A 112,533-nucleotide genomic window follows, 5' to 3' on the forward strand; every position below is an offset into this window, starting at 1 on the left:
AGGACTACCGGGCGGACGGCACGATCTACCGCCAGGGGATCTGCCGCAACCCGCACGGTTACTACACGTGGGCGCGCTGCAACAAGAACTACTACGAGTCGCACACGATCGGCTTCGTCAGCGGCGAGAGCGACGAGTGGCACGTCCAGGGCATGAACGAGCCCTGGGTCTTCACCAAGGCGGGCTGACCGGCAGACCCCGGTGCCCACTCCCCGGGCACCGGCGGGAGCGGCGGGCCACTCCCCGGTCCGCCGCTCCCCTCGCACGGCCGGCCCGGCCCCGGAGGCCGGCCCGGCGGGCACCGTCTCGTTTCGTCCGCGGCGCCCTGCGGGCGCTCGCCTGATTCCGTCGTCAGCCCCGCAGCTCCGCCAGGTCCTCCTCCGTGAGGGTGAGCCCGGCCGCCGCCATGTTCTCCTCCAGGTGCGTGAGGTCGCCCGTGCCCGGGATGGCGAGCATGACCGGGGACGAGGCGAGGAGCAGGGCGAGCTGCACCTGCGCGACGGTCGCGCCCAGGCGGGCGGCGACCTTGTCCAGGCGGGTCGTGTCCAGGGGCTCGTGGCCGCCGCCGAGGAGGAAGAACGGGACGTACGCGATGCCCGCCGCCTCGCACTCCGCGAGGAGGGCCAGGTCGTCCGCGTACGGGTTCTGGACGCAGACGACGGGGGCGATGGCGCGGGCCTCCGCGAGCTGGGCGGCGTCGATGTTGCTGACGCCGAGGTGGCGGATCAGGCCCTCCTCGCGGAGGGCGGCCAGGGCGGTGAAGCGTTCGGCGACGGACTCGCCGCCGGGGCCGTTCACGCCGCCCACCCGGAGGTTGACGACGTCGAGCCGGTCGACGCCGAGGGCGGTCAGGTCCGCCTCGACGAGGGCGCGCAGCTGGTCCGCCGTGGCCTGGCCGCTGGGCACGCCGTCCGGTCCGGGCAGCGGGCCGACCTTCGTCACGACGACCAGGTCGTCGGGGTAGGGGGCCAGCGCCTCCCGGATGAGGTCGTTGGCGCGGACGTCGCCCCGGGCGTAGAACGCGGCGGTGTCGATGTGGTTCACGCCCAGCTCGACGGCCCGGCGGAGCACCGCGATCCCGTTCTCCGGGGTGCGGGTGGGGCCGTCGAACGTGCCCATGGCCAGGCGCATCGCACCGAAGCCGAGACGGTTGACGGGGAGGTCGCCGCCGAGGGCGAAAGTGGTGGTGGTCATGGATTCATGCTCTCCGGGGGCCCCGGGGCGGCCCAGCGCGTGGCAGGTTACTGCCAGACGTACTGCCAGACTGGCGGTATGCGGAACGAACAGATCTTCTCGGTCCACGGCGACGCGGAGCTGCTGGCACGCGCCGGACACCTCCTGGAATCCGCCCGCACCGAGTTCCTGTGCGCCGCCCGTACGCTGACGACCTGGCCCCGGCCGCAGACCTGGACGACCCCGGGCCCCGGCTTCACGACCCGCAAGCTGCTCACCCCGGCCGCCCTGGCGGACGAGGCGACCCGCGACCACCTGCGGCTCGTGCTGGACGGCGGTGCCCAGGTGCGCATCACCGACGCGGAGCTCCCGCACGAGACGATCATCATCGACCGCCGGGTCATGATCCTCGCGGGCCGCGAGGCGCCCACCGGTCGCGAGTACTCCGTGACGACCGCCAGGACCATGATCGACGGTGTGCACTCCCTGTTCGACGCGATGTGGGACCGGTCGGCGGACTACGACACGTACCTCGCCACGGACACCCCGCAGCTGACCCCGGACTCCCGCCGCATCCTGGAAGCGCTGAGCACGGGCCGCACCGACGACTCGGCCGCCCGCCACCTCGGCCTCTCCCTGCGCACGTACCGCCGCCGGGTGGCCGAACTGATGGTCACGCTCCAGGCCGCGTCCCGCTTCCAGGCGGGGCTGCGGGCGGGAAGGCTGGGGCTTCCGGGGAGCGGGTGAACGCGGGGCGCCCCCTCGCGCGGAGTGCGGAGGGGGCGCCCAAGGCGTGGGTCAGGAGATGCAGCCCGCGTTCGTCGGCGACAGACCGGTGATCGTGTGCGTCACCTGGATGGTCTGGCCCGGAGACAGGGTGAAGTTGTACTCCGCGGAGACGCAGTAGCCCGTCGACGAGTCGTTCGAGATCGTGGTGACCTCGGTGGGGCGGAAGAACGTGTACTCGTCCCCTCCGGCGAAGTACACCTCCGGCTGGTAAATGTCGTTCGTGGTCATGCAGACGTACCCGTCGATGTGGCAGGGCGTGGCGTCGGTCGACGCCGCCGTCGCCGCGCCCGAGCCGAAGGCGGTGAGGCCCGCCAGGGTGGCGCCGACCAGGACTCCGCGTATGGCGTTGTGTCGCAACATGAGGGTTTTCCTTCGCAGTTGGGCGCGGGGGGTGACCGCGCTCTCCGAACTTCACCGGTTCGCTTGGGGGTTGCCGCGAACCGGCTGGCGATCGGACGCTAGGGAAGGCCCGTTACAGCCGCGTTACTGCGGCGCCGACGCGTGCAGTACGCGGAACTCGTTGCCGTCCGGGTCCAGGAAAACCCCGTCCGGCCCGGGCCGCGCGCCCAGCTCGGCGAGGCGGGCGGTCTCCGCCTCCCCGTCCGCGTCCGGCGGGAGCGTCAGCTCGAAGTACAGGCGGTTCGCGTCCGGCTTCTCGCGCACCGGCGGGCCGCCCCAGGTGAGCTTCGTGCCGCCCTCCGGGGACTGGATCGCGGTCTCCTCGTCCTGGTCCCAGACCAGCGGCCAGCCCAGGGCCGCGCTCCAGAAATAGCCCACCGCCCGGGTGCCGTCACAGGCGACCGCGCCGATCACCCCGGTGTCCGCGAGGAACGTGTTGCCTGCCTCGATCACGCAGAACTCGTTGCCGTCCGGGTCGGCGAGGACGACGTGGCCGTCCTCCGGGGTCTGGCCGATGTCGATGTGCCGGGCGCCGAGTTCCAGCGCCCGGGCCACCGTGTCCCGCTGGGCCTCCGGGGTCGCGCTCGTCAGGTCGAAGTGCGCCTGGTTCGGCCGGGTCTTGGGCGCCTGGCTCTCCGTGAAGCGGAGCGCGTAGCCCGTGCCGTCCGGGGGGACGACGAGCGTGCCGTCACCGGTCCGCTCCCAGCGCAGGAGTCCGGCCCAGAAGCGGGCCAGGTCCGACGGGTCGGTCGCGTGGAAGCCGATCGCTGAAAGGTGGGGCGTCATGTGCCGTACGTCTCCGATCCGTTGGCGTGCCGCCCGCGCATCCTAAGGACGGCGTACGGGAAGGGCATCCCGTTTTCGGGGCGCCCTCAGTCCAGCGTGACCCGCGCCGTCACCGGCAGATGGTCGCTGCCCGTGGCCGGAAGCGTGCGGACCCGGCCCACCGTCGCCTCCCTCGCCATCACCTGGTCGATCCTCGCCACCGGGAAGGACGCCGGGAAGCTGAACGCGAACCCGCGCTGCGACACGTCGAGCCTGGACGTCAGGGGGGCGATCCCCCGGTCGTCCACCGTGGCGTTGAGGTCGCCGAGCACGATCACCGGGCCGGTCGTCTCCGCGTCCAGCGCCCGGCCCAGCAGCCGGGCGCTCTCGTCGCGGCGGGCGGTGCCCAGGCCGCCCGCGCCGAGCCGGAAGGACGGCAGGTGCGCCACGTACACCGCGACCTCGCCGTGCGGGGTGCGGGCGACCGTGCGCAGGCCCCGGCTCCACGGCCCCGCGATGGACTCCGGCTTTATGTCGACCGCCCGGGTGCCGCTGAGGGGGTGGACCGACCAGATTCCGACCGTGCCCCGGACCTCGTGGAACGGGTAGCGCGCCGCGAGGCCGTTCTCGTACGCGGGCAACGCCTCCGGGACCAGTTCCTCCAGCGCGATCAGGTCGGCGCCCCGGGCCGCCAGCGTGCGGGCGGTGCCCGCCGGGTCCTCGTTCACGTCGCTGACGTTGTGCTGCACCACGACCAGGTCGCGCGGGCCCGGGTCCGCCGCCGGGAGCAGCAGCCCGCCGCACGCGTACGCCCACGCCGCCACCGGCAGCGCGACCGCGGCGAGCGCGAGCGCCGACCGGCGCAGTACGGCGAGGGTCAGCAGGGGGACGACGGCGAGCCCGAGCCAGGGCAGGAACGATTCCAGCAGGCTGCCGAGGCGGCCGGGGGTGTTGGGGACGAGCCCGGGGGCGACGAGGAGGAGCGCGGTCAGGGCGGAGAGGACGGCGAGGGTCTTCCCGCGCCGCCAGGGTCCGGGGGCGGCGCCCGTGGCCTGCCCGTCGCCCCGTTCCCGTACGCGCCACCGCACGGCGGCCCGCCACCGCACGCTCATGCCCGCCCCCGGTTCCCCGACCTGCGCAGCCGGGACCGCACGGCTCGCTGCGCCACCGGGCCCAGGCCCTCCAGCGCGGCGGCCAGCGCGGCGAGCTGGTCCAGGGACTCCAGGGCCCGTTCGGCGCCGGACGGGTCGACGCCCTCGTACAGTTCGAGGCCGACGAAGGCCGCCGAGGCCGCCTTCGCCAGGCCGGACACGTCCACGAACTCGGCGAGCGGGGTGCCCGCCAGGACGCGCGCGAGGACCCGCTCGATCTCGTCGGTCCAGAGCCTGAGCCCCGCCGCCGTGGCCGCCGCGAGGCGCGGCTGCGTCTGGCCTCCGGCGAGCAGCTGGCCCAGCACGGCGACGTGGCCGCCCGCGCGCTCGGAGGTGTTCAGCTCGCGTGCCACGGCGAGGAGTTCGCCCAGCGAGCGGACCGCGTCCAGGCGTTCCCGGTAGGTCGCGAGGCGCTGTTCGGCGCCGTGGCGGCAGGCGGCGGCGAGCAGGTCGTCGACGGTGCCGAAGTGGTAGAAGACCAGCGCCTGGTTGACCCCGGCGGCCGCGGCGATGCTCCGCGCGGAGGTCTTCGCGATGCCCTGCTCGGTGAGCGTGGCGAGGGCGCCGGTGAGGAGCTTGGTACGGGTGTCCTCGGCGGAGGACGACCGCGCGGCCCTGCTTCGGGGTGCCCCGCTCATGCCCGTGCCTCCTCGCGTACCGGACGCAGATCCTGCCGTATCCCGCGCGCCGGTGCGTACTCGGCGGTGAACGAGCCCTCGTAGCCGAAGAGGGGGCCGAAGCGGCGGTTGGTGACGCGGACCTGGATGCGGAAGCGGTCCGCCGCGTCGTCGTACGACTCGCGGACGACCGCGTCGCCGCCGATCAGCTGCGGCACCCGGGCGTCCACCGGGCCCTCCCGGAAGCGGTGTTCGCCGGAGCGGATGACGAGGGCGCCCGCGTCGTCCACCGAGAGGTGCAGGTCGGTGGCGAGGTGCTGGTGCGTGCCCAGGTAGTCCACCACGCAGCCGCGTTCCGGGCTGTGGACCATCGTCGCGTCGAAGCGCCGGGGCCCGTCCGGGAAGGCGAACGTCCGGACGAAGGTGACCGTTTCGCGGCCGAAGGAGTCCGTGAAGGGCACGTTCTCGATGGTGAAGGGGATGTCGCGGCCGGTGCGCGGGAGCAGGATGTTGCGCGTGCCGCCCAGCGCGAGGAACGGCCGCAGCCACGGGCCGCCGTGCCAGACGCGGTCCATCACCCCGCGCCCCGTACAGGACTCGCCGCTGTCCAGGCCGACGGAGAAGCGGCGCCGGATGCGGGGGTGGAGGCGGTCGAAGTCGGCCCCCAGGGCCTGCCGGAAGATCGAGTTCACGGGCGCTCCAAGCGGTCGAGCAGGGCGGGCGGCGCGGTGGTGGCGGTGGCGGGGCCGCGCCCCGGCGGGCGGCGCAGGCAGCGGCGGGCGGCCGGGGTGCCGGGGAGCGGCGGCAGCAGGACGGCGGCGACGAGCACCGGCACGGCGGCGAGCGGTGCGGCCCAGGCCGCGGCGCCCACGACGAGCAGCCGGGCCGCCACCTCCCCCAGGGCCCGCCACAGCGCCCGCTCCGGGGTGATCCCGCGCTCGCACCAGAGCCGCAGCCGGTCGAACGACCAGGCGGTCGCCCAGCCCATCAGCGGCCGGAAGAGCAGGCGGTCCGCGAGCCCGCCCCAGCGCGGTGCGTAGTCGTAGCCCGTGAGGAAGCGGAGCCCGCCCTCCGCGCAGGGCACGTAACGCCAGTAGCCCCGGCCCTCCGTCAGGAACGACAGCGGATGCGCACAGGCGAACCGGAGGGCCGACGTCCGCGTGCCGTCCGGGCGGTGGCGCTCCCCGGCGGAGATTCCGGTGCCCGAGACGAGGAACCCGGGCAGCACCCGTACGCCGTACGTGAAGCGCTGCGGCTCCCCCTCCGCGCCGGGCAGATACGCGATGCGCGTGAACCGGAGATCCCAGCGCTGGTGCTGGGCCGGGTCCTGCGTGCGCTCCCAGACGCGGTCCAGGCCGGCCCCGATCCGGGCCTCGATGTACAGGCCACCGCCCACGAACCCCCACCCCCTCGGACTGTTTGAGCAGTCGCTCAATTCGTGACGATGCAGAGGGTAAGCCAGTTTGAGCGACTGCTCAAGCCTGGGTCCGTGGAACCGCCAGTCGGGGGACGCGGGCGCGTGCGTGCGGGTGGCCCACGGCGCCGCCGCCCGGGGCCGCCGGGCGCACCGGCTTACGTTCCCCGGCATGAAACGCACCGCTGCCTTCGCCACGACGGCCTGCCTCCTGTGCCTGGCCGCCGCAACCGCCACCACCGCCCCCGCCGCGGCCGACTACTCCGGCAACCCGCTGACCGGGGACAACGGCTTCGGGGTGCTCGTCCAGGACGACGCCGTCCTCGGCAGCACGGAGACCGAGGGATCGGTGGCCATCGGCGGGAACCTCACCTACGGGCCGGGGTACAACGTCGCGCTGCACACCCCCGGCACCTTCACCGCGCCCGGCGACGACCGCCCGACGGCCCTGCTCGTCGGCGGCAGAATCGATCATGCGGCCAGCTCGCCGCAGGGCGTGCTCCAGGTCCTCAGCGACGGCTACGTGAAGGTCGGCGACCCGACCGGCTCGTCGGTCCTGGACGAGGACTCCAACGGCGCCGAGGTGAACACCCGCATCGTCGCGGAGGGGTCCGGCTACGACGCGACGCCCCGCGTACAGGAAACGGTTCGCCAGCCCGCCGAGTCCGTCACCGACACCACGGGGCTGCCGGACCTCGACGCCCTCTTCGCGGACTTCCGCGACCGCTCGGACGCCATCGACACCTGCGCCACCAACGTCGTCCTGCGCGACGCCGAGGGCGAGCCGCTGCCCGACCAGACGGGCTTCCCCGCCGGGACGAGCGCCCACATCACCCTCACCGAGGGCGAGACGAACGTGCTCCGGCTGACCGGCGAGCAGCTGAACAACCTGTCCGAGCTCACCTTCGACAACCAGCCGGACGCGACGACCCCGTTCGTGGTCGACGTCGACACGACCGGCACGGACAGCGTCTACGAGTGGCACATCCCGAACCTCGCGGGCGTCTCCGGCGACCAGGCCCCGTACATGCTGTGGAACTTCCCCGACGCCACCGACATCACCATCACGGAGGGCGACTCGCTGGAGGGCACGATCTACGCGCCCCGCGCCCACCTCACGGACCTCGACGCGTCCAACATCGAGGGCACGGTCGTCGTACGGGAGCTCACGGCAGGGCCGCTCAGCGAGGACGGCACCACCTCGGTGGACGCGGGCGAGATCCACCAGTTCCCGTTCGCCGCCGACATCGACTGCGACGGCGAGGGCGCGTCACCGTCCCCCACCCCGAGCCCGACGGACTCGACACCCACACCCACCCCGTCACCGACGGACTCGACACCCACGCCCACGCCGTCCCCCACGGATTCGACACCCACGCCGACACCCACCGAATCCACCCCCGGCCCGCACCCGACGCACAGCCGCCCCGTGCCGCCCGACCACGGCGACCACCACCACCGCCCCCCGCACGGCGGCTGGCTCGCCGACACCGGGACGGCCTCCACCCTCTACGCGCTGGGCGGAGCCTTCGCCCTGGCCACGGCCGGAATCCTCCTGCTGGGCCGCAGGCGCCGCCCGCAGCACTGACGCGGGCTCACCGCTCCGGGAACCGCTCCCCGCACGCACTGCAGAACACCGGCGCCGGCTCCGGGGACATCCGCCCGCACTCCGGGCACACCCGGTCCAGCGCGCAGGGCGCCTCGCCGCCCTCCCGCGCGTACACCGTCGGCTTGAGCGTCAGGCCGGGGCGGCGCCGGTGCACCGTGAGGTAGGCGAGCCCGTCCGGGCCCGCCGTCAGGGAGCGGCGCGAGGTGCGGGGCAGCCAGGTGACCGTGCTCGGGGCCAGCGTCAGCGACGCCGAACCGTCGCCGGGCACCAGCCTGCCACCGCCCGCCAGGACCACCAGGAGGACGTCGAGCACGTCCTCCTGGTGCTCCCCGACCTCCGCGCCCGGCGGCAGCCGCACGAGGTTCGCGTCCAGCTCCCTCCCCCGCTGGTCGAGCTGCCACAGGGCGCCCCGGTCGTCGGGGGACGCGGCGGCGAGCAGTTCGTCGAGTACGGCCAGTACCTCGGGAGTCGCGTTCACGCCGCCCAGGCTACGACCGCGTGTGCCTATGGTGTACGCCGCCGACCCAGGGAGACGCAGCGCCATGTCCGACGACACGTACCCGCCGATCGAGCCCCACGACCACGGCATGCTCGACGTCGGCGACGGCAACCAGGTCTACTGGGAGGTCTGCGGCAACCCCGCCGGGAAGCCCGCCCTCGTCGTCCACGGCGGCCCCGGCTCCGGCTGCACCGAGCGGCCCCGGCGGTTCTTCGCCCCGGAGCGCTACCGCGTCGTCCTCTTCGACCAGCGCAACTGCGGCCGCTCGACCCCGCACGCGAGCGACCCGGCCGTCGACCTGCGGCACAACACCACGGACCACCTCGTCGCCGACATGGAACGCCTCCGCGCCCACCTCGGGATCGACCGCTGGCTGCTGTACGGGGGCTCCTGGGGGTCCACGCTGATACTGGCGTACGCCGAGCGGCACCCGGAGCGGGTCACCGAGATCGTGATCCCGGCGGTGACCACGACCCGGCGCACCGAGATCGACTGGCTGTACCGGGGCGCCGGCCTCTTCCACCCGGAGGCGTGGGACCGCTTCCGGGCCCACGTCCCGGAGGCCGCGAGCGACGCGACCCCGGACGTGCTCGCCGCGTACGCCCGGCGCACCGTGGACCCCGACCCGGCGGTGCGGGCGGGGGCGACGGCCGCGTGGTGCGCCTGGGAGGACGCGGTGCTGTCCGGGGAGGTCCACACCGGGCCGCCCCCGTACAGCGGGCGGCCCGGCCGGGCACGGGAGGCGCTGGTGCGGATCTGCTCGCACTACTTCTCGCACGGCGCCTGGCTGGAGGAGGGGCAGCTGATCCGGGAGGCGGGGCGGCTGGCCGGGATACCGGGGGTGCTCATCCACGGACGGCGGGACATGGGCGGGCCGCTCGGTACGGCGTGGGAGCTGGCCAAGGCGTGGCCGGACGCGGAGCTGACGGTGATCGAGGACGCGGGGCACCTGGGCGGGGCGGCGACGAGCCGGGCGATCCGCACGGCACTGGACCGGTTCGCGGCGGCGTAGGCGAAGACCGCTTGCTTCGAGCGCGCTCGAAGGAGTTGGCTTGGGGTCCATGAAGTACACGCAGCTCGGACGCACCGGACTCAAGGTAAGCCGCCTCGTCCTGGGGACGATGAACTTCGGCCCCCAGACCAACGAGAGCGACAGCCACGACCTCATGGACGCGGCGCTGGACGCCGGCGTCAACTTCTTCGACACCGCGAACGTCTACGGCTGGGGCGAGAACAAGGGCCGCACCGAGGAGATCCTCGGCACCTGGTTCGCCAAGGGCGGCGACCGCCGCGACAAGGTCGTGCTCGCCACCAAGGTCTACGGCAACATGGGCGCCGACGGCGAGGCGTGGCCGAACCACGACAAGCTGTCCGCGGTCAACATCCGCCGGGCCGTCGACGCCAGCCTGAAGCGGCTCCAGACGGACCACATCGACCTGTACCAGTTCCACCACGTCGACCGGGACACCCCGATCGAGGAGATCTGGCAGGCCATCGACGTACTGATCCAGCAGGGCAAGATCCTGTACGCCGGTTCCTCGAACTTCTCCGGCTACAAGATCGCCCAGGCCAACGAGCGCGCCCGGCAGCGCGGCAGCTACGGCCTGGTCAGCGAGCAGTGCATCTACAACCTGATGGAGCGCGGCGCCGAGATGGAGGTCATCCCGGCCTCCCAGGAGTACGGCCTCGGCGTCATCCCGTGGTCGCCCCTGCACGGCGGCCTCCTCGGCGGCGCCCTCCGCAAGGAGCGCGAGGGCGGCGGCGCCCGCTCCACCTCCGGCCGCTCCGGCGAGGCGCTGGCCGACCCGAAGGTGCGGGCACAGGTGCAGGCGTACGAGGACCTGCTCGACAAGCACGGCCTGGAGCCCGGTGAGGTGGGCCTCGCCTGGCTGCTGACCCGGCCCGGGATCACCGGCCCGATCTCCGGCCCGCGCACGCGGGAGCAGCTCGACTCGGCGCTGCGCGCGGTGGAGCTGGAGCTCTCGGCGGAGGTGCTGGACGGGCTGGAGGAGATCTTCCCCGGCCCGGGCCCGTCGCCGGAGAACTTCGCCTGGTAGCGGCCGGTCAGCCGAGGGCCGCCGCCACGGCGACGACGGCGAACATCAGTACGAGCACGGCCGCCATGATGCGGTTTCTGGTCTTCGGGTCCACCCGACGAGCGTAACCGCCCCGGCATTCGTGAACGCGACGCGGCCCCGCCCCGGAGAACCGGGAGCGGGGCCGCGTGGTCGCCCGGACACGTACGGGCGTGAAGTGCTACGCCGCCGTGGCCAGCTGCTCGCGCTGCACGAAGCGGACGTGCGGGCGGCCCGGACGCAGGTCCACCTTGAGGCGCAGACCGCCGAGGCGGGCCAGGATCACGCCGATGCCGACCGCCGCCGCGAGGGACAGGGCGCCGCCGACCACCATGCCGGTGCGGGCACCGTACGCGTCGCTGATCCAGCCGACGATCGGGGCGCCCACCGGCGTACCCCCTGCGAAGACCATCATGTACAGGCTCATCACCCGGCCGCGCATGGCCGGGTCGGACGCCATCTGGACGCTGGTGTTGGCGCTGATGTTGGTCGTCAGGCCGATCATGCCGATCGGCACCAGCAGGACCGCGAAGATCCAGACGTTCGGCGCGAGCGCCGCGACGATCTCCAGCAGGCCGAACGCCGTACCGGCGGCGACCAGCATCCGCAGCCGCGAGGAGCGGCGGCGGGCGGCGAGCAGGGCACCGGCCAGGGAGCCAGCGGCCATGAGGATGTTGAAGAACGAGTACATCCCGGCGCCGCCGTGGAAGATCTCGTCCGCGAAGGCCGTCAGCCAGATCGGGAAGTTGAAGCCGAAGGTGCCGACGAAGCCTACCAGGACGATCGGCCAGATCAGCTCGGGGCGCCCGGAGACGTAGCGCAGCCCCTCACGGAGCTGCCCCTTCGCGCGCGGGACGACCACGGACTTGTGGAGCTCGCTCGTCCGCATCATCATCAGGCCGACGAGCGGCGCGAGGAACGACAGGCCGTTGAACATGAAGGCCCAGCCGCTGCCGACCGTGGTGATCAGCACACCCGCGACGGCGGGACCGACGAGCCGGGCCGACTGGAAGTTCGCCGAGTTCAGGCTGACCGCGTTGCGCAGCTGCGCGGGGCCGACCATCTCGGACACGAACGCCTGCCGGGCCGGGTTGTCGACCACGGTGACCATGCCGAGCAGGAACGCGATCAGATAGACGTGCCACACCTGGACCACGCCGGAGAGCGTGAGCACGGCGAGCACGACACCGCAGGCGCCCAGGGCGGCCTGGCTGACGAGCAGGAGCTTGCGCTTCGGCAGCCGGTCGGCGATGACGCCGCCGTAGAGGCCGAACAGCAGCATGGGGAGGAACTGGAGTGCCGTGGTGATGCCGACGGCGGCGGCGGACCCGGTGAGGCTCAGCACGAGCCAGTCCTGCGTGATGCGGGACATCCAGGTACCGGTGTTGGAGATCACGGCGCCCGTGGCGAACAGGCGGTAGTTGCGTATCTTCAGCGACGAGAAGGTCCCGCCGGTCTTGCTCTCGTGGGTGGAAGTCGGTGCGGGGGCGGAGTCTGCTCCGGATCCCGTACTCAAAAGGGTTCGCCTCCTCGGCGTGGACATCGTGCTGATCGACGGGACGGAGAGCGCGTCTCCTACAGGTGGGCGAGCTTCTCCAGCACGGGCGCCGCGTTGCGCAGCGTCTCCCACTCGTCCTCGTCAAGGCCCTCGGCCAGCGTGGCCAGCCAGGCGTTCCGCTTCTTGCGGCTCTCGGCGAGCATGGCCTCGGCCTGCTCGGTCTGGCTGACCATCTTCTGGCGACGGTCATCGGGGTGCGGTTCCAGCCTGACCAGACCCTTCGATTCCAGCAACGCGACGATGCGGGTCATCGACGGCGGCTGCACATGCTCCTTGCGGGCCAGCTCACCCGGGGTGGCGGAACCACAACGGGCGAGCGTTCCGAGCACCGACATCTCGGTCGGGCTCAGCGACTCGTCGACGCGCTGGTGCTTCAGGCGCCGGCCGAGCAGCATGACGGCGGAACGGAGGGAGCTCACGGCGGCGGCACTGTCGCTGTCGTGGATCAGGTCAGGCATGTTTGTTAGCGTAACTCATTACCTACGCTAAAGACTACTTGTGTTACACGCGCGTAAGCGGGATCACGCCGGAACAACTCGACCGCTGTAGCCGGATCACCAATCGATCACCCAAACGAGTGAGCCAGCGGCGGAAAATCTCGCGCGGCGGGGTCGCGGGGCGTAACCCTGCTTGCCATGGGATCGACAGTGCTCAGCCTGCGCATAGACGGTGAGCTGCTCGACCGGCTCAAGCAGCATGCCGCAAAACGCGGAATGAGCGTCCAGGACTATGTGGTCCGGACGCTCATTCGCGACGACTTCGACGAGCGCTTCCAGGCGGCCGTCGAGGAGACGGAGAAGTTCTACGGGCCGGAGAAGCTCTGCCCGGCGGACGGCGTGCCGGCCGAGGAGTCCACCTGACCCCCGGGCCCGGCCCGCGCCCCGCCCCTACGTGAGGCCGAGCGCCGGCATCATGTAGTAGAAGACGAAGACCGCCGACACCGCGTACATCGCGGCGGGCACCTCGCGGCCCCGGCCGGAGGCCAGGCGCAGCACGGTGAAGGCGATGAAGCCGATGCCGATGCCGTTGGTGATCGAGTACGTGAACGGCATCATGACCATGGCGAGGAACGCCGGGATCGCGAGCGTGAAGTCGTTCCAGTCGATGTCCCGCACCGAGCCCGCGATGATCAGGAAGCCCACCGCCAGCAGGGCGGGGGTCGCCGCCTGCGAGGGGACCATGGTCGCCAGCGGCGTGAGGAACAGCGCCACCGTGAACAGCAGGCCCGTGACGATGCTGGCCAGACCCGTGCGGGCACCCTCGCCGACGCCCGCCGTGGACTCCACGAAGCAGGTCGAGGCGGAGGAGGAGCTGGCACCGCCCGCGGCGACCGCGACACCGTCCACGAAGAGCACCCGGTTGATGCCCGGGAAGTTGCCGTTGGGGTCCGTCAGCTTCGCCTCGTCGCCGACGCCGAGGATGGTACCCATCGCGTCGAAGAAGCAGGACAGCAGCACGGTGAAGACGAACAGGATGCCGGTCAGCACGCCGACCTTGTGGAAGCCGCCGAACAGGCTGAAGTGACCCAGCAGCCCGAAGTCCGGCGTGGCGACGGGATTGCCCGGCCACTCCGGCACGGTCAGCCCCCACGCCTCGCCCGGCAGGTCCGCGACCGCGTCGATGATCAGCGCGACGACGGTCATCGCCACGATGGAGATCAGGATCGCGCCCGGTACCTTGCGGACGATCAGGATCAGGGTGAGCAGCGCGCCCAGCACGAAGACCAGGACCGGCCAGCCGTTGAGGTGGCCGTCGGAGCCGAGCTGGAGCGGCACGGTGGTGTGCGCGGCGTCCGGGATGCGGGAGACGAAGCCCGAGTCGACCAGGCCGATGAGCAGGATGAACAGGCCGATACCGATGGCGATGCCCTTGCGCAGCGAGCCCGGTACGGCGTTCATCACGCGTTCCCGCAGCCCGGTCGCGACGAGCAGCATGACCACGATGCCCGCGAGGACCACCATGCCCATGGCGTCGGCCCAGCTCATCCGGGGGGCGAGCTGGAGGGCGACGACGGTGTTGACGCCGAGGCCCGCGGCCAGCGCGATCGGCACGTTGCCGATGACGCCCATGAGCAGCGTGGAGAACGCGGCGGTGAGCACGGTCGCGGTGACCAGCTGGCCGCCGTCGAGCTGGTGGCCGTACATGTCCTTCGCGCTGCCCAGGATGATCGGGTTCAGCACGATGATGTAGGCCATCGCGAAGAAGGTCGCGAATCCGCCACGGATCTCGCGGGCGACCGACGACCCCCGCTCGGAGATCTTGAAGAAGCCGTCCAGGCCGCCGGAGGACGGGGAGGGCGGAGGCGGCGTGGCGTCGACCTTAGCGGTGGCCGAGGGGGACATGTATGACCTCAGTCAGGGTGCGTAGAGGGGTTCAAAAGTGGTCAGCTTTGGACTTTCACACGAATAATTCGAGCCAGCCATAAGCAGATTCAGTATGAATACATAAGGCGAAGATCGCTATCTCCGCGCGTAGACCCTTGGGCCGACTGGCCCGACGGGGCTTATGTACGCGACGCATACACTGGCCGCATGGCGAAGTGGACACCCAAGCACGAGGCGCCGGAGCCCCTGGAGGGCCCGGTCGTCGCGACCATCACCGGCGGCACGATCCTCTGGTTCGTCCTCTTCCTCGTCCAGATCCCGTTCTACAACTGGTTCGACGACCACGGCCACCTGTGGTGGGTGTGGACCTGCCTGGCGGGCGCGGGCCTCGGCCTGATCGGCATCTGGTACGTGCGGGGGCGGGACGCGGCCCTCAAGCGCGCTGCCGCGGCCGCTGCGGCACAGGACGACTGACCCGCCGTACGACCACGGGACGATTCCCGTCCTCCCCCGGTCCGATCTTCGTACGTTCCGGCGGGTGGCCCGGTCGTTCCGCCCGTACCGTCGAACCATGACGCAGCGGGCATCCGAACTTTCCGGGGAGCGGCGCGGCGCTCCCGGACGCGGGCTGACGGCGGCCGAGGTCGCCGAGCGGATATCGCGGGGCGAGGTCAACGACGTACCGGTGCGGTCCTCGCGGTCGCTGACCGAGATCGTCCGGGCCAACGTCTTCACCCGGTTCAACCTGATCATCGGCGTGCTCTGGGTGATCATGCTGGCCGTCGCGCCGATCCAGGACAGCCTGTTCGGCTTCGTGATCATCGCCAACACCGGCATCGGCATCGTGCAGGAGTGGCGGGCCAAGAAGACGCTGGACAGCCTCGCGGTCGTCGGTGAGTCGAGACCCGTGGTCCGGCGCGACGGCGAGGCCGCCGAGATCCACACCTCCGAGATCGTCCTCGGCGACCTGGTCGAGCTGGGACCCGGGGACAAGGTCGTCGTGGACGGCACGGTCGCCGAGGCGGACGGCCTGGAGGTGGACGAGTCCCTGCTCACCGGCGAGGCCGACCCGGTCATCAAGAAGACCGGCGACACGGTGATGTCCGGCAGCTTCGTCGTCGCCGGGGGCGGCGCGTTCACCGCGACGAAGGTCGGGCGCGAGGCGTACGCGGCTCAGCTCGCCGAGGAGGCGTCCCGCTTCACGCTCGTCCGGTCCGAGCTGCGCAGCGGCATCTCGACCATCCTGAAGTACATCACCTGGATGATGGTGCCGACCGCGACCGCCCTGGTGATCAGCCAGCTGGTGGTCAAGGAGCACAACTTCAAGGACTCCGTGGCCCGCACCGTCGGCGGGATCGTGCCGATGATCCCGGAGGGCCTGGTCCTGCTGACCTCGGTGGCCTTCGCGATCGGGGTCGTACGCCTCGGCCGCAAGCAGTGCCTGGTGCAGGAGCTGCCCGCCATCGAGGGCCTGGCCCGGGTCGACGTCGTCTGCCTGGACAAGACCGGCACGCTCACCGAGGGCGGCATGGACGTCACGGAGCTGCGCGCGCTGGGCGGCGCCGGCGAACCGCGTCTGCGCCGCGTCCTCGGGGCCTTCGGCGCGTCCGAGCCCCGTCCCAACGCCAGCCTCCAGGCCATCATCGACGCCTTCCCGGCCCCGGCGGACGGCGCCTGGACCACCACCGGCACGCTGCCGTTCTCCTCCGCCCGCAAGTACAGCGGCGCCGCGTTCACCGAGGACGACGGGACGTCCTCCGCCTGGCTGCTCGGCGCGCCCGACGTGCTGCTGTCCGAGGACGACCCGGCGCTCACGGAGGTCGGGCAGCTCAACGAGCAGGGCCTCCGGGTGCTGCTCCTGGCCCGGGCGCGCGGCGGGCTGGACGCGCCGGACGCGGCCGAGGGGGCGGAGCCGGCCGCGCTCGTCGTGCTGGAACAGCGGCTGCGGCCCGACGCGGGGCGCACCCTCGCGTACTTCGGCGAGCAGCGGGTCGCGACGAAGGTGATCTCCGGGGACAACGCGGTCTCGGTCGGCGCGGTGGCCGCGAAGCTCGGGATGGAGGGCGCGGAGCACCCCCAGGACGCGCGCCGGCTCCCCGCGGACCGGGACGAGATGGCCACCGCGATGGAGCAGAACGCGGTGTTCGGCCGGGTCACCCCGCAGCAGAAGCGGGAGATGGTCGCCGCGCTCCAGTCGCGCGGGCACACGGTCGCGATGACCGGCGACGGCGTCAACGACGTGCTCGCGCTGAAGGACGCCGACATCGGCGTCTCCATGGGCTCGGGCTCCGAGGCGACGCGCGCGGTCGCCCAGATCGTGCTGCTGAACAACAGCTTCGCGACCCTGCCGTCGGTGGTCGCCGAGGGCCGCCGCGTGATCGGCAACATCACCCGGGTCGCGACCCTGTTCCTGACGAAGACCGTGTATTCGGTGCTGCTGGCGGTCCTGGTGGTCTGCTTCCAGGTCGAGTACCCGTTCCTGCCCCGCCATCTGACCCTGCTGTCCACGCTGACGATCGGCGTCCCGGCGTTCTTCCTGGCGCTCGCCCCGAACAAGGAGCGCGCGCACCCGAACTTCGTGCGCCGCGTGATGCGGTACGCGATCCCCTCGGGCGTCATCTGCGCCGCCGCGACCTTCGTGATGTACCTGATCGCCCGCCACCACTACTCCGGCACGGGCGCGCTCGACGCGGAGACGAGCGCGGCGACGCTCACGCTCTTCCTGGTCTCGATGTGGGTCCTGGCGATCATCGCCCGCCCGTACACCTGGTGGCGGATCTGCCTGGTGGCCGCGATGGGCCTGGCCTTCCTGGTGGTGCTCGCGGTGCCGTGGCTCCAGGACTTCTTCGCCCTGAAGCTGGTGGGCACGCAGATGCCGTGGACGGCGGTGGGCATCGCGGTGGTGGCGTCGGTGGCGCTGGAGTACGTCTGGCGGCTGGTGGGCCGCCGCTTCGGGGGATGAGGCGGCGGCCCGGGACGGGCTACTTCACGTCGACGTAGTCACCCGTGGCGGTGGCCGCCGGGGTGGTGGACGTTCCCGCGAAGCTGTAGCGCCAGTAGCCGTCGACCGTGGCCTTCACGGTCGTCTTCGCGTCGCCCTTGTTGTTCGTCCTGACGGTCTTCACCGTGGTGTAGGTGCTGCTGCCCTTCTTGCGGAACTGCAGCTTCACCGGCTGGTTGGTGTAGCCGTGGTACTTGAAGTCGTCCCAGTTGGCCCGGGACAGCCAGCCGGTGACGGTGATGGTCTTGCCCTTCTTGACCGGCTCCGGGGAGGCGTTGACCGTCTGCTTCGACGCGCGCTGCACGAGGGTGGTGCCCAGGTTGTCCTGGACGACGAAGCCGATCTCGTCCGGGTCGACCGTGTCCGGGTCCTGGCCATTGAGCGCGACCGCGTAGCCCACGGCCTTCCACTTCGTGGCGTCGGCGTTGCCGAACAGATCGAACTCGGGGTAGACCGCGATGTTCCCCTTGCAGGTGGCGACCGTGGCGGACACCTTCTTGCAGACGGGGGTGTCGTCGCCGTAGAACTCGTTGGCCGGGTTGTCGAACGAGCCGCGGTAGAGCCCGACCTCCAGCATGAAGTCCTCGGCGAAGATGTCCACGTCGGCGGCGTGCGTGACGGTGAAGCTGGTCGGGACCCGCTTGGTGTACGTGGTCCCCACCACCAGCGGCTTGCCGCCGTTGATCGTGAACTTGGAGAAGGTGAGGTCGAGCGGGCCCGGCTCGGCCGCGGCCGCGGCGGAGCGGGCGCCGGTCTTGGCGCCGGAGGGCGCGGCGGCGGACTGCGCCGCGCGCGCCAGCTCGGCGGTGCTGCCGGTCGAACCGTGCGCGCCGTCGGCCTGGGCGGCCGACGGAAGGGCGAGAGCGGAAAGGGCCAGGGCGCCGCTGACAGCGGCCACGGTGGCACGTATGCGCATGTTCGTTCCCCAAGGTGGAGAAGGGGCCCGGCACGATGGTCGATCGCGCGGGCCCGGTCGTCTGTGGAGCCTGGTGGCTCGACAGACGAGACGGTCCCCACCTGTGAACGGTTGTGCGCGTCCTGAGACTTTTTTGTGAAGGCGCCCTTCCGGGCCGCTCAGTCGAACCAGCGGTCCCGGGCCAGCTCCCGCGTACGGGACGGGTCTTCGAGCAGCGCCGCCACCTCGAAGCGGCGCGGCCACTGGCCGGCGGCCCAGGCCAGGCCCGCCGCGACGCCCTCCAGGGTCGAGGCGTGCACCACCCCGTCCGGGGTGCGCCGCCAGTCGAGTTCCACGCCGCCCGCGCGGAGTTCGACGTGCTCGAGGTACGTGGCCGGGGTGGCGGGCCCCAGCAGGACGCGGACGGACTCGGGCACCTCGTGCTCCTCGCCGTCGCTCGTGACCTCGGCCTCGACGCTCTCGCCGAGCCGCCGCACCTGGAACAGCTCGGCCAGCTCCGCCGCGTGCGCCGGGGCGACGGGCAGCAGCGGCAGCCCCCCGGTGAGCGGCAGCAGGTCCGGCGCGTCCGCGATCACCGCGTCCGCCGCGTCCACCACCCGCACCTCGCCGTCCACGACCGCCCGCAGCTCGTCCGGCAGCGTGACCTGTTCCGGGTCGAGCGCGGACAACGCGGTGTACAGCGCGTGCAGTTGTACGGCGGTGACCGGGCGGTCCCCGTCGGCGAGGCGGCCCAGGAGCTCGGCGGCCCCGCCCGGCTCGTCCAGGAGCGCGGCGACCGAGGTCCGTACGCCCAGGGCGCGCAGCACCTCGGCGTCCTCGAAGCCGGTCGCGTCGGCGGAGTCGTACAGCCCCGCGAGCAGGGGGTCCCCGCCGTGGGTGCGCAGGCCCGCCGGGCGGCGGCCGTCCAGCACCGGGTGGCCGCGCAGCCACCACGCGGTGTACGGGCGGACGGACTCCGTGGTGCCGTCCGGGAGCAGCACCCGGACCGGCTGGGTGAGCGCGTCCCGCAGCGGCGGCCGGGCGAGCATCGCGAGGGCCTGCGGCCAGGCGTCGTCGTCCACCAGGTCCAGGTCCCGCACGGCGACCAGCTCGGTGGCGACCGGCGGCACCGGACTGTCCGGCAACTGGTCGAGGATGTCCTCGCACCACACGTCCACCGCGTCGAGCAGCCCGGCGTCGTCCGGCTCCGCGAAGTCGCTGTCGCGCGGCTCCAGTTCGTCCGGGTCCAGCACGACGTCGGTGGCCCGTACGAGCGCGAAGGTGGCGAGCACGCCGCAGGCGGTCAGCGGCTGTTCGCCCCAGCGCTCGGCCAGCTCCGCGTCGCACAGCGCGAGTTCGCCCTCGCGCATGACCCCGGCGAACGGGCTGTCCGGCAGCACCAGCTCCCCGGCCGGGGCGAGTTCGCCGTCCTCGTCGGGCAGCGCGAGCGCGCCGAGCCAGGGCTCCTCGCCCGGTTCCAGGGCGGCGTCGCGGACCAGGGCGAGCACGGTCTCGGCCAGCTCGTCGCCGTCGAGCGCGTCCTCGTCCCAGACCTCGCCCGCGTCCAGCGACCCGGCGACGGCGGCCCGCACCTGCGGGGTCGTCAGCACGGCGCGCGGGGTGGCGGGCAGGGCGCCCAGCTTCTCCAGGAGCGGGTGCGCGGCGTCCGGGTGCGCGACCTTGAGCCCGAGCCGTTCGAGGACGGGGCCGGACAGGGCGTCGGGGAGCGGGAGGAGGACCTGGCGGGGGCCGATGGTCGTGCGGGGAAGCGCGGGCGCCCCGGGATCGCCGCCCGCCAGGGGCACCGGGAGCCCCGTCAGGCGGTCCGGGTCCACCCCGGCCAGGCTGTCGTAGAGCCGCCGCCACCAGGCCGGTTCGCGCTCCAGGCCCGCCAGGCGGTCGATCGCCTCGGTCAGCGGGACGCGGGCGACGCCCAGCGTGCGCAGCTCGACGCGCCGTTCGAGGCCCGCGGGCAGCAGGCACGGCAGCACCTCCGCCAGCACGGCGACCGTCGCCGCACCGGCCCCCTCCACCACCTCGGCCTCGACGGGGCGCAGCCCAGCGGTGTCCTTGTCCTTCCGGAGGTCCCCGTCCCAGTCCTCCCAGCGCTCCGGTTCGCGCGGGGCGGCGGGCTCCAGGAACGCCACGCGCGGCAGCCGCTCCAGGACCGCCGCGCGCAGCGCCCCGTCCAGCGCGCCCTGCCCGAGCGGGCCCGGGACCAGGCCGATCGTCGCGACGGACACCGGCTCCCAGTCGCCGAGCAGCTCCGCGTACGCGTCGGCGGCGCGCTGCACCAGGAAGTCGGTGAGCGGTCCGGGGGCGGGGTGCCTGCGGGTGGTGTCCAGCGGCAGCGACGCGATGAGCAGCGCGGGCAGGCCGAGCGGTTCGTCGGTGGGCGTGGGCGCGTGCACCACCGGTGCGGTACGGGGGTGGACCGGGGCGCCGTCCGCGTCCACCGGGACGGCCCAGGTCACCGACCAGTGCGGGCGGAGACGTTCCTCCAGCGGGCGGTCGGCGAGCAGGGCGGGCTCGATGGGGCCGTGGTGGACGGCGGTGCGCCAGCGGTTCGTCCCGTGCGCGGAGTCCTCGACGTGGGTGTACGGGCCGTGCTGGGAGCGGCGGAGCGTGCGTACGCCCTCCGGGGTCTCCACGACGACCTCTTCCAGGCCGGCCAGCGTGAGGAGCAGGGCGTCGTCAACGGCGGCCAGCAGCCGTTCGACCAGGTCCTCGGCGACGCCGTCGCGCAGCGGCAGCACGACGACGGTGTCGTAGCCGTCGGGTGCGGTGCCCTCGGCGGGCAGCGGGAGGCGCAGCAGCGGTACGTGGCCGTCGCGGCGGCGCAGCTCGTCGCCCAGGCCGGGGCTGCCGACGGCGGCCTCCCGGGCCAGTTCGCGGGCCTCCGCGAGGGACCAGCGGACGCCGCCGTGCCGGCCCGTGATCGCCGGCTCGTCGCTCACCGCGAGCACGGCGGCGAACCCGACGCCGAAGCGGCCCACGGCGCCCTCGTGCCCCTCGCGCTTCGCGGACGCGCGCAGCGTGGACAGCGACTCGACGCCGGTGGCGTCCAGGGGGGCGCCGGTGTTCGCGGCGGCGAGGACGGCGGGGGTGCCGTCCGTCCCCGGGTGCAGGGTGAGGCGCAGGCGGCCCGGTGTCCCGGCGCGGGCGGCGGCGTCGGCGGCGTTCTGGGCCAGCTCGACCACGAGGCGGTCGCGGTAGCCGCCGAGCGCGAGGTCCTCCTCGGCGTTGGCGTCCTCCCGGAACCGGGCGGGCCCGGCACCCCAGGCGGCCAGCACGCCGCGCCGCAACCGCGCGGTGCCGAACGGATCGCCCTCCGTCGCGATGGTGCCCATGGGGTACTCCCTCTGCCGGTGCCGGTAACGCGTACCCCGCGAAGCTACCGGGTACTGCCCGGGCCCTCCGACTCACCGCCCCTGAAGGACGGCACCGGCCGTCTCGAGCCCGTCCGGCGATTGAGGACGGAACCGGTTCGCCGGGCCCCGGGGCTACGCGTGGTCCTGGTCTTCCGGGCCCCCGGAGGCGGACGCCTCACCGTGCAACGGATACTCGTCCACCCGCACCGTGTCCAACGCATGAGCCGCCGCCGCAGGCGGCTTCGGCATGACCGCCGCCTCCGAGTGCCCCCCGCACCCGTACGACAGCGACACCACATGCCCGTCCGCCGGACCGAACTCGTTCGCGCACACCCCGAACGCCTGCCGCAGCGAGCCCGTCAGGGGAACCAGGAACGCGCAGGACACGCACGACGCCGGTGCGGCCTGTGCCATCGGGGTCTTCGGGCCGAACTCCTCTTCCCAGCGGTCCGCCGCCGAGTGCAGCCCGTAACGCGACAGCACCCGCGCCCGCCGCATGCCCAGCTCTTGCGCCACCGCCGCGATCGACCCGCGCGCCGTCGCGGCGGACGGCTCCGGGCGTGTCGTCAGCTCCGCGTCCTCGACGTCGACCAGGTCGGCCAGCCCGTCGGTGGCCGGGGCGTTCGGCGGCGGCTCCTCCGCGCCGGTGTACCCGGGCTCCAGCCGCAGGTCGTCCGCCTCGGTCGGCAGCAGGTCCCCGGGGCCCATGTCCCCCGGCCGCAGCCGCTCGCTCCACGGCACCCACTCCGGCGCGAGCAGCGCGTCCGAGCCCGGCAGCAGCACGGTCTCGTCCAGCGTGACGTTCTTCGCGCGGGAGGCCCGGGCGACCGTCACGGCCCAGCGCCAGCCCCGGTAGCCGGGGTCCTTGCACTCGAAGTAGTGCGTGACGACCCGGTCCCCCTCGGAGACCACCGCCACATGCTCACCCACGACCCCGGGCGCGGCCGCCTCCTCCGCCGCCGCGCGGGCGAGGTCTACCGCCTCGGCGCACAGACGGTCGGGAGCGGGGGTACGGGCGGTACGGGCCGTACGGCCTCGCGTCGTCGCAGCACTCACAGGTCTCGCTTCTCTCCTACGCCAGTCTCACGAGCGCGCCAGCACATCGACCATCGATTTCGGCCATACGGTCGCGGACGGAGCGGACCTGAGGGCCGCGTCGACGTCCACACCCGTTGAGCCAAGCTCGGGCACGCCTTCCGCAATCCATTCTGCGGGATCGCCGAGAGGCGCGCGGCCGAGAACAACCGCCGGTGGCGCGCTACGCACGCTACCCTCTCCGCCGCTCCCCGCCCACCTGCCGTCCGAAACGGCGCCGCATCCGTCCTCGCGCCGACCCCGCGCAAGGCCCGCCGGAACCCCCCGCTCACGACCCGTTCCGCGCCTCCGGCACTGACCCGACGGAGCGGTACCGACCCCGCCCGGCCAGGATGCCGGTTCGCATCACCCGGTCCTGGGGCACTATGACCAAGTGGCTTCAGCCAGGTCGCACGACGGTCCCGGCCCGCTCCGCAGTGCGGGACGGTCGATCGGTCGTGCCCTGCGCGTCCCCTTCACCGGCACCGCCCGCGGCATCCGCAAGGCGACCCACGCGCACGGCGCCGGCGAGAGCGGCCTCGGCAAGCTGATCGAACTGCACGCGGTGAACGGCGCGGGCGACGTGATGATCACCGTCGCGCTCGCGTCCACCGTGTTCTTCTCCGTACCGACCGACCAGGCGCGCGGCCGGGTCGCGCTCTACCTCGCGGTGACGATGGCACCGTTCATCCTGCTGGCCCCCGTCATCGGCCCGCTCCTGGACCACCTGCCGCACGGCCGCCGGGCCGCGATGGCCGGATCGATGCTGGCGCGGGCGGTGCTGGCGCTGACCATGTCCGGCGCGGTCGCCACCGGCGACCTGGAGCTGTACCCGGCGGCGCTCGGCGTACTGGTCTGCTCGAAGGCGTACGGGGTGGTGCGCAGCGCCGTCGTACCGCGTCTGCTGCCACCGAACTTCTCGCTGGTGAAGGCCAACTCACGGGTGACCCTCGCCGGGCTGCTGGCCACCGGGGCCGCCGCGCCCGTCGGGGCCGGGCTGCAGACGATCGGCCCGCAGTGGCCGCTGTACGGCGCGTGCGCGATCTTCGTCGGCGGCGGCATCCTGGCGTTCACGCTGCCGCCCAAGGTGGACTCGGCGAAGGGCGAACGCCGGGCGCGGCTCGTACCGCCGCACGGCGAGAACGCGCCACGACCGCCCGCCCCGAAGACCGGAGCCAGGAACGGGGCCAAGGGCCGCGAGCGGCGCCCCGGGCTGCGGTCGGTCGGCCCGTCCGTGCTGCACGGCCTCCAGGCCAACGCGGCGCACCGCGCGCTCTCCGGGTTCCTGATCTTCTTCCTGGCGTTCCTGCTGCGCGAGCACCCGCTCGCCGGACAGAGCGCCGCGATCTCGCTGGGCATCGTCGGCGTGGCGGCGGGCGTGGGCAACGCGCTGGGCACGGCGGTCGGCTCCTGGCTGCGGGCGCGCGGCCCGGAGATCATCGTCGCCTCGGTGCTGGGCCTGGCGCTGGGCGTGGCGGTCCTGGCGGCCGTCTTCTTCTCGACGGTCATGGTCGCCGCGCTCGCCGCGACGGCGGGCCTCACGCAGGCGCTGTCGAAGCTGTCGCTGGACGCGATGATCCAGCGGGACGTGCCGGAGGAGGTGCGGACCTCCGCGTTCGCCCGCTCCGAGACGCTGCTCCAGATGGCCTGGGTGGTGGGCGGCGCGATCGGCATCGCCCTCCCCCTCAACGGCGTACTGGGCATGGCCGTCGCCGCCGGGCTGCTGGCGCTCGGTGCTTCCGCCTCCGTACGGGGGCTGCTGGGCGCCGCGCGGCGCGGCTCGCCGCACCCCCGCGTGGCGTGAGCGGGAGCGACCGATAGCCTTCGGCCCATGACCGTTGCGTTCTTCTCCGGTAAGGGCCGTCGAATCGGCGTCGCTCTTGGTGCCGTGTCCGCGGGACTTCTCGTCCTCTCCGCCTGCGACAAGCCGACGCCGCTCGCCACCGTGACGGTCGGCGACAACTCGGTGAGCTCCGAGGCCGCCTGCTACAACGACGGCAAGGCGCTCAAGAACTCCGAGGCCCAGAAGTGCCTCAACAAGGAGGCGGAGAAGAGCATCAAGGTCTCGATGACCGACACGGTGCACTTCGGCGTCGACCCGGAGATCGCGGACAACGGCTGGACCCTCTTCCTCGACGGTCAGCGCGGCGAGCCGGAGCCCTCCAAGAAGACCTACCGGTCCATCAACGGCAGCGCCTTCTTCTCCACCCAGACCGAGGGGGCCGCGCCGAAGAACTCCCAGGTCAGCATCGTGGAGACCAAGGGCGCGAAGGTCATCGGCATCTGGCACTTCAAGCTGGAGAAGACCGACTGACGTGGCCGTACTCGTCGTGACCGCGGTCCCGGTGGAACGGGACGCGGTCACCCGTGCGTACGGGGACGAGCCCGAGGTGCACCGAGTGCACGGCGCGGAGATCCACCGCGCCGGCCCGCTGGACGTGCTCGCGGCCGGCGTGGGCCCGGCCGCGTCGGCGGCGTCGACGGCGTTCGCCCTGGCGGCGCACCCCTACGACCTGGTCGTATCGGCGGGTATCGGCGGCGGCTTCGCCCCGGCGGCACCGGTCGGCTCGCTGGCCGTGTCCCGCCGCATCGGCGCGGCGGACCTGGGCGCCGAGACGCCGGACGGCTTCGTTCCGGTGACCGGCCTCGGCTTCGGCCGGACCTGGCACTTCCCGCCCCGCTCCCTCGTCCGCGCCGCCGCCGAGGCGACCGGGGCGGCGGCCGGCGACATCCTCACCGTCTCCACCGTCACCGGCACGGCGGACCGCACCGCCGCCCTGCTGGCCGCCCACCCGCACGCGGTCGCCGAGGCCATGGAGGGCTTCGGGGTCGCGGAGGCGGCGGACCTGGCCGGCGTACCGGTCCTGGAGATCAGGGCCGTGTCGAACACCGTCGGCCCGCGCGACCGCGACGCCTGGCGCATCGGCGACGCGCTGACCGCGCTGACCGAGGCGTTCGGGAAGCTCATACCCGTACTGGAAGGCTGGACCCGCCATGACCGAGACGCATCCGCAGGCTGACGCGCTGCGCATCGCCTTCTCGCCCTGCCCGAACGACACGTTCGTCTTCGACGCCTGGGCGCACGGCAGGGTCCCCGGCGCACCGGCTCTGGACGTCACGTTCGCGGACATCGACCTCACCAACGGCATGGCCGAGCGCGGCGAGCTGGACGTGCTCAAGGTGTCGTACGCGGTGCTGCCCTGGGTCCTGGAGGAGTACGCGCTGCTGCCCTGCGGCGGCGCGCTGGGCCGCGGCTGCGGCCCGCTCGTCCTCACCCGCGAGGCGGGCACGGACCTGACCGGGAAGACGGTCGCCGTACCGAGCGAGCGCTCGACCGCCTATCTCCTGTTCCGGCTCTGGGCCGCCGAGGTGGTGCCGGGCGGGGTGGGCGAGATCGTCGTCATGCCCTTCGACGAGATCATGCCCGCCGTCCGGGACGGCAAGGTGGACGCCGGCCTCGTCATCCACGAGGCGCGCTTCACGTACCAGAACTACGGCCTGCACAACCTGGCCGACATGGGCCGGCACTGGGAGGACACCACCGGCCTGCCGATCCCGCTCGGCGCGATCATCGCCAGGCGCTCGCTGGGCACGGACACGCTGAAGCTGCTCGCCGAGTCCGTGCGCACCTCGGTCCGCATGGCCTGGGACGACCCCGAGGCGTCCCGCCCGTACGTGACGGCCCACGCCCAGGAGATGGACCCGTCCGTCGCGGACCAGCACATCGGCCTGTACGTGAACGAGTTCACCGCGGACCTGGGCGAGGACGGCTACGCCGCGATCCGCGGCCTGCTGACCCGCGCGGCGGCCGAGGGCCTGGTCCCGGCACTGGCGCCGGACGCGCTGTCGTTCGTCTGACGCAGAGGTGGGCGCCCCCGGCCCGGGGCGCCCACCTCGCGCTGCGTCGCGGCTACACGTCGAGCTGGTCCGCGACCGCTCTCAGCAGACCGGCGATCTTGGTGCCCGCCGCCTTGTCGGGGTAGCGGCCGCGCTCCAGCATCGGCGTGATGTTCTCCAGGACGGTCGTCAGGTCCTGGACGATCGACGCCAGCTCGTCCGGCTTGCGGCGCTGGGCGGCCGCGACGGACGGGGTCGGATCGAGGATCGTCACGGAAAGCGCCTGGTCACCGCGCTGTCCGGCGACCACGCCGAATTCGACGCGCTGACCGGGCTTGAGAGCGTCGACCCCGGCCGGGAGCACGGACGAGTGCACGAAGACGTCGCTGCCGTCGTCGCGGGAGAGGAAGCCGAAGCCCTTCTCACTGTTGAACCACTTGACCTTGCCAGTCGGCAAAGCACGCACCCCATCTCAACCCGTATGCCGGAACGAATGCCCTCAGCAGGTCAGGCCGTCCTGTGGTCGTGCTCCCCTGCTGGCTGAAGCCTCCACAGGGGAAGTACCCCTCGTCAAGCCTGGTCATCCGGACTGTGTCCGGAAACGGCACCTGCTTCACCCGGACACGGTTTCACCGCGTCCGGGAACTACCCTGACGGGGTGAGTACCTCATCTTCCGGCGCGGGCGACCGGCTGGTCCGGATCGGCGCGATCGTCTTCCTCATCGGCGCCCTCTCCACCGTCGCCACCATGGCCCCGCTCTTCCTCGGCACCCATCCGCTGCCGTCCATCGCCTGGTCCCTCTGCATGCTGATGGGCGTCGGCTTCCTGATCGCCGCGGCGGGCGTGATCCGCTCGGCACGGGCGGGGTCGCGGGAGCGGTAGCCGCGTCGGCCGGTCTTTGGCCAGAAATGCGTTGCACTTGCAACGACCCCCTTGGTAGAGATGGAGCTCCTTGCAGCGCCGTACCGGGGGGCGACATGACGGGATGGGATATTGATCCGGGCGGGGTGGAGTCGATCCTGTCCCTGGTCGGACTTGCCGCAAAAGACCTGAGCAAAGACGTCAGGGGCTACGGCAGAAGCGTCGAGGACGCCGCGTTGTCAGCGGGGACGATCAGCGGGCCCTACTGCGGTGAGGCGCCGTCGGGTCCGGTGGGGGCCGCCGTCGTCAACTTCGTGTCCGACACGCAGCACAAGATCACGTTCATGGCGGCCCGGGCCAGGAAGTCGATGGACGGCACGGTCAAGGCGACCACCGAGTACATCGAGGGCGACCTCGCCATGGCGGCCCGGGCCCAGCGCGAGGCGGCCAAGGCCCCCACTCCCGCGGAGCTCAGGGCGGCCGGCAAGCCGTCCGGCGAGCGGGACGGGAAGTAGCCGCCGTGATCCAGCCCGGCGGCATCCCGCAGTACACCGGCGACTTCGCCCAACTGGAGAAGGCCGCGTCCGGTTTACGGACGCACGCCATCGGCATCCGTACCAGCGGAAAGGACGTCCATTCCCGCTTCCAGGCGACGGCCGGTTACTACAAGGCGCCCGAGGCCGACCGGCTGTTCTCCTCCACCCAGCCGGTGATGGACACGGCGGAGGAGTTCGCGACGGACATCGAGTCGCTCGCCGACGCCCTGGTCACGTTCATCCACGAGGCGAAGCCGCACGCGGACCGGCTCAAGCAGCTGAAGCACGACGCGATCGACTTCGTTCACGGCGTCGAGGGCGACGACGACTGGACCGAGGACCAGAAGAAGCTCGACGAGCACCAGGCCCTGATGGACGACGTGGCCAAGGCGCAGGACGGCTTCCACGAGGCCGAACGCAAGGCCGCGAACGCGATCGAGGCGATCAGCCCGGCCATGTCCAGGCCGCGCTGGACCGCCGACGACGGCTCCCACGGACCCCGTGCGTACGGCCCGTCCGAGGACCTGCTCGCGGGGATGGAGAACCTGCCGTGGGGCAGCCCCGAGGAGCGCACCTACGAGCGCTGGAGCCTGGGTTGGTGGGGCCACGGGGCCAAGAGCTGGGCCTGGGACGGCCTTGCCAAGGACAGCATCTGGGGCGGCATCGACGGCCTCGGCACGCTGGCGGGCTTCCACGGGGAGAAGGCCCGCAACGAGGCGTGGGACGGCTTACGCCGGACAGCCGTCGGCGGGTACGCGTACGGCATGGACGCCCTGGGCCAGGGCGAGCATCTGTCGGACTGGCAGCGGGAGAGCGAGGCGTACGCGAAGGAGTTCGCCAAGCAACTCGTCGCCTACGACGTCACGCCGGAGGACCCGGCCCGCGGCCACGCCATCGTCACGTTCAACCTGCTCACCCTCTTCGCGGGCCCGCTGGGAGTCGCCGCCAAGCTCGGCAAGGGCGGATCGTTCGCGAAGGCGGCGGGCACGGCGGCCCGGATCGGCGACGCCCTGGACCCGCTCGGCGGCGCGTTCAAGGCGGCCAAGGCCCTGTCGGACCTGCCCAAGGTCTCCCGCCTACTCGCCAACGTGAGCGACCACCTCCGCATCCCGGCGTCGAGGTTCCCCGAGGGTGTCCTCGACCTCGACCACCGCTACCGCATCGACAAGGACGGCACCTTCGTCCCCCTCGACCGGGAGGGCAACCCCCACCTGGAACCGGCGAGGCACGAGCCTCCGGCCGGCGGAGTGAGGGGGGCCGAACAGCAGCCGGTCGGCGTCGGAGCACGGGCAGAGGCCCCAGCGGCACACGCGCACGACAATGCGGCCCCGCATCCCACCGGGGAAGGAAGTCATGGCGCCCACCGCGACGACGTGGTGCACGGACCTGACGACGCGCCCCACGGCGAGGTGGCGAGCGGCGATACCGGCCACGGCCACGGTTCCGACGGCGGCTCGGGGGACTCCGGCGGGAGCGCCTCCGGCCCGTCCCACGGTCCCGCCCCCGGGAGCGGGCCCCTCGTACGCGGCAGCGAGACGGAACAGCGTGTCCGGGACGCGGTGCAGAACGTCCCCGGAAAGAAACGCCCCAAGCCGAATGTGCTGGAACGGGTTCTGGAGCGACTGGCTACGGAAGCGGACGGGCAGCGGGTCGCCGACATCATCGCTTCGGGCAGGTTCAATCAGGCGGACGAGTACGGCCAGGTCGTCTCTGCTCTGGGAGCGAACAAGGCGCACATGTTCCAGCCGTCCGCCGACCAGCTGATCTTCGCGAACGAGCTGGTGGAGCGCGGTGTTCCGGCACACACCATCGACTTCGAGCAGAAGGTCCCGGCCGGCGCCGACGTGGACATCCGCATCAGGGACGAATCCGGCGACGTGTACGCGTACCAGATGAAGCACCTCAACGATCCGCAGGACCCCGTCAGCGAGATCGCACGCGGCAAGTACCTGCTGCAGTTGGCCATCGCCGAGGCCGACCACTCGGTGATGCTCGTGGACGGAGGCCGGGGAACCGTACGGGACTGGATGACCAACGGCTCCTACGATGAGCTCCTGGCCATCCACAGCGGGGCGCGGGGTCGAAAGGGAACGGGCATCACGTTCGTCGTGCGACTGGAGGACGGAAATCTCGTGATTCCGCCGGGCAGCCGCGCCGACCCGAAGGGAATCCTGTGATCACCTCGACTCCTGTCGGCGAGTGGGTGTGGGAACTCTCCCCCACGAGCGGTGCCGAATTCTCTGCCCGCAGTGCCGCTCGGACCGCGGCGGGGGTGTGGGACCGGCTGGCGGACCGGGGCCTCGCCGCAGCCGGAGGGACGGCAGGTCTGCGGGTCTGCGACCGTCAGAACCCGCGGGACGTCCGAATGGAACTGCGCGGGCTGAGTCTCGGAGCGCCGCCGTGGGCGCCGGCCTCGCCCGTGATCCGGGCGGTGGAACGGGCGGACGCGCTCGAAGGGGACCTGGCCGTCGTCCTGCGCGTCGAGTGCCCCGGCACATGGCTGGAGCCGGGGGGCACATTTCGCGCCGAGAGGCTCTTCGCCGTCCAGGTGGAGGTGTGGGGCGGCACGCTGCTGGTCGCGACGCTGGAGACCTATTCCGACGCCTGGCTGACGATGGACACCCGCGGCAGGGAGCAACCCGAGGTGTACGCGATGAACGCCCCCCGGCTCGCCGCCGCCCTCGACGGCATCTCGGCGCTGCTGGGCGTTCCGCCCGAACCGGGTGAGGAGAACCGGTATGCGGCACCGAGCACCAGCGGATTCAGGGACCTGCGGAGCGAAGGCCCCGCTTACGAGGATGCCTGGGGGACCTTCGAGACGCTCGACCGCACCCGGCTGCTCGATTCCCGCCTGCCGGAGTCCGACGACGACTACGAGCAGATCACCGACGGTCCGGTCCGGTACCTCACGGTTCGGCGGGACGGCCGGACCCTGGGCTTCGTCTGGGCTGCCGCAGACGATTCAGCCGCCGGATACGTGCCCCGCACCGCGGCCGGTGCCGAGGCGTTCGACGCCGGGACGGTGTGGCTGACGGTCCTCAGGGAAGCCCGTCGCAGCGGGCTCACCCCTCTCGCGGCGCTGCATGGACCGGTCCGACGCCCGGCACGGCCGGAAGCCGGTGTCATCGCCCAGCAAACTCCGGAAGAGGCACCGTCCCTGGACGCCCTGGAGGAACTGTCCGGCCGGTACTGACCGCATCGCGCGCCATCCTCACGAGACGGAGCCGCATGACCCAGGACGTCATCGCCCTCACCCCCCGGATGCCCGACACCGAGACGCTGCTGGCCGGGTTGCACGCGGGCGGCCCCGATCTGCGGGTGGGCGAGGCCGGGAACGGGGCCGTTGCGAGACTGTGTTCGGACTCCGGGCAGACGCTGGTTTCCCTCGAAGCACCCCGCTTCCTCCAAGTGCCCGGCGAGGTGGCGAGGTTGCTCGGCGAGGGCGTCTGGGACGAATCGCCCGTGTGGTGGACCGAGGCGCGGGCATCCAGTGCGGCTGCGGAGGCCGCTCGGCTCGCGGGGTCCGTCGCGGGGCGGCTGGCAGCGGTGCTCGGGGGCGCGGTCTGGCCGCCCTGGGCCGGGCACACCGACGTGGTGCCCGGCCTCGCGGGGCTCAGCGGTGACACGGCTCCCCCCGGCGTCGACGTGCTCACCGCGAGGGCGGCCGTCGTCATCCAGGGGCGCCCTGTCGTGGCCGCGACCACGTGGCTGGCCGACGTCGCCCGTAGCGCCGTTCGCACCGGGCGCGAGCTGCAGCTCGTCACTCCGCCCGGCACCCGGCTCACGTTCCCCGTACACGCCCTGCTCGACGGGCTGCCGTCGCGCTGGGTCGTCCGGGACCGGGAGTGCGGCTACTACGACGGCCTCTCCGGAGCCGTGCTCGACTGGCACGACGGGTGCTTCGCCCCGGCCATCGCCGATGACGGCTCGCCCCGTATCGCGGATGCGTTCAAAAGGCCGGCCGAGGCCGAGGGGGAGCGGCAGCTGATCGTCTCGCTCCGCACGATTCATCCGGCCGATGACCGCCTCACCCTCGGCGGCGCACTGGAGCTGGCATGGCGCACGCTCACGGGGGCGCCGCCCGCCGGATGGTCCACCGCCGAGCCGGTCAACGTCCCGTGGTCGCCACGCCAGTTGACCGAGCTGGCCCGCGGGCGTGCCCAGCGGTCCTTGCCGACCTGGGTGGTCGCCGTGGGCGGTTCCGACCGGCCCTCGATCGCCACCGTGCGGGTGTCGCATACCGCTGTCGGCGTCGAGGAACGCGCCACGATCGTGCTCGGCTACGGTCCGGGGGACGACGTGCCGCTGGGCCTTCTCACGGAGCTGGCGGCGTCCCTGTGCGCAGGGCACGGCCTCGCCACCATGGTCACCCAACTGCGTTCCGCCCGCGCCGACCTGACCACTCCGCCCCGGCACCAGCCGTCCGCGGCACCCGTCTCCTTCACGCTGGGGCCCGATGCCGTCACCGGCCTCGGCCTCGACGGCAGGAGCCTCACCGAGACCGTGCCGGTGCGCATCGGGCCTGCCGCCGGGCCCGGCCTGCACTACGCGCTGGGTGACGGCGACGCCCCGTCCGGCCGGGAACGGCTGCGGGACATCCGCGTACGCCTGGGACGCATCGCCCGGAGCGCCGAAACGGGCCCCGCCCAACGTTTTTGACGGTGCGTCGAGGTGGCTCTTCGCTGCCGTGGGCAGGACCTCCCCCTGTTCGGAAGGCCGCTCATGCCCCCACCTCTTGTCCGTCATCCGGGCGGTCGTACGGGGAACCGGTCGAGCCCGGCGAACGCGCCAGGGCGTTCCGGGAGCTGTTCGGGGCCAGCGGCCCGCGTTAGCGTGCGTACCCGTCGAGCCAGGCGGGGAGTTCGGTGAGGGAGGCGAGGACGGTGGCCGCTCCGGCCGTGCGCAGTTCCTCGGCGTCGCAGGGGCCCGTCGCGACGCCCACCGGGACGGCGTTCGCGGCCTGGGCGCCGCGGACGTCGCCGATGTGGTCGCCGACGTAGACCGTGGCGCCGTGCTCCTTCAGGGCGACCGCCTTCCGCTCGGCCCAGAGGTCGCCCACGATGACGTCGGGCTCGATGCCGAGGTGGGCCAGGTGCAGCTTGGCGTTCGGCTCGTACTTGGCGGTGACGACCATCGTGCGGCCGCCGCGCTCCCGTATCGCCTCGATCGCCTCCCGGGCGCCGGGCAGGGCGAGGGTCGGCTCGATGGCGTACGCGGGATACATGGCCCGGTAACGGTTCGCCACGGCGGGGACGTCGGCGGCGGGGAACCAGTTCGCGAGCTCGTCCTCCAGCGGGGGGCCGAGGCGGCTCACCACCAGGTCGGTGTCGATCGGGGTGCCCGTCTCGGCGACGAGGGCGTCGTAGACGGCCTTGATGCCGGGGCGGGAGTCGATGAGGGTCATGTCCAGGTCGAAGCCGACCGTGAGGGGTGCGGGGCTCATACACCCATTGTGCCGGGCCGGCCTCCGGCCGGGGGGTGGGGTTGCAGGCCCGGCCGGACGCCGTCCTCCTACCGTCGCCTCGCCCGCCACACCAGGAACAGGGCCGACGCCACCGCCGCCGTGCGGACTGTGACCGGCCATACGTCGCCCAGCGCGTCCTTCATGCCGTGTTCCGGGATCGGGGCGCCCCAGCGGCCGTCCATGCGGCCCCAGAGCCAGACCAGGGCGGCCGCCGCAACCGCGCCGGGCAGGCCCATCGCGGCCCACTTCGCCTCCGCTCGGGACAGCTTGCGGGAGCCGTAGGCGAGCAGCCAGCCGCCCGCGAGGGCCAGCAGGGAGCCCATCACGGCGCCCACCACGAGGAGCGCCGCCGCCAGCAGCAGCACGGGGTGGCCGAAGCCCCGGCGGGGGGCCGCCTCCGGGGCCGCCGGGGCCGGGCGGGCGCGGCGGAGGCGGCGGCGGACCTTCTTCGGCGGGGCCTCCGGCTCCTCCGCCTCCTCCGGCGCCTCGTCCTCCGCTTCCTCCTCCGGCTCCTCCTCCTCGGCCTCCGGCGGCCGCAGCAGCGCCGGGATCTCCACGCCGCCCCGGAACCCCGGCACCTCCGTACCCGGGCCGAACTCCCCGAAGGCACCGGGCCCGGTCTCACCGAACGGCCCGGGTTCGTCCCGCCACCACTCGCCGTCACCGGCGTCCGCCCCGAGCTCGTCCATGCCCGCCCGGTGCGGGGCGGAGGCGTCGGAGGTGTCCGGGACCGTCCGGTCCGGCGCCGAAGCGTCGGCGGCCCGGTCCGCCCGGCGCTGGGCGAAGGGACCCTTGCCCGTGCGGCGCGGCCCCGGGGCGCCCTCGCCCGCCCCGCGCGGGACGGCGGCGTCCGGGTCGGCTCCGCGCCACGCCGAGGCGTCCTCGCGCGTGCCGCCCGGCGCGGCGTCCGGGCCCGGCGGGCGCGGACCGGCCGCGTCCGCGTCGGACGACGCGGCCTCCGCCCCCCGCCGCCCGCCGCCGCGAAGACTCGCGCGGCGGGGTTCGGGGATTTCCGGGGGCTCCGGGGGCTCGGACGCCCCCGCCCTCGCCGCTGCCGCCACCAGTTCGTCCGGGGTGCCGAGCGTGCTGATGATGCGGCGCACCTGGCCGGGGGTGTGGGCCCGCTGCGCCTCGCGGCGGCGGTCGATCTCCGTACGGAGCTCCGTGACGAGGCGCATTCGCGCGCCCGACGGCAACTGTTGCTGCTGGGCCAGGTCGCCGACCCGGCTCAGGTAGTCGTAGACGAGCTGGTCGCTCTCGATCCCCACGCGTCGCTTCCCCTCGGTTCCCCGCCACCGGCCTGCACCGACGGTAGCGCCCTCAGGGCTGTCCGGAGCGGCTACCGTGGGGCGGATGGGGACGACCACACCACCGCGGACGCTCGCCGAGGCGCTGCGCGCCCGGGACGACGAGTCACTGGCCGGGCTGCTGCGGGCGCGGCCCGATCTCCTCTCCCCCGTGCCGGGCGACATCACGCAGCTCGCCACGCGCGCGGGCACCCGCGCGTCCGTCGTACGCGCCCTGGAACGCCTGGACCGGTTCGCCCTCCAGGCCGCCGAGGCGCTCGCGGTGGCGCCCGACCCGGCACCGTACGGGACGCTGCTCGGGCTGCTGACCGGTGACGGGCAGGACGACGGCGAGCAGCGCGACGACGTGGGCGCCGCGATCGTGGCGGCGCTGCCCGGCGCGCTCGGGACCCTGCGCGAGCAGGCGCTCGTGTGGGGCGACGACGACCGGCTCCGGCTCGTCCGCACGGCGCGGGAGCTGCTGTCGCCGTCGCCGCAGCACCCCTCCCCCACCGGCCTCGGGCCGACCGTCGCCGAGGCCACCGCGGGCATGTCGCCCGGCAGGCTCCAGGAGATCCTGGCCGCCGCCGGGCTGCCCGCCACGCACGACCCGGTGTCCGCGGTGGCGGCCCTGACCGGGCTGTTCACCGACCGGGCCCGGATGGGCGCCCTGCTGGACACCGCGCCCATGGAGGCCCTGGCCGTCCTGGACCGGCTCGTGTGGGGGCCGCCGTACGGAGAGGTCACGCCGAATCCCGCGCCGCCGGTGACGTGGCTGCGGGACCGGGGGCTGCTGCTGCCCGTCTCGACCCGGACCGTCGTGCTGCCCCGCGAGGCGGCGCTGCATCTGCGGGCCGGGCGCGCCCACCGGACACCGGAGCCCCGGCCCCCGGCCGTGACCGCCGTCGCCGAACGCGATCCACAGGCTGTGGACAGCGCGGCGGCCGGGCAGGCGTTCCTGGCGGTGTCCACCGTCGAGGAGCTGCTGAAGCACTGGAACGGCGGCGGCCCGGCCGTCCTGCGCGCGGGCGGGCTCAGCGTCCGGGAGCTGCGGAAGACGGCCGCCGCGCTGGACGTCCCGGAACCGGCCGCCGCGTTCTGGGTGGAACTCGCCTACGCAGCCGGGCTGCTGGCCTCCGACGGCGAGGCGGACGAGCGGTACGCGCCGACCCCGGCGTCCGACGAGTGGCTGGAGCTGCCCGCGCAGGAGCGCTGGGTCTCCCTCGCGACCGCCTGGCTCACCGCCACCCGGACCTCCGGCCTGGTCGGCGGCCAGGACGCGAAGGGGCGGGCGCTGTCCGCGCTCGGGCCCGACCTGGACCGTTCCGCCGCGCCGGAGGTGCGCCACCGGGTCCTCGCCCTGCTCGACGCGCTGCCGCCCGGCACCGCGCCCGACCCCGAGTCCGTGCTCGCCCGGCTCCGCTGGGAGCGGCCGCTGCGCGGGGCCGCCGCCACCGAGGGGACCACGGACCTGCGGTCCCGGATCGCCCTGTGGACGCTGAACGAGTCGGAGCTCCTGGGCATCACCGGGCGCGGCGCGCTCGCCGCCCAGACCCGCGCCCTGCTCACCGAGGGGCCCGCGAAGGCGGCCGGGATGCTCGCCCCGCTGCTGCCGGAGCCCCTGGACCACGTCCTGCTCCAGGCCGACCTGACGGCCGTCGCGCCCGGTCCGCTGGAACGCCCGCTGGCCGACATGCTCGGCACGCTCGCGGACGTCGAGTCCAAGGGCGGTGCGACGGTGTACCGCTTCACGCCCGGGTCCGTGCGCCGGGCCCTCGACGCCGGACAGACCGCCGCCGACCTGCACGCCTTCCTCGCCACGCACAGCCGTACGCCGGTGCCGCAGCCGCTGAGCTATCTCATCGACGACGTGGCCCGCCGCCACGGGCACCTCCGGATCGGCGCCGCGTCCTCGTACGTACGGTGCGACGACGAGGCCGTGCTCGGCGAGATCCTGGCCGACAAGCGGTCCGCCGCGCTGCGGCTGCGCCGGATCGCGCCGACGGTGCTGGCGGCGCGGGCCGACCCGGCGTCCCTGCTCGACGGGCTGCGCGAGATGGGCTACGCCCCCGCCGCGGAGTCCGCCGACGGCGACGTCCTGATCACCCGGGCCGGGGCCCACCGCACCCCGCCCCGCTCCGCGCCCGCCCCCGTCCCCGAGGGCCCGCCCGTGCCGGACACCACGCTGCTCGGCGCGGCGGTCCGGGCGATCCGGGCCGGGGACGACGCGGCGACGGTCGTCCACGCCCAGAAGGACACCGCCCCCGCGACCCCGCCGGGCGCGCTCCCCCGCACCACCGCCGCGGAGACCCTGGTCACCGTCCAGGCCGCCGCGATGACGGGTTCCGCGGTGTGGATCGGCTACGTGAACGCGGACGGCGCGGCCAGCCAGCGCGTGATCGCCCCGGTCCGCGTGGAGGGCGGCTACGTCACGGCGTACGACCACACGGCGGACGAGATCCGCACGTATCCCCTCCACCGGATCACGGGCGTGGCCGAGCTGGCGGAGTGACCCGCGCGGAACCCAGCCCGTCCGGCGCTTGAGGACGGAACCGGTGCCCCGGACCGGGACAACCGCGCAAGGCCCCAGTCCCGACCGGGCCAACGACACACCGCCCACCGATGCGGCACACTGGAGGTTTCCCCCGAGCCGGAAGGGCCAACGCGCGTGAGCGGACCCCTCATCGTCCAGAGCGACAAGACGCTCCTCCTCGAAGTCGACCACGAGCAGGCCGACGCCTGCCGTCGGGCCATCGCGCCGTTCGCCGAGCTGGAGCGGGCACCCGAGCACATCCACACCTACCGGCTGACCCCGCTCGGGCTGTGGAACGCCCGCGCGGCGGGGCACGACGCCGAGCAGGTCGTGGACGCGCTCGTGACGTACTCCCGCTACCCCGTACCGCACGCGCTGCTCGTCGACATCGCCGAGACGATGGACCGCTACGGCCGCCTCACCCTGTCCAAGCACCCCGTCCACGGGCTCGTCCTGACCACGACGGACCGGCCGGTCCTGGAGGAGATCCTCCGGTCGAAGAAGGTCCAGCCCCTGGTGGGCGCCCGGATCGACCCGGACACCGTCGCCGTGCACCCCTCCGAGCGCGGCCAGGTCAAGCAGACGCTGCTCAAGCTCGGCTGGCCCGCCGAGGACCTCGCCGGTTACGTGGACGGCGAGGCGCACCCGATCGAACTGGACGAGGACGGCTGGGCGCTGCGCCCGTACCAGCAGCAGGCCGTCGACGGCTTCTGGCACGGCGGCTCCGGCGTCGTCGTGCTGCCCTGCGGCGCGGGCAAGACGCTCGTCGGCGCGGGCGCGATGGCGCAGGCCAAGGCGACGACGCTGATCCTGGTCACGAACACCGTCTCCGCCCGCCAGTGGAAGCACGAGCTGGTGAAGCGGACCTCGCTGACCGAGGACGAGATCGGCGAGTACAGCGGGACGCGGAAGGAGATCCGGCCGGTCACGATCGCCACGTACCAGGTGCTGACGACCCGCCGGAAGGGCGTCTACCCGCACCTGGAGCTGTTCGACTCCCGCGACTGGGGCCTCGTGATCTACGACGAGGTGCACCTGCTCCCCGCCCCCGTCTTCAAGTTCACCGCCGACCTCCAGGCCCGCCGCCGCCTCGGCCTGACCGCGACCCTGGTCCGCGAGGACGGCCGCGAGTCGGACGTCTTCTCGCTCATCGGCCCCAAGCGGTTCGACGCGCCGTGGAAGGAGATCGAGGCGCAGGGCTACATCGCCCCGGCGGACTGCGTCGAGGTCCGGGTCAACCTCACGGACTCGGAGCGGCTGGCGTACGCGACCGCCGAGGCCGAGGAGAAGTACCGGTTCTGCGCGACCACCGCGACGAAGCGGAAGGTCACCGAGGCGCTGGTGCGCAGGCACAAGGGCGAGCAGACCCTGGTCATCGGGCAGTACATCGACCAGCTGGACGAGCTGGGCGAGCATCTGGACGCCCCGGTGATCAAGGGCGAGACGAGCAACGCGCAGCGCGAGAAGCTGTTCGACGCCTTCCGGCAGGGCGAGCTGAACGTGCTGGTGGTGTCGAAGGTGGCGAACTTCTCCATCGACCTGCCGGAGGCGACGGTCGCCATCCAGGTGTCGGGGACGTTCGGTTCGCGCCAGGAGGAGGCGCAGCGCCTGGGCCGGGTGCTCCGGCCGAAGGCCGACGGGCACGAGGCGCGGTTCTACTCGGTCGTCGCCCGCGACACGATCGACCAGGACTTCGCGGCGCACCGCCAGCGGTTCCTGGCGGAGCAGGGCTACGCGTACCGCATCGTGGACGCGGACGAGCTGCTGTCGGAGAGCTGAGGGAGCGGCGGGGGTGCGGCGGTCAGCGCCGCCGCACCCCCGCCTCCTCCGCGTACTCGCCGAGGACGACGACGCCGAAGGCGGCCTGCGCGAAGACCTTCACGGCACGCAGGGCGCCGGAGGCGCGGTTGTGGGGGTGACCGGGGGCCGCGGTGGCCCCGGTCCTTCGCGGGTCAAGGGTGACGGTGCTCATGTGTCCATGGTGCTCCGGACGGGTGCGCCGGGGCGTCGCCCCGCAGACGGAACCGCGACGCCCCGCGCGTACGCCTCCGGTCGCACGGCACCCCCTACGGGAGGACGGCGCCCCCCTACGGGACGGACGGGCCCCGGCCCTCGGAGCCGTAAAAACCATTCGCGTCCGCACCCCGCCCACCGGTACACTCCCCGGTCTGCCCGCCTCCCGCACCGTGGTACCGGCGGCCCCCGAGGGGCCCAGCCGGCAGCCGGGGGAGCGCCGCCGACCGGACGGAAACCGGCCGACAACCGTACGCACGATCGATCCCCGAGCGGACCGCACACCCCCAGGGCGACGCGGTCCGCCGTCCTGCGTTGAATGCCGGAGGCAACACCGTGCCCGCGCACGAATTCGAGAGCGACACCACCACCGACCCCCTCGCCCATGAGCGCGCCCATCTCGCGGCCTCCCGCGCCGCGTTGCGCGCCATGCGGGAGGACGCCCAGAACCTCGACATCCGCGACGTCACCGCGAACTGGGTGAACGCGGCGGTGCTCCAGGCGCAGATCGACGAGCGCATCAAGTCGCTCGCGGACCTGGCCCACACCCCGCTGTTCTTCGGGCGCCTGGACTATCTGCACGTCGTCGGGGCGGAGGAGGCGGAAGGCGCGGAGGGCGAGCAGTTCTACATCGGGCGCCGCCACGTGCACGACGCGCAGGGCGACCCGATGGTGATCGACTGGCGCGCCCCGGTCTCCCAGCCGTTCTACCGCGCGTCCCGCAAGGACCCGCTGGACGTCGGCCGCAGGCGCCGCTTCGGCTACACGGGCGGGGACCTCACCGCGTACGAGGACGAGCACCTGACCGACCCCGCCGAGGCCGAGCAGACGAGCAAGCTGCTCCAGGCGGAGATCGAGCGCCCCCGCGTCGGCCCCATGCGGGACATCGTCGCGACGATCCAGCCGGAGCAGGACGAGATCGTCCGCAGCGAGCTGGGCGGCACGGTCTGCGTACAGGGCGGCCCCGGCACCGGGAAGACCGCCGTCGGCCTGCACCGGGTCGCGTATCTGCTGTACGCGCACCGCGAGCGCCTGGCCCGCACCGGCACCCTGGTCGTCGGCCCCAACCAGTCCTTCCTGCACTACATCGAGCAGGTGCTCCCCGCCCTCGGCGAGCTGGAGGTCAAGCAGGCGACCGTCGAGGACCTGGTCACCGGGCAGATCGAGGTCCGCGGCGCGGACGAGGCCCCGGCCGCCGTCGTGAAGGGCGACGCCCGCATGGCCGAGGTCCTGCGGCGCGCCCTCCGCTCGCACGTCACACCGCCCACCGAGCCGGTGATGGTGGTGCGAGGCTCGCGGCGCTGGCGCGTACCGGCGTACGAGATCGAGGAGATGGTGCAGGAGCTGCTGACCCGGGACATGCGCTACGGCGCCGCCCACGAGGCACTGCCCCAGCGCATCGCGCACGCCGTCCTGGTCCGCATGGAGCAGGCGGGCGAGGCCCCCGACGACCGGGTGCAGAATGCGGTGGCCCGCAATCCCGCCGTGAAGGCGGCCGTCAAGGCGATCTGGCCCGCCGTGGACCCGGCGAAGCTGGTCCTGCGGCTGCTGTCCGACGCGGACTTCCTGGCGGAGCACGCGGAGGGGCTGCTCACCGAGGACGAGCAGAAGGCGATCCTCTGGGCCAGGCCCGCGCGCAGCGTGAAGACCGCCAAGTGGTCGGCGGCGGACGCGGTGCTGATCGACGAGGCGGCCGACCTGGTCTCGCGCACGCACTCGCTCGGCCACGTCGTGATCGACGAAGCCCAGGACCTCTCCCCCATGCAGTACCGCGCGGTCGGCCGCCGCTGCTCGACCGGTTCGGCGACCGTCCTCGGCGACCTGGCACAGGGCACGACGCCCTGGTCGACGCAGAGCTGGGAGCAGGCGCTGCACCACCTGGGCAAGGCGGACGCGCTGGTGGAGGAGCTGACGGCCGGATTCCGCGTGCCGCGCGACGTGATCGCGTACGCGTCCCGGCTGCTCCCGGTGATCTCGCCGGGGCTGACGCCCGTGGAGTCGGTGCGTGAGTCGCCCGGCTCGCTCGCGGTACGCGAGGTGGCAAACGCGGCGGCACTGGACGCGGCGGTCGTCGCGGCCTGCGAGGAATCCCTGACGCACGAGGGCTCGATCGGCCTGATCGCCGCCGACGCCCGCGTTCCGGCCCTGGCCGACGCGCTCACCGCGGCCGGGCACACGTACCTCTCCCCCGGCCAGGAGACGACCGCCGAGACCCGGCTGACCCTGGTCCCGGCGTCGCTGGCGAAGGGCCTGGAGTACGACTACGTGGTGCTGGACGAACCGGCCGCCGTGGTCGACGGCGAACCGGACGAACGCACGGGCCTGCGCCGGTTGTACGTGGCGCTGACCCGTGCGGTCTCCGGACTGACGGTGCTTCACGCCGCGCCGCTGCCGGAGGAGCTGGCGTAGCGGGGTGAACGGGGGCGGGGGGACCCTCGTCCACCCCCGCCCCCGCCCGGTCTATCCGGCGGAGCAGGACCGCCCGTTCAGCTTCACGGTGCCGGGGTCGGCCGCCGGGCCCGTGATGCTGCTGTTGAACCCGAAGTCCACGGTGGCGCCGGGCGCGATCGTCCGGTTCCACGACAGCGGCGTCGCCGTCACCGTCCTGTCGAACTGGCTGATCGCGGCGCTCCAGGTGTGGCTGAGCTTCTGGTCACCGGGCAGCAGCCAGGTCAGGGACCACGGGGTGACCGGCTCGGTGCCGGTGTTCTTCACCGTGACCGTGGTGGTCGAGCCCGTGCTCCACGGGTGCGAGGAGTACGTCACCTTGCAGGTCCGCTCCGGGCCCGTGGCGTCGCCCGCGTCGTCCAGGTAGGAGGCGATGTAGGCGAGCGGGGCGTTCCAGTTGATGGCGACCTCGTTGGTGGCGTACGAGCCGTTGTCGTCGAGGTAGCACATCGCGGCCGCGCACCCCTTGAGCTTCGCGGCGGCCTCCGGGTCGCCCGAGGTCGGGGCGGTCAGGTTGGGCCCGCCCGCGAGGGACCCGGCGGGCGGGTGCGGCAGGGACGGGTCGGACTCGTGCGCCCAGAACCGGTGGTGCTGGTTCTGCGAATAACGCTCGCCGTAGCCGGTGACGTACGACTGGTTGAGCGGGTTGCGCCCGAAGAGGTAGTCCGCGCCGCGCAGCACGGCGTTCCGGTATCCGGCGTCACCGGTGAGGTCGGCGGCGGCGGCCAGCACGATCATGTTGTTCAGGACCTGGCTGTTCGAACCCCAGGCGTAGTTCTGGTCCTTGGGCGCGTACGGCACGCCGTACAGCTGGTCCTCGGTCTGCGCCTTGTAGCGGTCGGCGGCCGTCGTCACTACGTTCCGGACGTCCGCGAGCTGGCCGGCCGTCAGGTCGTTCGGGACCGTGGCCAGGCTCAGGACGCCGAGCCCGGCGGTGCCGCCCCACCACATGCCGCCGTCGGCGGGGAACGCGGCGTCGACGTCACCGTGCAGCGGCGAGTCCAGCAGCGCCTGCCGGTACGTGTCCTTGCCGGTCGTGGTGAACAGCTCGGCGGCGGCCCAGTAGAACTCGTCGCGCACGTCGTTGTCCTCGTACGTCCCGCCCCCGACGCCGTCGGCCGGGCTGGCGAGCACGTCCGGGTGCGCCTTCGCGGCGGCCCACGCCGTCTCGGCGGCGGTACGGCACTGAGCGGCGAAGTCGGCGTCGAACGGGGCGTAGAGGCGGGCGCACTGGGCGGCCGTCGCGGCGAGGTTCAGGGTCGCGGCGGTCGTCGGCGGGTGCAGTTCGCGCTGCTCCGGGTCGAGTTCGGGCCGCATCGGGAGGCCGGTCCAGTTGGCGTCGTGCACCTTGTGGTGGACCATGCCCGCCAGCGGCTCCCCGGCCGGGACCTGCATGCGCATCAGGAACTCCAGCTCCCAGCGCGCCTCGTCCAGGATGTCCGGCACGTCGTTCCCGTGCTCGGGCACCCGCAGCGCGCCGTCGCCCAGCTCGGCGGACTCGGCGCCGTCGGCGGTGAGCGTGCGCTCGTAGGTGTCCATCAGCTCGGCGACCGCGATGCCGCCGTTCACGACGTACTTGCCGTGGTCCCCGGCGTCGTACCAGCCGCCGCGCACGTCGAGCCGGTAGTCGCAGACGCCCGCCTGACAGGGCACGTCCGTGTCGCCCTTGTTCGGCGCCACGCCCAGGTGCCCGGCCGGGCGCGCGTACTCCTCGCCGACCAGGTCCGCGTCGATCGCGATGCCGCTGCGGTTCTGGTAGAAGTACGCGAGCGAGTCGGACCGGAGGCTGTCGTAGAGGTCCGCCCGGATCGAGAAGGGCTCGCTGACCTGCCCGTCCGCCTCGACCGTGAAGCCGTCGCCGGTGGCGGTGGCGTCGCTGAAGTCGAAGGTGTGCACGTTCTGCCGCGAGGTCGGGTCCTCGCCGCCCGGGGTGGTCGTCCCACTGGCGACGGCCGTACCGTCGGCCGCCTTCAGCGTCCACGGCAGCGGGTCGGTCGCGTCGGTGACCAGGGTGCCGGTCTTCGGGCCCTTGGGCAGGTAGCCGACCTGGTTGACGCGGACCCGCGACCCGGTGTCGGGCACGTACACGGGCGGCTCGGCGCCCCCGCGCAGCGACACGTCGTCCACGCAGAAGGTCGCCGCCTCCGCGCCCCCGCCGACCTGGAACGCCACCTGCGCGCCGTCCTGGTCGGCGGACGCGGTGAACACGTGCGTGTAGGCGGTCGCCTCGGCGCCGATGTGATCGGTCGCGGACAGATCGGCGGTGTACGGATCGGTCGCCATCTGCACGTTGGTGTGAATGGACAGCGGTACGGTCGAACTCGCCGTGTACGTAAGGGTGTACGTCTCCCCGGCGACGAGCGGGATGTCGTTCTGCCCGATGATCGCGTCCCACGGGTTGGCGGTCCCGCCCGGCACGTCGGCACACAGCCGCCCGTCCACGACGGCCACCGGCGCGTTGGCCGTCGACCACCAGGGCGCGGTCCCCGCGGAGAAGTCACCGTTGACGACCTGCTCCGGCGCGGGGTCGTCGCCGTCGGCGGCGACGGCCCCCGGCGCGGTCAGAATCCCACCGCAGAGGGCGGCAACGGCCAGCACGCCAAGCGCACGCCTTCGGCGCCGGACGGAGGAGGGGGGTGAGGAGGCGTTCACCGGGAGCCTTTCGTCGTGGGGACGGACGATGCGGCGATGGGAGCGCTCCCACGACAGACGGGCATGCCGGGGAGGCGCGCCATGGGAGCGTTCCCATCGCCGCGAGGCCATTGTGGGGCGGGGGGCGGCAGTTGCGCCAGGGTCATGACAGGGCGACGTTCCGTCGCGGGCGCTCGAGGCCGCGGGGGCGGGACCCAGCGCCACGAAATCCAGCCCCTCCGGCGCTTGAGGAGCGGGGGCACGGGGGCAGCGCCCCCGAAACCACGACGCCACGCGCAGGCGCGGAACCCGGCGCCACCAACAACCCCAGCCCCTCCGGCGCTTGAGGAGCGGGGGCCCGGGGGCAGCGCCCCCGAAACCACGGCGCCACACGCGGGGACAGGCCCAGCGCCACCAACAACCCCAGCCCCTCCGGCGCTTGAGGAGGCGGGGGCCCGGGGGCAGCGCCCCCGCAGGAACGGCGCGCGACGGGCGCACCCGGCGGCACCACACCGCCCCCAGGGCCCCGCGCCTAGCGGTCGAGCACCGCCCGCCACTCCCGTACCGACTCCGCGGACACCGGCCCCGCCCAGCCGTCCGGCCGGGCCGCGCCACCGATGTGGACCGCGTCGATGCCCGCGTCCAGAAGCGCCGGAAGGTGTTCGAGCCGCAGCCCGCCCCCCACCAGAATCCGCGGCTCGTACCCGGGCCGGCCCTGCCGCCCCGCCTCGGCCACCAACGTCGGTATCCCCGCGTCCACGCCCGCCGCCGCCCCGGCCGTCAGATACGTGTCCAGCCCGGGCAGATCCGCGAGGGCCGTGCGCAGCGCGTCCCGGTCGGCCGCCCGGTCGATCGCCCGGTGGAACGTCCACCGGCAGCCGTCCAGCACGGCGACGAGCCGTTCGACCGCGACCAGGTCCGGATTCCCGTCCGCGTCCAGGAAGCCGAGGACGAACTCGTCCGCCCCCTCGGCCCGCAGCTCGCGCGCCTTGCGTACGAGTATCTCGACGTCACCGGCCGCGAAGCCGTCGGCGACCCTGAGCATCACCCGCAGCGGAATGTCCACCGCGGCGCGGATCGCCGCGAAGGTCGCACAGGACGGGGTGAGTCCGTCCGCCGCCATGTCGGTGACCAGCTCAAGCCGGTCCGCACCACCCGCCTGGGCGGCGACCGCGTCCTCCGCGTCGAGAGCGATCACCTCCAGGACTGCACGGTTGCTCATGGGAACCCAATCCTCCAGGAAGCAGCTACAGGTCTAGTCCAATGACCCAGCCTACGGGGCGGTAGGCCCACGGCGCAGCCCTGACCGTGAACGTGAAGATACGCGAGCCCGAACGGACGACGGCCGACCGACCGGCCCGCCCGAGCGCACCGCGGAGGATCACCCTTGCTTCCACATAGGGGGTGGGGGTATACATGGACTCAAGAGATACCCCCGGGGGGTACCCAAAACGGGTACCCAGGGACCACCACGAGGAGGCCCCCGTGTCAGCGCCCACAGCGCAGACCGCGCACACCGCACGTACCGCGCAGCCCGCCCGGGCCGAGGTCGAGCTGGCCATCGGCGGCATGACCTGCGCCTCCTGTGCGGCCCGTATCGAGAAGAAGCTCAACCGGATGGACGGCGTCACGGCCACCGTCAACTACGCCACGGAGAAGGCCCACGTCACCTACGACGGCGCCGCCGCCTCCGTGCGGGACCTCGTCGCCACGGTCGAGAAGACCGGCTACACCGCGCACGAGCCCGCACCCCCGGCGCGTACGACGGAGGACGAGGCCGCACCCGCCCCGCAGGAGGCCGACACCCTGCGGCAGCGGCTGATCACGGCCGTGCTCCTCGCGGTGCCGGTGGTCGCGATGTCGATGATCCCGGCGCTCCAGTTCGACAACTGGCAGTGGCTCGCCCTCACCCTCACCGCCCCCGTCGTCACGTACGCGGGCTGGCCGTTCCACCGGGCGGCATGGACCAACGCCCGGCACGGCGCGGCGACGATGGACACGCTCATCTCGCTCGGCACGTCCGCCGCGTTCCTGTGGTCGCTGTGGGCGCTGTTCTTCGGCACCGCCGGGATGACCGGCATGACGCACCCGTTCGAGCTGACCATCGGCCGCACCGACGGCGCCGGGAACATCTATCTGGAGGCGGCCGCAGGAGTCACCGCGTTCATCCTCGCCGGGCGCTACTTCGAGGCCCGGTCGAAGCGGAAGGCGGGCGCCGCACTGAAGGCCCTCCTCGAACTGGGCGCCAAGGAGGTCACCGTCCTGCGCGACGGCCGCGAGGTGACCGTGGACACGGCGGACCTCCAGGTCGGTGACCGCTTCCTCGTCCGCCCCGGCGAGAAGATCGCCACGGACGGCACCGTGGTAGAGGGCTCCTCGGCGGTGGACGCGTCCATGCTCACCGGCGAGTCCGTGCCGGTCGAGGTCGGCGTCGGCGACACCGTGACCGGCGCGACGCTGAACGCGGGCGGCCGCCTGGTGGTCGAGGCGACCCGCGTCGGCGCGGACACCCAACTCGCCCGGATGGCGAAGCTGGTGGAGGACGCGCAGAACGGCAAGGCGGCGGCGCAGCGCCTCGCGGACCGGATCTCGGCGGTCTTCGTCCCCGTCGTCATCGCCCTCGCGCTCGGCACCCTGGGCTTCTGGCTGGCGGACGGCGCGGGGCTGACGGCCGCGTTCACGGCGGCGGTGGCGGTCCTGATCATCGCCTGCCCCTGCGCCCTCGGCCTCGCCACCCCGACCGCGCTGATGGTCGGCACCGGACGAGGCGCCCAGCTCGGCATCCTCATCAAGGGCCCCGAGGTCCTGGAGTCCACCCGCCGCGTCGACACGATCGTCCTGGACAAGACCGGCACCGTCACCACCGGCCGCATGACCCTCCAGGCCGTCCACACGGCACCCGGAACCACCGAGACCGACGCCCTCCGCCTCGCCGGAGCCCTCGAACACGCCTCCGAACACCCCATCGCCCAGGCGGTGGCCACCGGAGCCGCCGACCGCACCGGCACCGCCCTTCCCACCCCGGAGGACTTCGCCAACGTCCCCGGGCTCGGCGTCCAGGGCGTGGTCGACGGCCACGCGGTCCTCGTCGGCCGCGAACAGCTCCTCGCGGAGTGGGAGATCCGGCTCCCGGCGGACCTGGCCGCCCGCAAGGCCGAGGCGGAGGCCGCCGGACGGACGGCCATCGCGGTCGCCTGGGACGGCGAGGCGCGCGCGGTGTTCGAGGTGGCCGACGCGGTGAAGGACACCAGCGCCGAGGCGATCGGACGCATGCGCCGCCTGGGCCTGACGCCCATCCTGCTGACCGGCGACAACCGGGCGGTGGCGGAGTCGGTCGCCGCCGAGGTCGGGATCACCGAGGTGTACGCGGAGGTCATGCCGCAGGACAAGGTGGACGTCGTCAAGCGCCTCCAGGCGGAGGGCCGCTCGGTGGCGATGGTCGGCGACGGCGTGAACGACGCGGCCGCGCTGGCCCAGGCAGACCTGGGCCTGGCGATGGGCACGGGGACGGACGCGGCGATCGAGGCGGGCGACCTGACCCTGGTCCGCGGCGACCTCCGCGCGGCGCCGGACGCGATCCGCCTGGCCCGCCGGACGCTGAGCACGATCCGGACGAACCTGTTCTGGGCGTTCGCGTACAACGTGGCAGCGCTTCCGCTGGCCGCGGCGGGGCTGCTGAACCCGATGATCGCCGGGGCGGCGATGGCGTTCTCCTCGGTGTTCGTGGTCGGCAACTCACTGCGCCTGCGAAGGTTCGCTCCCAGCCGGACCGCCACGCCCAACCCGTCCGCAACACCCAGCCCGTCCGGCGTTTGAGGACGGAACCGTTCACGGGGCGTCCCCGAACCCACGGGGGCGCCCCGAAGTGCCGCCTACGCACCCCCCATCCGCGCCTCCAGGCGCCCCCGCACAGCAGGCCACTCCTCCCGCGTGATGGAGAAGATCGCCGAATCCCGCAACCGCCCCTCCTCCCCCGGCACCCACGACGGCGACCAGTTCCGCAGCACACCCTCGAACGTGGCTCCCACCGACTGGATCGCGGCCCGCGAGCGCCGGTTGCGCGCATCGGTCTTCAGGTCGACGCGCGAGACGCCCCACTCCTCGAACGCGTGCCGGAAGAGCAGGTACTTGGACTCGGTGTTCACCCCGGTCCCCTGCGCGGACGCCGCGAGCCAGGTGAAGCCCACCTCGATGGCGGTGAGGCTGTCGTCGTCCAGCCAGCACCGCGGCTCCCAGAAGGCGGTGGCCCCGATGACCTGCCCGGAGGCCCGGTCCACCTGGACGTAGGGCGCCAGCTTCCCGGCGGCGGCACGCCCCAACTGGGCGTCGATGTAGCCCTCGACCTCCCCCGGCCCGGGCACCCAGGTGTATCCGTACGAGCTCCGGTTCTCCTGCCCGGCCCGCAACAGCCCCTCCGCATGCCGGTGTTCCAGCGGTTCCAGCCGCACCCGAGCACCTTCCAGAACCGGCCCCACCAGCACGAAAGTCATCGCTCACCCATCCAGTCGGAAGCAGGGAATCAACGGGCCCGAGCCCGCACGCAGATTCCCAGAGCGCCGCCCCCGATGTCGCGCGAATATGGCCGACCGGGCCCGCCCGCCCCTTGCCCCGACCCCATGCCCCAACCCCCCTTGTCAGTCCCCCCGTCTACGCTCGCCGCATGACTTTCATCGACAGTGCGTGCGAGTTCCCGGGACACGAGGTCAACCTCGTGTTCGCCCGCGGGTTGTCCCGGGACGCGCTCGTGGCAGGCCTGCGCGAGCAGGACCGCGAGGCGCTGGCCGACGGAGAGGCGGGGGGTTGGGCATGGGCGGTGCATGACATGGCCAACTGGGAGATCCAGGACTACGACAACATCGACTACACGCGCCTCTGCGCCCCCCGGGGCGAGATCGTGGTCATCGTGACCGAGCCGTGCAGCGCCAAGGCGCACGGGCCGGACTTCACGTATCTGCGCGACGGGAAGTGGATCGTCCACTTCAGCTTCGAGGACGTGGAACAGCGGGTCGGCGACAACCCCGACCACATGACGGCCGAACTGCTCGCCGCGAACCTCATAGGCCCCGACGCGGAATGCCTCGCCTGGGAGACCGATCCGGGCCACGACTGCTACGAGCACGAAGCCGACAAGGAGGAGCGGATCGTGCGCGCGATAGCCGCCTGCTTCGGCCTGCCCTCGCCGCCGCTCGCCCGCGAGGTGGCGGCCCTGTGAGCGCCGCCGCCATTCCCCCGGACACGTTCGTCACGTACGCCAGGGGCCTCGACCTTCCCACGCTGAGCGGGATCTACGCGGACCTGGGCCTCCCCGCTCGTACGGAGGGCGCGTCCGACGGCTGGGCCTGGCTGACGCACGACGCGGCGACGGCCAAGGGCGGCGACGTCGCGACCCAGGCGGGTTACCTCACGGGCTTCCGCTACGAGGAACGCTTCGGCCGTCCCAACCCCCTGGAAACCGTGTTCCTCGCCTCCACCCCGGCCTGCGAGTGCCCGCACGGGCAGAACTACGCGGTCCCCCACTGCGAGGCGCACCCGTTCCACTTCATCCACAGCAGGCGCGGCTTCCCGACCACGTACTTCAACATGGGCGCCCGCCGCGAGAGCCGGCGCCACGGCGACCTGCTGGTGCGCGAGCTGCTGGCGGCCGGGATCATCGGCCGGGAGACCCCGCGTTACGAGACGGAGCCCGGGTTCAACGCGGACGGCGCCGTGACCCTGCGGATCATCACCGGCCACTTCGGCCTACCCTCGTGCGCATGACGGACGACCGCAGGCAGGAAGAGGAAGCGCTCCGCACCCGCTGGCACGACACCCTCGTCGCGGCCCGGGGCGGTGCGGACGGCCCCGATCCGCTCCCGTACGCCGACCATCTCCTGGGCCGCTGGGCCGAGCCGCAGCGCAAGTACCACACGACCGCCCACCTCGCGGCGGTCCTGGACCGGATCGACACGCTCGCCGGGCACGCCGCCGACGCGGACGCCGTGCGCCTGGCGGCCTGGTTCCACGACGCGGTCTACCGGCCCGACCGGTCGGAGAACGAGGAGCGCAGCGCCGTGCTCGCCGAGCGGGCGCTCCCGGAGGCCGGCGTGCCGGACGCGGTGACCGCGGAGACGGCCCGGCTCGTCCGGCTCACCGTCACGCACGACCCGGCCCCCGGCGACACCAACGGCGAGGTGCTGTGCGACGCGGACCTGGCCGTCCTCGCGGCGCCGCCGAAGGAGTACGGGGAGTACGCGGCGCAGGTCCGCGAGGAGTACGGGTTCGTGCCGGACGAGGCGTTCCGGGAGGGCAGGGCTGCGGTGCTGCGGCAACTCCTGGGACTTCCGCGGCTGTTCCGTACGCCGTACGGCATGAGGGAGTGGGAGCCGCGGGCCCGGCAGAATCTGCTGACGGAGCTCGAACTGCTCACGCGCTGACCGGGAGGGGCGGCGGCACCGCGTCACCACCGCCACCAGCGGCGACCGGGGAATGTCAGGAACGTTTCCGCTGTTGCCACCTGTCATGCCTGACTCCGCCGTGCGCGCCCCTTCCCGTATGCCCCTGGCCGTATACATCCTCGGCCTCTCGGTCTTCGCCCTGGGCACGAGCGAGTTCATGCTCTCCGGGCTGCTGCCCCCGATCGCGGACGACATGGACGTGTCGATTCCGCGCGCCGGACTCCTCATATCCGCGTTCGCGATCGGCATGGTGGTCGGCGCCCCGCTGCTCGCCGTGGCGACGCTGCGGCTGCCGCGCCGCACGACGCTCATCACGCTGATCTCGGTCTTCGGCCTCGGCCAGGTCGCGGGCGCGCTCGCGCCGACGTACGAGGTGCTGTTCGTGTCCCGCGTGGTCAGCGCGTTCGCGTGCGCCGGGTTCTGGGCGGTCGGGGCGGCCGTCGCCATCGCGATGGTGCCGGTGAACGCGCGGGCCCGCGCCATGGCCGTGATGATCGGCGGGCTGTCCATCGCGAACGTGCTGGGCGTCCCGCTGGGCGCGTTCCTCGGCGAGAACCTGGGCTGGCGGTCGGCGTTCTGGGCGGTCGGCGCGGCCTCCGCGGTCGCCCTGGTCGGTGTGACGACACTGATCCCGCGCATCCCGCTGCCCGACGAGAAGCCGCAGCTCAAGCGGGAGATGGGCATCTACCGCGACCGTCAGGTGTGGCTGTCGATCGTGATCACCGCGCTCGCGGCGGGCGGCGTGTTCTGCGCGTTCAGCTACCTCGCGCCGCTGCTCACGGATGTGGCCGGTCTCGACTCGGGCTGGGTGCCGACCGTGCTGGCGCTGTTCGGCGTGGGCGCCCTGGTCGGTACGACGATCGGCGGCCGGGTCGCGGACGCGCACCTCTTCGGGGTGCTGCTGAGCGGGATCGCGGCGTCGACGGTGTTCCTGTCGGCGCTGGCGCTGTTCGCGTCGAACCAGGCGGCCGTGATCACGCTGTCGTTCCTGCTGGGCCTGTCGGCGTTCTACACCGCGCCCGCGCTCAACGCCCGGATGTTCAACGTGGCGGGCGCCGCGCCGACGCTGGCGGGCGCGACGACGACCGCCGCGTTCAACCTGGGCAACACGGGCGGTCCCTGGCTCGGCGGCACGGTGATCGACGCGGACTTCGGCTTCGAGGCGACGGCCTGGGCCGGGGCGGCGATGACCGTGGCGGCGCTGGTGGCCGTGGTGGCCTCGCTCCGGCTCCAGCGGGCGCGCGGCTCGGCGGCCTCCCGGCTGGTGGCGCGGGGTGAGGGGGCGCCCGGGGCGGCGCCGGTGGAGTCGACGGAGTGCGCGACGGGCTGAGCCGGGTGCTCAGGGCGCCGGGTGATCACGGCGCCGGGCGCCCCTTGGGCCTGCGCAGGCCCGCTGCCGTGAGCCGCCGGACCAGCTCCTTCGAGCCGATCTCCCGCGCCCCGGCCCGCACCGCGTCCTCGTAGCTCGCGGCCGGGATGTCGTAGTGGTCGCGCTCGAAGGCCCGCGCCGGGGCGCCGATGGACGCCGCGAAGGCGTGCAGCTCCTCGAAGGACACATCGCTGACCAGGTGCGACCAGAGGCGCCCGTGGCCGGGCCAGGTCGGCGGGTCGATGTAGAGCGTCACGGCCGGAGTATCCCGCCGAGCGCGCCGACCGGGGCGACCGCCACCGCGGCCTTGGTGCAGACCCAGTGCGGGTGCGGCCCGAGCTCCGGCTCGACGTCCAGCGCGTGCGGGTCGCCCGCGTCGCAGACCGGGCAGAGCGGCCAGCGGCCGTACTTCTCCAGGAGCGCGTCCTGCACGTCCTGGGCGATGAGGCCGACCACGAACTCCGCGCCCTCCGGCCACTGCTCCACCCACCAGCGGCGGTGCGTCACGGCGTCCTCGACCATGGACACGATCTGCGCCTCGGCGACGTCTCCGGCGGCGAGGTCGGCCATGACGAGGGCGCGGGCGGTGTGCAGCGCCTGCTCCAGGCGGTCGGGCTCCGGCGGATTCTGCTCCATGAAGCCATTGTCCACCCCTCCGGCGACGTCAACGGCTTCCGCCAAAGGTCACACCAAAGAGGGTTGACGCACCCCGGACTTGAAAATATCTTTCAAAGGTGACCAATGACCTGAAGGAAAGTTTCAGTACGGACTCGCCGCCGGCTCCGGCGGCCCTCGCCGCCAAGGTGCGGACGCTGTCGCCGTCCATGACCCGCTCCATGCAGCGCGTCGCCGAGGCCGTCGCCGGCGACCCCGCGGGCTGCGCCGCCCTGACGGTCACCGGTCTCGCCGAGCTGACGGGCACCAGCGAGGCGACGGTGGTCCGCACCGCCCGCCTCCTGGGCTATCCCGGCTATCGCGACCTGCGCCTCGCGCTCGCCGGTCTCGCCGCCCACCAGGAGTCCGGCCGCGCCCCCGCCGTCACCGCGGACATAGCGGTGGACGACCCCATCGCCGACGTGGTCGCCAAGCTGGCCTACGACGAGCAGCAGACCCTCGCCGACACCGCCGCCGGGCTCGACACGGTGCAGCTGGGCGCCGCGGTCGCCGCCGCCGCCACCGCGCGCCGGATCGACATCTACGGCGTGGGCGCGTCCTCCCTCGTCGGCCAGGACCTGGCCCAGAAGCTGGCCCGGATCGGCCTCATCGCCCACTCCCACACGGACCCGCACCTCGCCGTGACCAACGCCGTGCAGCTCCGCTCCGGCGACATGGCCATCGCGATCACGCACTCCGGCTCGACGGGCGACGTCATAGAGCCGCTGCGCGTCGCCTTCGACCGGGGCGCGACGACGGTCGCGATCACCGGCCGTCCCGACGGCCCCGTCACGCAGTACGCGGACCACGTGCTGACGACGTCCACGGCGCGCGAGAGCGAGCTGCGCCCGGCCGCGATGTCGAGCCGCACCAGCCAGCTCCTGGTGGTCGACTGCCTGTTCATAGGCGTCGCGCAGCGTACGTACGAGACGGCTGCCCCGGCCCTCGCCGCCTCCTACGAGGCGCTGGCCCACCGCCACACCCCGCGCACCCGCTGACCGTCACCCGGACTCCCTCCGGCAGCGCCCCGCACCAGCCCCCCGCAACCGCACGCCGTACGAGAAAGCAGAGCCGCTCTCCATGACCTCCCTCACCGACGCCACCCCCGACGGCTACGGCGAGCTGCGCGCCCAGCTCGCGACCCTCACCACCGAGGCGTTCCGCCCGGAGCTCGCCGAGATCGACCGGCTGGCCACCGCGGAGATCGCCCGGATCATGAACGGCGAGGACCAGACCGTCCCGGCCGCCGTCGCCGAGCGGCTGCCCGAGATCGCCGCCGCGATCGACGCCACCGCCGAGCGCATGGCCCGCGGCGGCCGCCTGATCTACGCGGGCGCGGGCACGGCGGGGCGGCTGGGCGTGCTGGACGCCAGCGAGTGCCCGCCCACGTTCAACACGGACCCGGCCGACGTCATCGGCCTGATCGCGGGCGGCCCGTCCGCCATGGTCACCGCCGTCGAGGGCGCGGAGGACAGCAAGGAGCTCGCCGCCGCCGACCTGGAGGCGCTGGAACTCACCGCCGACGACACGGTGGTCGGCATCTCCGCCTCCGGCCGCACGCCGTACGCGATCGGGGCCGTGGAGCACGCCCGCGCGAAGGGCGCCCTGACCCTCGGCCTGTCGTGCAACGCGGCCTCCGCGCTGGGCGCCGCCGCCGAGCACCCGATCGAGGTCGTCGTCGGCCCCGAGCTGCTGACCGGCTCCACCCGCCTCAAGGCGGGCACGGCCCAGAAGCTCGTGCTCAACATGATCTCGACCATCACGATGATCCGCCTCGGCAAGACGTACGGGAACCTGATGGTCGACGTGCGTGCCTCCAACGAGAAGCTGCGGGCGCGCTCCCGGCGCATCGTCGCGCTGGCCACCGGCGCGTCCGACGAGGAGATCGAGACGGCGCTCGCCGCCACGGACGGCGAGGTGAAGAACGCCATCCTGACGATCCTCGGCCAGGTCGACGGCCCCACGGCCGCCACGCTCCTGACCGAGTCCGACGGCCACCTCCGCGCCGCGCTCGCCGCCGCCCCCCGCACCACCTGACCCACCCCGCACCACCTCCCCCGCACAGCAAGGCACCACGCACCATGGCTACAGAAGACAAGAACCGCGCCACTGCCGCCGCGATCCTTCCGCTCGTCGGTGGCGCCGCGAACGTCAGCTCCATCGCCCACTGCATGACCCGGCTACGGCTCGGTCTGCACGACCGTTCGCTCGTCCAGGACGACGCGCTGAAGGCCGTCCCCGCGGTCATGGGCGTGGTCGAGGACGACACGTACCAGATCGTCCTCGGTCCCGGTACGGTCGCCCGCGTCACGCCGGAGTTCGAGAAGCTGGTCGAGGAGGGCAGGGCGCAGGCCCCGGCCTCCCCGGCCCCCGCCCCGGCCGACGCCGCCCCGCTCACGGCGGAGGAGCTGGCCGCGCAGGGCGCCGCGATGAAGGCGGCCCGCAAGGCGAAGAACGCGACGCCGTTCAAGCTGTTCCTGCGCAAGATCGCCAACATCTTCGTGCCGTTGATCCCGGCCCTGATCGGCTGCGGCATCATCGCCGGGCTCAACGGCCTGCTGGTCAACCTCGAATGGCTGCCCTCGGTCACCCCGGCGCTCGCCGCGATGGCCTCCGGCTTCATGGCCCTGATCGCGGTCTTCGTCGGCTACAACACCGCGAAGGAGTTCGGCGGCACGCCGATCCTCGGCGGTGCGGTCGCGGCGATCATCGTCTTCCCGGGCGTCGCGAACATCGAGGCGTTCGGCCAGAAGCTCTCCCCCGGTCAGGGCGGCGTCCTCGGCGCCCTGGGCGCGGCGGTCCTCGCGGTGTACGTGGAGAAGTGGTGCCGCCGCTGGGTGCCGGAGGCGCTGGACGTGCTGGTCACACCGACGCTGACGGTCCTGATCTCCGGCCTGGTCACGATCTTCGGCCTGATGTACGTGGCGGGTGAGGTCTCCACCGCGATCGGCGACTTCGCGGACTGGCTGCTGTCCAACGGCGGCGCGGGCGCGGGTCTGATCCTGGGCGGCTTCTTCCTCCCGCTGGTCATGCTCGGCCTGCACCAGGCGCTGATCCCGATCCACACGACGCTGATCGAGCAGCAGGGCTACACGGTCCTCCTCCCGATCCTGGCCATGGCCGGTGCGGGCCAGGTCGGCGCGGCCATCGCCACGTACTTCCGCCTCCCGCGCAACGAGTCGATCCGCAAGACCATCAAGTCCGCCCTGCCCGCCGGATTCCTGGGCGTCGGCGAGCCCCTGATCTACGGCGTCTCGCTCCCGCTCGGCCGCCCCTTCATCACGGCCTGCGTGGGCGGTGCCTTCGGCGGCGCGTTCGTCGGCTTCTTCAACCAGCTGGGCGACGCGGTCGGCTCGACCGCGATCGGCCCGTCCGGCTGGGCCCTGTTCCCCCTGCTCGACGGCAACCACGGCTTGGGCGCCACGATCGCGATCTACGCGGGCGGCCTGATCGTCGGCTACCTCGCGGGCTTCCTGGCGACGTACTTCTTCGGCTTCAGCAAGGAGCTCCTGGCGGAGTTCAACGTGAGCCAGGAGGAGGCCCCGACAGCGGCCCCGGACCCGGCCACGCCTTCCGAAACGGCGAAGGCGCCGGCAGCGGTCTGAGACACGCGCGGAACGGAGCGGCGGCCCCCTTCACCAAGGGGTGCCGTCGCTTCGTCGTCACGGCTCAGTTCTTGCCGGTATCGAGGGAGGTGGCTGAAAATTCGCACCAGGGATGTCCGGAAGTCGCCCCCTCCAATGAACGCCATCGCGGGTCGATGTGAACACCAGCTGATTCAAGCCTGAATCACTCCCGTCCCGCTGGTGACAGCCATACGCGGAGAATCCCTGGGGGGACATTGTCTTCCGCTACACCCGGCCGTCTCTGTCTCGCACGCGCGAGGCGCGCGAGACAGATCTCGGCCTGCACCGCACTCGTTCTTTCCGCCGGCACGCTGCTGGCTGCTCCGGCCTCGGCCGACGACGCCTCCAAGGGCTCCGGCGGCCCGGAGGTACCGGCCATTACGAAACCGCGCCTGGACCTGAACGGCAACGGCGACAACGACCTCATCTACCGAGGCGTGGACGGCGTCCTGTACGTCAAGGCGGGGGGGTTCACCCCCGACTACCCGTTCCGGATCCCCGCCACCGACGAGCGGGAGATGCACAAGGACATCATCCCGCTGGGCGACCTCGACAACAACGGCCCGCCCGCGCTCGTCACGCTGTCCGCGACCGGCACGCTCACGCTGTACCCGAGCGCGGGCGAGGAGAGCGCCTCCCCCGCCACATGGTCCGGTGACGGCTGGCAGAAGTACAACAAGGTCCTTTCCCCGGGCGACCTGACCGGTGACGGCCGCAACGACCTGATCGCGCGCACGCCATCCGGCGACGTCTACCTCCACGCGTCCACCGGCGCCATCAAGGGCGAACCCTTCGCGCCCGCGGTCAAGGTGGCCTCCGGCTGGGATGCGTACGACCAGATCGTCGGCCTCAACGACAGCAACGGTGACGGGTTCGGCGATGTCGTCACCCGCACCAGGGGCGGCGACCTGTACTTCTTCGCGGGCACCGGCGACGCGGCGAAGCCCTTCAAGACGCCCACCAAGAGAATCGGCTACGGCTTCGGCATCTACAACCAGCTCGTGGGTGTCGACGACCTCAACGGAGACGGCCACGGCGACCTCATGGGCCGCAAGCCGAACGGCGACACGTACATCTACCGGTCCACCGGTCAGGGCAGCTTCCGCACGCGCGTCGCCGACACCTTCGGCTGGCAGAAGGCCGCCCTGTTCGTCGGCCAGGGCGGCAACCCCGACTTCGGCAAGCACGAGACCGTGGGCACCACCGACAACGGCAGTGCGTGGTGGTACGACTCCAGGAACAACGGACAGTTCTACCCCCGCACGTTCTACTACACCGCCCAGTCCGGGCTGACGAGGCTCGTCTCCTCCCTCGACGCCGACGGCCGGGCCGAACTGCTCCAAGTCCAGGACGGCCGGCTGACCATCGGCAACCACTCCTTCGGCAGCGGCTGGGGCGGCTACGACGATCTCATCGGGCCGGGCGACCTGAGCGGTGACGGCAAGGGCGACCTGCTGGCCCGCGACGCCAAGGGCGACCTGTACCTGTATCCGGGCAACGGCCTCACCGAGTTCGGTGCCAAGGTCAAGGTCGGCTACGGCTACGGCACGTACCGCCACATCGTCGGCGCCGGCGACCTCACCGATGACGGCAGGACCGATGTGGTGGCCGTCGCCAAGGACGGCACGCTGTACCTGTACGAGGGCACGGGCAAGGCTTCCTCGCCGCTGAAGGCGCGCGTGAAGATCGGCTACGGCTTCGACATCTACTCCAAGTTCGCCGCGCCCGGCGACATCAACGGGGACGGCAGGGCCGACCTGATCGGCGTCAACGGCTACGGCGACCTGTACCGCTACACGTCCACCGGGACCGGCACGATCAGCAAGCGCATACAGATCGGCTACGGCTTCGACATCTACAACGGCCTGTACTGATCACCACACCGACCAGGGCGGCGGCCCCCTCGGGTGAGGGGCGCCGCCGCTTTGCCGTACGCCTCAGACCGGAAAGCCGTCCGTGGGCAGCGTGACGTCGAACGGCGCGGGAAGCGCGAGCGGCTTACCGAACGGCACCGCGTCGGAGTGCTTGTACGTGCCGTGCTCGCCCGGCTCCGTGAACAGGGTGGCCACGGCGCCCCGGGTGTCGAACCGGTCGATCAGCAGGTACATCGGCACCCCGGCCCGGGCATAGGCCCGGTACTTCTTCGTACGGTCCTCGCGGGCGTTGCCCTTCGAGGTGATCTCCACGACGAGGAGGGCTTCGGAGGCGTCCATGGGGGCGCTGACATCGGGGTCGGCGGCGTCGATCAGCTCGGACGGCATGACCACGAGATCGGGGACGTAGAGCTTGTCGAGCGGGGCGACGTGCACGCCCAGCGTCTGGTAGATCTCCAGTTCGTCCGGCAGATTCCCGTAAAGACAGCGCTGCACCTTGGCTGCGATCCCGTTGTGATGTGCATGCGGCGGCGGTACCAAGACGATCTGCCCTTCGTCGATCTCGGCGCGCCATCCCTCGGGCACGTCCAGTTCCTGCCAAGTGCGCAGGAGGTAGTCCCACTGGCGGCCTTCAGGGTCCTGCTGGGGTTCGACCATCGCGGCGGTCATCGCGGGTCCCTTCTTCTGAAGCCTGTCCGGGGAGCGTAGATCGACGGTTTCACGGCGCGAGGCCGCTTTCCTCAGCGTCCCACGTTCGTGTGGGCGGCGCACCGAGCGCCGCTCACCGCTGCCGCTGAACCAACCCCAGCAGCACCCCATGCGTCTCCCGGTCCGCAGCCACGATCAGCCCGCCCGCGCCCCGGTCCACCGGCTGCCCGTCGATCCCCGTCACCACGCAGCCCGCCGCCTCGCACAGCGCGATGCCCGCCGCGAAGTGGACGCTGTCCAGGCGCAGGCCGGGCCCGCCGTCCGTGACGTACGCGGCCCGGCGCCCCGCCGCCACCCACGCGACGGCCACCGTGCTGGAGACGACGCGCGGGCGGAACCCCGCGACGAACTCCGGGGCCGCCATGAGCTCCACCGCCCGGAACTCCGGGGCGTGCGGGAACGGCGGGTCAAGGTTCAGGTCCACCAGCCGGGACCCCGCCGAGGGTATGAGGCGGTCGTCCCGTCCCTCCGTCCCCCGGACCCACGCCCCCGCCCCGTCCGTCCAGAACACCTCGCCGCTGAACGGATCGGCGGAGGCAGCCGCCACGATGCGGGAGGACGAGGCGTCCCGGAGCGCGACGTTCACCGCGACCAGCATGTTTCCCACGGCGTAGTTGAGCGTCCCGCACAGCGGGTCCACCAGCCACCGGCGCCCCGCCCCAGCCGCCCCGGTGGCCCCGCTCTCCTCACCCGTCACCGCGTCATCCGGCCGGGCCGCGCGCAGCACGTCGAGGACGGCCTCCTCCGCCGCGATGTCGGCGGCCGTGGCGAAGTCACCGCCGCCCTTGTCGTACCGCGTCAACGAGGCCCCGTACATCTCGCGTACGACGGCCGCCCCGGCGGACGCGGCCCGAAGGGCCACGCGCGCATCGCTCTCCATGTCCATGGTCACCATCTCCGCAGGCTAACGGTCACTCAGGGAGGGCCCGGCAACGGATCAGCGCGCACCGCAGTCCCGCGGAGGGCACCGTCATCGCGGCAACTGCCCCTCCCGGTTGATCTCCGTCACCCGTGCCCGCAGCACCGCCCCGGGCGTCGCCTGCCGTACGGAGTCGGCGGGGCAGTCCCACACCACCCCGCCGCCCGGCGGCCGCAGCCGCACGTACGGCCCGACGCGTCCCAGCACCCGGCCGATCCGCCCGTCCCGCACGTCCACCGCGAAGGACCCCGGCTCCGGCGTACAAGCCTCCAGGCCCTCCCCGCCCGTCATGACGCCGCCGCCTTCTCCTCCAGCACCCGGCTGAGCTGCTGCGCCGCCGCGAGGTTGCAACGCCCCAGGTCCACCAGGACCGCCGGGTCGTCGCCCGCACACGAGGCCGCGTCGATCCTCAGCGAGGGCAGCTTCACCCCGGCCCTCGTGAAGCGCTCCTTCAGCAACGCCACCAACTCCTCGGCCTCCCGAATCTTCGCCACTGCCGCCCTGCGCCGTTCCGTAGTCGTCATGATCCATTCCTTCCACACTGAGTAACGACGATGCATACCCAGAGTGGTGATTCTCTCGCTAGCCTGGAAGAGGCGCAGCCCAACAACCGCACGTGTGTAACAGGGAGTTGTCATGCCAGGTCCCAAGAAACTCGATCCCGCCTCCTCTCCTCGCGCCCTCCTGGGCGCCGAACTCCGCCACCGAAGAGAGCGCGCGGACCTCTCCCAGGTCGACCTGGGCGAACTGCTGTACGTCAGCGGCTCCTTCATCGGCCAGTTGGAGGACGGCAGCCGCCGGATGCAGATGGACCAGGCGCTCAAGCTTGACGACGTCCTGAACGCGGACGGCTTCTTCAAGCGCAACTGCGCGGCCTTGAAGAAGTCGAAGTACCCGGATCACTTCGCGGAGGCGGCTGAGGCGGAGGCCCGCGCGACGGAGATCAAGGAGTACGCGCCGCAGCTCATCCCCGGCCTGTTTCAGACGGAGGCGTACGCGCAGGCAGTGTTCAGGAGCGGGCTCCCCACAGCCGCCGAAAGCACGATCGAGGAACTGGTAGCCGCTCGTCTCGAACGAACTCAGATCCTCACCGATCCAACTACGCCGTTGTTGTGGGCCGTGTTGGACGAAGCGGTGTTACGTCGACGAGTGGGCGGCCCGGACGTCATGGCAGCGGCGCTCCGCCACATCGCGGGCCTGATGAGACGGCACCGGGTCATCGTGCAGGTACTGCCGTTCTCAGCGGGTGCCCACACGGCCATCGAGGGCTCGCTCAAGCTCATGGCATTCTCCGACGCACCGCCGCTCGCGTACCTACAAGCCCTGGGCACAGGGCAGTTGCAGGACGATCCGGCAACGGTCAGGCAGTACGAACTGACCTACGATCTGGCCGTGGCCAGCGCGCTCTCACCGGCAGCGTCCCTGGCGTTGATCGAGTCGGTGGCGGAGGATTACGAGCATGAGGCACAACAGTTCTAACTACGACCTTTCCACAGCTACTTGGCAGAAGTCCTCCTACAGTGACGCCAGCGGCGGCAACTGCGTGGAGGTCGCCACCTGGCGCAAGTCCACGTACAGCGGCCCCAGCGGGGGCGACTGCCTCGAAGTCCTCGACGGCGTCCCGAACGCGGTCCCCGTCCGCGACTCCAAGGTGACCGACGGCCCGGCCGTCGTCTTCGCAACGACCGCCTGGCAGCAGTTCGTCACCGACCTCAAGCGCGCCTGACGCGACGAGAGCCGGTACCACCGAGGGACCCGGTGGTACCGGCCCCTTGACCTCAACCTCGCTTGAGGCCGGACGATCTCGTCCATGCAGACAGCTACGGACTGGATCAGCAAGAACGCCCACGCGCTCACCGCGAGGAAGCCCGACGAGCCGTTGGACGACCTCCGGCCGCTCGCCCCGCTGGTGCGCGACGCGAAGATCGTGGCGCTGGGGGCCTCGACCCGGCAGACCCGCGAGCTGTCGGAGACGGCGCACCGGATCGTGCGCCTGCTGGTGGAGGAGGAGGGGTTCCGGAGCGTCGTCCTGGAGGGCGACGATCCCGGCAGGCTCGGCCTGGCGGCGTACGTCGCCACCGGCAAGGGTGACCCGGCGGCCATGCTGGCGGAGGCGCGGGCGTTCTGGCGGACCGCCGAAATCCTCGAACTCGTACGGTGGATGCGGGCGTACAACGAACGCCACCCGGACGACCCGGTACGTCTCGCGGAGCCCCCGGCCGCACAGGCGAGCACCCTGGCGGAAGCGGAACGCGCACTCGCCGACGGGGCGGCCTGGTGGCAGCGGCACACGGGAGACAAGGTCGTCTACTGGGGCGGCATGGCGCACACCGCGATCGGCACCCCGCGCACCGTGTCCACGTCCCCCACCGAGCCCCCGCAAACGCACCGGAACATGGGTGGCTACCTGCGCGAGGGCTACGGCCCGGCCTTCCGCTCCATCGGCCTCACGATGCCCATGCCCACCCCGAACCCGGCCTTCGTGGACACCGTCCTGAGCGAGGCCGCCGGGACCGGGACCGCCTACTTCCTGGACCTGACCCTCCCCCGCCCCGAGCCGGTGCGCCGCGTCCTGGACGCCCCGACCCGCACCCGCCTGATCGGCCCGACGTACGACCCTCAGCACGACGAGGCCCACCACATGTCCGGCGCCGCCCTCACCACCTGGTTCGACGCGGTCGTCCACACCCAGAAGCTGACGCCGTCCCGCCCGCTGCCTTAGGGCCTGCCCCGCCACTCAGTGCGCGATGCCGTCGATCAGCTCGCGCGCCCCCTGTCGGAGCAGCGCGACGGCGACGGACGTGCCGAGTGTGGCCGGGTCCAGGCGGCCCGCCCACTCGTGGGCGTTGAGGACGGTCTTGCCGTCCGGCGAGAACACGCGGGCCCGGAGCGACAGTTCGCCGTTGCCCTCCACCCGGGCGAACCCGGCGATCGGGCTGTTGCAGTGCCCCTGGAGCACGTGCAGCAGCATCCGCTCGGCCTGCGTCTCCCGGTACGCGTCGGGGTCGCCGAGCGGGCTGATGGTGTCGATCAGCTCGGCGTCGCCCTCGCGGCACTGCAGCGCGAGGACCCCCGCTCCGATCGGCGGAGTCATCGTCTCGGTCGACAGGACCTCGGTGATGACGTCGGTCCGCCCGATCCGCTCCAGCCCGGCGACGGCCAGCAGCAACGCATCCGCATCGCCCGCTTCGAGCTTCGTCAGACGGCTGTTCGCGTTGCCCCGGATGGGAACGCACTGAAGGTGCGGATGCGAGGCGGCGAGCTGCGCCACCCGGCGCACGGACGAGGTCCCGACCCGGGTCCCGGCCGGGAGCGCGTCAAGGGTGAGCCCGCCGGGGTGGACGAGGGCGTCCCGGATGTCGTCGCGCTTCAGGAAGGCCGCAAAGGCCGTACCGGCCGGAAGGGGCCGGTCCGCCGGAATGTCCTTGACGCAGTGCACGGCAAGATCGGCCTCCCCTGCGAGCAGGGCGGCGTCCACCTCCTTGGTGAACGCTCCCTTCCCCTCGACCTCGCTGAGGTCGCCCATCCACTTGTCACCGGTCGTCTTCACCGGGAGGACGGCGGTCTCGATCCCGGGATGGACGACGGCCAGCTCGGCCCGGACCCGCTCGACCTGAGCGAGAGCCATCGGGGAATCACGGGAAACGATGCGAATCAGATCAACCGGCATAGGGGAACGGTAGACCCGCGGACGCGGCACTTCCATCTCCCACGATGCCCTGTTCCCGGGGCTCAAGCCCCGAGTTCCGAGCGCTCTTTGAGCGGAATGGTTGGGAGGTCCTGTACCCGCCCACCCGCCCCCGTTACCCGCAAGGGTTCACTTTTCGCGACCGAGTTGCGACGGACGGTAGGCACGCTTTAGCTTCAGCGAGGACACAGACCTTGAAGTCGGCCCCCGCCGGTGTGGCAACACCGCCAGGGGCCTGACCACCTCGATCGAAGGCTGACGGAGACGATCAGATGGCTGACGAGCAGTCTAGTAGCGCGCCCCTCCCGCACCACCCGATGGCGAACCCCGGATACGGCAAACGTTCCGCCCCGGAGCAACGCCCCCCGCACGGGCCAGGACTTCACGCACCTCCATCCGCGCGACGCGGCCATCGCCGCGTACATCGACGGGCTGTGCGACGGCGCCGACATCTCCGTGAAGGCGCTCGCGAAGGCCCTCCCGTACGGGCAGTGCGCGGTCCGCACGTCGCTGAACCGCCTCCAGGAGGCGGGGCACCTGCGGCGCGGCAGCGAGTGCGTGGCGAGCGGGGAGAACCTGCTGTGGGTGACCCGGACGTTCTTCTCCCGCACGGCGCGGGACGACACCTGGTGGGCGGGGTTCAGCCGGGGCGACGCCCCCAAGGAGACCCAACGGGAAACGCGCTCGCGGGCGTTCATCCTGCTTGCCGCCCTGGGCCGCCAGGCCCCCGTGCTGTCGCTGTCGCACCGGGAGTGCGTGGCGCTCGAACCGCAGGCGTCGGAGTGGCTGCGCAGGGGGGCGACGGAGTCCGAAGTCCTCCGGGCCCTCACCACCGGACTCCCGGACGTGATCCACCACCCGGCGGCGTTCGTCGCCAAACGCCTCCAGACGAAACTTCCCCCGGCCCGCGACCCCCACCCGGTCCTGCGCACCCTGGAATGCAGCGAGTGCCGCGCCCCGGGCTCCCCGGAAGCCCTCCCGGGCGGCAAGTGCCGGGCCTGCGCGGGCAGGCCCGTCCGCGACACCCCGGCCCTCCCCGCCCAGCAGGTCCGGGCCCGGGCCCGAGCCGTACGAGCGGGCCTGATCCCCAGGTCGGACCGCCCCAAGCGCTGACCGCTCAGGCGGAGCCCCGGAACTCCACCAGGAGCAGCGCCGAGTCGTCGTCGGGCGGGGCGCCGGTGAAGGCGGCGACGTCGGCGCGTACGAGACGGAGGACGTCCTCGGGCTCGTCCGCCGTCAACAGCGGGGTGACGCGCTCGCGGACGGGATAGAAGCGGCCCTCGTCGTCGCGGGCCTCGCTCAGGCCGTCGGTGTAGAAGAACAGCCGGTCGCCGACGTGCAGGGTGGCCCGGGTGACGCTGTCGCGGAGGCCGGCGGGGCCCGTCAGCACCGTGAGCCCGAACGGCGGGCCCGGCTCGCCCGACGCGACGGCCACGACCTCGCCGTCGCGCGTGCGGAGGAGGGGCGGCGGATGGCCGTGGTTGTGCACGAGGAGTCCGCCGTCCCGGCCGATCTCCGCGAGGATCGCCGTCACGAAACGCCCGCCGTCGGTCCTGCGCTCCAGGGCCGCTTCGATGCGCCCGCCGACATCGGACAGTTCCCCGGCCCCCGGGGCGGCCTCCCGGAAGGCCGTGAGGACGACCGAGGCACAGCGGACGGTCTCCAGGCCCTTTCCCTGGACGTCCCCGACGACCACACGCACGCCGCCGGAGCACTCCTCCACGTCGTACAGGTCCCCGCCGATGCGGGTGGCGCGCCCGGCGGAGACGTACGAGGTCCCGAGCCGGACCGGCCCGATCGCCGGGGGGACCGGGGTGAACAGCACGTCCTCCAGCGTGCGGGCCACGTCCCGTACGTCGACGAGCCGCCGCTCGACCTTGAGGCGCGCCCAGGCCGCGTAGGCGGAGGCGAGAGTCACGTACGCGATGGCGAACAGAGCGACCCACATGCGCAGGTGCCCGAAGCGGTCGGCCTTCCACGCGAACACCAGGCACAGAAGGACGGCCAGGCCGCCCATCGCGGCGACGTCGCGCACGGGCCCCCGCGCCGAGGCGATCGCGGGCCCGGCGGCGTACACGGGCAGCAGGTTGTACTGGGGCCCGGTCACCGCGTCCAGGACCGCCGTCCCGAGCATGACCGCCAACGGCAACCCTCGCGGCGACCCGACCACCCGCCCCCAGCGCCTGCCCACTGCCCACCTCCGCGCCACTCGACCCGCCCCAGAATGCCATGAAAGGGATGAAACGGACCTCTGGCGAACGGCGGGTCCAGACTGGAGGATCACCCCGGCGAGGGCGCCGGGGCGGCGCTCGACGGCAGAAACGATATCGCTTGATGGAGCACAGTGATATCGTTTCGTGTGCGGACCGAAGCGAGGAGCATGGACATGGCCAGGACCGTCATCGATCTGAACGAGGCCATGGTCGCCGAGGCCATGCGCATATTCGGCACGAAGACGAAGGCGCAGGCCGTGCGCCTCGCCATGGAGGACGCGGTCAAACGCCACCTGCGCCAGGAAGGCTTCGACGCCATGGACGCGGGTGACTTCGACTTCAGCGAGATCATCGAGAGCACCGGCCCGCGCAACACCGACGGAAGCCTCAAGCGCGGCGGCGGCCGGGCCGCCTGATGCAGGACCGCTTCCTGATCGACAAGTCCGCACTGGCCCGCTGGACCAAACCGGCTGTCAAGCAGGTCCTCAAGCCGCTGCACGAGCGGTATCTGCTGGCCGTGTGCCGACCGACCGAGTACGAGATGGTGCACTCCGCCCGGGACGGCTCCGAGGCGACCCGGATCAGCACCTGGCTCCACGCCTTCGACTATCTCCCCGTCACGGACGACGCCTTCGCCCGCGCCCTGGAGGTCCAGCGCCACGCCCTCCACGCCGGCTTCCACCGGGCGCTGTCGCTCCCCGACCTGCTGATCGCCGCGACGGCGGAGCTGAACCGGCTCACGGTCCTGCACTACGACGGCGACTTCGACACGATCGCCTCCCTCACCGGCCAGCCCGCCGAATGGGTCGTCCCCCCGGGCACCGCCGACCGGTGAGCGGCACCGCTACGCCGTGCGCAGCTCCGCGAACACCCCTCGCACCTCCGTGTCCTCCGGCGTACGCCACGGGCCCGACACGTGACCCTGCACGCCCTCCGGGGCGTCCGCGGCGGGGTGCAGGACGCGGTTGACGTGGAGGGTCACGGCCCTCGCCGTCAGCTCCGTGCCCGTGGGGCCGTCCGTGGCCCTGGCCGCCGCGACGCCGGGGGCGACACCGGCCCCGGAATGCGTGATCGTCGCGTCCGGCATGTCGCTGACGCTCTGGGCCTGGGGCTCGACGCGGCCGTCGAGGAGGGCGAAGAGCTGGGCCACCAGGACCGGGTCGTGGCAGCCGTCGTACACCCAGCGCTTCCCGAGCACGCCGTGCGTGGTCATGCCGACGAACGCGTCCTCCGCGCCGTCGAGCGCGGCGCCCCGGTAGGTGAGCGGCACGAAGTACGGCACCGGCTCGGCGCCCGAGGTGTCCGTGACCACCATGAACTCGATGCCCACCTCGCCCCGCGGGTCGTCCAGCCGGAAGCCGCCGGACTTCACGAGGGACGGGCGCGTGGGACCTACGTACCAGGGGCGGGTCGGAAGCCAGGCGGTGAGCAGTTCGAGCTTGGTCGGCGACAGGGTGGTGCGGTGGATGACGGCCATGCCGAAGGTCTCCCGTGGGTCGCGTGGACGGCTGGTTGCCCTGCGCGCGGAGGGCGTTGTCGGACCCCCGCGCTACCTTGAGCCTATGACCTCCGAGGGCGACACCACCGCGCGCATCAGGCCGCAGCAGTTCCACGAGACCGCCGGTCTCGACGACTGGCGCGTCGTCGGCGAGGGCGCGTGCGCCCACTTCCGCACCGGCGGATCGTTCGCGGCCGGTACGCGCTTCGCGCACGCCATCGGCGAGCTGCCGGCCCTCGGCGACGACCACCCGGACATCGACGTGCGACGGGACGGCGTGACCGTGCGGCTGATCGCGCTCACCGATGAGTACTTCGGCATGACCAGCCGTCACATCGAGGCGGCCCGGCGGATATCCGAGGCGGCCCGGGCTCTCGGCCTGACCGCCGACCCGTCCTTCATCCAGACCGTGCAGGTCACCGTCGACGCCCTCGACGGCCCCGCCGTGGTCGCGTTCTGGCGCGCCCTGCTCGGCTACGAGCACCGCGCCGGAAGCCCCGAGGACCTGGTCGACCCGCGCCGCCGCGGCGCCCCCTTCTACTTCCAGCGGATGGACACCCCGCGCCCCCAGCGCAACCGCGTCCACGTCGACGTATGGGTGCCGCACGACCAGGCCGAGGCCCGCATCGCCGCGGCCCTGGCCGCCGGGGGCCGGCTGCTGAACGACGCGGACGCCCCGCACAACTGGGTCCTCGCCGACCCCGAGGGCAACGAGGCGTGCATAGGGGTGGCCGGCCCGCCCGGACCGGCCACCGACTAGCGCCCGCGCCTCACCAGCCGGACGGCGCCGGGGGCGGGACCACCTCCGGGCGGTCGTCGCAGGTGAGCGTGTTGGGCAGCAGCCACGGCGCGAGCCAGCCGCCGTCGTTGCCGCCCAGGTCCGTCAGGCCGAACTCCGACCCGCTCGACCCGAAGTTGAACGAGCCGCAGTTGTTGACGCCCACGGCGCCCACGTTGCGCGCGTCCACGTTCTCGAAGGTGGCCCCGCCCGCCGCGCGGGCGCTCAGCACCGAGGTGCCCGTGCCGTCGACGCGAAGGTCCTTGAAGTGGATGTTCTCGATGACGTACTGGTCCTTCACCGCCCAGTCCGAGACCAGCATGACCGCGTTGTACGTGCTGTCCAGGAAGTCGTTCCCGGTGACCCGGATGTCGGCGCCGTCGATGCTCCGGTCCAGCGCGAACACCCACAGCGCGCCGAGCCCGATCTTCCAGTTGAGCTCGAACGTGCCCGCGCGAACGGTGGTGTTCCGGGCCAGATCCACCTTCCCGGCGAAGGGCTCGGCGCCGAAGCGGGCCCCGAGGTGCAGGGCGCTGCCCTCGCGGACCGGGTCGGCGACGAGGTTGTCGGAGACGGTGATGTCGGTGCCGCCGTAGATCGCGATGCCGTTGGCCAGGACCGGGGTCTGCACGGTGTTGTGGTCGAAGGTGTTGCGGGCGTTGGTGGTCTTCTCGGCCCACATCGCGAGGCCGTCGTCGCCCGAGTTGCGTACGAAGGTGTTCGTGACGCGGGAATCGGTCACGCCGGTGTGGAAGTTGATGGCGTCCGCGATCTGGTCCACGATCACGGTGTCGGAGACCCGCAGGTTCTTCATCGGGCCGTCGAACCACATGCCGACCTTGGTGTGGCTGATGTGCAGGCCCTCGATGGTCGAATCGCTCATCGCGCCGCCGATCGCGTTGACCTGGTCGGTGTCGATGCGCTCGCGCACGTCGCCCTCGATGGCGAAGCCGGACAGATGCACGTTGCGGCTGCCGCCCTCGGCGGCGGACTTCCCGTAGAAACCGACGCCGGTGTGCGTGGACCCGTCCGCGGCGGGCTCGTCGAGCGCGACCTCGCGGCCCTTGATCTTCGTGTACCAGCTGCCCGCGCCGGTGATCGTGACGTCGTCCACGAGGATGTGCCGGTCCACCCGGTACGTCCCCGGCGGGATGTACACCTTCAGGTGGGTGCGCCGGGCGAAGGAGATCGCCTTCTCGATCGCCCCCGCCGCGTCCCGCCGCCCGGTCGGGTCGGCGCCGAACGCGAGGACGTTGGCGGCGAGGAGCTCGACGTGCGGCAGCCCGACGCGCTCGGAGTCCAGCAGGTCGATCGCCGTCCACGCGGCCCGGCTCCCGGCCGGCACGGTCAGCCGTACGGTGTCGCCCGCGTGGTACGTACGGCCGAGCAGGAGGCGCTGCTCGTCATAGAAGTGGCTGGGCCGGAACGGCTTGTCCACGACCGGGGCGGGCGTCGTCGCCGCGGGGACGCAGGAGCACTCGGTGATCCACCAGTCGGGGTGGAGGAGCCCGGCGCCCGGGTCGTTGGAGAACGGGTACTGGTTGTACAGCCAGGAGTACTGCGAGGTCAGCGTCATCGTGGACCGCTTGGAGCCGTTCACCGAGACGTCCAGCGGGGCCGTGATCCCGCCGCCGCCCGGCGCGTCCGGAATGCTGTAGCGGACGGTGATCGCGTTGGCGGCCGCGGGCAGCGTGAACTCCACGTGCTGCCCCGGCGCCAGCTTGACCGCCCTGCGCCCCGACGCCTCGGACGGCAGCGTGTACGCGTTCCGGTCCGGGCCGATGACCGTGCCGTTCGTGACCGCGTTCTCGGCCTCCTGCTCGGCGAAGGCGACCTGCGCGCCCCGCCCCCGCACCAGGGCGGGGTCGAGGGCAGCGCGGGTGACGACCGGCCCCGGGGCGGTGGCGGGGCGGGGTGCGGCGAGCGCGGGGGCTCCGGCCAGCACCCCGAACCCGAGGGCGGCCGCGGTCACCGAGGCGACCGTGGACGCGTACAGCCCGGCCCGGCGCGGTCTTCGCACCGCCGCCGCGTCGGCGGCGAACTTCCGTGACATCGCATGCCCGTTTCTCTGAGTTCTGGGGTCAACGGCCGTGCGCGCGTGGGGAGTCGCCGCCGTCCTGAGTGAGCCGACAGTAGGGCGGAGACCCACCCACCCACAAGCTCCATGCAGTCATTTTTCCGAACAGGTGCAGAGCAAGTGCGTTGCACTGTCCTTTTTTTGCGCAAGATCCGCAAGGACTCTTTGGCACCCGCGCCTGTTCGGACCTTGTCCGTCCGATCACTGGTCTCACGGCCTACTGGCCGGTATACAGGCGAGGTTGGGTCCGCCGGGCACGAGCCGCCGAGCGGCCGGGCGCCTCTGACGCCCCGTGCGCCCCGGTCGTCGCCGCCCGTCCGGACCATCGGATTCTCTGGGGAGGGCATTGATGATCCACCGCACGCGTCCGGGCGGGACCGTAACCAAGCGCCGCACCGCCATCGCGCTGGCCGCGCTCAGCAGTTGCGCGCTCACGGCAGGCTTCACCGGCACGGCCTCGGCCGCGCCGGGGGGCGCGCACGGATCACCCCGCACCTCCTACGTGGCGCTGGGCGACTCCTACACGTCCGGCCCGCTGATACCCACGCAGGTCGACGCCAACTGCGCCCGCTCCGACCAGAACTACCCGTCGATCACCGCCCGCGAGCGCCACGTCGCCTCGTTCACCGACGTGAGCTGCGGTGGTGCGACGACCGCCGAGATGTGGCAGGCGCAAGGCACCAACGGACCACAGCTCGACGCCGTGAAGAAGGACACGGACCTCGTGACCCTGCAGATCGGCGGCAACGACGTCGGCTTCGGCTCCATCATCGGCACCTGCGCGGCCCTCAGCGCCAAGGACCTCACCGGCAACCCCTGCCAGCAGCACTACGGGGCCAAGGGCTACGACGAGTTGACGGCGAAGATCCTCCAGACGGCCCCCAAGGTCGCCCGCGTACTGCGCGAGGTGCACAAGAAGGCCCCCCACGCGCGCGTGGTCGTCGTCGGCTACCCGGACCTCCTTCCCGAGGACGGCACCGGCTGTTACCCCCAGGTGCCGTTCGCCGCGAAGGACTTCCCGTACCTGCGGGACACGGAGAAGCGCCTCAACCTGATGCTGCGCGCGGTAGCCCTGCTGAACCGGGCCGACTACGTCGACACGTACGGGCCGACGGTGGGCCACGACATGTGCAAGGCCCCCGCCGACCGGTGGATCGAACCGCTGAGCCCCGCGTCGCCCGCCGCTCCGGCCCACCCCAACGCGAAGGGCGAGGAGGTCATGGCCCAGGCGCTCCTGAAGACCCTCGGCAAGGGGCCCGGACGGCACTGACCCCTACGCGGCCGGCCCCACCGCCAGCGTCAGCTCCGAGTCCGCGTGCACCGTCACCCGTACGGGCACGAAATCCGTCGCCTCGGTCCGGGACTCCCCCGTGCCCGGGTTCAGCGCGTAGCGCGGGTGCGGGGCGGGGCCGATCTGCCAGCGGACACGGTGGCCCGGGGCGAAGCGGTGGGCGGCCGGGGTCATCGGGACCGTGACGCGGACCGGGTCCGTGCCCGTGGTGCGGACCCGGGCCAGGCCGTCGCAGACGTTGACCGACCGGCCCTCGGGGTCCACGTCGCACAGCCGGACGAACACCTCGCCGTGGCCCGTGTCCGTGGCGGCGCTGATCCGGGCGGAGACCGGACCGAGGACGGTGAGCGGTCCGGCCAGGGCGGGACCGGTGAAGGTGAGGACGTCCGCGCGCGCCTCCACCGACGCGTTGTCCCGCGCACCCGCCGTACGGGAGAGCAGCGCGCCGCCCAGCGTGGGGACCGGGTCGTCCGGGTCGTGGCGGAAGGAGCCGACGGGAGCGGCGTCCGTGGGCGCCTCGCGGGTGAGGTGGCCGTCGGCGGTCGGATACCAGGAGGCCGTGGACGCCTCCGGGGGCCACGCGTCCAGGTCCCGGACGCCCGCCTCCGCACCGCCCACGTGCACGCGGACCGGCGTCGGGCGCAGACCGGACCGGTCGTCGCACAGGTGGGCCCGGAGCCAGGCCAGGGACTCGGTGAACACCTCGGCCCAGCCCGCCTGGAGCGCCGAGGTGTGGGTCCACGGGCCGACGAGCAGGGACGCCTCGCCGCCCGCCCGGCGCAGCCGCCCGTACTGCGCGAAGGTCTGGTCCACGAGGGCGTCGTGCCATCCGGTGACGAGGGCGGCGGGCACGGCCGCCCGGTCCGCCGCCCCGGCCAGGGACGCGCCCGCCCAGTACGGGTCGTCCGCGTCCGGGTGGGCCATCACCTCGTCCAGCCAGGGGATCTCGCCGCCGAGCGCGTCCGCGTACGCCCCGCGCAGCGGACGCGCGGTGACGGCGGAGCGCACCCGGCGCCGGAGGCGCAGGGTCGCCCGGATGAACGCGCCCATGCCCCGGTGCTGGTAGGTCATTCCGACGCCCACGGCGAGCGCGGTCTCCAGATCGGGGACGCCGTCGGTGTGGAAGAGGGCGTACGGATCGTGCAGCCCCACCTGCACCACCATGGCCTTCAGCTCCGGCGGCGGGTCGAGGGCCAGCGCCCACTGGACGTACCCGAGATAGCTGGGACCCACGGTGCCGAGGCGCCCGTCGAACCAGGGCTGTTCGCGCAGCCAGGCGACCGCCGCGAGGCCGTCGGCGGGCTCGTTGCGCCAGAGGTGGAAGCCGCCGCCCGAGCCGCCCGTGCCCCGGCAGCTCTGCAGGACCACATGGAAGCCCTGCTCGGCGAAGAGGATGCCGTACTGCGGGGACCACGGCACTCCCCGCCCGTACGGCGTACGGACCAGGAGGGTCGGGAAGTCGCCCTCGGCGCGCGGGAAGTAGTGGTCGGTGACCAGCGGGCTGCCGTCGGCGGCGGGCACCGCCAGGCCGCGCTCGACGCCCACCTGGTGGAGTGCGGCGGGCAGACCGCGCCAGGAGGCGCGCATCAGCCGGGAGGCGAGCGGGGGCTTCGTGGACGACGGCGTCCACGCGCCCCGCGGGCGGGCGTCGTGCGTCGGTCGGGTCATCTTCGCCTCCATCGACTCTATTCCCGTACTAAGTACGAGAATACTGGATGCTTGGATGGACCGCGGAGGGGACCCGGTTGAGAGAGGCTGAGCACGTGACCCGCACCGAAGGTGCCGGAGGCATCGATCCGCGCGATCTCTGGCGGGAGCAGGACCGGCCCCGACGCGGACGCAGACCCGCCTTCAGCCGCGAGGCGATCACGGCCGCCGCCGTCGCCGTCGCGGACGCCGAGGGAATCGACGCGGTCACCATGCGGCGGGTCGCCGCCGAGGTGGGCGCCGGGGTCATGTCGCTGTACAGCTACGCCCCCGACAAGGAGACGCTGCTCGACCTGATGATCGACCACGTCTCCGGCGAGCTGCCCACGTCAGGCCCGCTCACCGGCGACTGGCGCGCCGATCTCAAGACCATCGGCCGCCACCAGCGCGCGAACATGCTCCGCCACCCCTGGCTGCCCGCCGCCGTGCAGGCCCGCCGCACCCTGGGCCCCCGCACCCTCGCCTTCGTGGAGCACGCCCTGGCCGCCCTGCGGCCCATCGGGCTCGACGGGGCGGCCCGGCTGGAGATCTTCGCCCAGCTCACGTCCTTCGTGGCGGCCCACGTGGCCTACGAGGTCGGCCAGGCCCGGGCGGCCCGCGAGCCCGGCCGGGCCGCCGCCGAGGCGCTGTATCTGGCCGAGGTCGCGGCGGACGGCCATCACCCGGAGCTCGCGGACGCGCTGGCGACGGCCGGGCGGCCGGTCACCCCGGACGCCATGTTCGACCGCTTCCTCACCCGCCTCGTGGACGGCCTCGACGCGGGCTGAGCCCGTGCGCGTACGCACAACGACACCGGCCCCCGGGGACGAATCCCCGGGGGCCGGTGCCCTGGTACTGCTGGAACTGCCGATCCGTCAGGATCAGAAGTCCATGTCACCGCCCGGCATGCCGCCCGGAGCGGCCGCCGCGGCCTTCTCCGGCTTGTCGGCGATGACGGCCTCGGTGGTGAGGAACAGCGCGGCGATGGACGCGGCGTTCTGCAGGGCGGAGCGCGTGACCTTCGCCGGGTCGAGGATGCCCTCGGCGATCATGTCGACGTACTCGCCGGTCGCGGCGTTCAGGCCGTGACCGATCGGCAGGTTGCGCACCTTCTCGACGACGACGCCGCCCTCGAGACCACCGTTGACGGCGATCTGCTTGAGCGGGGCCTCCAGGGCGAGCTTCACGGCGTTGGCGCCGGTCGCCTCGTCACCCGAGAGCTCCAGCTTCTCGAAGACGGCCGAGGCCTGGAGCAGAGCCACGCCACCACCGGCGACGATGCCCTCCTCGACGGCGGCCTTGGCGTTGCGCACCGCGTCCTCGATGCGGTGCTTGCGCTCCTTGAGCTCGACCTCGGTGGCGGCACCGGCCTTGATGACGGCCACGCCGCCGGCCAGCTTCGCCAGGCGCTCCTGGAGCTTCTCGCGGTCGTAGTCCGAGTCGGAGTTCTCGATCTCGGCACGGATCTGGTTGACGCGGCCCTGGACCTGGTCGCTGTCACCGGCGCCGTCGACGATCGTCGTCTCGTCCTTGGTGATGACGACCTTGCGGGCGCGGCCGAGCAGGTCGAGACCGGCGTTCTCCAGCTTGAGGCCGACCTCCTCGGAGATGACGGTGCCGCCCGTGAGGATGGCGATGTCACCGAGCATGGCCTTGCGGCGGTCGCCGAAGCCCGGGGCCTTGACGGCGACGGACTTGAAGGTGCCGCGGATCTTGTTGACGACCAGGGTCGACAGGGCCTCGCCCTCGACGTCCTCGGCGATGATCAGCAGCGGCTTGCCGGACTGCATGACCTTCTCCAGCAGCGGAAGGAGGTCCTTCACGTTGCTGACCTTGGAGTTGACGATCAGGATGTACGGGTCGTCCAGGGACGACTCCATGCGCTCCATGTCGGTGGCGAAGTACGCCGAGATGTAGCCCTTGTCGAAGCGCATGCCCTCGGTGAGCTCCAGCTCCAGACCGAAGGTCTGGGACTCCTCGACGGTGATGACGCCTTCCTTGCCGACCTTGTCCATGGCCTCGGCGATGAGCTCGCCGATCTGGGTGTCGGCGGCGGAGATGGAGGCGGTCGAAGCGATCTGCTCCTTGGTCTCCACGTCCTTGGCCTGCTCCAGGAGGGCGGCGGAGACGGCCTCGACGGCCTTCTCGATGCCCCGCTTGAGAGCCATCGGGTTCGCACCCGCGGCCACGTTGCGCAGGCCCTCGCGGACGAGCGCCTGGGCGAGAACGGTGGCGGTGGTCGTACCGTCGCCGGCGACGTCGTCCGTCTTCTTGGCGACCTCCTTGACCAGCTCCGCACCGATCTTCTCGTACGGGTCCTCCAGCTCGATCTCCTTGGCGATGGACACACCATCGTTGGTGATCGTGGGGGCGCCCCACTTCTTCTCGAGGACGACGTTGCGACCCTTGGGGCCAAGGGTGACCTTGACGGCGTCGGCGAGCTGGTTCATGCCGCGCTCGAGACCGCGCCGGGCCTCCTCGTCGAACGCGATGATCTTGGCCATGTGAAGTGGTCCTCCCGGACAGGGGTGGATTGCTCCGGACCGAGTGGCGCCCGCGACGGACGGCCTGCGTGCCCTGCGGTTCCTTCCCCGCCTGGCGTGCGGGCCTCACCGGCCCGGTCCAAATTCTGTCACTCTCACCTGGAGAGTGCTAAGCCAATGATTAGCACTCGACCCCCTCGAGTGCAAGCGCCTCATGCCGGAGTGTGGACAACCTCCGGACGCCCCCGGGCGGCCCCCGGACACGACGAAGGGCCCGTACCCCCTGGGTACGGGCCCTTCGTGCGTGCGTGGCGTCGCGGCCGACGTGCCGTGCCGGGCTCAGCCGACGGCGAGCTTGACCATGTCCGCCTGCGGCCCCTTCTGGCCCTGCGAGATTTCGAACTCGACCCGCTGACCTTCTTCGAGGGTGCGGTACCCGTCCATCTGGATCGCGCTGTAGTGGACGAATACATCCGCACCACCGTCGACCGCGATGAAGCCGTACCCCTTCTCCGCGTTGAACCACTTGACGGTGCCCTGAGCCATGCCTAACTCCCCTGTAACGTGTGTGCGCCGAAGCGCGTCGACCGCGGCTGAATGTATCTGCCCAACTGCCCTGTGCGACAGGTCAATCGGACGACAATTCTGCGCAGCACCGATCGCCCGAATATGAGGAATTCATGAGCTTGCGGGGCAAGTCGGGCCCGGCAAAGGTGACTTAAGGCGCAAGAGGTTCAGGCACATTGGCTGCTTCTGATCGTGGCGCGGCGCATTCTCGTATGCGAGGGGCACGGGCAGCGAAGGGGACTTCCCACACTCTACCCCGTTCAACCATGCAGAATTGCCCCCTCCGTTTCTCTCACGGAGGGGGCAATTGCGGTGACGCCACGGAGCCTTGGGCTCAGCAGCCGCCGGCCACGGCGGGGATGATCGAGATGCCGGCGCCGTCCGGGGTGGCCGCGTCGAGGCCGCCTTCAAAGCGCACGTCGTCGTCGTTGACGTACACGTTGACGAAGCGGCGCAGCTTGCCCTGGTCGTCGAGCACGCGGGCGGCGATGCCCGGGTGGTCCTTCTCCAGCGAGGCGATGACCTCGGAGAGGGTCGCGCCCTCGGCCGGGACCTCGGCCTGGCCGCCGGTGTAGGTGCGGAGGATGGTGGGAATGCGGACCTTGACGCTCATGGCGGTGCCTTCCTGAAGTCTCGGGTGGTCAGCTGGTGGCGAGTCCGGCGGCGCGGAAGGCGTCCAGGCTCGGGCGGATCGTGGCGGTCGCCTGCGAGGTGTCGGCCACCGCGTCCAGCGTCTTGAGGCCGTCCCCCGTGTTCAGGACGACGGTGGTGAGCGCCGGGTCGAGCAGGCCGGCCTCGATCAGCTTCTTCGTCACGCCGACCGTCACCCCGCCCGCCGTCTCGGCGAAGATGCCCTCGGTGCGGGCCAGCAGCTTGATCGCGTCCACGACCTGCTCGTCGTCGACGTCCTCGACGGCGCCGCCGGTGCGGCGGGCGATGTCCAGGACGTACGGGCCGTCGGCCGGGTTGCCGATCGCGAGGGACTTGGCGATCGTGTTCGGCTTCTGCGGGCGGACCACGTCGTGGCCGGCCTTGAAGGCGGTGGACACCGGGGAGCAGCCCTCGGCCTGGGCGCCGAAGATCTTGTACGGCTTGTCCTCGACCAGGCCGAGCTTGATCAGCTCCTGGAGGCCCTTGTCGATCTTCGTGAGCTGCGAGCCGGACGCGATCGGGATGACGATCTGGTCGGGCAGCTGCCAGCCGAGCTGCTCGCAGATCTCGTACGCGAGCGTCTTGGAGCCCTCGCCGTAGTACGGGCGCAGGTTCACGTTGACGAAGCCCCAGCCCTCGCCGAGCGGGTCGCCGATGAGCTCGGAGCAGAAGCGGTTGACGTCGTCGTAGTTGCCCTCGATGCCGACCAGCTCACCGCCGTACACCGCGGCCATGACGACCTTGCCCTGCTCCAGGTCGTGCGGGATGAACACGCAGGACCGCAGGCCCGCGCGGGACGCGGCGGCGCCGACCGCACCGGCGAGGTTGCCGGTCGAGGAGCAGGAGAGCGTGGTGAAGCCGAAGGCGCGGGCGGCCTCGACGGCGATGGCGACGACACGGTCCTTGAAGGAGTGCGTCGGGTTGCCGGAGTCGTCCTTGACGTACAGGCCGCCGGTCACACCCAGCTCGCGGGCGAGGTTGTCGGCCTTGACCAGCTTGGTGAAGCCGGGGTTGAGATTGGGCTTGTCGGCCACGTCGGCGGGCACCGGCAGCAGCGGCGCGTAACGCCAGATGTTGTTCGGGCCGGCCTCGATGCGCTTCTTCAGCTCGTCGGGGGAGCCGCTCGGCAGGTCGTACGCCACTTCGAGCGGCCCGAAACAGGACGCACAGGCGAAAATGGGACCGAGCGCGAACCGTTCACCGCACTCGCGGCAGGAAAGGGCCGCGGCGGGACCGAGGTCCACGGAAGATTCGGTGCTTGCTGCGACGGTTTCAACAGCCATGATGGCGAGGCCCTTTCTCCTCATCTTCCTCACGGCGCGTTTCGCCGCGAGACGGAATTGGCACCTTCCCCACCTGACCTCGCGGTCGGCAGGAGGGTTGCCGGGACTTCAACGGGCCGTTCCCTCTGTCCCTCTGGATGAGCGCTGTGGCGACGGATCATGGATCGGATCCGTGCGTTTGTCGGCGGACCGACCCCGGCATGCGATGGCCGTCCGCGTTGTTCAAGACTGTAACCGAAGGACCGGACGGGTGAGACAGGCGTCCGTACCGCGAGATGGATCACATACAGGGAGTATCGACCGTGCTCGAAGAGGTCGAACGCTGGCTGACCAGGCGTTCCTGGTCGGCCGCCGACCACCCGCCGGCGAGCGTGCGGACCGGCGCGAACGGTACGGGCGTGAGCGTCGTTCTACCGGCACTCAACGAGGCCGCGACCGTCGGTGACATCGTCGCGACGATCCGGCGGGAGCTGATGGAGCGCATCCCGCTGGTGGACGAGCTGGTCGTGATCGACTCGGGCTCCACGGACGCCACCGCCGAGGTCGCCCGCCGCGCGGGCGCCCGGGTCGTCCACCGCGACGCCATCCTGCCCCGCCTCCCCGCCGTCCCCGGCAAGGGCGAGGTGCTGTGGCGGTCGCTCCTGGTGACCAGCGGCGACATCCTGTGCTTCATCGACGCGGACCTGAAGGACTTCTCGGCCGACTTCGTCTCCGGCATCGTCGGCCCGCTGCTCGCCCACCCCGAGGTGCAGTTCGTCAAGGCCATGTACGACCGGCCGCTCGGCGAGCTGCCCGGCCAGGGCGGCCGCGTCACCGAGCTGGTGGCCCGGCCCCTGCTGAACCTGCACTGGCCGCTCCTCGCGGGCTTCGTCCAGCCGCTGGGCGGCGAGTACGCCGTCCGCCGCTCGCTCCTGGAGCGGCTGCCGTTCCCGGTCGGTTACGGGGTCGAGCTCGGCCTGCTCGTGGACGCGCTGCACACCGTGGGCCTCGACGCCCTCGCCCAGGTGGACGTCGGCGTCCGCGTCCACCGCCACCAGGACGGCCAGGCGCTCGGCCGGATGGCCGCCGCGATCCACCGCACCGCGCAGGTGCGGCTCTCCCGGGGCCATCTGGTGCGCCCCTCGCTGACCCAGTTCGAACGCGGGCCGGACGGGTTCGTTCCCCGGACCTACCCCGTCGACACCCAGGAGCGGCCGCCCATGTGCGAGATCGAGGAGTACGTGGCGCGCCGCGCGGCCTGATCACGACCCGAGGCCGTCCGACTTCGTACGTTTGGGCGGATCGGGTTCGGGCTAGATTCCGGCCATGGTCTCCGAGCACGCACCCCAGCCCGCTGCCCAGGTTCTCGTCGCGTCCAACCGCGGCCCCGTCTCGTACGCCGTGGGCGACGACGGCACCCTCGAAGCGAAACGGGGCGGGGGCGGACTCGTCTCCGGCCTCAGCGCCGTGGACGACAAGATGTGGGTCTGCGCCGCCCTCGGCGACGGCGACCGCGAGGCGGTGCGCCGGGGGGTCGGCGAGCCGGGCGTCCGGATGCTCGACATCGACGCGCGGGTGCACGCCGACGCGTACAACGGCATCGCGAACTCCGTGCTGTGGTTCGTCCACCACATGCTGTACCAGACGCCCGTCGAGCCCGTCTTCGACGCGGAGTTCCGCAGGCAGTGGGCGTCCTTCGAGGCGTACAACCGCGCCTTCGCCGAGGCGCTGGCCGAGGAAGCGGGCGAGGGAGCGGCCGTCCTCGTGCAGGACTACCACCTCTCGCTGGTCCCCGGCATGCTCCGCGAGCTCCGCCCCGACCTGCGGATCGGCCACTTCTCGCACACCCCGTGGGCGCCCGTCGACTACTTCCGGCTGCTCCCCGACGACATCGCCGAGCAGCTGCTGCGCGGCATCCTCGGCGCCGACCGCGCCGCCTTCCTGACCCGCCGCTGGGCGGACGCCTTCATCGGCTGCTGCACGGAGATCCTGGGCGGCACCGGGCGCACCCGCGTCGGTGTCCACGGCCTGGGCGCCGACGCCGGATTCCTGCGGAGCCGGGCGCACGAGGCGGACGTGGACGAGCGGATGGCCGCCCTGCGCGAGCAGATCGGCCCCGACCGGAAGACCGTCGTCCGGGTCGACCGCACGGAACTCTCCAAGAACATCGTCCGGGGCCTCCACGCCTACCGCACCCTGCTGGACGAACACCCCGAGTGGCGCGAGCGCGTCGTGCACGTCGCCTTCGCCTACCCCTCGCGCCAGGACCTCGCGGTCTACCGCGAGTACACCGCGGAGGTCCAGCAGGTCGCCGACGCGATCAACAAGACGTACGGCACGGCCGGCTGGACCCCGGTCGTCCTGCACGTCAAGGACGACTTCGCCCGCTCGCTCGCCGCGTACCGGCTGGCCGACGTCGCCCTCGTCAACCCGATCCGGGACGGCATGAACCTGGTCGCCAAGGAGGTCCCGGTCGTCTCCGACGAGGGCTGCGCACTGGTCCTGTCGCGGGAGGCCGGAGCCTACGAGGAGCTGGGCGAGCACGCGTTCACGGTCAACCCGTACGACGTCTCGGCCACGGCGGACGCGCTGCACGAGGCGCTGACGCTCCCGGACGACGTGCGGGCCGCCCGCACGGAACGGCTGGCCGAGGCGGCGACCGCGCTGCCGCCGCAGCAGTGGTTCCTGGACCAGCTGGACGCGCTGCGGCGGGACTAGGGCGGTCCTGGCGTCCTCAGGCGAGGCGGTCGGCGAGGTCCCGCAGGTACCGCACGACCGCGCCCGGCCCCGGCAGGGCCAGGTCGGCGCGTTCGGCGAGCTCCGGCACCTCGGCGCTGCCGCTGCAGACGAGCAGCCCGGGGACGGGTGCCGCCCGGTCCGTGCGCAGCTTCTCCACGGCCGCGAACGCGGCGAGGTCGCCCAGGTCGTCGCCCGCGTACAGCACGGACGTGGCGCCGATCTCACGCACGTACTCGGTGAGCGCGACGCCCTTGTCCATGCCCGGCGGGCGCAACTCCAGGACCAGGCGCCCCGGTTCGACGATCAGCCCGTGCCGCGCGGCCAGCTCGCCGAGGGGCCCGCACAGCGCGTCGAACGCGGCCTGCGGGTCGGCGGCGCGGCGGGTGTGCACGGCGAGGGCGCGGCCCTTGTCCTCGGTCCAGGTCTCCCCCTCGGGGTCGAACCGCGCGAGTACGCCGGGGAGTTCGGCGCGCACGGCGTCCACTCCCGGGTGCGGGGCGGGGGCGTGCACGGTCCCGGTCACGGCGTCCCAGCGCTCGGCGCCGTAATGCCCGAGCACGACGAGGTGGTCGAGCCCTTCGACCCCGGCGACCCCGGCATACCGCACGGCGACCTCGGCGGGGCGCCCGGTGATCACGGCCACGGACGCGACCTTCGGCGCGAGGGCGGCGAGCGCCGCCACGGCTCCGGGGTGCGCCCGCGCCTGCTCGGGGTCCGGCACGATGTCCGCCAGCGTCCCGTCGAAGTCGAGCGCGACGAGGGCCTGGGCCGGCCGGGCGAGGATGGCTTCCAGCCCGGTGCGGCCTGCGATTGTCTGTGGGGTGCCCATGCGCTTGAGCGTATCGCCGCGGACCCCCGATGCGGGGGCGCTGCCCCCGTACCCCCGCTGCTCAATCGCCGCAGGGGCTTGATTTTGCCTCCGCCGGCGTTTGAGGCGCGGGGTCCGGGGCGGAGCCCCGCCTCCTACCGCCGCCCCCGCCGGGCCTCCCGTACGCGCCGAAGGCGATTCACCGTCACCGGGTCCTCCTCCAACGCCCGCCGGTCATCCAGCAACGCGTTCAGCAGCTGGTAATACCGTGTCGGCGACAACCCCAGCCGCTCCCGGATCGCCCGCTCCTTCGCCCCCGCCCCCGCCCACGACTGCCGCTCCACCGCCAGCACCGCGCGATCGCGGTCGGACAGTGGCGCGGACTCGGCAGGGCCGTTCGGGGGGTGGGCGGTCATATCAGCCAATATATGGCGCGACCCGCCCCCGCGGAACGCGGAGGCTACTCCGCCGCCTCCGCCTGCGTCGCATCCCGCGCTATCCGCTCCAGCACGCTCCGCGGGGTCACCCCCGGCTCCACCGCCTCGCCGATGTGCTCCTTGATCGACTCGCTCGCCGCCGCCCAGGACGTCTTGCCGAACGGGTAGAACTCCGACTCCGGGAGCGCCGCCAGGAACTGGTGCAGCGGCTTGTACTTGGCGTCGTCCTCCATCGCCGCGGACGCGCTGTTCGTGGGCGGCAGCAGGTCGTACATGTCGGCGAACTCGATCACGTTCTTGTCGCTGAACAGGTAGTCGAAGAACTTGCCGATCTCGACCCGGTGATCGTTCTGCTTGAAGCCCATGATCCAGTCGGCGACGCCCATCGACCCCTCGGTGGGGCCGTGCTCACCGGGCAGCGGGACCATGCCGACCTGGACGCCCTGCTTCTGCGCCTCCTCCATCAGCGTGGGGTGGCCGTTGAGCATGCCGACCTTCCCCTTCGAGAACTCCTCGAACGCCTTCGCGCGGTTCAGCTTGCCGGGGGCGACCGGCCCGACGAGGCCCTTGTCCACGAGCTTCGACTTCAGCCAGTCGAACGTCTTGACGTTCGCCTCGGAGGCGATGTCGTACGAGCCGACCTCATCGGTGTAGGCGCCGCCCCCGCTGAGCATCCACATCAGGGTCTCGGCCTGGGACTCCTCCGGGCCGAGCGGCAGCGCGAAGGGGTAGGACACCCCGCGCTGCTTGAGCGCGGCGGCGTCGGAGGCTATGTCGCTCCAGGTCTTGGGGGCGTCGAGGCCGGCCTGCGAGAAGAGCTTCTTGTTGTAGAAGAGCAGCCGGGTGGAGGCGACGAACGGCAGCCCGTACTGGACGCGGTTGACCTGCCCCGCGTCGATCAGCTTCGGCAGGAAGTTGGCCTGGGTGGGGATGCTCAGCATCTCGTCGGCCGAGTAGAGCTTCCCGGCCTTCGCGTAGTCCGCGTAGGCGCCGATCTGCGCGATGTCGGGGGCCTTGCCGTCCTTGACCATCTTGGCGACGTCGCGGTCGATGTCGGTCCAGGGCAGGACGGTCACGTCGACCTTGATGCCGGGGTGGGACGCCTCGAAGCCGCGGGCGATGCCGTCCCAGTACGTGTCGGACTTGTTGGCCTCGCTCGTGCCGTAGTCGGCCGCGACCAGCTTCAGCGTCACGTCGCCGGAGCCACCGCTCGTGCCGCAGCCCGACAGCGTCGCCGTCATCCCCATCACGGCGACCGCCGCCGTCAGTCCCAAGTAACGCCGCTGCACTGCTCAGTCCGTCCTCGTCGATTGCACCGCCCGCCGCACCCACGTCCGCGCGGGGCACTCCGGGTGAGCTGCGATTTTCCCCGCCACCGGCCTAGAGGTCTACACCACGGAGGTATCGCTTCCACAACGCAGCAGCATTGCACGGGGCCCCTGGCGACTGCTAAGTAGGTCTCGACGTACGGGTCTTATTGGTCCAGACCTTTAGCCGACGGCGCGTCAGTTCTCTTACCGGCCCGTTCCGTCGCCCCGACCCCGCCCAGCCGCAAGGAGCCGCTCCGCATGTCGCGTACCGCATCTGAGATTGCCACCCAGCCGAGCTGCTGGCGGCGCGCCGCACAGGCGGGCGCGGAGTTCGGGGGGCTGCCGAAGCCGGGCGAGCGCGTCGCCGTCACGGGATGCGGCACCTCGTGGTTCATGGCCATCGCGTACGCGGCCCTCCGGGAGGCCGCGGGGCAGGGCGAGACGGACGCGTACGCCTCCTCGGAATTCCCGGTGGGGCGGCCGTACGACCGGGTCGTCGCGATCACCCGTTCCGGTACCACGAGCGAGGTGCTGGCGCTCCTCGGCGAGCTGCGCGGGAAGACCGCCACCGTCGCGCTGACCGGCGACCCCAAGACGCCCGTGATGGAGGCCGCCGACGCGGTCGCGGTGCTGGACTGGGCGGACGAGGAATCAGTGGTCCAGACCCGGTTCGCGACGACCGCGCTCGCCTTCCTGCGGGCGGGCCTGGAGGCGGCCGGTCCGCTTCCCGCGGGCGTGAAGACGGTCGCCGAGGCGGCGGTCGACGCGGAGCTCGCGGTGACCGAGCCGCTGGCCGAGGCGGTGGTCGCGGCCGAGCAGTGGACGTTCCTGGGGCGCGGCTGGACCTACGGTCTCGCCCAGGAGGCCGGGCTGAAGATGCGCGAGGCGGCCGGTGCCTGGACCGAGTCGTACCCGGCGATGGAGTACCGCCACGGCCCGATCGCGATCACCGGCCCGAACCGGGTGGCCTGGGTCTTCGGCGCCCTGCCCGAGGGGCTGGCCGGCGAGGTCGCGGCGGTCGGCGGGACACTCGTCGCACACGGCACCGCGGACCCGATGGCCGACCTGATCCGGGCGCAGCGGCTCGCGGTGGTGCTGGCCGAGTCGAAGGGGTACGACCCCGACCACCCCCGCAACCTCTCGCGCAGCGTGATCCTGCCGCAGCAGTCGTAACCGGTACCGGGATTTTGTATGGAGGCGCAACAAACAGCACTAGTGGACTAGACCTTTTGGGGTCGCTCGGGCGAAACTGTTCCACGTGAAACACGTCATCGCCCTCGATGTGGGCGGCACCGGAATGAAGGCCGCACTGGTCGGGGCCGACGGCGCCCTGCTCCACGAGGCGCGGCGCGCGACCGGCAGAGAGCGCGGCGCCGACGCCGTCGTGGAGTCGATCCTCGCCTTCGCCGCCGAACTGCGGACGTACGGCGAGGAGAACTTCGGCGAGAGCGCCCTCGCGGCCGGTGTCGCCGTGCCCGGCATCGTCGACGCGGAGAAGGGGGTCGCCGTCTACGCGGCGAACCTGGGCTGGCGCGACGTACCCATGCGGCAGCTGCTCGGCGAACGGCTCGGCGGCGTGCCCGTGGCCCTCGGCCACGACGTCCGCACCGGCGGGCTCGCCGAGGGCCGGATCGGCGCAGGCCGGGGCGCCGACCGCTTCCTCTTCATCCCGCTCGGCACCGGGATCGCCGGAGCCATCGGCATCGCCGGGGCGATCGAGGAGGGCGCCCACGGCTACGCGGGCGAGATCGGCCACATCGTGATCCGGCCGGACGGCCCGGACTGCGGCTGCGGCCAGCGCGGCTGCCTGGAGACCCTGGCCTCCGCCTCCGCCGTCAGCCGCGCCTGGGCGGCCGCGTCCGGCGACCCGAAGGCGGACGCCGCCGACTGCGCCAAGGCCGTCGAATCCGGCGACCCGAAGGCGATCGAGGTCTGGCAGAACGCCGTCGACGCACTCGCCGCCGGGCTGGTCACCGCACTCACCCTGCTGGACCCGCGCACGCTCATCATCGGTGGCGGGCTCGCCGAGGCCGGGGAAACCTTGTTCACACCACTCCGTGCGGCCGTCGAGGAACGCGTCACGTTCCAGAAGCTGCCCCACATCGTCCCGGCGGCCCTCGGGGACACCGCCGGATGCCTGGGCGCAGGGCTGCTCGCCTGGGATCTACTCTCCACGGAGGTATCCGCCTGATGGCCGGACGCGCAGACAGCACCGTTCTCGCAGGGGCCCGGGTGGTACTGCCCACCGGCACGGTCGAGAACGGCCGGGTGATCGTCGAGGGCACCCGCATCTCCGGCACCCAGGCCGAGAACGCCCCGGTCCTGGACCTCGCCGGCCACTGGGTCGTCCCCGGCTTCGTGGACATGCACAACCACGGCGGCGGCGGCGCCTCCTTCACCTCCGGCACCGTGGACGAGGTCCTGACCGGCGTCCGCACCCACCGCGAGCACGGCACCACCACCCTCGTCGCCTCCACGGTCACCGGCGAGATGGACTTCCTCGCCGAACGCGCCGGCATCCTCTCGGAACTGGTCGAGCAGGGCGACCTGGCCGGCATCCACTTCGAGGGCCCCTTCATCTCCCCCTGCCGCAAGGGCGCCCACAGCGAGGCCCTGCTGCGCCACCCGGACCCGGCCGAGGTCCGCAAGCTGATGGACGCCGCGCGCGGCACCGCGAAGATGTTCACCCTCGCGACCGAACTGCCCGGCGGCATCGAGTCCGTACGCCTGCTCGCCGAGCACGGCGTCATCGCGGCCATCGGCCACACCGACGCCACGTACGAGCAGACCGTGGAGGCGATCGACGCGGGCGCCACCGTCGCCACGCACCTCTACAACGCGATGCCCGGCATCGGCCACCGCGCGCCCGGCCCGATCGCCGCGCTCCTGGAGGACGAGCGGATCACCGTCGAGCTGATCAACGACGGCACCCACCTGCACCCGGCCGCGCTCGAACTGGCCTACCACCACGCGGGCGCCGACCGCGTCGCCCTCATCACCGACGCCATGGACGCCGCCGGCTTCGGCGACGGCCGCTACCAGCTCGGCCCGCTCGCCGTGAACGTCGAGAACGGCGTGGCCCGGCTGGTCGAGGGCAACTCCATCGCCGGGTCCACCCTCACCCTGGACACCGCCTTCCACCGCGCCGTCACCATCGACCGCATCCCCGTCGAGGACGTCGTCACGTCCATCTCCGCCAACCCGGCGCGGCTCCTCGGCGTGTACGACAAGGTCGGCTCGCTGGAGCCCGGCAAGGACGCCGACCTGGTCGTTCTCGACGAGGACTTCCGCCTCAAGGGCGTCATGCGCAAGGGCGAGTGGATCGTCCGGCCCGAGGCCGCGGCGGGCTGAGGACCTACGTAACGAAGAGACGGCGGTTGGCCCCGAGGTCTGGGCCGACCGCCTCCTCTTTGGCATGATCGCCTGGGAAACCAGCACGGAAAGCGCGTTCTCCCAAGGAATCGGCGCGCAGCACGGAACGAACGCGAAAGGGCGGCCGCGGTGATCCTCACGGTCACGCTGAACACGGCACTCGACCTCACCTACTCCGTCCCCGCCCTCGTCCCGCACTCCAGCCACCGGGTCACCGACCTCTCCGAACGCCCCGGCGGCAAGGGCCTCAACGTCGCCCGCGTCCTCACCGCCCTCGGCCACGACACCGTCGTCACCGGCTTCGCCGGCGGCGCCACCGGGGCCGTCCTGCGCGACCTGCTCGCCGCGCTCCCCCGGCAGAGCGGCACCCTCACCGACGCGCTCGTCCCCGTCTCCGGCGACACCCGCCGCACCCTCGCCGTGGCCGACGCGGCCACCGGTGACACCACCCAGTTCAACGAGGCGGGACCGCACGTCACCGCCGACGAGTGGACTGCCTTCCTCGGCGCCTACACCGGCCTGCTGAAGACCGCCGACGCCGTCGCCCTGTGCGGCAGCCTCCCGCCCGGCATCCACGTCGGCGCGTACGGCGAACTCGTCCGGCTCGCCCGCACCGCAGGCGTCCCCGTCCTCCTGGACACCAGCGGCGAACCGCTGCGCCGGGGCATCGCCGCCCGCCCCGACCTGATCAAGCCGAACGCCGACGAGCTGGCCCAGCTCACCGGCTCCCGCGAGCCCCTGCGCGCCACCCGCGACGCCCGGCGCCGCGGCGCCCACGGCGTCATCGCCTCACTCGGCCCGGACGGCATGCTCGCCGTCACCCCGGACGGCGTCTGGCGGGCCTCGCCGCCCGCCCCCGTCAAGGGCAACCCGACCGGAGCGGGCGACTCCGCGGTGGCCGGGCTGCTCTCCGGCCTGGTGGAGTCCCTGAGCTGGCCGGACCGGCTGCGCCGGGCGGTGGCACTGTCGACGGCGACCGTGCTGGCCCCCACCGCGGGCGACTTCGACCGCACGGCGTACGAGGAGCTGCTGCCGCGCGTCGCCATCGAGGAACACGCAGCGGGGGCGGCCTGACGCCGCGCCCCGCCCCGCACCGGGCCCGCCCGCCGGGCCCGGAGAAACAAACAGAGGTCAGCAATGCCGCTCGTCAGCACCGGTGAACTCGTCTCGGCCGCCCAGGCCCAGGGACGCGGGATCGCCGCCTTCAACGTCATCACCCTGGAACACGCGGAGGCCATCGCCACCGGCGCCGAACGCGCCGGCGCGCCCGCCATCCTCCAGGTCTCCGAGAACGCCGTGAAGTTCCACGGCGGCCGGCTCACCGCCATAGCCGCGGCCGCCGCCGCGGTCGCCCGGACCTCCTCCGCGCCGCTCGCCCTGCACCTCGACCACGTCGAGTCCGTGGACCTGCTCCACCAGGCCCACGACGAGGGCTTCGGCTCCGTGATGTTCGACGCGTCCAAGCTCTCCTACGAGGACAACGTCCGGGCCACCGCCGAGGCCGTCGCCTGGGGTCACGAGCGCGGGATCTGGATCGAGGCCGAGCTCGGCAAGGTCGGCGGCAAGGAGGGCGAGGCCCCGCTCGACGCCCATGCCCCCGGCGTCCGCACCGACCCGGACGAGGCCGCCGCGTACGTCGCCGCGACCGGCGTGGACGCCCTCGCCGTCGCGGTCGGCTCCTCGCACGCCATGACCGAGCGCACCGCCGCCCTCGACCACGAGCTCATCGGCCGGCTCCGCGCCGCCGTCCCCGTCCCGCTCGTCCTGCACGGCTCCAGCGGCGTCCCGGACGCCGAGATCCGCCAGGCCGTCGCCTCCTCCGGCATGGTCAAGATCAACGTCGGCACCGCCCTGAACACCGCGTTCACCGGCGCCGTCCGCGCCCACCTGGCCGAGAACACCACGGGCGTCGACCCCCGCAAGTACATCGCCCCCGGCCGCGAGGCCATGGCCGCGACGGTCGCCGGCTTCCTCGCCCTGATGGGCTGAGCCGGCCCCGCAACGCCGGAAAACGCGCCGGCCCCCCTGCCCGGAGGCAGGGGGGCCGGTCGGTCGTGCGCCGGACGGTCAGCGGGTCTGGTGACCGGCCTTCAGCGACAGCTGGTCCAGGTTGGCGTCGCACTGATCGCCCTCGTTGCACGAGATCATCAGCGTGTTCGAACCCTTGACGAGGTTGACGTAGGCGTACGTCGTCGTCCAGCCCTTCTCCAGGTCGCCCTCGGGGGCGTTGGCGAAGTTCTTCATGTTGATGGAGCGCGGGTCTTCCTGGTTGACCGTGAGCGAGGTCTTGGCGTCCTTGCCCGGCACGCCGTACGTCACGAACAGGGTGTACTCACCGGCCTCCGGCACCTCGACGGACCAGGTCGCCGAGCGGCCCACCTCATTGAGGTTGATGTACTGCCCGTTCGCGCTCTTGGCGCCCTTCACGGAGTTGTCGAGCTGCGCCGTGCCACCCAGCAGGAGCGCGGCCGCGTCCTGCTTCGGGAGCTCCGCCGGGGCCGAGGACGAGGGGGACGTCTCCGGGGTCGGGGACTGCTCGACCTGCTTGCCCGGGCCCTCCGAGGACGTCGCCTCGGGCTTCTTGTCCTTGTCGCCGTCGCTCGTCATCAGCGCCGCGCCGATGCCGACGAGTACCACCGCGACCACCGCGACCGCCGCGATCAGCAGTCCCTTGGTGTTCGGGCCGCCCTTGCCGGAACCGCCGCCGCGACCGCCCTGCTGCGGCACCTGCGCGGTGGCCGCGCCGCCGGGATAGGTCTCCGGAGCGGCGTACTGCGGGCTGGGCTGACCGTACTGGCCCTGGGGCGGGTAGCCGTACGCCTGCTGCGGCGGCACCTGCTGCCCGTACTGGCGCTCCCCGACGGTCCGCACCTGGTTGTACGAGGTCCGGGGCACACCCGGCTGGGCGGCGGGACCCGGGTAGCCGTAGCCGCCCTGCCCCGGCGGCTGCGCACCGGCCGCCTGCCCGTCCGCGTAGAGGTAGCCGAACGGATCGTCGTCCTCGGGTGTGCTCGCGCCGTTGTTCCCGGCCATCCCTGGGTCACTCCTCACCATGTCGCCAGCCGTCGCCGAATATCGCCAGCCGTCGCCGACCGGCCGAGCCTACCTCGAATGGACGATGTCAAGAATGGACGAGGACCTCGGCCGGAACCCGGGCGGGGACGCCCGGAAGAACGTCAGCCGGCTCTGCGGTGAACCTTCGACCGCGACCGCTTCTCCACGTACATCCGCTGGTCGGCGGAGCGCAGCACCTCTTCCGCGGTCATCCCGCAGGCCGCCCAGCCGATGCCGAAACTCGCCCCCACGCGCACCGCGCGCCCGTCGACCCGAATGGGCGGAATGATCGCATTGCGCAGGCGAACGGCCAGGTCAGCCGCGTCCGCCGCACCCAGCCCGTCCGCGAGGACGACGAATTCGTCACCCCCGAGCCGGGCGACCGTGTCCCCGTCCCGGACGCAGGTGGTCAGCCGCCGTGCCACCTCGATGAGCACCGCGTCACCCGTGTGGTGCCCGAAGCGGTCGTTGATCGACTTGAAGCCGTCCAGGTCGCAGAACAGGACCGCCAGCCCCTTCGCACCGTCGTCCCGCGATGTGTCCGGCGCCACGACGTGCACATGGTGGTCGAAGGGGTGGGCGCCCGGACCGGCCGGGTAGTGCCCCCGCGACTCGTCCAGGTCCCCGTACGCCGCGTCCAGCGCCTCCACGTCCGTGGTCGCCGCCGCGTCCGGGCGGGCGCACAGCCGGGCGCCGAGCCGGGCCCGCAGCTCCGCGCTGTTGGGCAGCCCGGTGAGCGCGTCGTGCGAGGCGCGGTGCGCGAGGTTCAGCTCATGGCGCTTGCGCTCCTCGATGTCCTCCACGTGCGTCAGCAGGAAGCGCGGCCCGTCCGCCGTGTCCGCGACGACGGAGTTGCGCAGCGACACCCACAGGTAGGAGCCGTCCCGGCGCCCCAGGCGCAGCTCGGCCCGGCCGCCCTCGGCGGAGGTACGGAGCAGGGTGCCGATGTCCTCGGGGTGGACCAGGTCGGCGAAGGAGTAGCGGCGCAGCACCGACGCGGGGCGGCCCAGCAGCCGGCACAGCGCGTCGTTCGTCCGCAGCAGCCGCCCCTGCTGGTCGCCGCCCAGCTCGGCGATCGCCATGCCGCTGGGGGCGTACTCGAATGCCTGGCGGAAGGATTCCTCACTGGCCCGGAGCGCCTGCTGTTCGCGCTCCAGCCGGACCAGGGCCCGCTGCATGTTGGCCCGGAGCCGGGCGTTGCTGATCGCGATGGCGGACTGCGAGGCGTACATGTGGAGCGCCTCGCGGCCCCAGGCGCCCGGGCGGCGTCCGTTGCGCGGCCGGTCGACGGATATGACGCCCAGGAGGTCCGAGCCGCCGCCGGACGCGTACATCGGGGCGTACAGCCGGTCCTGCGGATGCCACTCGTCCTCGAAGCGGGGCTCCGGGCCCTCCGTGTGCCACTGCGGCACGTCGTCGTCGAGGAGGACCCAGCCCTCGGTGTGCGGTATGAACCGGAGCCCGCCCCACGCCTCGCCCATGACGAGCCGCCGCTCCCAGGAGGCGCGGGAGCCGACCCGGCCGGTGATCAGGGCCTCGGCGGCGTGGTTCCCGGCGAGGGCGGCGACGACGAGGTCGCCGTCGGGACGGACGAGGTTGACGCAGGCGAGCTCGTAGCCGAGGTTGGCGACGATCCCGTCGGCCACGGTCTGCAGTGTGTCGGCCAGACTCCGCGCCGTGTTGAGATCGGCGACGGCCTGGTGCAGCTGCCGCATCGTCGCGAGACGGACGTAGGGCTCCGACTCGGCGTCCATCGCTCGCACTCCCCGAGACCTCGACAGCACTCCAGAATTCATATCGACGTACGTGACGTACTTACTGCAGTGTCACGGCCACTGAATCACAGCGAGCTGTGCACTCGGTACACAGGGTCAGCAAATATTGCACTCTGTGACTCAAGTCACAAACGAGCGGGAAGGGGTCAGGGCAGGTCAGCGGGGTGCACGGGAGCCGACGGTCCTAGGTCCTGTCGTCAAGTTCCCGTCGTCCGCCCGGAGGGCGGGCCGGGCGGCGTCAGGTGCGTGCTCTCGCTGTGCCGGCCCCAGACCCCTGTACTGGACGTACCGGGGTCTGGGGCCGGTGCGGCGAGAGTGCGTGCATGGCGTCGCCCAGCAGACGGGAATGTGACGACAGGACCTAGGACCCGGCTGGTCCCCTGGCCCGATGCGGGGGCACGAGACGCGCGGCTAGCGTTCCCGGTGTGTTGCAGACGAAACCCCCCACCCCGCGTACCGAGCCCGTCCCCCATGCTGAGGGGGTGAGCAACGAAGAGTTCCGGGCCGCCCTGTCCCGGCTGGCGGCCGGCGTGGTGCTGGTCACCGCCCAGGAGCCGCCGCTCGACGCGGACGGGCGCGGCGAGGACGTCGGCATGACCGCGACCGCCTTCATGTCGGTGTCCCTGGACCCGCCGCTGGTGATGGTGAGCCTGCGCAACGACTCCCGGATGGACGACCTGCTCGCGGAGCAGCCGCTGTGGGCGGTGTCCGTGCTGGCGGAGAGCCAGCGGCACATCGCGGGCCGGTTCGCGATGAAGGGCCGGATCAGCGACCGGCTGCTCTTCGAGGACATCCCGTACGTGCGCGGCGAGGTCACCGGCGCCCCACTGGCGGGCGGCGCGCTCGCGACGCTGGAGTGCCGCACGGAGCAGCGGGTGCTCGCGGGCGACCACACCCTGGTGATCGGCCGCGTGCTGAGCGCGCACGTCCCGGGCGGCGACGGCGGACCGCTCACGTACTTCCGGGGCAAGTACCGCCATCTGGGCTGAGCGAAGCGGGCCGGTGGCCCGCAGCGCCGGGGACCGGGTGAGCCGGGCGGCCGGCAGCGCCGGGTCGAGTGCGCCTTGCGCCGGGCCGGGCGCGGACACCGTCCCACCCCGGACCGGGCGCGGAGACCCCCCGGGGCCGGGCCCGGAGACCGCCCTACCAGTCGCGCCCCGAGCGGCCCCGCTTCGTGTCGCTGCGCTGCTTCTTCTCGCGCAGCCGGCGTTCGTTGATCCCGCGCGGGACCTTCTTCTTCACGCGCGGCCTGGGGGGCGGGGCGGACGCCTCCGCCAGGAGGGCCGCGAGGCGTACGGCGGCCGTCTCCCGGTTGCGCCACTGCGAGCGGTGCTCCGACGCGCGTACGGCGATCACCCCGCCGGTCAGCCGGCCCGCCAGCCTCTCCAGCGCGCGTTCCTTCCACACCTCGGGCAGCGCCTCGGTGGCCGCGAGGTCGAAGCGCAGTTCGACCTGCGAGTCGCTGGTGTTGACGTGCTGGCCGCCGGGCCCGGAGGACCGCGAGAAACGCCACATCAGCTCGGCCTCCGGCAGGGAGACCGAACCTCGGATGACATAGGGCCCGGACATGACACCCATGTTCCCCGCCCCACCAGCTGTTCGTCACCTCTTTTTGCGGCGCTCCGGCGCCTCTTCGGCAAAGAAAGCAAAGGCGGGCGGAACCTCGCGGTCCCCTGTCGGCGTTATGACCTGTGACGGTAGCTTCGTGACCGCGAAGCCCGCACCCGACAGATGAAAGGGACTTCCCATGGCAGTAAGCCTGTCCAAGGGCGGCAACGTCTCCCTCACCAAGGAGGCCCCCGGCCTCACCGCCGTCACGGTCGGCCTCGGCTGGGACGTCCGTACCACCACCGGCACCGACTTCGACCTCGACGCCTCGGCGATCGCGGTCAACGCCGCCGGCAAGGTCTACTCCGACGCCCACTTCGTCTTCTTCAACAACAAGGCGACCCCGGACCAGACCATCGTGCACACCGGTGACAACGTCACGGGTGAGGGTGAGGGCGACGACGAGCAGATCAACGTCAACCTGGCGGGCCTTCCGGCCGACATCGACAAGATCGTCTTCCCGGTCTCCATCTACGACGCCGAGACCCGCAGCCAGAACTTCGGCCAGGTCCGCAACGCGTACATCCGCATCCTCAACCAGGCCGGCGGCGCCGAGATCGCCCGCTACGACCTGAGCGAGGACGCCGCCACCGAGACCGCCATGGTCTTCGGCGAGCTGTACCGCAACGGCGCCGACTGGAAGTTCCGCGCCGTGGGCCAGGGCTACGCCTCCGGCCTGCGCGGCATCGCCCAGGACTTCGGCGTCAGCCTCTGACGCCCAGCTGAGGAGCCCCCGGCCGAACGTCCTGCGGCCGGGGGCTCCCGCATGTCCGGAGACCCGGTCATGACCGATCAAAGGCCGCCGGATAACGGACATGACAGCGCCTCAGTCGGACAAGAACCGGTCAAGGAAATGTGAGGCATTTGTTGGTACACCGTCAATATTGCCGATTCGGTGGCAGGCTCCCGGCTCGTAACCCCCCACGGAACGAGCAACGGAGTCTGCATGACCCCCCACATGAACACCCGTCGCGCCGCAGCCCTGGCCGCCGTGGCCGCGATGGTCGTCGTCGGAATGCAGTCCGGTGCGGCGAACGCCCACCCGAACACCCCCGGCGACTCCGCCTCCGCCTCAACCACCCCGGCCTTCAGCAGCGCGTCGGCCCGTGCCGCCGCGATCGAGTCCGCCCAGTCCGACGTCTCCGCCACCGCCTCCGCACTGAAGCTGGGCGCCAAGGAGAAGCTGATCGCGCGTGACGTGATCAAGGATGCCGACGGCACCGTCCACACCCGCTACGAGCGCACCTACGCCGGGCTGCCCGTCCTCGGCGGCGACCTCGTCACCCACGCCACCGCCAACGGCAAGCTCAAGAGCGTCACCAAGGCGACCGACGCCCGCATATCCGTGCCGTCCACCACGCCGAAGGTCAAGACCGCGGCGAGCGCCCGCACCGTGATCTGGGCCGGCGACGGAACCCCCGTCCTCGCCCTGGAATCCGTCAGGACCGGAGTCCAGAAGGACGGCACCCCCAGCCGCAAGCGCGTCATCACCGACGCCACCACCGGCAAGGTCCTCCTGAGCTACGAGGAGATCGAGACCGCCGGTGTCGGCAACAGCCAGTACAGCGGCAAGGTCGACCTCACCACCACCGCGTCCGGCTCCGGCTTCGAGCTGACCGACGGCGACCGCGGCGGCCACAAGACGTACGACCTGGGCCAGGGCCAGAGCGGCACCGGCGACCTCGTCACGGACGACGACGACACCTGGGGGGACGGCACCGGCAACGACCGCCAGACCGCCGCCGTCGACGCCCACTACGGCGCCGCCAAGACCTGGGACTTCTACAAGTCCGCCTTCGGCCGGGACGGCATCGCGGGCGACGGCAAGGCCGCGTACTCCCGGGTCCACTACGGCGACGCGTACGTCAACGCCTTCTGGGACGACAGCTGCTTCTGCATGACGTACGGCGACGGCGCCGACAACAAGAGCGCCCTCACCGCCCTCGACGTCGCCGGCCACGAGATGAGCCACGGCCTCACCTCGTCCACCGCCAACCTGAACTACTCCGGCGAGTCCGGCGGGCTCAACGAGGCCACCAGCGACATCCTCGGCACCTCCGTCGAGTTCTTCGCCGACAACGCGACCGACGTCGGCGACTACCTCATCGGCGAGAAGATCGACATCAACGGCGACGGCAGCCCGCTGCGCTACATGGACGAGCCCAGCAAGGACGGCGGCTCGGCCGACTACTGGGACAGCGGCGTCGGCGACCTCGACGTCCACTACTCCTCCGGCGTCGCCAACCACTTCTTCTACCTGCTGTCCGAGGGCAGCGGCGCGAAGACCATCAACGGCGTCGACTACGACTCCCCGACCTCCGACGGCTCCACCGTCACCGGCATCGGCCGGGACAAGGCCGTCCAGATCTGGTACAAGGCCCTGTCCGAGTACATGACCTCCACCACCGACTACGCGGACGCCCGCACCGCCACCGAGAAGGCGGCGACCGACCTCTACGGTGCCGACAGCGCCGAGCTCAAGGCCGTCGACGCGGCGTGGAGCGGCGTCAACGTGAAGTAACCCCTACGCGGGAGCGGGAGCCGGTCAGCCGTCCGCGGCGGGCCGGCTCCCGCCGTACAACCACGCCTTCCACAGGTCCGACAGGTCCTGCCCCGTCTCTTCCTCCACGTAGGCCGTGAAGTCGGCCGTCGACGCGTTGCGGTGCCGGTACTTCTTCGTCCACCCCCGCAACAGCGCGAAGAACTCGTCGTCGTCGTCCACCGCCTCGCGGATCTTGTGGATGACCATCGCCCCGCGCCCGTACACCGGATCGTCCGAGATGGCCGCCGCCGACGGCGGATCGGCGGGCGGGAACGCCCAGTTGTCCTTGTCCTCGTAGGCGTCCTCGAACGACTCCTCGGCCGGGGTGTCGTTCTTCTCCTCCTCCCACAGCCACTCCGCGTACGTCGCCAGGCCCTCGTTCAGCCACATGTCGCGCCAGCTCTCCGGCGTGACCGAGTCGCCGAACCACTGGTGCGCCATCTCGTGGACGAGCAGCCCGACGCTCGGCGGTCCCGGGAAGAACGGCCGGTTCTGCGTCTCCAGGGCGTACCCCGCGTCGTCCTCGCGGTCCACGATCGCGCCCGTCGCGGAGAACGGATACGGACCGAAGTGCTCCGCTTCCCACGCCACGACCTCCGGGACCCGGGCGACCGTCCGCGCGCTCTCCTTCGCCACCTCCGGGTCCACGGCGGTGAACACCGTGATGCCGCCGGCCATCGTGGACGTCTTCGTCTCGAACCGCCCGACGGCCAGCGTCGCGAGATAGCTCGCCATCGGCTCGGCGGTGTGCCAGCGGAAGGTGGTCCGGCCCTTCTCCGTCACCGGCGGCCCGGCGAGCACGCCGTTGGAGACCGCCGTGAGCCCCTTCGGGACGGTGACCGTCAGGTCGTACGCGGCCTTGTCGCCGGGGTGGTGGTTGCCCGGGAACCAGGCCATCGAACCGGTCGGCTCACCGAGGGCCAGCGACCCGTCGTCGGTGGGCAGCCAGCCCTCCTCGGACTCGTCCGGGTCCGTGATGGTCTTCGGGGACCCGGAGTAGCGCACGACCGTGCGGAACGTCTCGCCCTTCCGCAGCCGGTCCTCCGCCTTCGCGTCCGTACGGAGCGTCAGCTCGTTGCCCGCCCGGTTCACGGCGGCCGGACGCCCCTCCACGGTCGCCGAATCCACGGTCAGCCCGGCCAGGTCCAGATTGAACGAGCTCAGGTCCTGCGTGGCCCGCGCGGTGATCTCGGCCGTCCCGCGCAGGGTCTGTTCGTCCGGGTCCACGTCGAGCGTGAGCGCGTAGTGCGTGACGTCGTAGCCCCCGTTGCCGAGCTTCGGGAAATACGGATCGCGCACTCCGGACGCGCCCGGCTTGCCCTCCACCCCGCCCGTGCAGGCGGGCGCGAGGAGCGCGAGGGCGAGCAGCGGGAGGGCGGCGCGTACGGCCCTTCGGCGAGCCGGGGTTCGATGATCCACACGGATGATCCTATGTGCGGAATGTCGTAATCCGGAGGTGGTGCGGCGCGCTCACAGCACCGCGATCCCCAGCGGCCGTTCGCCCGCCGCGAGACGGACCGGCGGAGTCCTCCCGTCGAGCGCGACGACCGTGATCCCGTTCCAGTAGCCGTCCCGGGTGAAGCCTCCCGTGACGTACGCCGTACGGCCGTCCCGGGACACGGCGACGTCCTCGTGCGGGCCGTCCAGCTTCGCGACGCGTTCCGAACCGTCCGGCTCACGGATCGTCAGCGACGCCTCCTCGTCGTCGGAGGCGATCGGGCCGGTGCCGACCACGAGCAGGGTGCCGTCGGGGGCGAGCGCCGCGCCGTGCTGGTGGGTGTCGGCCGTCATCCGCTCGACGGCCACCTTCCCGGTGCGCGGGTCGAGGACCGCGAGCCGCTCGCCCTCGAACGGCAGCAGCAGCTTCCCGTCGGACGGCCGGACCACCGCGTAGTGCGGCTTCAGCCAGGACCCGAGCCCGCCCTCGGTGCCGTACGGGGCGACCTCCATGCGGCGCGCGCGGAGCGTGTCCGTACGGACGGACGTCACGTCGAACGAGTCGTGTCCGGTGGCGTACGCCTCCGAGCCGTCGCGCGACACGTCCACGTCGAAGGGCCGGCGCCCCACGGGAACCGTGCCGGTCACCTTCCGGGTCGCGGTGTCGATGACCTCGAGGACCCCGTTGCCGTCGGGCACGTTGACGCCGACATAGGCGTGCCGGCCGTCGGGGGCCAGGGCGATGCCCATTCCGCCGCCCCGGTACTCCCCCGTCGTCACGGGTCCGGTCCGCGTCCGGTACGGGATACGGGCCTCCCGCGTCCGCTTCTCGGTGTCCACGACCGCGACGCCCTCGGCGGTGGTGACCCACGCCCGCCCGTCCGCGCCGACGGCGACGCCATAGGGGGCCGTACCGACCCTCACCCGGTCGAACGTGCCCCGCTCCGGATCGACGAAGCTGACGGTGTCGCCCCCGAAGTCGGCGACGAGCAGCGTCCCTTCGGGGGTCGCCCCGGGCTCGGGCGTGGCGGTGGGCGCGGGGGCCCGCGCGGCGGGCGAGGCGCCGGAGGACGCGGGCGCGTCGGTGGCGGCGCACCCGGCGAGCACGGACGCGGCGGCGACGGCGGCCAGGAGGCCGGGGAGGGGGCGGCGGGCGCGGTCCCGGCGGACCCGGGCCCCGGCGCGGCGGGCACTCACCGCGCACCCCCGCTGTCCGGCGCCTCCGCGCCCTCCGCGCCCCGCAGCAGCGCCGCGATCCGCGCGAACCCGCGCCGCTCCGCGTGCTCCAGCGCCGTCACCCCGTCGCCGTCCGGCAGCCCCGGGGCCGCGCCCGCCGCGAGCAGCAGCTCCACGATCTCCTGGTGCGCCCGGCCGCCGTCGCCGAGGATCACGGCCTCCAGCAGGGCGGTCCAGCCCAGCCGGTTGACGTGGTCGACGTCGATGTCGGTGACCCTCAGCAGCTCCCGTACGTACGCGACGTGGCCGCGTTCGCTCGCCGGGATCAGCGCGATCCCGCCGAACCGGTTGCGCAGCTTCAGATCCGGACCGGCCGGCAGCAGGACGCGCAGCATCTCCACGCTGCCCGTGACACCGGTGGCCAGCCAGGGGCTCTCCTCGCGCCGGTCCTGCGCGTCCGGATCGGCGCCCGCCGCGACGAGCAGCCGGGCGGCCCCGACGTGGTCCCCGTGGACGGCCAGGAGCAGCGGGGTGCGCAGCTCCTCGTCGCGGGCGTCGACCCGGGCACCGCCCTCGATCGCGGTCCGCACTCCGTCGGTGTCGCCGGTGCGCGCGGCGTCGAGCAGCTGGTGATCGAGGGCGTTCATGTCCGTCTCCCGGAAGGTGTGCGCGTACGTACTACTTGGCGAGGGCGGCGACGCCGGCCTGCGCGAACTTCTCGTCCAGGTCACCGCTCGGGGCGCCCGCGACGCCGATGCCCGCCACCGGGGCGCCCTTGACCTGCACGGGGGCGCCGCCCGCGAGGAACAGCGTGCCAGGGATGTCCTTCAGGTTCGGCGCCTGGGCCAGGCGCTTGGCCAGCTCGGAGGTCGGGGCGTTCCAGGACACGGCGGTGTACGCCTTCTTCTCGGCCGACTCGTACGCCTGCGGGCCCGAGCCGTCGCCGCGCAGGGTCAGGATCGTGTTGCCGTTGCGGTCGACCACCGAGACCGCGACGCGCTGGTTCTCCTTCTTCGCCGCGTCCAGGGCGGCCTGCGCGGCCTTCGTCGCGGCGTCGAGCGTCAGGTGCGTCGTCTGCTGGAGGTTGCGGTTCGCGGTGTCGGCCTTGACGGTGGTCGCGGGGGCGGCGGCCGGGGTGGACGCGTTGGCGGACATCGCGCCGAAGGTGCCGGCCCCGAGGGCGGCGGCGGCGACGGCACCGGTCAGGACACGGGTGCGCAGCGACATCTTCTTCATCAGGGGCTCCTCAGCGGGGGGGCGGAAGCGGGTGGTTCCCGCGTCCTGTCATCCATCGTTGGGCCGGAACCGCCCCCGGACGGTCGTCGTAGCGGCTCGTCCCGGCGCCCGGGACGGCTGACGTCCCCATCGGCCGATCGGTTGATGCGGGGACGGCCCTCCGGGGTGACGATGGAATGTCCACGCAGGTCAGCAGGGGTCCCTTCGGACCGTAGATCGGAGTACGAGGTGGCTCAGGAGTACGAGGACGGGCCACGGGCCGTGCCGGGGCGGGACGCCGACGACACCCGCTCCCTCGCCCTCCTCATGCACGCCGCGTTCTTCCTGCTCCTCGGCGCCTCGCTCGCCCGGTTCCTGCTCCGGCACCCCGGTGAGGCCCGCACGCCGTGGATCATCGGTCTGTCCGTCGCCCTGGCCGTGCTCTACGTCATGGGGCCCGTGCTCGGCTCGCGCCCCACCGCCCGCAGCCTCGTCTGGCTCGGCGGGCTGGTCGTCGTGTGGATGGTGGTGGTCGTCCTCGCGCCCAGCTTCGCCTGGTGCGCGGTGCCGCTCTTCTACACCGGGCTGCGCATCCTGCCGCCCCGCGCCGCGTACGCGCTCGTCGCCCTGCTGACGCTGTTCGTCGTCGCCGCGCAGCTCCGCCTCGCGCACGGCTTCGACCCCAACCTCGTGCTCGCCCCGCCCGCCGTCGCCGCCGTCGCCACCGCCGTGTTCGTCCACATGCAACGCCAGGCCGTACGGCAGGGCAGGCTCATCGACGATCTGCTCCGCACCCGCCGCGAACTCGCCGCCACCGAGCGCCGCGAGGGCACCCTCGCCGAACGCCAGCGGCTGTCCATGGAGATCCACGACACCCTCGCCCAGGGCCTGTCCAGCCAGCAGATGCTCCTCCAGGCCGCCGACCGCACCTGGGACACCGACCCGGCCGCCGCCCGGCGCCACATCCGTACCGCCGGGGGCATCGCCGAACGCAACCTCGCCGAGGCCCGCCGCTTCGTCCACGACCTGGCCCCCGCCGACCTGGCCGAGGGCGGCGGGCTCGACGCGGCCCTGCACGCCCTCGCCGCCCGCGAAACCGCCCAGGCGCAGGGCAGGCTCACCGTCCGCTGCCACATCGAGGGCACCCCGCACACCGTCCTGCCCGACCGCACCCAGTCCGCACTGCTGCGGATCGCCCAGGGCGCCCTGGCCAACGTCACCGAACACGCGGGCGCCACCGAGGCCGCCCTCACGCTCACGCACCTGGACGACCGCACCGTCCTCGACATCGCCGACAACGGCCACGGCTTCACGCCCACCGCCACGGCCCCCGGCGGGGTGCGCGGCCACGGGCTGCCCGCCATGCGCGCCCGCCTCCATCAGCTCGGCGGCACCCTCACCATCGAGTCGGCGCCCGGCGAAGGCACCGTCGTCACCGCCACCGTCCCCGTCGTCACCGCACCCCAGGACTCCGCATGACCGCCGACCACCGCACACCGGAACGCACCGCCGACCGCATCCGCATCCTGCTCTGCGACGACCACGCCGTCGTACGCGCCGGGCTCCTCGCCCTCCTCGGCAGCGAACCCGACATCGAGGTCATCGGCGAGGCGGGCAGCGGCGAGGAGGCCGTCGCGCTCGCCGCCCGGCTCGCCCCCGACGTCGTCCTGATGGACCTCCAGCTCGGCACCGGCATCGACGGCGTCGAAGCGACCCGCCGCATCGCGGCCGGCCCCGGCACCCACGTCCTGGTCCTCACCACGTACGACACCGACGCCGACATCACGCGCGCCATCGAGGCCGGCGCCACCGGCTATCTGCTCAAGGCCGAACGCCCCGAGGAGCTGTTCGCCGCGATCCGCTCCGCCGCCCAGGGCCGCACCACGCTCTCCCCGCCCGTCGCCAGCCGCGTGATGGCCCGCATGCGCGCGCCCCGCCCCACCCTCACCGACCGCGAGCGCGACATCCTCGGCCAGCTCTCCCGGGGCCTCGGCAACCGCGAGATCGCCCGCGCCCTGTTCATCAGCGAGGCGACGGTCAAGACGCACCTCGGCCGCATCTACGACAAGCTCGGCGTCGACACCCGCGCGGGCGCCGTCGCCGTCGCCAAGGAACAGCGCCTGCTGCCCTGAAGCCCCGCCCGCCGGTGCCGGACCCCCAGCCCGCCCGCTGATGCCGGGCCGACACGCCGGGCATGACACCATCGAACCGTGCTCGACATCGGCTACTCCCTCTCCCGCCGCTTCCCCGACCCCCCGCAGACCGACTACCGCCGCGCGGACGTCCACGCGCTGCGGCACGACCTGTTCTCGGGGGACGTCTACCTCGCGGACACCAAGGAGGACCGCGAAGTATCCACAGCCTGGGGATGGGTGCCGGTGCTCGACTTCGCCTGGGCGCTGTGCGACATCGTGGAGCGCATCGACCAGGACCCGCGCGGCAGCCGCTCGCACCGCCGCCAGCAGGCCGAACTCGACTTCACCGAGTCCACCGACCGCATGCTCTTCGAGCGCCGCTTCGGCTGGGTCGACATCGAGGCCGACTGGATGGACCCCGAGGAACCGCCGCTCACCTTCAGCCACTCCCTCCTGCGCCGCGAAGCCCGCGACTTCCTGCACGACCTGATCGCCGACCTGGCCGACATGCACGAGGGCCTGGCCGACAACCCGACCGTCTGGGACCTCCAGGCCCGCTTCCCCCGCCTCTGACCGGGCCCGGCACGGACCTCACGCCTCCACCCGCACCCCGATCTGCGCCGCGAACGCCGGTGCCAGCTCCATCAGCTGCACGGGGCTGATCACCGCGCCCGCGAGCCGCTCCACCCCGCGCGCGATGTCCAGCTCGGCGGCCGCCCGCAGATCCACCGCGTCCATCCGCGCCGCGCTGAAGTCCGCCCGCTTCAGCGCGCAGTCCCGGAACTCCACCCGCGTCAGCCGCGCGCCCCCGAAGTCCGGCTCCACCAGCACACAGCCCTCGAAGACGACGTCCGTCAGCCGGGCCTCCCGCAGATTCAGGTAGTCGATCTTCCCGCCCCGCACCACCACCCGCTCCAGCACCGCGCCGTGCATCTGCGTCCCGCCGAGCCGCGCGTCCACCACCTCCACGTCCCGCAGCGACGCCTCCGCGAGGTCGGTGCCCACCCCCCGTACGCCCGTCAGCACCGAATCGATGAACCGCGCCCGCACCAGCTCCGCCCGGTCCAGGGCGCAGCCCTCCAGCGCGCAGTCCATGAACCGCGCACCCCGCCCCGACGCGTCCGCCAGGTCCACGGACGCCCCGAACCGCACGCCGTCGTAATCCCCGTCCGGTTCGAGCCCGCCCTCCTCGAAATCCACCAGCGGCGGCAACCGCACCTCCGGCCGCCGCGCCGCCTTTACACCACCGCTCCGACCACCACCGCGCACCATGCCCCCATCGTGACGCACGCCACTGACAACGCCCCGTCCGCACTTGACCTCAACCGCACTTGAGGTCAAAGGCTGGGGTCACCAGCACCCACACCACTCCGGGGGACCCCGCCATGCACGCCGTACGCCTCCACGCCTTCGGCCCCGCCGAGAACCTGCACTACGAGCGCACCGACGACCCCGCCCCCGCACCCGGCCAGGTCCGCATCACCGTCCGCGCCGCCGGCGTGCACCTCCTCGACACCGCACTGCGCCAAGGACTCCCCGGCCCCAACCCGGCCCCCACCCCGCTGCCCACGATCCCCGGGCGCGAGGTCGCCGGCACCGTCGACGCCCTCGGCGAAGGCACCGACCCCGCCTGGCTCGGCCGCGACGTCGTCGCCCACCTCGGCAACGTCCCCGGCGGCTACGCCGAACTCGCCGTCACCGACGCCGACCGGCTCCACCCCCTGCCCGAAGGGCTGGGCCACGCCGAGGCCGTCGCCATGATCGGCACCGGCCGCACCACCCTCGGCATCCTCGCCGCCACCCCGCTCGGACCGGAATCCGTCGTCCTCGTCACCGCGGCCGCCGGAGGCATCGGCACGCTGATCGTCCAGCACGCCAAGAACGCCGGGGCCACCGTCATCGGCCTCGCCGGCGGCCCCGCCAAGACCGCCCGCGTCCGCGACAACGGCGCCGACCTAGCCGTCGACTACACCCGCCCCGACTGGCCGCGCCTCGTCCGCACCCACCTGGACGGACTCGGTCTGCGCGCCACCGTCCTCTACGACTCCGTCGGCTCCCTCACCGCCCGCGCCGCCTTCGGCCTCCTCGGCGAGGGCGGGCAGCACGTCGTCTACGGCTGGTCCGGCGGCAACGGCCCGTTCACCCCGGCCGCCGACGAACTCGCCGCCCGCTCCCTCACCTCCGAGAACGTCCTCGGCCCCGGCCTGCTCCGCAGGGGCGGCGGACTGCGCGCCCTGGAGACCCGCGCCCTCGCCGAAGCCGCCGCCGGCCGCCTGCGTCCCGCGGTCCAGAGCTACCCGCTCGCCCGCGCCGCCGACGCCCACCGCGACCTGGAGACGCGGGGCACCACCGGCAAGGTGGTCCTCATCCCCTGACGGCGGGCCCGGCCACGGCCCCCGCCCGCCTCACGCCCCGCCCAGCTCCGCCAGCGCCCCGTCGGTCAGCCGGTACACCGTCCACTCGTCCTGCGGACGCGCGCCCAGCGACTCGTAGAACGCGATCGACGGGGCGTTCCAGTTCAGCACCGACCACTCCAGGCGCTCGTAACCCCGCTCCACACAGATCCGCGCCAGCTCCGTCAGCAGCGCCTTCCCGTGCCCGCCGCCGCGCCGCTCCGGGCGTACGTACAGGTCCTCCAGGTAGATGCCGTGCACCCCGCGCCACGTCGAGAAGTTCAGGAACCAGAGCGCGAAGCCGACGACCTCGCCGTCCTCGTCCGACTCCGCGATGTGCGCGAACGCGGCCGGACGCTCGCCGAACAGCGCCTCCCGCAGGTGGTCCTCCGTCGCACGCACCTCGTGCAACGCCTTCTCGTAGTCGGCCAGCTCACGCACCATGGCGTGGATGACGGGAACATCGGCGGGGGTAGCGGTACGAATCATGCGTTCAGCGTAAACATCGCCCCGCCGAAAGATATGTGCGGCCCCGTCGTCAGACGAGCCCCCGCACCGCCCGCGCGATCTCCGCCTGCTCCGGCGCCAGCCGCCTCGCTCCGCCCGCCACCGACCAGCACGCGTTCTGGAGCACCCGCCCCAGCGTCCACGCCGCCGCCCGCCCCCGGTCGAGCTCCAGCACCCCGGTCATCGCGTCGAACCGCTTCCCCACCGCGCCCGCGTCGAACCGGTTCACCAGCGCGGGCAGCAATTCGAAGCCCGGGTCCCCCACCAGGGGCTTCGGGTCGATGGCCACCCACCCGGTGCCGCCCTCCCCCGCCAGCACGTTCCCGAAGTGCAGGTCCCAGTGCAGCAGCCGGTTCTCCGGCTCCCCCGCCACCTCGCGCACCGCCGCCGCGCAGTCCCGTACGAGCCCCCGCTCCCCCTCGTCCACCAGCGACGCCACGACGTCCGGCGCACCCGCCAGCATCCGCGACACCGCCTCCCCGAGCCCCGGCAGCCCGGCCCCCCGCGCGTCCGCCCCCGGCCGCACCGCCGTCAGCTCCGCCAGCAGCCCGGCGATCACCCGGACCGCCCGGTCCGGGTCCGGCTCGCCCTCCAGCGAACGGCGTCCGTCCAGCCGTTCCAGGAGCATCGCCCCGGTCACCGGATCATGGTCCAGCAGGCGCACCGCCCGGGCACCCGCCGCACCCCACAACCGCAGCGCGACCGGCTCCCCCGCCGTCTCCGCGTCCACCGGCTGCAGCTTCAGCACCGCCCGCCGCCCGTCCTCCTCCCGCACCACCGGCAGGACCAGCGCGCACACCCCGTACATCGCCGCACCGTCCCGGCGCAGCCCCCACCGCTCCAGGAACTCCGCCGCCATCCCCGGCAGCGCGGCCACGAACGCCCGGCCCGCCTCCCCGTTGCACGCGGACTGAGTAGCGATGAGCCCATCCGGAATGTCGATCACACCCGCGATCGTAGGAGCGTGCGTCAATCGGGCATGCCCTCCGGCCACCCAGACCCGCCCGCCCGGCTCCGCACCGCCCCCGCCGGGCGGCTGCTCCGCGCCCTCCGCTCCTGGATCCGCAGCGCCCCCGGCACGTACCTCTGGCTGGCCGCCCTCTTCGTCACCACGGTGATCGTCCACCAGATGTCACCGGCGTTCGAGCAGGAGTTCCTCCGCCGGCGCTCCACCAACATCGACGAGCTCTCCCGCAACCCCGTCCGCGTCCTCATCACCAGCGCCTTCTGGATCGACAGCGGACGATGGCTCCCCTACGCCGTCCTGTACACCGTCTTCCACGCCCCCGCCGAACGCCGCCTCGGCACGCCGCGCTGGCTCGCCGTCGCCGCGACCGCCCACGTCCTCGCCACCCTCGTCAGCGAAGGCATCCTCGCCTGGGCCATCCGCCACGGCCACGCCCCGGCCTCCGCCGCCAACGCCCTCGACGTGGGCGTCAGCTACGCCCTGGCCGGCATGGTCGCGGTCCTCACCTACTACGTCCCCCGCCCCTGGCGCCCGGCGTACCTCTTCGCGGTCCTGGTGATCTACACGGTCCCCCTGATCACCAACCCGACCTTCACGGACATCGGCCACCTGACGGCGGCGCTGATCGGGCTGGGGTGCTGTCCGCTGACGCGACGCGGAACGCCCGGACGCAGCGAGGCATGAAAAAAACCAGGCCGGGGAAGACCGGCCTGGCGGTGGAGCCCCCTGTCGGATTCGAACCGACGACCTACGCATTACAAGTGCGTTGCTCTGGCCAGCTGAGCTAAGGAGGCGTGCCGGAGCAGTCTAACCAACCCGGCCCCCGGCACCATGCAGAAATTTCACAGCCGGGGAACTACTGACAGATCCGAAACCGCCAGGTAGCGTCCTTGCAGGTTCACTCCGATGGACCAGACCACTCCCTTACAACGGATCGTCCGGCACGTTCCTGCCGGTGGAGGAGAAGAATCAGCATGGCCAGTGTCACGTTCGACAAGGCGTCCCGCGTCTACCCCGGCTCCACGAAGCCCGCGGTCGACCAGCTCGAGATCGACATCGCGGACGGTGAGTTCCTCGTCCTCGTCGGTCCCTCCGGTTGTGGCAAGTCCACCTCGCTCCGCATGCTCGCGGGTCTCGAGGACGTCAACGGCGGTGCCATCCGCATCGGTGACCGCGACGTCACGCACCTGCCCCCGAAGGACCGGGACATCGCCATGGTGTTCCAGAACTACGCCCTGTACCCGCACATGACCGTCGCGGACAACATGGGCTTCGCGCTCAAGATCGCCGGTGTGAACAAGACCGACATCCGGGCGAAGGTCGAAGAGGCCGCCAAGATGCTGGACCTCACCCAGTACCTGGACCGCAAGCCGAAGGCGCTCTCCGGTGGTCAGCGCCAGCGTGTGGCGATGGGCCGCGCGATCGTGCGTGAGCCGCAGGTCTTCCTCATGGACGAGCCGCTGTCGAACCTCGACGCCAAGCTTCGTGTCTCCACCCGTACGCAGATCGCCTCGCTCCAGCGCCGCCTGGGCATCACCACCGTGTACGTCACGCACGACCAGGTCGAGGCCCTCACCATGGGTGACCGCGTCGCGGTCCTCAAGGACGGTCTCCTCCAGCAGGTCGACTCGCCGCGCAACATGTACGACAAGCCGGCGAACCTCTTCGTGGCCGGCTTCATCGGCTCCCCCGCGATGAACCTGGTCGAGGTCCCGATCACCGACGGCGGCGTGAAGTTCGGCAACAGCGTCGTCCCGGTCTCCCGCGAGGCGCTGACCGCCGCCGCGAACCGCGGCGACACCACCGTCACGGTCGGCATCCGCCCCGAGCACTTCGACATCGTCGAGCACGGCGGTGCCGCCGCGAAGTCCCTCACCAAGGACTCCTCGGACGCCCCGGCCGGCCTGGCCGTCTCGGTCAACGTGGTCGAGGAGCTCGGCGCCGACGGCTTCGTCTACGGTGCCGCCGAGGTCGGTGGCGAGCACAAGGACCTGGTCGTCCGCGTCGGCGGCCGCGCCGTCCCGGAGAAGGGCACCACGCTGCACGTCGTGCCCCGCCCGGACGAGCTGCACGTCTTCGCCACGTCGACCGGTGAGCGCCTCACCGACTGACGTCGCACACGCTGTACGGTGGCCCCGCACGAGGATCGTGCGGGGCCACCGCGCGTTCCGGGCACGGTTCGAAGCCCGGCAGGCGTTTGAAGCGCCGGAGGGCGAATTCCCCGCCAGAACGGTCATTTCGCTTCCGTTCGTCAACACGTGATTCGAAAAGCACACTCGAACCATCCCTCGCGAGGGTGACGTAATGTCGCTGCGTCATCACCGGCCGCTACGCTCGCTGCGTGACCCACACCGTGCGCCGTATCGGCCGAACTCTCGCTTTCGTACTGCCCGTCGTCATGGTGCTGTCCGGGACCCTCGCGGTCACCGCCGTGCCGTGGGCAACCAGCAACTCCGACTCGCAGCTCCTCGCCGCGTCGGCCCGTAGCGTCCCCGACGCAAAGGGTGCCGAGGCCGCCGTCAAGCCGCGCGCCCCGCAGGACATCCTGCGTGACCGGCTCCTCCAGGAGCTCCGCGCCAAGGACCCGGGTGTCGCGCTGACGGAGCTCCAGCGCGCCGTCGAGGGACGCCCGTCGCTCGCCAAGCACTGCATGTCCATCGCGAAGACCCTGGGCAAAGCCGCGGTCGACAAGTACGGCCCGACGCGCGCGCACCGCTTCTCGCGCCCCGTCTGCGACACCTCGTTCGCCTCCGGCGTCGCCCAGTTCAGCTGACCGACGCGACGCTTCCCGCTGCCGGGCACGGCTTATCGTGCCTGGCATGCATACGTTTCCGACGCAGGCCGTGATCCTGGCGGGTGGCCAGGGGTCACGGCTGCGCCCGTATACCGATGACCGCCCCAAGCCGATGGTCGAGATCCCGGGCACCGGGACGCCGATCATCGGCCATCAGCTTTCCTGGCTGGCCGCCGAGGGCGTGACGGACGCCGTGGTGTCGTGCGGGCATCTGGCCGAGGTGCTGCAGGAGTGGCTGGCCGACGCGGTGCTGCCGCTGCGCGTGACGACGGTGGTGGAGTCCGAGCCGCTGGGCCGCGGTGGCGGCCTGAAGTACGCGGCGGCGCGGCTGCCCGAGCCGGACGAGCCGTGGTACGCGACCAACGGGGACATCTGGACGCGGTTCTCGCTGCGCGAGATGGCGGCGTTCCACGCGGAGCGCGACGCGACCGCGACCCTCGCGCTGGCGCGGCCCCGGATTCCGTGGGGCGCGGTGGAGACGGACGCGTTCGGGCACATCACCGACTTCATCGAGGCGCCGCCGTCGCCGTATCTGATCAACGCCGGGGTGTACGTGTTCTCCCCCGCCTTCACGGACATGCTGCCGGACCGCGGCGACCACGAGCGGACCACGTTCCCCCGGCTGGCCCGCGAACGCCGGCTGGCCGGTTATCCGTTGCCGCACGGGGCGTACTGGCGGGCGATCGACACCGCGAAGGACCTGACGGAAGCCGCCAAGGAGCTGGACGGACGGTAGGGCGTACGGGAACGGGGCGGGCCCGGAGGATTTCCTCCGGGCCCGCCCCGTTCCCGTGTGGGCGTCCGCCGTCAGCCGAGGAGGCCGCCGATCGGGTTGCGGCCGCCGCTGCCGCCGTCGCCGCCGCCCGAGCCGGCGCCGGGGGCCGGGTCGGTACCGCCGGTGGTCGAGCCGCCGCCGGTGCCGGTGGTCCCGGACGAGCTGGGGCCGGAGCTGGTGGCGGGCGGCTGCTGGGGCGTGGTCTGCTGCGGGGGCTGCTGGCCGGTGCCCTGGGTCTGGCTGGGCTGTCCGGTGCTCGCGCCCGCCGCCTGGCCCGTCTCGCGCACGCTGTCCGAGGACGGGGTCGAGGCGTCGGCCGACGGGGTGTGCGGTGCGGTGCTGTGCGAGGGCGTGGGCCGGTCGCCGGTGGGGCTCTTGGACGCCTTGCCCTTGCGGGACTTGTCGGGGAGGGGCGAGCCGGGGAGCTGGTTGGTGGGGACGCCGTGGGGGCCGGGGACGGTGACGACCTCCGTGGAGCGGACGGCGCCGCCGAGCACGGAGCCGATGAGCAGGGTGAGGCCGACGACGACGCTGGCGACGACCGCGCCCCGGCGCAGGACGCGGCGGCGCAGGTCCCAGATCTCCGAGCGGGGCCCGAGCTTGCGCCAGGCTTCCCCGGCGAGCCGCCCGTCGACGGAATAGACGGGGGCGCCCGCGATGATCAGGGGGCTCCAGGCGGCGAGGTAGATGATGTCCGGCGCGTCGTAGGCGGCGACGGTGCGCCAGCTGACGGTGACCAGGAGCGCGGCGGACAGCAGGGCGCCGACGGTGGCGGCGACGCGCTGCCAGAGCCCGAGGACGGTCAGGACACCGACGACGACCTGGAGGAAGGCGATCGAGAGCCCGGCGCCGACGGGGTGCGACAGGGCGAACTCGCGCAGCGGCTCGGCCAGCGCCCACGGGTGGAGCGAGTTGAGCCACTTGACCATCGAGCCGCGCTCGCCGCCGTCGAAGTAGACGGGGTCGCAGAGCTTGCCCATGCCGGCGTAGATGGAGATGAAGCCGAGGAAGACCCGCATCGGCAGGAGCACGACGCCGAGGTTCATCCGGCGGCCCGGGTAGTACGCGTGGCGCACGTCGTCGGCGCCGCCCTGGCGCCGGCCGCTGGCCTCCTCGTCGGTGAGGTCGACGGCGGGCTCGTCGTCGTAGGGGCCCCGCTCGTCGTAGCCGTCCGGGTCGTACGGCCCGGGGTCGACGGGGTCGTAGGCACCGACCGCGCGGCGCATGGGGGGCAGCAGGGGACCGCCGGAGCGGGGTGCGCCGATGACGGGGTTCGGCTGGGTCTCTTCGAGCGGGGACTCGTCGAGGCGCGGGATGACCTGGGTGCCGGCTCCGCCGCGCCCCTGGTCGAACTCGTAGGAGGCGTACGGATCGTAGGGGTCGTACGCGGTGTCGGGGTGGCCGGCCGTCGAGTTGCGCACGGCCTGGAGGAGTCCGGTCGCGCCGGGGTCGCCGGGGGCGGACTTGCCGCTCCAGACGACGGGGGCGCGCCGGCCGCGTCCGGCTCCGGGGGCGCTCATGGCGGGAATCCTGGGCGCGCCGGCGGGGGTCACACCGCGCAGCCGTGCGCGCTGGCCCGGGGCGAGCTGCACCCGGAAGCTGGCGTGGTTGACGATGACCTGCGCAGGGTCGCAGTCCACCTTGGTCATGCTCAGGGCGGGTAGTTCGTCGAACCGAGGCGTTCTGGTGTCCACACTCATCTAACCGAGTGATGTGTGATTAGGACACTGCCTTGACCGTGCCGAAGGTGTCCGAGACCCGTCAACAGGTGGTGGGGGGTTGCGCGGGGGCGCGTGCACGTGCGCGCGCGCCCCCGTGCGGTCCCTGGGACCGGGTCCGGTCAGGCGCGGCGGCGCGCGACCTCGTACATGACGATGCCCGCGGCGACACCGGCGTTGAGCGATTCGGCGCCGCCCGGCATGTTGATGCGGACGCGGTAGTCGCAGGTCTCGCCGACGAGGCGGCCGAGGCCCTTGCCCTCGCTGCCGATGACGACGACGACAGGCCCGCCGAGCGCTTCGAGGTCCTCGACGGTGTGCTCGCCGTCGGCGGCGAGACCGACGACCGCGATGCCCTCCTTCTTGAACGCTTCGAGGGCCCGGGTCAGGTTGGTGACCTTGGAGACGGGGGTGCGGGCGGCGGTGCCGGCCGAGGACTTCCAGGCGCCGGCGGTCATGCCGGCCGCGCGGCGCTCGGGGACGACGACGCCGTGACCGCCGAAGGCGGAGACGGAGCGGACGATCGCGCCGAGGTTGCGCGGGTCGGTGACGCCGTCGAGAGCGACGATCAGCGGGTCCTCGCCGTTGTCGTACGCGGCTTCGAGGAGGTCCTGCGGGTCGGCGTACTCGTAGGGCGGGACCTGGAGGACGAGACCCTGGTGGTTGAGCCCGCCCGTCATGCGGTCGAGCTCGGGGCGCGGGGCCTCCATGAGGTTGATGTTGCCGCGCTCACCGGCGAGCTGGAGGGCGTCACGGACGCGCTCGTCGTTGTCGATGTACTGCTGGACGTAGAGCGTGGTGGCGGGGACGCCGTCGCGCAGGGCCTCGTACACCGGGTTACGGCCGACGACCATCTCCGAGGTGCCCTTGACGCCGCCGCGCCGGGGGGCGGGGCGGCGGTTGGCGGCCTGCTTGGCCTTGGCGGTCGCGATGCGGTTCTTCTTGTGCTTCTTGCGCTGCTCGGCGGGCGGGGTGGGGCCCTTGCCTTCGAGGCCCCGGCGTCGCTGGCCACCGCTGCCGACCGTGGCGCCCTTCTTGTTGGACGTGCGGCGGTTCCTGCGCTGGCTGTTCCCGGCCATGACCTACCTGTTTCGTTGCTTCGGTCGTGCGTACGTATAAGTGCAGTGTGCCGCCCGGCGGACCGGGCGGCATGTGGTGGCTACTGGCGCGGGCCGAGTGTCCACCGGGGGCCGGACGGGCTGTCCTCGATGACGAGTCCGGACTGGTTGAGCTGGTCGCGGATGGCGTCGGCGGCGGCCCAGTCCTTGCGGGCGCGCGCGGACTGCCGCTGGTCGAGGACGAGGCGGACCAGGGTGTCCACCACGCCGTGGAGGTCGTCGCCGCGGTCGCTCTCGCCCGCCCAGTGGTCGTCCAGCGGGTCGAGGCCGAGGACGCCGAGCATGGCGCGGACCTCGGCGAGGCGCGCGACGGCGGCTTCCTTGTCGTCGGCGGCGAGGGCGGAGTTCCCCTGGCGGACCGTGGTGTGCACGATCGCGAGCGCCTGCGGCACGCCGAGGTCGTCGTCCATGGCGTCGGCGAAGGCGGGCGGCACCTCGCCGGCGGGCGCGACGGTCTCCCCGGCCTTCTCGGTGACGCGCTGGATGAAGCCCTCGATGCGGGCGAACGCCGACTCGGCCTCGCGCAGGGCCTCCTCGCTGTACTCGATCAT

Annotated in this window: 107 protein-coding genes, 1 tRNA gene, 1 pseudogene and 1 riboswitch (2 of these 110 cut by a window edge); of the genes and pseudogenes, 56 read left to right on the forward strand and 53 right to left on the reverse strand. The window is 72.5% G+C overall.

Annotation, left to right across the window (positions count from 1 at the left end):
- Nucleotides 1-188 carry the 3' end of a hypothetical protein gene (locus AB0L33_RS08820; protein WP_365679049.1) on the forward strand. Its footprint begins 268 nt before the window's first position, so only the last 188 of its 456 coding nucleotides appear in the window; its start codon lies beyond the left edge, outside the window; the stop codon is at nt 186-188.
- 163 nt (nt 189-351) lie between these two features.
- Here AB0L33_RS08820 and AB0L33_RS08825 read toward each other — a convergent pair whose 3' ends face one another.
- Complete coding sequence (locus AB0L33_RS08825) at nt 352-1,194, reverse strand: oxidoreductase (RefSeq protein WP_365679051.1); 843 nt, start codon at nt 1,192-1,194, stop codon at nt 352-354.
- 78 nt (nt 1,195-1,272) lie between these two features.
- On the opposite strand from AB0L33_RS08825, the gene AB0L33_RS08830 reads away from it, so the two are divergent.
- Nucleotides 1,273-1,920 (forward strand): DNA-binding response regulator, encoded by a 648-nt coding sequence (locus tag AB0L33_RS08830; protein ID WP_365679053.1) that lies wholly within the window; start codon nt 1,273-1,275, stop codon nt 1,918-1,920.
- Nucleotides 1,921-1,971: 51 nt separating this feature from the next.
- Here AB0L33_RS08830 and AB0L33_RS08835 read toward each other — a convergent pair whose 3' ends face one another.
- The 6 genes from AB0L33_RS08835 to AB0L33_RS08860 all read right to left on the reverse strand — a co-directional run bounded on the left by AB0L33_RS08835 (nt 1,972) and on the right by AB0L33_RS08860 (nt 6,290).
- Nucleotides 1,972-2,322, reverse strand: coding sequence for a hypothetical protein (locus tag AB0L33_RS08835; RefSeq protein WP_365679055.1), 351 nt, complete (start codon nt 2,320-2,322; stop codon nt 1,972-1,974).
- A 123-nt stretch (nt 2,323-2,445) separates the two neighbouring features.
- Nucleotides 2,446-3,147: a VOC family protein gene (locus AB0L33_RS08840; protein WP_365679057.1), complete on the reverse strand. Its 702-nt coding sequence runs from the start codon at nt 3,145-3,147 to the stop codon at nt 2,446-2,448.
- Between the two features lie 86 nt (nt 3,148-3,233).
- Nucleotides 3,234-4,238, reverse strand: a complete 1,005-nt coding sequence (locus tag AB0L33_RS08845; protein ID WP_365679059.1) for an endonuclease/exonuclease/phosphatase family protein — start codon at nt 4,236-4,238, stop codon at nt 3,234-3,236.
- Complete coding sequence (locus tag AB0L33_RS08850; protein ID WP_365679061.1) at nt 4,235-4,915, reverse strand: TetR/AcrR family transcriptional regulator; 681 nt, start codon at nt 4,913-4,915, stop codon at nt 4,235-4,237. Before AB0L33_RS08850 ends, AB0L33_RS08845 begins: the two co-directional genes overlap by 4 nt.
- On the reverse strand, nt 4,912-5,586 hold the full coding sequence (locus tag AB0L33_RS08855) for a DUF4166 domain-containing protein (RefSeq protein WP_365679063.1): 675 nt from the start codon (nt 5,584-5,586) through the stop codon (nt 4,912-4,914). Before AB0L33_RS08855 ends, AB0L33_RS08850 begins: the two co-directional genes overlap by 4 nt.
- Complete coding sequence (locus AB0L33_RS08860; RefSeq protein WP_365679065.1) at nt 5,583-6,290, reverse strand: hypothetical protein; 708 nt, start codon at nt 6,288-6,290, stop codon at nt 5,583-5,585. Before AB0L33_RS08860 ends, AB0L33_RS08855 begins: the two co-directional genes overlap by 4 nt.
- 190 nt (nt 6,291-6,480) lie before the next feature.
- On the opposite strand from AB0L33_RS08860, the gene AB0L33_RS08865 reads away from it, so the two are divergent.
- A complete protein-coding gene (locus AB0L33_RS08865) occupies nt 6,481-7,896 on the forward strand; it encodes a choice-of-anchor A family protein (protein WP_365679067.1) in 1,416 nt (471 codons plus the stop codon).
- Nucleotides 7,897-7,903: 7 nt separating this feature from the next.
- Here AB0L33_RS08865 and AB0L33_RS08870 read toward each other — a convergent pair whose 3' ends face one another.
- Complete coding sequence (locus AB0L33_RS08870; RefSeq protein ID WP_365679069.1) at nt 7,904-8,395, reverse strand: hypothetical protein; 492 nt, start codon at nt 8,393-8,395, stop codon at nt 7,904-7,906.
- 64 nt (nt 8,396-8,459) lie between these two features.
- Between AB0L33_RS08870 and pip the strand changes: the two genes are divergently transcribed.
- Entirely contained in the window at nt 8,460-9,428 is a 969-nt protein-coding gene (pip, locus tag AB0L33_RS08875) for a prolyl aminopeptidase (protein WP_365679071.1), read from the forward strand.
- A 49-nt stretch (nt 9,429-9,477) separates the two neighbouring features.
- Nucleotides 9,478-10,473 carry an aldo/keto reductase gene (locus tag AB0L33_RS08880; RefSeq protein ID WP_365679073.1) on the forward strand — a complete coding sequence of 332 codons (996 nt, stop codon included), beginning with the start codon at nt 9,478-9,480 and terminating at the stop codon, nt 10,471-10,473.
- Nucleotides 10,474-10,672: 199 nt separating this feature from the next.
- On the opposite strand, the gene AB0L33_RS08885 is transcribed toward AB0L33_RS08880, so the two are convergent.
- Complete coding sequence (locus tag AB0L33_RS08885; RefSeq protein ID WP_365679075.1) at nt 10,673-12,007, reverse strand: MFS transporter; 1,335 nt, start codon at nt 12,005-12,007, stop codon at nt 10,673-10,675.
- Between the two features lie 59 nt (nt 12,008-12,066).
- The gene (locus AB0L33_RS08890) at nt 12,067-12,507 is read right to left on the reverse strand and encodes a MarR family transcriptional regulator (RefSeq protein WP_365679077.1); all 441 of its coding nucleotides are present in this window, start codon (nt 12,505-12,507) and stop codon (nt 12,067-12,069) included.
- 177 nt (nt 12,508-12,684) lie between these two features.
- Between AB0L33_RS08890 and AB0L33_RS08895 the strand changes: the two genes are divergently transcribed.
- On the forward strand, nt 12,685-12,909 hold the full coding sequence (locus tag AB0L33_RS08895) for a hypothetical protein (RefSeq protein ID WP_365679079.1): 225 nt from the start codon (nt 12,685-12,687) through the stop codon (nt 12,907-12,909).
- A 27-nt stretch (nt 12,910-12,936) separates the two neighbouring features.
- Here AB0L33_RS08895 and AB0L33_RS08900 read toward each other — a convergent pair whose 3' ends face one another.
- Nucleotides 12,937-14,391: an NCS2 family permease gene (locus AB0L33_RS08900; RefSeq protein WP_365679081.1), complete on the reverse strand. Its 1,455-nt coding sequence runs from the start codon at nt 14,389-14,391 to the stop codon at nt 12,937-12,939.
- A 189-nt stretch (nt 14,392-14,580) separates the two neighbouring features.
- Between AB0L33_RS08900 and AB0L33_RS08905 the strand changes: the two genes are divergently transcribed.
- Both AB0L33_RS08905 and AB0L33_RS08910 read left to right on the forward strand, forming a co-directional pair.
- A complete protein-coding gene (locus AB0L33_RS08905; protein WP_365679083.1) occupies nt 14,581-14,847 on the forward strand; it encodes a DUF2530 domain-containing protein in 267 nt (88 codons plus the stop codon).
- A 97-nt stretch (nt 14,848-14,944) separates the two neighbouring features.
- A complete protein-coding gene (locus AB0L33_RS08910; protein ID WP_365679084.1) occupies nt 14,945-17,335 on the forward strand; it encodes an HAD-IC family P-type ATPase in 2,391 nt (796 codons plus the stop codon).
- A 19-nt stretch (nt 17,336-17,354) separates the two neighbouring features.
- On the opposite strand, the gene AB0L33_RS08915 is transcribed toward AB0L33_RS08910, so the two are convergent.
- The 3 genes from AB0L33_RS08915 to AB0L33_RS08925 all read right to left on the reverse strand — a co-directional run bounded on the left by AB0L33_RS08915 (nt 17,355) and on the right by AB0L33_RS08925 (nt 22,696).
- Entirely contained in the window at nt 17,355-18,290 is a 936-nt protein-coding gene (locus AB0L33_RS08915; RefSeq protein ID WP_365679086.1) for a hypothetical protein, read from the reverse strand.
- 158 nt (nt 18,291-18,448) lie between these two features.
- Nucleotides 18,449-21,619, reverse strand: a complete 3,171-nt coding sequence (locus tag AB0L33_RS08920) for a molecular chaperone Hsp90 (RefSeq protein WP_365679088.1) — start codon at nt 21,617-21,619, stop codon at nt 18,449-18,451.
- Nucleotides 21,620-21,772: 153 nt separating this feature from the next.
- Entirely contained in the window at nt 21,773-22,696 is a 924-nt protein-coding gene (locus AB0L33_RS08925; protein ID WP_365679090.1) for a DUF3027 domain-containing protein, read from the reverse strand.
- Between the two features lie 412 nt (nt 22,697-23,108).
- Between AB0L33_RS08925 and AB0L33_RS08930 the strand changes: the two genes are divergently transcribed.
- From AB0L33_RS08930 to AB0L33_RS08945, 4 genes are read left to right on the forward strand one after another with little or no spacing between them, the layout of a single operon-like run.
- Entirely contained in the window at nt 23,109-24,518 is a 1,410-nt protein-coding gene (locus AB0L33_RS08930; RefSeq protein WP_365679091.1) for an MFS transporter, read from the forward strand.
- 27 nt (nt 24,519-24,545) lie between these two features.
- On the forward strand, nt 24,546-25,028 hold the full coding sequence (locus AB0L33_RS08935; RefSeq protein ID WP_365679093.1) for a DUF2771 domain-containing protein: 483 nt from the start codon (nt 24,546-24,548) through the stop codon (nt 25,026-25,028).
- A 1-nt stretch (nt 25,029) separates the two neighbouring features.
- Nucleotides 25,030-25,734, forward strand: a complete 705-nt coding sequence (locus tag AB0L33_RS08940) for a futalosine hydrolase (protein ID WP_365679095.1) — start codon at nt 25,030-25,032, stop codon at nt 25,732-25,734.
- Nucleotides 25,709-26,572, forward strand: a complete 864-nt coding sequence (locus AB0L33_RS08945; RefSeq protein WP_365679097.1) for a 1,4-dihydroxy-6-naphthoate synthase — start codon at nt 25,709-25,711, stop codon at nt 26,570-26,572. Before AB0L33_RS08940 ends, AB0L33_RS08945 begins: the two co-directional genes overlap by 26 nt.
- Nucleotides 26,573-26,624: 52 nt before the next feature.
- Here AB0L33_RS08945 and AB0L33_RS08950 read toward each other — a convergent pair whose 3' ends face one another.
- Complete coding sequence (locus tag AB0L33_RS08950) at nt 26,625-27,008, reverse strand: cold-shock protein (protein WP_365679099.1); 384 nt, start codon at nt 27,006-27,008, stop codon at nt 26,625-26,627.
- A 201-nt stretch (nt 27,009-27,209) separates the two neighbouring features.
- On the opposite strand from AB0L33_RS08950, the gene AB0L33_RS08955 reads away from it, so the two are divergent.
- The 5 genes from AB0L33_RS08955 (at nt 27,210) to AB0L33_RS08975 (ending at nt 32,608) form a co-directional block, all read left to right on the forward strand.
- Entirely contained in the window at nt 27,210-27,434 is a 225-nt protein-coding gene (locus AB0L33_RS08955; protein ID WP_365679101.1) for a hypothetical protein, read from the forward strand.
- Between the two features lie 95 nt (nt 27,435-27,529).
- Nucleotides 27,530-27,928 (forward strand): DUF6507 family protein, encoded by a 399-nt coding sequence (locus AB0L33_RS08960; RefSeq protein ID WP_365679103.1) that lies wholly within the window; start codon nt 27,530-27,532, stop codon nt 27,926-27,928.
- A gap of 5 nt (nt 27,929-27,933) precedes the next feature.
- Entirely contained in the window at nt 27,934-30,126 is a 2,193-nt protein-coding gene (locus tag AB0L33_RS08965) for a hypothetical protein (protein WP_365679105.1), read from the forward strand.
- 188 nt (nt 30,127-30,314) lie between these two features.
- Nucleotides 30,315-31,142, forward strand: coding sequence for a hypothetical protein (locus AB0L33_RS08970; RefSeq protein WP_365679107.1), 828 nt, complete (start codon nt 30,315-30,317; stop codon nt 31,140-31,142).
- A 35-nt stretch (nt 31,143-31,177) separates the two neighbouring features.
- The gene (locus tag AB0L33_RS08975) at nt 31,178-32,608 is read left to right on the forward strand and encodes a DUF6177 family protein (RefSeq protein ID WP_365679108.1); all 1,431 of its coding nucleotides are present in this window, start codon (nt 31,178-31,180) and stop codon (nt 32,606-32,608) included.
- Nucleotides 32,609-32,777: 169 nt separating this feature from the next.
- Here the strand turns inward: AB0L33_RS08975 and AB0L33_RS08980 are convergent, their stop codons facing one another.
- Together AB0L33_RS08980 and AB0L33_RS08985 are read right to left on the reverse strand one after the other, a co-directional pair.
- Nucleotides 32,778-33,392 carry an HAD family hydrolase gene (locus tag AB0L33_RS08980; protein ID WP_365679110.1) on the reverse strand — a complete coding sequence of 205 codons (615 nt, stop codon included), beginning with the start codon at nt 33,390-33,392 and terminating at the stop codon, nt 32,778-32,780.
- Nucleotides 33,393-33,460: 68 nt separating this feature from the next.
- Complete coding sequence (locus AB0L33_RS08985) at nt 33,461-34,681, reverse strand: hypothetical protein (protein WP_365679112.1); 1,221 nt, start codon at nt 34,679-34,681, stop codon at nt 33,461-33,463.
- An 85-nt stretch (nt 34,682-34,766) separates the two neighbouring features.
- Between AB0L33_RS08985 and AB0L33_RS08990 the strand changes: the two genes are divergently transcribed.
- Complete coding sequence (locus AB0L33_RS08990; RefSeq protein ID WP_365679114.1) at nt 34,767-37,211, forward strand: helicase-associated domain-containing protein; 2,445 nt, start codon at nt 34,767-34,769, stop codon at nt 37,209-37,211.
- 156 nt (nt 37,212-37,367) lie between these two features.
- Nucleotides 37,368-39,011, forward strand: a complete 1,644-nt coding sequence (locus tag AB0L33_RS08995; protein ID WP_365679116.1) for a DNA repair helicase XPB — start codon at nt 37,368-37,370, stop codon at nt 39,009-39,011.
- 22 nt (nt 39,012-39,033) lie between these two features.
- Here AB0L33_RS08995 and AB0L33_RS09000 read toward each other — a convergent pair whose 3' ends face one another.
- Entirely contained in the window at nt 39,034-39,204 is a 171-nt protein-coding gene (locus AB0L33_RS09000; protein ID WP_185992977.1) for a hypothetical protein, read from the reverse strand.
- A gap of 377 nt (nt 39,205-39,581) precedes the next feature.
- Between AB0L33_RS09000 and AB0L33_RS09005 the strand changes: the two genes are divergently transcribed.
- Entirely contained in the window at nt 39,582-41,654 is a 2,073-nt protein-coding gene (locus AB0L33_RS09005) for a UvrD-helicase domain-containing protein (RefSeq protein WP_365679118.1), read from the forward strand.
- 51 nt (nt 41,655-41,705) lie between these two features.
- Here the strand turns inward: AB0L33_RS09005 and AB0L33_RS09010 are convergent, their stop codons facing one another.
- Both AB0L33_RS09010 and AB0L33_RS09015 read right to left on the reverse strand, forming a co-directional pair.
- A complete protein-coding gene (locus AB0L33_RS09010; protein ID WP_365679120.1) occupies nt 41,706-44,345 on the reverse strand; it encodes a glycoside hydrolase family 9 protein in 2,640 nt (879 codons plus the stop codon).
- Nucleotides 44,346-44,856: 511 nt separating this feature from the next.
- Nucleotides 44,857-45,546: a copper homeostasis protein CutC gene (locus tag AB0L33_RS09015; RefSeq protein WP_365679122.1), complete on the reverse strand. Its 690-nt coding sequence runs from the start codon at nt 45,544-45,546 to the stop codon at nt 44,857-44,859.
- A gap of 263 nt (nt 45,547-45,809) precedes the next feature.
- Between AB0L33_RS09015 and AB0L33_RS09020 the strand changes: the two genes are divergently transcribed.
- Nucleotides 45,810-48,140 (forward strand): heavy metal translocating P-type ATPase, encoded by a 2,331-nt coding sequence (locus tag AB0L33_RS09020; protein WP_365679124.1) that lies wholly within the window; start codon nt 45,810-45,812, stop codon nt 48,138-48,140.
- Nucleotides 48,141-48,196: 56 nt separating this feature from the next.
- Here the strand turns inward: AB0L33_RS09020 and AB0L33_RS09025 are convergent, their stop codons facing one another.
- Complete coding sequence (locus tag AB0L33_RS09025) at nt 48,197-48,814, reverse strand: GNAT family protein (RefSeq protein ID WP_365679126.1); 618 nt, start codon at nt 48,812-48,814, stop codon at nt 48,197-48,199.
- Between the two features lie 170 nt (nt 48,815-48,984).
- Between AB0L33_RS09025 and AB0L33_RS09030 the strand changes: the two genes are divergently transcribed.
- The 4 genes from AB0L33_RS09030 to AB0L33_RS09045 all read left to right on the forward strand — a co-directional run bounded on the left by AB0L33_RS09030 (nt 48,985) and on the right by AB0L33_RS09045 (nt 52,088).
- Nucleotides 48,985-49,536 (forward strand): hypothetical protein, encoded by a 552-nt coding sequence (locus AB0L33_RS09030; protein ID WP_365679128.1) that lies wholly within the window; start codon nt 48,985-48,987, stop codon nt 49,534-49,536.
- Nucleotides 49,533-50,081, forward strand: a complete 549-nt coding sequence (locus AB0L33_RS09035) for a hypothetical protein (RefSeq protein WP_365679130.1) — start codon at nt 49,533-49,535, stop codon at nt 50,079-50,081. The genes AB0L33_RS09030 and AB0L33_RS09035 overlap by 4 nt, the downstream gene beginning before the upstream one ends.
- On the forward strand, nt 50,078-50,737 hold the full coding sequence (locus tag AB0L33_RS09040; RefSeq protein ID WP_365679132.1) for a hypothetical protein: 660 nt from the start codon (nt 50,078-50,080) through the stop codon (nt 50,735-50,737). Before AB0L33_RS09035 ends, AB0L33_RS09040 begins: the two co-directional genes overlap by 4 nt.
- A gap of 118 nt (nt 50,738-50,855) precedes the next feature.
- Nucleotides 50,856-52,088, forward strand: a complete 1,233-nt coding sequence (locus AB0L33_RS09045; RefSeq protein WP_365679134.1) for a Cmx/CmrA family chloramphenicol efflux MFS transporter — start codon at nt 50,856-50,858, stop codon at nt 52,086-52,088.
- A 25-nt stretch (nt 52,089-52,113) separates the two neighbouring features.
- Here the strand turns inward: AB0L33_RS09045 and AB0L33_RS09050 are convergent, their stop codons facing one another.
- The gene (locus tag AB0L33_RS09050) at nt 52,114-52,383 is read right to left on the reverse strand and encodes a DUF4031 domain-containing protein (RefSeq protein ID WP_365679136.1); all 270 of its coding nucleotides are present in this window, start codon (nt 52,381-52,383) and stop codon (nt 52,114-52,116) included.
- Entirely contained in the window at nt 52,380-52,763 is a 384-nt protein-coding gene (locus AB0L33_RS09055) for a hypothetical protein (RefSeq protein WP_365679138.1), read from the reverse strand. Before AB0L33_RS09055 ends, AB0L33_RS09050 begins: the two co-directional genes overlap by 4 nt.
- 98 nt (nt 52,764-52,861) lie before the next feature.
- On the opposite strand from AB0L33_RS09055, the gene AB0L33_RS09060 reads away from it, so the two are divergent.
- The 4 genes from AB0L33_RS09060 to AB0L33_RS09075 all read left to right on the forward strand — a co-directional run bounded on the left by AB0L33_RS09060 (nt 52,862) and on the right by AB0L33_RS09075 (nt 58,281).
- The gene (locus tag AB0L33_RS09060; protein WP_365679140.1) at nt 52,862-53,779 is read left to right on the forward strand and encodes a MurR/RpiR family transcriptional regulator; all 918 of its coding nucleotides are present in this window, start codon (nt 52,862-52,864) and stop codon (nt 53,777-53,779) included.
- 82 nt (nt 53,780-53,861) lie between these two features.
- Nucleotides 53,862-54,818, forward strand: a complete 957-nt coding sequence (gene murQ / locus AB0L33_RS09065) for an N-acetylmuramic acid 6-phosphate etherase (RefSeq protein WP_365679142.1) — start codon at nt 53,862-53,864, stop codon at nt 54,816-54,818.
- 44 nt (nt 54,819-54,862) lie between these two features.
- Nucleotides 54,863-56,386: a PTS transporter subunit EIIC gene (locus AB0L33_RS09070; protein WP_365679144.1), complete on the forward strand. Its 1,524-nt coding sequence runs from the start codon at nt 54,863-54,865 to the stop codon at nt 56,384-56,386.
- A gap of 236 nt (nt 56,387-56,622) precedes the next feature.
- Nucleotides 56,623-58,281 carry a VCBS repeat-containing protein gene (locus AB0L33_RS09075; protein ID WP_365679145.1) on the forward strand — a complete coding sequence of 553 codons (1,659 nt, stop codon included), beginning with the start codon at nt 56,623-56,625 and terminating at the stop codon, nt 58,279-58,281.
- 63 nt (nt 58,282-58,344) lie between these two features.
- On the opposite strand, the gene AB0L33_RS09080 is transcribed toward AB0L33_RS09075, so the two are convergent.
- From AB0L33_RS09080 to AB0L33_RS09095, 4 genes are all read right to left on the reverse strand, one after another.
- Complete coding sequence (locus AB0L33_RS09080) at nt 58,345-58,950, reverse strand: Uma2 family endonuclease (protein ID WP_365679147.1); 606 nt, start codon at nt 58,948-58,950, stop codon at nt 58,345-58,347.
- A 112-nt stretch (nt 58,951-59,062) separates the two neighbouring features.
- A complete protein-coding gene (locus tag AB0L33_RS09085; protein ID WP_365679149.1) occupies nt 59,063-59,884 on the reverse strand; it encodes an inositol monophosphatase family protein in 822 nt (273 codons plus the stop codon).
- A gap of 75 nt (nt 59,885-59,959) precedes the next feature.
- Nucleotides 59,960-60,199, reverse strand: coding sequence for a hypothetical protein (locus tag AB0L33_RS09090; protein ID WP_365679151.1), 240 nt, complete (start codon nt 60,197-60,199; stop codon nt 59,960-59,962).
- Entirely contained in the window at nt 60,196-60,432 is a 237-nt protein-coding gene (locus AB0L33_RS09095) for a hypothetical protein (protein ID WP_365679153.1), read from the reverse strand. The genes AB0L33_RS09090 and AB0L33_RS09095 overlap by 4 nt, the downstream gene beginning before the upstream one ends.
- Before the next feature lie 112 nt (nt 60,433-60,544).
- Here AB0L33_RS09095 and AB0L33_RS09100 point away from each other — a divergent pair, with 112 nt between their 5' ends.
- The 3 genes from AB0L33_RS09100 to AB0L33_RS09110 all read left to right on the forward strand — a co-directional run bounded on the left by AB0L33_RS09100 (nt 60,545) and on the right by AB0L33_RS09110 (nt 62,630).
- Complete coding sequence (locus AB0L33_RS09100) at nt 60,545-61,387, forward strand: helix-turn-helix transcriptional regulator (protein ID WP_365679155.1); 843 nt, start codon at nt 60,545-60,547, stop codon at nt 61,385-61,387.
- Nucleotides 61,368-61,634, forward strand: a complete 267-nt coding sequence (locus tag AB0L33_RS09105; protein ID WP_365679157.1) for a DUF397 domain-containing protein — start codon at nt 61,368-61,370, stop codon at nt 61,632-61,634. The genes AB0L33_RS09100 and AB0L33_RS09105 overlap by 20 nt, the downstream gene beginning before the upstream one ends.
- 84 nt (nt 61,635-61,718) lie before the next feature.
- Entirely contained in the window at nt 61,719-62,630 is a 912-nt protein-coding gene (locus tag AB0L33_RS09110; RefSeq protein WP_365679159.1) for an erythromycin esterase family protein, read from the forward strand.
- 15 nt (nt 62,631-62,645) lie between these two features.
- Here AB0L33_RS09110 and hemC read toward each other — a convergent pair whose 3' ends face one another.
- Nucleotides 62,646-63,578, reverse strand: coding sequence for a hydroxymethylbilane synthase (gene hemC, locus AB0L33_RS09115; RefSeq protein WP_365679161.1), 933 nt, complete (start codon nt 63,576-63,578; stop codon nt 62,646-62,648).
- A gap of 290 nt (nt 63,579-63,868) precedes the next feature.
- Between hemC and AB0L33_RS09120 the strand changes: the two are divergent.
- A pseudogene (locus tag AB0L33_RS09120) lies at nt 63,869-64,709 on the forward strand (hypothetical protein).
- Nucleotides 64,710-64,713: 4 nt separating this feature from the next.
- Here AB0L33_RS09120 and AB0L33_RS09125 read toward each other — a convergent pair.
- Nucleotides 64,714-65,730 carry a PP2C family protein-serine/threonine phosphatase gene (locus AB0L33_RS09125; RefSeq protein WP_365679440.1) on the reverse strand — a complete coding sequence of 339 codons (1,017 nt, stop codon included), beginning with the start codon at nt 65,728-65,730 and terminating at the stop codon, nt 64,714-64,716.
- 252 nt (nt 65,731-65,982) lie between these two features.
- Here AB0L33_RS09125 and AB0L33_RS09130 point away from each other — a divergent pair, with 252 nt between their 5' ends.
- A complete protein-coding gene (locus tag AB0L33_RS09130; RefSeq protein WP_365679163.1) occupies nt 65,983-66,225 on the forward strand; it encodes a type II toxin-antitoxin system VapB family antitoxin in 243 nt (80 codons plus the stop codon).
- The gene (locus AB0L33_RS09135) at nt 66,225-66,644 is read left to right on the forward strand and encodes a PIN domain nuclease (RefSeq protein WP_365679165.1); all 420 of its coding nucleotides are present in this window, start codon (nt 66,225-66,227) and stop codon (nt 66,642-66,644) included. Before AB0L33_RS09130 ends, AB0L33_RS09135 begins: the two co-directional genes overlap by 1 nt.
- Nucleotides 66,645-66,653: 9 nt before the next feature.
- Here AB0L33_RS09135 and AB0L33_RS09140 read toward each other — a convergent pair whose 3' ends face one another.
- Nucleotides 66,654-67,286 carry a 1,4-alpha-glucan branching protein gene (locus tag AB0L33_RS09140; RefSeq protein ID WP_365679167.1) on the reverse strand — a complete coding sequence of 211 codons (633 nt, stop codon included), beginning with the start codon at nt 67,284-67,286 and terminating at the stop codon, nt 66,654-66,656.
- 85 nt (nt 67,287-67,371) lie between these two features.
- Here AB0L33_RS09140 and AB0L33_RS09145 point away from each other — a divergent pair, with 85 nt between their 5' ends.
- The gene (locus tag AB0L33_RS09145) at nt 67,372-68,067 is read left to right on the forward strand and encodes a VOC family protein (protein ID WP_365679169.1); all 696 of its coding nucleotides are present in this window, start codon (nt 67,372-67,374) and stop codon (nt 68,065-68,067) included.
- Between the two features lie 10 nt (nt 68,068-68,077).
- On the opposite strand, the gene AB0L33_RS09150 is transcribed toward AB0L33_RS09145, so the two are convergent.
- Nucleotides 68,078-70,138 carry a glycosyl hydrolase family 28-related protein gene (locus AB0L33_RS09150; protein WP_365679171.1) on the reverse strand — a complete coding sequence of 687 codons (2,061 nt, stop codon included), beginning with the start codon at nt 70,136-70,138 and terminating at the stop codon, nt 68,078-68,080.
- A 373-nt stretch (nt 70,139-70,511) separates the two neighbouring features.
- Between AB0L33_RS09150 and AB0L33_RS09155 the strand changes: the two genes are divergently transcribed.
- The gene (locus AB0L33_RS09155) at nt 70,512-71,432 is read left to right on the forward strand and encodes an SGNH/GDSL hydrolase family protein (protein WP_365679173.1); all 921 of its coding nucleotides are present in this window, start codon (nt 70,512-70,514) and stop codon (nt 71,430-71,432) included.
- A gap of 3 nt (nt 71,433-71,435) precedes the next feature.
- On the opposite strand, the gene AB0L33_RS09160 is transcribed toward AB0L33_RS09155, so the two are convergent.
- Complete coding sequence (locus AB0L33_RS09160) at nt 71,436-73,121, reverse strand: CocE/NonD family hydrolase (protein WP_365679175.1); 1,686 nt, start codon at nt 73,119-73,121, stop codon at nt 71,436-71,438.
- Nucleotides 73,122-73,216: 95 nt separating this feature from the next.
- Here AB0L33_RS09160 and AB0L33_RS09165 point away from each other — a divergent pair, with 95 nt between their 5' ends.
- Nucleotides 73,217-73,927 (forward strand): TetR/AcrR family transcriptional regulator, encoded by a 711-nt coding sequence (locus tag AB0L33_RS09165; RefSeq protein WP_365679177.1) that lies wholly within the window; start codon nt 73,217-73,219, stop codon nt 73,925-73,927.
- 93 nt (nt 73,928-74,020) lie between these two features.
- Here AB0L33_RS09165 and groL read toward each other — a convergent pair whose 3' ends face one another.
- From groL to thrC, 4 genes are all read right to left on the reverse strand, one after another.
- A complete protein-coding gene (groL, locus tag AB0L33_RS09170; protein ID WP_136201462.1) occupies nt 74,021-75,643 on the reverse strand; it encodes a chaperonin GroEL in 1,623 nt (540 codons plus the stop codon).
- 318 nt (nt 75,644-75,961) lie between these two features.
- On the reverse strand, nt 75,962-76,168 hold the full coding sequence (locus tag AB0L33_RS09175) for a cold-shock protein (protein ID WP_003967346.1): 207 nt from the start codon (nt 76,166-76,168) through the stop codon (nt 75,962-75,964).
- Nucleotides 76,169-76,523: 355 nt separating this feature from the next.
- Nucleotides 76,524-76,802 (reverse strand): MoaD/ThiS family protein, encoded by a 279-nt coding sequence (locus AB0L33_RS09180; RefSeq protein ID WP_136320208.1) that lies wholly within the window; start codon nt 76,800-76,802, stop codon nt 76,524-76,526.
- 28 nt (nt 76,803-76,830) lie between these two features.
- Entirely contained in the window at nt 76,831-78,123 is a 1,293-nt protein-coding gene (gene thrC / locus AB0L33_RS09185) for a threonine synthase (protein ID WP_365679180.1), read from the reverse strand.
- A 17-nt stretch (nt 78,124-78,140) separates the two neighbouring features.
- Nucleotides 78,141-78,267, reverse strand: a riboswitch (SAM riboswitch).
- Between the two features lie 158 nt (nt 78,268-78,425).
- Between thrC and AB0L33_RS09190 the strand changes: the two genes are divergently transcribed.
- On the forward strand, nt 78,426-79,364 hold the full coding sequence (locus AB0L33_RS09190; RefSeq protein WP_365679182.1) for a glucosyl-3-phosphoglycerate synthase: 939 nt from the start codon (nt 78,426-78,428) through the stop codon (nt 79,362-79,364).
- 64 nt (nt 79,365-79,428) lie between these two features.
- Nucleotides 79,429-80,820 (forward strand): trehalose-6-phosphate synthase, encoded by a 1,392-nt coding sequence (locus tag AB0L33_RS09195; RefSeq protein WP_365679184.1) that lies wholly within the window; start codon nt 79,429-79,431, stop codon nt 80,818-80,820.
- Nucleotides 80,821-80,836: 16 nt separating this feature from the next.
- Here AB0L33_RS09195 and otsB read toward each other — a convergent pair whose 3' ends face one another.
- From otsB to AB0L33_RS09210, 3 genes are all read right to left on the reverse strand, one after another.
- Complete coding sequence (gene otsB, locus AB0L33_RS09200; RefSeq protein WP_365679186.1) at nt 80,837-81,670, reverse strand: trehalose-phosphatase; 834 nt, start codon at nt 81,668-81,670, stop codon at nt 80,837-80,839.
- Between the two features lie 134 nt (nt 81,671-81,804).
- Complete coding sequence (locus AB0L33_RS09205) at nt 81,805-82,065, reverse strand: DUF3263 domain-containing protein (RefSeq protein WP_164401777.1); 261 nt, start codon at nt 82,063-82,065, stop codon at nt 81,805-81,807.
- 44 nt (nt 82,066-82,109) lie between these two features.
- Nucleotides 82,110-83,333 (reverse strand): extracellular solute-binding protein, encoded by a 1,224-nt coding sequence (locus AB0L33_RS09210; RefSeq protein WP_365679442.1) that lies wholly within the window; start codon nt 83,331-83,333, stop codon nt 82,110-82,112.
- Nucleotides 83,334-83,654: 321 nt separating this feature from the next.
- On the opposite strand from AB0L33_RS09210, the gene AB0L33_RS09215 reads away from it, so the two are divergent.
- From AB0L33_RS09215 to AB0L33_RS09235, 5 genes are all read left to right on the forward strand, one after another.
- Nucleotides 83,655-84,569, forward strand: coding sequence for a sugar isomerase (locus tag AB0L33_RS09215; protein WP_365679188.1), 915 nt, complete (start codon nt 83,655-83,657; stop codon nt 84,567-84,569).
- Nucleotides 84,570-84,654: 85 nt separating this feature from the next.
- Entirely contained in the window at nt 84,655-85,587 is a 933-nt protein-coding gene (locus tag AB0L33_RS09220) for an ROK family protein (protein WP_365679190.1), read from the forward strand.
- Nucleotides 85,587-86,747 (forward strand): N-acetylglucosamine-6-phosphate deacetylase, encoded by a 1,161-nt coding sequence (gene nagA, locus AB0L33_RS09225; protein ID WP_365679192.1) that lies wholly within the window; start codon nt 85,587-85,589, stop codon nt 86,745-86,747. The genes AB0L33_RS09220 and nagA overlap by 1 nt, the downstream gene beginning before the upstream one ends.
- Before the next feature lie 150 nt (nt 86,748-86,897).
- Nucleotides 86,898-87,842 carry a 1-phosphofructokinase family hexose kinase gene (locus tag AB0L33_RS09230; protein WP_365679194.1) on the forward strand — a complete coding sequence of 315 codons (945 nt, stop codon included), beginning with the start codon at nt 86,898-86,900 and terminating at the stop codon, nt 87,840-87,842.
- 63 nt (nt 87,843-87,905) lie between these two features.
- Nucleotides 87,906-88,757 carry a class II fructose-bisphosphate aldolase gene (locus AB0L33_RS09235; protein ID WP_365679196.1) on the forward strand — a complete coding sequence of 284 codons (852 nt, stop codon included), beginning with the start codon at nt 87,906-87,908 and terminating at the stop codon, nt 88,755-88,757.
- A 78-nt stretch (nt 88,758-88,835) separates the two neighbouring features.
- Here AB0L33_RS09235 and AB0L33_RS09240 read toward each other — a convergent pair whose 3' ends face one another.
- Both AB0L33_RS09240 and cdgB read right to left on the reverse strand, forming a co-directional pair.
- Nucleotides 88,836-89,801: a carbohydrate-binding protein gene (locus tag AB0L33_RS09240; protein ID WP_365679198.1), complete on the reverse strand. Its 966-nt coding sequence runs from the start codon at nt 89,799-89,801 to the stop codon at nt 88,836-88,838.
- Nucleotides 89,802-89,944: 143 nt separating this feature from the next.
- Entirely contained in the window at nt 89,945-91,576 is a 1,632-nt protein-coding gene (gene cdgB, locus AB0L33_RS09245; protein WP_365679200.1) for a diguanylate cyclase CdgB, read from the reverse strand.
- Nucleotides 91,577-92,022: 446 nt separating this feature from the next.
- Between cdgB and AB0L33_RS09250 the strand changes: the two genes are divergently transcribed.
- Nucleotides 92,023-92,586 carry a flavin reductase family protein gene (locus AB0L33_RS09250; RefSeq protein WP_365679202.1) on the forward strand — a complete coding sequence of 188 codons (564 nt, stop codon included), beginning with the start codon at nt 92,023-92,025 and terminating at the stop codon, nt 92,584-92,586.
- 154 nt (nt 92,587-92,740) lie between these two features.
- Here the strand turns inward: AB0L33_RS09250 and arfB are convergent, their stop codons facing one another.
- Nucleotides 92,741-93,175, reverse strand: a complete 435-nt coding sequence (gene arfB / locus AB0L33_RS09255; RefSeq protein WP_365679204.1) for an alternative ribosome rescue aminoacyl-tRNA hydrolase ArfB — start codon at nt 93,173-93,175, stop codon at nt 92,741-92,743.
- 169 nt (nt 93,176-93,344) lie between these two features.
- On the opposite strand from arfB, the gene AB0L33_RS09260 reads away from it, so the two are divergent.
- Nucleotides 93,345-93,920 (forward strand): TerD family protein, encoded by a 576-nt coding sequence (locus AB0L33_RS09260; protein ID WP_365679206.1) that lies wholly within the window; start codon nt 93,345-93,347, stop codon nt 93,918-93,920.
- A gap of 231 nt (nt 93,921-94,151) precedes the next feature.
- Entirely contained in the window at nt 94,152-95,726 is a 1,575-nt protein-coding gene (locus tag AB0L33_RS09265; protein WP_365679208.1) for a M4 family metallopeptidase, read from the forward strand.
- Between the two features lie 24 nt (nt 95,727-95,750).
- On the opposite strand, the gene AB0L33_RS09270 is transcribed toward AB0L33_RS09265, so the two are convergent.
- Genes AB0L33_RS09270 through AB0L33_RS09285 form a run of 4 tightly spaced genes read right to left on the reverse strand, consistent with a single transcriptional unit; the run spans nt 95,751 to nt 99,596 of the window.
- Nucleotides 95,751-97,166: a M1 family metallopeptidase gene (locus AB0L33_RS09270; RefSeq protein ID WP_365679210.1), complete on the reverse strand. Its 1,416-nt coding sequence runs from the start codon at nt 97,164-97,166 to the stop codon at nt 95,751-95,753.
- Between the two features lie 51 nt (nt 97,167-97,217).
- The gene (locus AB0L33_RS09275) at nt 97,218-98,381 is read right to left on the reverse strand and encodes a YncE family protein (protein WP_365679212.1); all 1,164 of its coding nucleotides are present in this window, start codon (nt 98,379-98,381) and stop codon (nt 97,218-97,220) included.
- Nucleotides 98,378-99,007, reverse strand: coding sequence for an ankyrin repeat domain-containing protein (locus AB0L33_RS09280; RefSeq protein WP_365679214.1), 630 nt, complete (start codon nt 99,005-99,007; stop codon nt 98,378-98,380). Before AB0L33_RS09280 ends, AB0L33_RS09275 begins: the two co-directional genes overlap by 4 nt.
- Nucleotides 99,008-99,038: 31 nt before the next feature.
- Nucleotides 99,039-99,596, reverse strand: a complete 558-nt coding sequence (locus AB0L33_RS09285) for a heme-binding protein (protein ID WP_365679216.1) — start codon at nt 99,594-99,596, stop codon at nt 99,039-99,041.
- A 228-nt stretch (nt 99,597-99,824) separates the two neighbouring features.
- Here AB0L33_RS09285 and AB0L33_RS09290 point away from each other — a divergent pair, with 228 nt between their 5' ends.
- From AB0L33_RS09290 to AB0L33_RS09300, 3 genes are all read left to right on the forward strand, one after another.
- Nucleotides 99,825-101,054, forward strand: a complete 1,230-nt coding sequence (locus AB0L33_RS09290; RefSeq protein WP_365679218.1) for a sensor histidine kinase — start codon at nt 99,825-99,827, stop codon at nt 101,052-101,054.
- Complete coding sequence (locus tag AB0L33_RS09295; RefSeq protein ID WP_365679220.1) at nt 101,051-101,707, forward strand: response regulator transcription factor; 657 nt, start codon at nt 101,051-101,053, stop codon at nt 101,705-101,707. Before AB0L33_RS09290 ends, AB0L33_RS09295 begins: the two co-directional genes overlap by 4 nt.
- Nucleotides 101,708-101,785: 78 nt before the next feature.
- A complete protein-coding gene (locus tag AB0L33_RS09300; protein ID WP_365679221.1) occupies nt 101,786-102,283 on the forward strand; it encodes a hypothetical protein in 498 nt (165 codons plus the stop codon).
- Nucleotides 102,284-102,301: 18 nt separating this feature from the next.
- Here the strand turns inward: AB0L33_RS09300 and AB0L33_RS09305 are convergent, their stop codons facing one another.
- A complete protein-coding gene (locus tag AB0L33_RS09305; RefSeq protein ID WP_365679222.1) occupies nt 102,302-102,982 on the reverse strand; it encodes a pentapeptide repeat-containing protein in 681 nt (226 codons plus the stop codon).
- A 113-nt stretch (nt 102,983-103,095) separates the two neighbouring features.
- On the opposite strand from AB0L33_RS09305, the gene AB0L33_RS09310 reads away from it, so the two are divergent.
- Entirely contained in the window at nt 103,096-104,085 is a 990-nt protein-coding gene (locus tag AB0L33_RS09310; protein WP_365679224.1) for a zinc-binding dehydrogenase, read from the forward strand.
- 30 nt (nt 104,086-104,115) lie between these two features.
- On the opposite strand, the gene AB0L33_RS09315 is transcribed toward AB0L33_RS09310, so the two are convergent.
- Together AB0L33_RS09315 and AB0L33_RS09320 are read right to left on the reverse strand one after the other, a co-directional pair.
- On the reverse strand, nt 104,116-104,592 hold the full coding sequence (locus tag AB0L33_RS09315; RefSeq protein WP_365679226.1) for a GNAT family N-acetyltransferase: 477 nt from the start codon (nt 104,590-104,592) through the stop codon (nt 104,116-104,118).
- Between the two features lie 49 nt (nt 104,593-104,641).
- Nucleotides 104,642-105,556 (reverse strand): aminoglycoside phosphotransferase family protein, encoded by a 915-nt coding sequence (locus AB0L33_RS09320; RefSeq protein ID WP_365679228.1) that lies wholly within the window; start codon nt 105,554-105,556, stop codon nt 104,642-104,644.
- Nucleotides 105,557-105,589: 33 nt separating this feature from the next.
- Between AB0L33_RS09320 and AB0L33_RS09325 the strand changes: the two genes are divergently transcribed.
- Nucleotides 105,590-106,261, forward strand: a complete 672-nt coding sequence (locus tag AB0L33_RS09325; RefSeq protein ID WP_365679444.1) for a rhomboid-like protein — start codon at nt 105,590-105,592, stop codon at nt 106,259-106,261.
- 33 nt (nt 106,262-106,294) lie between these two features.
- On the opposite strand, the gene AB0L33_RS09330 is transcribed toward AB0L33_RS09325, so the two are convergent.
- A tRNA-Thr gene (locus AB0L33_RS09330) sits at nt 106,295-106,371 on the reverse strand.
- Nucleotides 106,372-106,551: 180 nt separating this feature from the next.
- On the opposite strand from AB0L33_RS09330, the gene ugpC reads away from it, so the two are divergent.
- The 3 genes from ugpC (at nt 106,552) to AB0L33_RS09345 (ending at nt 109,107) form a co-directional block, all read left to right on the forward strand.
- Nucleotides 106,552-107,688, forward strand: a complete 1,137-nt coding sequence (gene ugpC, locus AB0L33_RS09335) for a sn-glycerol-3-phosphate ABC transporter ATP-binding protein UgpC (RefSeq protein ID WP_365679230.1) — start codon at nt 106,552-106,554, stop codon at nt 107,686-107,688.
- Between the two features lie 230 nt (nt 107,689-107,918).
- Nucleotides 107,919-108,350: a hypothetical protein gene (locus tag AB0L33_RS09340; protein WP_365679231.1), complete on the forward strand. Its 432-nt coding sequence runs from the start codon at nt 107,919-107,921 to the stop codon at nt 108,348-108,350.
- Nucleotides 108,351-108,396: 46 nt separating this feature from the next.
- Nucleotides 108,397-109,107, forward strand: coding sequence for a nucleotidyltransferase family protein (locus AB0L33_RS09345; protein ID WP_365679233.1), 711 nt, complete (start codon nt 108,397-108,399; stop codon nt 109,105-109,107).
- Between the two features lie 71 nt (nt 109,108-109,178).
- On the opposite strand, the gene AB0L33_RS09350 is transcribed toward AB0L33_RS09345, so the two are convergent.
- The 3 genes from AB0L33_RS09350 to cysS form a co-directional block, all read right to left on the reverse strand.
- Nucleotides 109,179-110,846 carry a DoxX family membrane protein gene (locus tag AB0L33_RS09350; protein WP_365679235.1) on the reverse strand — a complete coding sequence of 556 codons (1,668 nt, stop codon included), beginning with the start codon at nt 110,844-110,846 and terminating at the stop codon, nt 109,179-109,181.
- Nucleotides 110,847-110,986: 140 nt separating this feature from the next.
- On the reverse strand, nt 110,987-111,943 hold the full coding sequence (rlmB, locus tag AB0L33_RS09355; RefSeq protein ID WP_073964753.1) for a 23S rRNA (guanosine(2251)-2'-O)-methyltransferase RlmB: 957 nt from the start codon (nt 111,941-111,943) through the stop codon (nt 110,987-110,989).
- An 80-nt stretch (nt 111,944-112,023) separates the two neighbouring features.
- On the reverse strand, nt 112,024-112,533 hold the final stretch of the coding sequence (gene cysS / locus AB0L33_RS09360) for a cysteine--tRNA ligase (RefSeq protein ID WP_365679237.1). It continues 894 nt past the right edge of the window; the window shows 510 of its 1,404 coding nt (coding positions 895-1,404); the start codon falls outside the window, past its right edge; its stop codon occupies nt 112,024-112,026.

Source organism: Streptomyces sp. NPDC052299, assembly GCF_040679335.1.
In the GTDB taxonomy this organism is placed as follows: domain Bacteria; phylum Actinomycetota; class Actinomycetes; order Streptomycetales; family Streptomycetaceae; genus Streptomyces.

Coding starts and splice junctions, on each gene's coding strand:
- otsB (WP_365679186.1), bottom strand. CDS start 81,670: ATGGGCACCCCACAGACAATCGCAGGCCGCACCGGGCTGGAAGCCATC.
- AB0L33_RS09210 (WP_365679442.1), bottom strand. CDS start 83,333: ATGGGGATGACGGCGACGCTGTCGGGCTGCGGCACGAGCGGTGGCTCC.
- AB0L33_RS09205 (WP_164401777.1), bottom strand. CDS start 82,065: ATGACCGCCCACCCCCCGAACGGCCCTGCCGAGTCCGCGCCACTGTCC.
- arfB (WP_365679204.1), bottom strand. CDS start 93,175: ATGGGTGTCATGTCCGGGCCCTATGTCATCCGAGGTTCGGTCTCCCTG.
- AB0L33_RS08970 (WP_365679107.1), top strand. CDS start 30,315: ATGGAACTGCGCGGGCTGAGTCTCGGAGCGCCGCCGTGGGCGCCGGCC.
- AB0L33_RS09135 (WP_365679165.1), top strand. CDS start 66,225: ATGCAGGACCGCTTCCTGATCGACAAGTCCGCACTGGCCCGCTGGACC.
- AB0L33_RS09345 (WP_365679233.1), top strand. CDS start 108,397: ATGCATACGTTTCCGACGCAGGCCGTGATCCTGGCGGGTGGCCAGGGG.
- AB0L33_RS09280 (WP_365679214.1), bottom strand. CDS start 99,007: ATGAACGCCCTCGATCACCAGCTGCTCGACGCCGCGCGCACCGGCGAC.
- thrC (WP_365679180.1), bottom strand. CDS start 78,123: ATGGCTGTTGAAACCGTCGCAGCAAGCACCGAATCTTCCGTGGACCTC.
- AB0L33_RS08935 (WP_365679093.1), top strand. CDS start 24,546: ATGACCGTTGCGTTCTTCTCCGGTAAGGGCCGTCGAATCGGCGTCGCT.
- AB0L33_RS09155 (WP_365679173.1), top strand. CDS start 70,512: ATGATCCACCGCACGCGTCCGGGCGGGACCGTAACCAAGCGCCGCACC.
- AB0L33_RS08825 (WP_365679051.1), bottom strand. CDS start 1,194: ATGACCACCACCACTTTCGCCCTCGGCGGCGACCTCCCCGTCAACCGT.
- AB0L33_RS09105 (WP_365679157.1), top strand. CDS start 61,368: ATGAGGCACAACAGTTCTAACTACGACCTTTCCACAGCTACTTGGCAG.
- AB0L33_RS09260 (WP_365679206.1), top strand. CDS start 93,345: ATGGCAGTAAGCCTGTCCAAGGGCGGCAACGTCTCCCTCACCAAGGAG.
- pip (WP_365679071.1), top strand. CDS start 8,460: ATGTCCGACGACACGTACCCGCCGATCGAGCCCCACGACCACGGCATG.
- AB0L33_RS09100 (WP_365679155.1), top strand. CDS start 60,545: ATGCCAGGTCCCAAGAAACTCGATCCCGCCTCCTCTCCTCGCGCCCTC.
- cdgB (WP_365679200.1), bottom strand. CDS start 91,576: ATGGACGCCGAGTCGGAGCCCTACGTCCGTCTCGCGACGATGCGGCAG.
- AB0L33_RS09140 (WP_365679167.1), bottom strand. CDS start 67,286: ATGGCCGTCATCCACCGCACCACCCTGTCGCCGACCAAGCTCGAACTG.
- AB0L33_RS08840 (WP_365679057.1), bottom strand. CDS start 3,147: ATGACGCCCCACCTTTCAGCGATCGGCTTCCACGCGACCGACCCGTCG.
- AB0L33_RS08975 (WP_365679108.1), top strand. CDS start 31,178: ATGACCCAGGACGTCATCGCCCTCACCCCCCGGATGCCCGACACCGAG.
- AB0L33_RS09045 (WP_365679134.1), top strand. CDS start 50,856: ATGCCCCTGGCCGTATACATCCTCGGCCTCTCGGTCTTCGCCCTGGGC.
- AB0L33_RS08980 (WP_365679110.1), bottom strand. CDS start 33,392: ATGAGCCCCGCACCCCTCACGGTCGGCTTCGACCTGGACATGACCCTC.
- groL (WP_136201462.1), bottom strand. CDS start 75,643: ATGGCCAAGATCATCGCGTTCGACGAGGAGGCCCGGCGCGGTCTCGAG.
- AB0L33_RS09085 (WP_365679149.1), bottom strand. CDS start 59,884: ATGGTGACCATGGACATGGAGAGCGATGCGCGCGTGGCCCTTCGGGCC.
- AB0L33_RS08835 (WP_365679055.1), bottom strand. CDS start 2,322: ATGTTGCGACACAACGCCATACGCGGAGTCCTGGTCGGCGCCACCCTG.
- AB0L33_RS09040 (WP_365679132.1), top strand. CDS start 50,078: ATGACGGACGACCGCAGGCAGGAAGAGGAAGCGCTCCGCACCCGCTGG.
- AB0L33_RS09285 (WP_365679216.1), bottom strand. CDS start 99,596: ATGAAGAAGATGTCGCTGCGCACCCGTGTCCTGACCGGTGCCGTCGCC.
- AB0L33_RS08890 (WP_365679077.1), bottom strand. CDS start 12,507: ATGCCTGACCTGATCCACGACAGCGACAGTGCCGCCGCCGTGAGCTCC.
- AB0L33_RS09195 (WP_365679184.1), top strand. CDS start 79,429: ATGGTCTCCGAGCACGCACCCCAGCCCGCTGCCCAGGTTCTCGTCGCG.
- AB0L33_RS09305 (WP_365679222.1), bottom strand. CDS start 102,982: ATGGTGCGCGGTGGTGGTCGGAGCGGTGGTGTAAAGGCGGCGCGGCGG.
- AB0L33_RS09160 (WP_365679175.1), bottom strand. CDS start 73,121: ATGACCCGACCGACGCACGACGCCCGCCCGCGGGGCGCGTGGACGCCG.
- AB0L33_RS08830 (WP_365679053.1), top strand. CDS start 1,273: ATGCGGAACGAACAGATCTTCTCGGTCCACGGCGACGCGGAGCTGCTG.
- AB0L33_RS08865 (WP_365679067.1), top strand. CDS start 6,481: ATGAAACGCACCGCTGCCTTCGCCACGACGGCCTGCCTCCTGTGCCTG.
- ugpC (WP_365679230.1), top strand. CDS start 106,552: ATGGCCAGTGTCACGTTCGACAAGGCGTCCCGCGTCTACCCCGGCTCC.
- AB0L33_RS08895 (WP_365679079.1), top strand. CDS start 12,685: ATGGGATCGACAGTGCTCAGCCTGCGCATAGACGGTGAGCTGCTCGAC.
- AB0L33_RS09025 (WP_365679126.1), bottom strand. CDS start 48,814: ATGACTTTCGTGCTGGTGGGGCCGGTTCTGGAAGGTGCTCGGGTGCGG.
- AB0L33_RS09295 (WP_365679220.1), top strand. CDS start 101,051: ATGACCGCCGACCACCGCACACCGGAACGCACCGCCGACCGCATCCGC.
- AB0L33_RS09150 (WP_365679171.1), bottom strand. CDS start 70,138: ATGTCACGGAAGTTCGCCGCCGACGCGGCGGCGGTGCGAAGACCGCGC.
- AB0L33_RS08910 (WP_365679084.1), top strand. CDS start 14,945: ATGACGCAGCGGGCATCCGAACTTTCCGGGGAGCGGCGCGGCGCTCCC.
- AB0L33_RS08850 (WP_365679061.1), bottom strand. CDS start 4,915: ATGAGCGGGGCACCCCGAAGCAGGGCCGCGCGGTCGTCCTCCGCCGAG.
- AB0L33_RS09215 (WP_365679188.1), top strand. CDS start 83,655: ATGTCGCGTACCGCATCTGAGATTGCCACCCAGCCGAGCTGCTGGCGG.
- AB0L33_RS09110 (WP_365679159.1), top strand. CDS start 61,719: ATGCAGACAGCTACGGACTGGATCAGCAAGAACGCCCACGCGCTCACC.
- AB0L33_RS08900 (WP_365679081.1), bottom strand. CDS start 14,391: ATGTCCCCCTCGGCCACCGCTAAGGTCGACGCCACGCCGCCTCCGCCC.
- AB0L33_RS09240 (WP_365679198.1), bottom strand. CDS start 89,801: ATGGCCGGGAACAACGGCGCGAGCACACCCGAGGACGACGATCCGTTC.
- AB0L33_RS09055 (WP_365679138.1), bottom strand. CDS start 52,763: ATGGAGCAGAATCCGCCGGAGCCCGACCGCCTGGAGCAGGCGCTGCAC.
- AB0L33_RS09125 (WP_365679440.1), bottom strand. CDS start 65,730: ATGCTCGGGACGGCGGTCCTGGACGCGGTGACCGGGCCCCAGTACAAC.
- AB0L33_RS09015 (WP_365679122.1), bottom strand. CDS start 45,546: ATGAGCAACCGTGCAGTCCTGGAGGTGATCGCTCTCGACGCGGAGGAC.
- AB0L33_RS08915 (WP_365679086.1), bottom strand. CDS start 18,290: ATGCGCATACGTGCCACCGTGGCCGCTGTCAGCGGCGCCCTGGCCCTT.
- AB0L33_RS09265 (WP_365679208.1), top strand. CDS start 94,152: ATGACCCCCCACATGAACACCCGTCGCGCCGCAGCCCTGGCCGCCGTG.
- AB0L33_RS09030 (WP_365679128.1), top strand. CDS start 48,985: ATGACTTTCATCGACAGTGCGTGCGAGTTCCCGGGACACGAGGTCAAC.
- AB0L33_RS09095 (WP_365679153.1), bottom strand. CDS start 60,432: ATGACGACTACGGAACGGCGCAGGGCGGCAGTGGCGAAGATTCGGGAG.
- AB0L33_RS09310 (WP_365679224.1), top strand. CDS start 103,096: ATGCACGCCGTACGCCTCCACGCCTTCGGCCCCGCCGAGAACCTGCAC.
- AB0L33_RS09080 (WP_365679147.1), bottom strand. CDS start 58,950: ATGACCGCCGCGATGGTCGAACCCCAGCAGGACCCTGAAGGCCGCCAG.
- rlmB (WP_073964753.1), bottom strand. CDS start 111,943: ATGGCCGGGAACAGCCAGCGCAGGAACCGCCGCACGTCCAACAAGAAG.
- AB0L33_RS08880 (WP_365679073.1), top strand. CDS start 9,478: ATGAAGTACACGCAGCTCGGACGCACCGGACTCAAGGTAAGCCGCCTC.
- AB0L33_RS09145 (WP_365679169.1), top strand. CDS start 67,372: ATGACCTCCGAGGGCGACACCACCGCGCGCATCAGGCCGCAGCAGTTC.
- nagA (WP_365679192.1), top strand. CDS start 85,587: ATGGCCGGACGCGCAGACAGCACCGTTCTCGCAGGGGCCCGGGTGGTA.
- AB0L33_RS09070 (WP_365679144.1), top strand. CDS start 54,863: ATGGCTACAGAAGACAAGAACCGCGCCACTGCCGCCGCGATCCTTCCG.
- AB0L33_RS09130 (WP_365679163.1), top strand. CDS start 65,983: ATGGCCAGGACCGTCATCGATCTGAACGAGGCCATGGTCGCCGAGGCC.
- AB0L33_RS08920 (WP_365679088.1), bottom strand. CDS start 21,619: ATGGGCACCATCGCGACGGAGGGCGATCCGTTCGGCACCGCGCGGTTG.
- AB0L33_RS09090 (WP_365679151.1), bottom strand. CDS start 60,199: ATGACGGGCGGGGAGGGCCTGGAGGCTTGTACGCCGGAGCCGGGGTCC.
- hemC (WP_365679161.1), bottom strand. CDS start 63,578: ATGCCGGTTGATCTGATTCGCATCGTTTCCCGTGATTCCCCGATGGCT.
- AB0L33_RS09235 (WP_365679196.1), top strand. CDS start 87,906: ATGCCGCTCGTCAGCACCGGTGAACTCGTCTCGGCCGCCCAGGCCCAG.
- AB0L33_RS09325 (WP_365679444.1), top strand. CDS start 105,590: ATGCCCTCCGGCCACCCAGACCCGCCCGCCCGGCTCCGCACCGCCCCC.
- AB0L33_RS09350 (WP_365679235.1), bottom strand. CDS start 110,846: ATGAGTGTGGACACCAGAACGCCTCGGTTCGACGAACTACCCGCCCTG.
- AB0L33_RS08945 (WP_365679097.1), top strand. CDS start 25,709: ATGACCGAGACGCATCCGCAGGCTGACGCGCTGCGCATCGCCTTCTCG.
- AB0L33_RS08845 (WP_365679059.1), bottom strand. CDS start 4,238: ATGAGCGTGCGGTGGCGGGCCGCCGTGCGGTGGCGCGTACGGGAACGG.
- AB0L33_RS08960 (WP_365679103.1), top strand. CDS start 27,530: ATGACGGGATGGGATATTGATCCGGGCGGGGTGGAGTCGATCCTGTCC.
- AB0L33_RS08990 (WP_365679114.1), top strand. CDS start 34,767: ATGGGGACGACCACACCACCGCGGACGCTCGCCGAGGCGCTGCGCGCC.
- AB0L33_RS09175 (WP_003967346.1), bottom strand. CDS start 76,168: ATGGCTCAGGGCACCGTCAAGTGGTTCAACGCGGAGAAGGGGTACGGC.
- AB0L33_RS09315 (WP_365679226.1), bottom strand. CDS start 104,592: ATGATTCGTACCGCTACCCCCGCCGATGTTCCCGTCATCCACGCCATG.
- AB0L33_RS09000 (WP_185992977.1), bottom strand. CDS start 39,204: ATGAGCACCGTCACCCTTGACCCGCGAAGGACCGGGGCCACCGCGGCC.
- murQ (WP_365679142.1), top strand. CDS start 53,862: ATGACCTCCCTCACCGACGCCACCCCCGACGGCTACGGCGAGCTGCGC.
- AB0L33_RS08905 (WP_365679083.1), top strand. CDS start 14,581: ATGGCGAAGTGGACACCCAAGCACGAGGCGCCGGAGCCCCTGGAGGGC.
- AB0L33_RS09180 (WP_136320208.1), bottom strand. CDS start 76,802: ATGAGCGTCAAGGTCCGCATTCCCACCATCCTCCGCACCTACACCGGC.